The sequence below is a fragment of the Vibrio jasicida CAIM 1864 = LMG 25398 genome (assembly GCF_000400365.1).
Lineage (GTDB): Bacteria > Pseudomonadota > Gammaproteobacteria > Enterobacterales > Vibrionaceae > Vibrio > Vibrio jasicida.
Window position 1 is genome coordinate 1 of the sequence record NZ_BAOG01000009.1, and the last position, 95,304, is coordinate 95,304.

At 45.1% G+C, this 95,304-nt stretch carries 83 protein-coding genes and 1 other RNA gene; 46 read left to right on the forward strand and 38 right to left on the reverse strand.

Going from position 1 to position 95,304, the window contains the following annotated elements; translation table 11 throughout:
* Positions 1 to 756 precede the first annotated feature (756 nt).
* From VJL_RS02700 to smpB, 5 genes are all read right to left on the reverse strand, one after another.
* Positions 757 to 1,806, reverse strand: coding sequence for an AAA family ATPase (locus VJL_RS02700; RefSeq protein WP_050568802.1), 1,050 nt, complete (start codon positions 1,804 to 1,806; stop codon positions 757 to 759).
* A gap of 60 nt (positions 1,807 to 1,866) precedes the next feature.
* Positions 1,867 to 3,021, reverse strand: coding sequence for a site-specific integrase (locus VJL_RS02705; protein ID WP_050568803.1), 1,155 nt, complete (start codon positions 3,019 to 3,021; stop codon positions 1,867 to 1,869).
* Between the two features lie 290 nt (positions 3,022 to 3,311).
* The gene (locus tag VJL_RS02710) at positions 3,312 to 4,613 is read right to left on the reverse strand and encodes a site-specific integrase (RefSeq protein ID WP_038875530.1); all 1,302 of its coding nucleotides are present in this window, start codon (positions 4,611 to 4,613) and stop codon (positions 3,312 to 3,314) included.
* 95 nt (positions 4,614 to 4,708) lie between these two features.
* Positions 4,709 to 5,075, reverse strand: a transfer-messenger RNA (tmRNA) gene (ssrA, locus tag VJL_RS27675).
* 66 nt (positions 5,076 to 5,141) lie between these two features.
* Positions 5,142 to 5,627 (reverse strand): SsrA-binding protein SmpB, encoded by a 486-nt coding sequence (gene smpB / locus VJL_RS02715; RefSeq protein WP_038868779.1) that lies wholly within the window; start codon positions 5,625 to 5,627, stop codon positions 5,142 to 5,144.
* A 119-nt stretch (positions 5,628 to 5,746) separates the two neighbouring features.
* On the opposite strand from smpB, the gene VJL_RS02720 reads away from it, so the two are divergent.
* Together VJL_RS02720 and VJL_RS02725 are read left to right on the forward strand one after the other, a co-directional pair.
* Positions 5,747 to 6,190 (forward strand): SRPBCC family protein, encoded by a 444-nt coding sequence (locus VJL_RS02720; RefSeq protein WP_005424743.1) that lies wholly within the window; start codon positions 5,747 to 5,749, stop codon positions 6,188 to 6,190.
* The gene (locus tag VJL_RS02725; protein WP_038868778.1) at positions 6,180 to 6,482 is read left to right on the forward strand and encodes an RnfH family protein; all 303 of its coding nucleotides are present in this window, start codon (positions 6,180 to 6,182) and stop codon (positions 6,480 to 6,482) included. Before VJL_RS02720 ends, VJL_RS02725 begins: the two co-directional genes overlap by 11 nt.
* 54 nt (positions 6,483 to 6,536) lie before the next feature.
* Here VJL_RS02725 and VJL_RS02730 read toward each other — a convergent pair whose 3' ends face one another.
* The 6 genes from VJL_RS02730 to nadK form a co-directional block, all read right to left on the reverse strand.
* Positions 6,537 to 7,802 carry an erythromycin esterase family protein gene (locus tag VJL_RS02730; protein WP_038875533.1) on the reverse strand — a complete coding sequence of 422 codons (1,266 nt, stop codon included), beginning with the start codon at positions 7,800 to 7,802 and terminating at the stop codon, positions 6,537 to 6,539.
* 214 nt (positions 7,803 to 8,016) lie between these two features.
* Positions 8,017 to 8,376, reverse strand: coding sequence for an outer membrane protein assembly factor BamE (gene bamE / locus VJL_RS02735; RefSeq protein ID WP_038868775.1), 360 nt, complete (start codon positions 8,374 to 8,376; stop codon positions 8,017 to 8,019).
* A 251-nt stretch (positions 8,377 to 8,627) separates the two neighbouring features.
* Complete coding sequence (locus VJL_RS02740) at positions 8,628 to 9,110, reverse strand: GNAT family N-acetyltransferase (protein ID WP_038875535.1); 483 nt, start codon at positions 9,108 to 9,110, stop codon at positions 8,628 to 8,630.
* Between the two features lie 21 nt (positions 9,111 to 9,131).
* On the reverse strand, positions 9,132 to 10,796 hold the full coding sequence (gene recN / locus VJL_RS02745; RefSeq protein ID WP_038875538.1) for a DNA repair protein RecN: 1,665 nt from the start codon (positions 10,794 to 10,796) through the stop codon (positions 9,132 to 9,134).
* A 168-nt stretch (positions 10,797 to 10,964) separates the two neighbouring features.
* Entirely contained in the window at positions 10,965 to 12,152 is a 1,188-nt protein-coding gene (locus VJL_RS02750) for a DUF3103 domain-containing protein (protein ID WP_038875542.1), read from the reverse strand.
* A gap of 241 nt (positions 12,153 to 12,393) precedes the next feature.
* Positions 12,394 to 13,278 (reverse strand): NAD(+) kinase, encoded by an 885-nt coding sequence (gene nadK, locus VJL_RS02755; RefSeq protein ID WP_038868771.1) that lies wholly within the window; start codon positions 13,276 to 13,278, stop codon positions 12,394 to 12,396.
* A 145-nt stretch (positions 13,279 to 13,423) separates the two neighbouring features.
* On the opposite strand from nadK, the gene grpE reads away from it, so the two are divergent.
* The 4 genes from grpE (at position 13,424) to dnaJ (ending at position 19,302) form a co-directional block, all read left to right on the forward strand.
* Positions 13,424 to 14,020 carry a nucleotide exchange factor GrpE gene (gene grpE / locus VJL_RS02760; protein WP_038868770.1) on the forward strand — a complete coding sequence of 199 codons (597 nt, stop codon included), beginning with the start codon at positions 13,424 to 13,426 and terminating at the stop codon, positions 14,018 to 14,020.
* Positions 14,021 to 14,441: 421 nt separating this feature from the next.
* Positions 14,442 to 15,716: a dicarboxylate/amino acid:cation symporter gene (locus VJL_RS02765; protein ID WP_038868768.1), complete on the forward strand. Its 1,275-nt coding sequence runs from the start codon at positions 14,442 to 14,444 to the stop codon at positions 15,714 to 15,716.
* Between the two features lie 319 nt (positions 15,717 to 16,035).
* Positions 16,036 to 17,952 carry a molecular chaperone DnaK gene (dnaK, locus tag VJL_RS02770; RefSeq protein WP_038875545.1) on the forward strand — a complete coding sequence of 639 codons (1,917 nt, stop codon included), beginning with the start codon at positions 16,036 to 16,038 and terminating at the stop codon, positions 17,950 to 17,952.
* Between the two features lie 201 nt (positions 17,953 to 18,153).
* Positions 18,154 to 19,302, forward strand: a complete 1,149-nt coding sequence (dnaJ, locus tag VJL_RS02775) for a molecular chaperone DnaJ (RefSeq protein ID WP_038868766.1) — start codon at positions 18,154 to 18,156, stop codon at positions 19,300 to 19,302.
* 89 nt (positions 19,303 to 19,391) lie between these two features.
* Here the strand turns inward: dnaJ and VJL_RS02780 are convergent, their stop codons facing one another.
* A complete protein-coding gene (locus VJL_RS02780) occupies positions 19,392 to 19,829 on the reverse strand; it encodes a type IV pilin protein (protein ID WP_038868765.1) in 438 nt (145 codons plus the stop codon).
* A gap of 103 nt (positions 19,830 to 19,932) precedes the next feature.
* On the opposite strand from VJL_RS02780, the gene VJL_RS02785 reads away from it, so the two are divergent.
* The 6 genes from VJL_RS02785 (at position 19,933) to tadA (ending at position 25,631) form a co-directional block, all read left to right on the forward strand.
* Complete coding sequence (locus VJL_RS02785) at positions 19,933 to 20,448, forward strand: GspH/FimT family pseudopilin (protein WP_038875548.1); 516 nt, start codon at positions 19,933 to 19,935, stop codon at positions 20,446 to 20,448.
* Between the two features lie 11 nt (positions 20,449 to 20,459).
* The gene (locus VJL_RS02790; protein ID WP_038875551.1) at positions 20,460 to 21,086 is read left to right on the forward strand and encodes a PilW family protein; all 627 of its coding nucleotides are present in this window, start codon (positions 20,460 to 20,462) and stop codon (positions 21,084 to 21,086) included.
* Positions 21,086 to 22,390: a hypothetical protein gene (locus VJL_RS02795; RefSeq protein ID WP_038875554.1), complete on the forward strand. Its 1,305-nt coding sequence runs from the start codon at positions 21,086 to 21,088 to the stop codon at positions 22,388 to 22,390. Before VJL_RS02790 ends, VJL_RS02795 begins: the two co-directional genes overlap by 1 nt.
* The gene (locus VJL_RS02800) at positions 22,380 to 22,790 is read left to right on the forward strand and encodes a type IV pilus modification PilV family protein (protein WP_038868759.1); all 411 of its coding nucleotides are present in this window, start codon (positions 22,380 to 22,382) and stop codon (positions 22,788 to 22,790) included. Before VJL_RS02795 ends, VJL_RS02800 begins: the two co-directional genes overlap by 11 nt.
* 288 nt (positions 22,791 to 23,078) lie before the next feature.
* Positions 23,079 to 24,638, forward strand: a complete 1,560-nt coding sequence (locus tag VJL_RS02805; RefSeq protein ID WP_005440222.1) for an AbgT family transporter — start codon at positions 23,079 to 23,081, stop codon at positions 24,636 to 24,638.
* Positions 24,639 to 25,097: 459 nt separating this feature from the next.
* On the forward strand, positions 25,098 to 25,631 hold the full coding sequence (gene tadA, locus VJL_RS02810) for a tRNA adenosine(34) deaminase TadA (protein WP_038865456.1): 534 nt from the start codon (positions 25,098 to 25,100) through the stop codon (positions 25,629 to 25,631).
* A 483-nt stretch (positions 25,632 to 26,114) separates the two neighbouring features.
* Here tadA and mltF read toward each other — a convergent pair whose 3' ends face one another.
* Entirely contained in the window at positions 26,115 to 27,716 is a 1,602-nt protein-coding gene (gene mltF, locus VJL_RS02815; RefSeq protein WP_038875557.1) for a membrane-bound lytic murein transglycosylase MltF, read from the reverse strand.
* 585 nt (positions 27,717 to 28,301) lie between these two features.
* Between mltF and purL the strand changes: the two genes are divergently transcribed.
* On the forward strand, positions 28,302 to 32,213 hold the full coding sequence (purL, locus tag VJL_RS02820) for a phosphoribosylformylglycinamidine synthase (protein WP_038875560.1): 3,912 nt from the start codon (positions 28,302 to 28,304) through the stop codon (positions 32,211 to 32,213).
* 380 nt (positions 32,214 to 32,593) lie between these two features.
* Positions 32,594 to 32,902, forward strand: coding sequence for a DUF3622 domain-containing protein (locus VJL_RS02825; protein WP_038865460.1), 309 nt, complete (start codon positions 32,594 to 32,596; stop codon positions 32,900 to 32,902).
* Positions 32,903 to 32,990: 88 nt separating this feature from the next.
* On the opposite strand, the gene VJL_RS02830 is transcribed toward VJL_RS02825, so the two are convergent.
* The 3 genes from VJL_RS02830 to VJL_RS02840 all read right to left on the reverse strand — a co-directional run bounded on the left by VJL_RS02830 (position 32,991) and on the right by VJL_RS02840 (position 37,021).
* Positions 32,991 to 33,413: a hypothetical protein gene (locus VJL_RS02830; protein WP_050568804.1), complete on the reverse strand. Its 423-nt coding sequence runs from the start codon at positions 33,411 to 33,413 to the stop codon at positions 32,991 to 32,993.
* Positions 33,414 to 33,511: 98 nt separating this feature from the next.
* Positions 33,512 to 35,698, reverse strand: coding sequence for a TonB-dependent receptor domain-containing protein (locus VJL_RS02835; RefSeq protein WP_038875620.1), 2,187 nt, complete (start codon positions 35,696 to 35,698; stop codon positions 33,512 to 33,514).
* A 252-nt stretch (positions 35,699 to 35,950) separates the two neighbouring features.
* Positions 35,951 to 37,021: a succinylglutamate desuccinylase/aspartoacylase family protein gene (locus VJL_RS02840; RefSeq protein ID WP_038865448.1), complete on the reverse strand. Its 1,071-nt coding sequence runs from the start codon at positions 37,019 to 37,021 to the stop codon at positions 35,951 to 35,953.
* 330 nt (positions 37,022 to 37,351) lie between these two features.
* On the opposite strand from VJL_RS02840, the gene VJL_RS02845 reads away from it, so the two are divergent.
* On the forward strand, positions 37,352 to 37,891 hold the full coding sequence (locus tag VJL_RS02845) for a DUF3332 domain-containing protein (RefSeq protein WP_038865446.1): 540 nt from the start codon (positions 37,352 to 37,354) through the stop codon (positions 37,889 to 37,891).
* Between the two features lie 84 nt (positions 37,892 to 37,975).
* On the opposite strand, the gene VJL_RS02850 is transcribed toward VJL_RS02845, so the two are convergent.
* Positions 37,976 to 39,448 (reverse strand): aminoacyl-histidine dipeptidase, encoded by a 1,473-nt coding sequence (locus tag VJL_RS02850; protein ID WP_038875563.1) that lies wholly within the window; start codon positions 39,446 to 39,448, stop codon positions 37,976 to 37,978.
* Between the two features lie 461 nt (positions 39,449 to 39,909).
* Between VJL_RS02850 and vcdP the strand changes: the two genes are divergently transcribed.
* The 15 genes from vcdP (at position 39,910) to pgpA (ending at position 53,273) form a co-directional block, all read left to right on the forward strand.
* Entirely contained in the window at positions 39,910 to 39,996 is an 87-nt protein-coding gene (gene vcdP, locus VJL_RS30615; protein WP_017188447.1) for a small protein VcdP, read from the forward strand.
* Positions 39,997 to 40,483: 487 nt separating this feature from the next.
* The gene (locus tag VJL_RS02855) at positions 40,484 to 41,773 is read left to right on the forward strand and encodes an NCS2 family permease (RefSeq protein ID WP_038865443.1); all 1,290 of its coding nucleotides are present in this window, start codon (positions 40,484 to 40,486) and stop codon (positions 41,771 to 41,773) included.
* 304 nt (positions 41,774 to 42,077) lie between these two features.
* The gene (gene gpt / locus VJL_RS02860) at positions 42,078 to 42,542 is read left to right on the forward strand and encodes a xanthine phosphoribosyltransferase (RefSeq protein ID WP_005440202.1); all 465 of its coding nucleotides are present in this window, start codon (positions 42,078 to 42,080) and stop codon (positions 42,540 to 42,542) included.
* Between the two features lie 91 nt (positions 42,543 to 42,633).
* Positions 42,634 to 43,881, forward strand: a complete 1,248-nt coding sequence (gene frsA, locus VJL_RS02865) for an esterase FrsA (RefSeq protein ID WP_038865442.1) — start codon at positions 42,634 to 42,636, stop codon at positions 43,879 to 43,881.
* Positions 43,882 to 43,999: 118 nt separating this feature from the next.
* Positions 44,000 to 44,389 carry a sigma factor-binding protein Crl gene (gene crl, locus VJL_RS02870; protein ID WP_038865441.1) on the forward strand — a complete coding sequence of 130 codons (390 nt, stop codon included), beginning with the start codon at positions 44,000 to 44,002 and terminating at the stop codon, positions 44,387 to 44,389.
* Positions 44,390 to 44,511: 122 nt separating this feature from the next.
* A complete protein-coding gene (proB, locus tag VJL_RS02875; RefSeq protein ID WP_038865440.1) occupies positions 44,512 to 45,651 on the forward strand; it encodes a glutamate 5-kinase in 1,140 nt (379 codons plus the stop codon).
* A 17-nt stretch (positions 45,652 to 45,668) separates the two neighbouring features.
* On the forward strand, positions 45,669 to 46,919 hold the full coding sequence (locus tag VJL_RS02880) for a glutamate-5-semialdehyde dehydrogenase (protein WP_038875566.1): 1,251 nt from the start codon (positions 45,669 to 45,671) through the stop codon (positions 46,917 to 46,919).
* Positions 46,920 to 47,046: 127 nt separating this feature from the next.
* Positions 47,047 to 47,496, forward strand: coding sequence for a transcriptional regulator NrdR (gene nrdR, locus VJL_RS02885; RefSeq protein WP_038865435.1), 450 nt, complete (start codon positions 47,047 to 47,049; stop codon positions 47,494 to 47,496).
* A gap of 7 nt (positions 47,497 to 47,503) precedes the next feature.
* On the forward strand, positions 47,504 to 48,628 hold the full coding sequence (gene ribD / locus VJL_RS02890; protein WP_038865432.1) for a bifunctional diaminohydroxyphosphoribosylaminopyrimidine deaminase/5-amino-6-(5-phosphoribosylamino)uracil reductase RibD: 1,125 nt from the start codon (positions 47,504 to 47,506) through the stop codon (positions 48,626 to 48,628).
* Between the two features lie 11 nt (positions 48,629 to 48,639).
* Positions 48,640 to 49,293 carry a riboflavin synthase gene (locus VJL_RS02895; protein WP_038875569.1) on the forward strand — a complete coding sequence of 218 codons (654 nt, stop codon included), beginning with the start codon at positions 48,640 to 48,642 and terminating at the stop codon, positions 49,291 to 49,293.
* Between the two features lie 159 nt (positions 49,294 to 49,452).
* Positions 49,453 to 50,562: a bifunctional 3,4-dihydroxy-2-butanone-4-phosphate synthase/GTP cyclohydrolase II gene (gene ribBA, locus VJL_RS02900; RefSeq protein WP_038865430.1), complete on the forward strand. Its 1,110-nt coding sequence runs from the start codon at positions 49,453 to 49,455 to the stop codon at positions 50,560 to 50,562.
* A gap of 169 nt (positions 50,563 to 50,731) precedes the next feature.
* Positions 50,732 to 51,202: a 6,7-dimethyl-8-ribityllumazine synthase gene (gene ribH, locus VJL_RS02905; RefSeq protein ID WP_005440184.1), complete on the forward strand. Its 471-nt coding sequence runs from the start codon at positions 50,732 to 50,734 to the stop codon at positions 51,200 to 51,202.
* Positions 51,202 to 51,669, forward strand: a complete 468-nt coding sequence (gene nusB / locus VJL_RS02910) for a transcription antitermination factor NusB (RefSeq protein ID WP_038865428.1) — start codon at positions 51,202 to 51,204, stop codon at positions 51,667 to 51,669. The genes ribH and nusB overlap by 1 nt, the downstream gene beginning before the upstream one ends.
* Positions 51,670 to 51,747: 78 nt before the next feature.
* Positions 51,748 to 52,713, forward strand: coding sequence for a thiamine-phosphate kinase (thiL, locus tag VJL_RS02915; RefSeq protein WP_038875571.1), 966 nt, complete (start codon positions 51,748 to 51,750; stop codon positions 52,711 to 52,713).
* A gap of 56 nt (positions 52,714 to 52,769) precedes the next feature.
* Complete coding sequence (gene pgpA, locus VJL_RS02920; RefSeq protein WP_038865424.1) at positions 52,770 to 53,273, forward strand: phosphatidylglycerophosphatase A; 504 nt, start codon at positions 52,770 to 52,772, stop codon at positions 53,271 to 53,273.
* A 93-nt stretch (positions 53,274 to 53,366) separates the two neighbouring features.
* Here the strand turns inward: pgpA and dxs are convergent, their stop codons facing one another.
* The 3 genes from dxs to xseB are packed head-to-tail and all read right to left on the reverse strand — an operon-like array spanning position 53,367 to position 56,402.
* Positions 53,367 to 55,232, reverse strand: coding sequence for a 1-deoxy-D-xylulose-5-phosphate synthase (gene dxs, locus VJL_RS02925; RefSeq protein ID WP_038865423.1), 1,866 nt, complete (start codon positions 55,230 to 55,232; stop codon positions 53,367 to 53,369).
* Between the two features lie 20 nt (positions 55,233 to 55,252).
* Positions 55,253 to 56,137 carry a (2E,6E)-farnesyl diphosphate synthase gene (ispA, locus tag VJL_RS02930; RefSeq protein ID WP_038865422.1) on the reverse strand — a complete coding sequence of 295 codons (885 nt, stop codon included), beginning with the start codon at positions 56,135 to 56,137 and terminating at the stop codon, positions 55,253 to 55,255.
* 22 nt (positions 56,138 to 56,159) lie between these two features.
* Positions 56,160 to 56,402 (reverse strand): exodeoxyribonuclease VII small subunit, encoded by a 243-nt coding sequence (gene xseB / locus VJL_RS02935; protein ID WP_038865420.1) that lies wholly within the window; start codon positions 56,400 to 56,402, stop codon positions 56,160 to 56,162.
* Between the two features lie 265 nt (positions 56,403 to 56,667).
* On the opposite strand from xseB, the gene pomA reads away from it, so the two are divergent.
* The 7 genes from pomA to rlmM all read left to right on the forward strand — a co-directional run bounded on the left by pomA (position 56,668) and on the right by rlmM (position 63,557).
* Positions 56,668 to 57,429, forward strand: a complete 762-nt coding sequence (gene pomA, locus VJL_RS02940) for a flagellar motor protein PomA (RefSeq protein WP_038865419.1) — start codon at positions 56,668 to 56,670, stop codon at positions 57,427 to 57,429.
* A 15-nt stretch (positions 57,430 to 57,444) separates the two neighbouring features.
* Positions 57,445 to 58,389, forward strand: a complete 945-nt coding sequence (locus VJL_RS02945; protein ID WP_005440148.1) for a flagellar motor protein MotB — start codon at positions 57,445 to 57,447, stop codon at positions 58,387 to 58,389.
* Between the two features lie 197 nt (positions 58,390 to 58,586).
* Entirely contained in the window at positions 58,587 to 60,035 is a 1,449-nt protein-coding gene (gene thiI / locus VJL_RS02950; RefSeq protein WP_038865418.1) for a tRNA uracil 4-sulfurtransferase ThiI, read from the forward strand.
* Between the two features lie 521 nt (positions 60,036 to 60,556).
* Positions 60,557 to 61,477, forward strand: coding sequence for a transcriptional regulator GcvA (locus VJL_RS02955; protein WP_005447583.1), 921 nt, complete (start codon positions 60,557 to 60,559; stop codon positions 61,475 to 61,477).
* On the forward strand, positions 61,458 to 62,081 hold the full coding sequence (locus tag VJL_RS02960; RefSeq protein ID WP_038875574.1) for an alpha/beta family hydrolase: 624 nt from the start codon (positions 61,458 to 61,460) through the stop codon (positions 62,079 to 62,081). Before VJL_RS02955 ends, VJL_RS02960 begins: the two co-directional genes overlap by 20 nt.
* The gene (locus VJL_RS02965) at positions 62,071 to 62,469 is read left to right on the forward strand and encodes a DUF423 domain-containing protein (protein WP_038865415.1); all 399 of its coding nucleotides are present in this window, start codon (positions 62,071 to 62,073) and stop codon (positions 62,467 to 62,469) included. The genes VJL_RS02960 and VJL_RS02965 overlap by 11 nt, the downstream gene beginning before the upstream one ends.
* Positions 62,466 to 63,557 carry a 23S rRNA (cytidine(2498)-2'-O)-methyltransferase RlmM gene (gene rlmM / locus VJL_RS02970; protein ID WP_038865414.1) on the forward strand — a complete coding sequence of 364 codons (1,092 nt, stop codon included), beginning with the start codon at positions 62,466 to 62,468 and terminating at the stop codon, positions 63,555 to 63,557. The genes VJL_RS02965 and rlmM overlap by 4 nt, the downstream gene beginning before the upstream one ends.
* A gap of 78 nt (positions 63,558 to 63,635) precedes the next feature.
* On the opposite strand, the gene xni is transcribed toward rlmM, so the two are convergent.
* From xni to queF, 5 genes are all read right to left on the reverse strand, one after another.
* Entirely contained in the window at positions 63,636 to 64,418 is a 783-nt protein-coding gene (xni, locus tag VJL_RS02975) for a flap endonuclease Xni (RefSeq protein ID WP_038875577.1), read from the reverse strand.
* A 58-nt stretch (positions 64,419 to 64,476) separates the two neighbouring features.
* Complete coding sequence (gene ppnN, locus VJL_RS02980) at positions 64,477 to 65,853, reverse strand: nucleotide 5'-monophosphate nucleosidase PpnN (RefSeq protein WP_038865411.1); 1,377 nt, start codon at positions 65,851 to 65,853, stop codon at positions 64,477 to 64,479.
* 217 nt (positions 65,854 to 66,070) lie between these two features.
* Positions 66,071 to 67,636 carry a GGDEF domain-containing protein gene (locus tag VJL_RS02985; RefSeq protein WP_038875579.1) on the reverse strand — a complete coding sequence of 522 codons (1,566 nt, stop codon included), beginning with the start codon at positions 67,634 to 67,636 and terminating at the stop codon, positions 66,071 to 66,073.
* Positions 67,637 to 67,734: 98 nt separating this feature from the next.
* Positions 67,735 to 70,017, reverse strand: a complete 2,283-nt coding sequence (locus tag VJL_RS02990) for a tetratricopeptide repeat protein (RefSeq protein WP_038865409.1) — start codon at positions 70,015 to 70,017, stop codon at positions 67,735 to 67,737.
* Positions 70,018 to 70,177: 160 nt separating this feature from the next.
* Positions 70,178 to 71,023, reverse strand: a complete 846-nt coding sequence (gene queF / locus VJL_RS02995) for an NADPH-dependent 7-cyano-7-deazaguanine reductase QueF (protein WP_038875582.1) — start codon at positions 71,021 to 71,023, stop codon at positions 70,178 to 70,180.
* Between the two features lie 107 nt (positions 71,024 to 71,130).
* Here queF and syd point away from each other — a divergent pair, with 107 nt between their 5' ends.
* From syd to VJL_RS03015, 4 genes are all read left to right on the forward strand, one after another.
* A complete protein-coding gene (syd, locus tag VJL_RS03000; protein ID WP_038875585.1) occupies positions 71,131 to 71,676 on the forward strand; it encodes a SecY-interacting protein in 546 nt (181 codons plus the stop codon).
* Positions 71,677 to 71,678: 2 nt separating this feature from the next.
* On the forward strand, positions 71,679 to 72,455 hold the full coding sequence (locus VJL_RS03005; protein ID WP_038865405.1) for a Zn-ribbon-containing protein: 777 nt from the start codon (positions 71,679 to 71,681) through the stop codon (positions 72,453 to 72,455).
* Between the two features lie 317 nt (positions 72,456 to 72,772).
* Complete coding sequence (locus VJL_RS03010) at positions 72,773 to 74,968, forward strand: bifunctional metallophosphatase/5'-nucleotidase (RefSeq protein ID WP_038875588.1); 2,196 nt, start codon at positions 72,773 to 72,775, stop codon at positions 74,966 to 74,968.
* A gap of 90 nt (positions 74,969 to 75,058) precedes the next feature.
* On the forward strand, positions 75,059 to 76,249 hold the full coding sequence (locus tag VJL_RS03015; protein WP_038875591.1) for a YibE/F family protein: 1,191 nt from the start codon (positions 75,059 to 75,061) through the stop codon (positions 76,247 to 76,249).
* 87 nt (positions 76,250 to 76,336) lie between these two features.
* Here VJL_RS03015 and VJL_RS03020 read toward each other — a convergent pair whose 3' ends face one another.
* Genes VJL_RS03020 through metN form a run of 3 tightly spaced genes read right to left on the reverse strand, consistent with a single transcriptional unit; the run spans position 76,337 to position 78,880 of the window.
* Positions 76,337 to 77,146: a MetQ/NlpA family lipoprotein gene (locus VJL_RS03020; protein WP_038865401.1), complete on the reverse strand. Its 810-nt coding sequence runs from the start codon at positions 77,144 to 77,146 to the stop codon at positions 76,337 to 76,339.
* Positions 77,147 to 77,178: 32 nt separating this feature from the next.
* On the reverse strand, positions 77,179 to 77,856 hold the full coding sequence (locus tag VJL_RS03025; protein WP_038865400.1) for a methionine ABC transporter permease: 678 nt from the start codon (positions 77,854 to 77,856) through the stop codon (positions 77,179 to 77,181).
* Positions 77,846 to 78,880: a methionine ABC transporter ATP-binding protein MetN gene (metN, locus tag VJL_RS03030; protein ID WP_038875594.1), complete on the reverse strand. Its 1,035-nt coding sequence runs from the start codon at positions 78,878 to 78,880 to the stop codon at positions 77,846 to 77,848. Before metN ends, VJL_RS03025 begins: the two co-directional genes overlap by 11 nt.
* Before the next feature lie 343 nt (positions 78,881 to 79,223).
* Between metN and gmhB the strand changes: the two genes are divergently transcribed.
* The 4 genes from gmhB to treC all read left to right on the forward strand — a co-directional run bounded on the left by gmhB (position 79,224) and on the right by treC (position 84,175).
* A complete protein-coding gene (gmhB, locus tag VJL_RS03035) occupies positions 79,224 to 79,775 on the forward strand; it encodes a D-glycero-beta-D-manno-heptose 1,7-bisphosphate 7-phosphatase (RefSeq protein WP_038865397.1) in 552 nt (183 codons plus the stop codon).
* 74 nt (positions 79,776 to 79,849) lie between these two features.
* A complete protein-coding gene (gene treR / locus VJL_RS03040; protein ID WP_038865396.1) occupies positions 79,850 to 80,794 on the forward strand; it encodes a trehalose operon repressor TreR in 945 nt (314 codons plus the stop codon).
* 178 nt (positions 80,795 to 80,972) lie between these two features.
* Entirely contained in the window at positions 80,973 to 82,397 is a 1,425-nt protein-coding gene (gene treB / locus VJL_RS03045) for a PTS trehalose transporter subunit IIBC (RefSeq protein WP_038865395.1), read from the forward strand.
* A 92-nt stretch (positions 82,398 to 82,489) separates the two neighbouring features.
* Positions 82,490 to 84,175 (forward strand): alpha,alpha-phosphotrehalase, encoded by a 1,686-nt coding sequence (gene treC, locus VJL_RS03050; RefSeq protein ID WP_038875598.1) that lies wholly within the window; start codon positions 82,490 to 82,492, stop codon positions 84,173 to 84,175.
* 94 nt (positions 84,176 to 84,269) lie between these two features.
* On the opposite strand, the gene VJL_RS03055 is transcribed toward treC, so the two are convergent.
* The 3 genes from VJL_RS03055 to VJL_RS03065 form a co-directional block, all read right to left on the reverse strand.
* A complete protein-coding gene (locus VJL_RS03055; protein WP_038875600.1) occupies positions 84,270 to 85,169 on the reverse strand; it encodes a hypothetical protein in 900 nt (299 codons plus the stop codon).
* 131 nt (positions 85,170 to 85,300) lie between these two features.
* The gene (locus tag VJL_RS03060; RefSeq protein ID WP_038875603.1) at positions 85,301 to 86,827 is read right to left on the reverse strand and encodes a winged helix-turn-helix domain-containing protein; all 1,527 of its coding nucleotides are present in this window, start codon (positions 86,825 to 86,827) and stop codon (positions 85,301 to 85,303) included.
* 90 nt (positions 86,828 to 86,917) lie between these two features.
* Positions 86,918 to 87,520, reverse strand: a complete 603-nt coding sequence (locus VJL_RS03065; protein WP_038875605.1) for a YitT family protein — start codon at positions 87,518 to 87,520, stop codon at positions 86,918 to 86,920.
* A 347-nt stretch (positions 87,521 to 87,867) separates the two neighbouring features.
* On the opposite strand from VJL_RS03065, the gene glyA reads away from it, so the two are divergent.
* The gene (gene glyA / locus VJL_RS03070; protein ID WP_005440106.1) at positions 87,868 to 89,118 is read left to right on the forward strand and encodes a serine hydroxymethyltransferase; all 1,251 of its coding nucleotides are present in this window, start codon (positions 87,868 to 87,870) and stop codon (positions 89,116 to 89,118) included.
* Positions 89,119 to 89,423: 305 nt separating this feature from the next.
* Here the strand turns inward: glyA and lipA are convergent, their stop codons facing one another.
* The 7 genes from lipA to VJL_RS03105 form a co-directional block, all read right to left on the reverse strand.
* The gene (gene lipA / locus VJL_RS03075) at positions 89,424 to 90,389 is read right to left on the reverse strand and encodes a lipoyl synthase (RefSeq protein WP_038875607.1); all 966 of its coding nucleotides are present in this window, start codon (positions 90,387 to 90,389) and stop codon (positions 89,424 to 89,426) included.
* Positions 90,386 to 91,048 (reverse strand): lipoyl(octanoyl) transferase LipB, encoded by a 663-nt coding sequence (gene lipB / locus VJL_RS03080; protein WP_038865385.1) that lies wholly within the window; start codon positions 91,046 to 91,048, stop codon positions 90,386 to 90,388. Before lipB ends, lipA begins: the two co-directional genes overlap by 4 nt.
* 176 nt (positions 91,049 to 91,224) lie before the next feature.
* Positions 91,225 to 91,503 carry a DUF493 family protein YbeD gene (gene ybeD / locus VJL_RS03085; protein WP_038865384.1) on the reverse strand — a complete coding sequence of 93 codons (279 nt, stop codon included), beginning with the start codon at positions 91,501 to 91,503 and terminating at the stop codon, positions 91,225 to 91,227.
* Between the two features lie 161 nt (positions 91,504 to 91,664).
* Positions 91,665 to 92,843: a serine hydrolase gene (locus VJL_RS03090; RefSeq protein ID WP_038865383.1), complete on the reverse strand. Its 1,179-nt coding sequence runs from the start codon at positions 92,841 to 92,843 to the stop codon at positions 91,665 to 91,667.
* Positions 92,844 to 92,935: 92 nt separating this feature from the next.
* Positions 92,936 to 93,739 carry a septal ring lytic transglycosylase RlpA family protein gene (locus VJL_RS03095; RefSeq protein ID WP_038875609.1) on the reverse strand — a complete coding sequence of 268 codons (804 nt, stop codon included), beginning with the start codon at positions 93,737 to 93,739 and terminating at the stop codon, positions 92,936 to 92,938.
* Positions 93,740 to 93,742: 3 nt separating this feature from the next.
* Complete coding sequence (gene rodA, locus VJL_RS03100; protein ID WP_038875610.1) at positions 93,743 to 94,864, reverse strand: rod shape-determining protein RodA; 1,122 nt, start codon at positions 94,862 to 94,864, stop codon at positions 93,743 to 93,745.
* Positions 94,864 to 95,304: penicillin-binding transpeptidase domain-containing protein (locus VJL_RS03105; protein WP_038875611.1), on the reverse strand; the 441-nt coding region annotated here is incomplete at its 5' end. The genes VJL_RS03105 and rodA, both read right to left, overlap by 1 nt.

Here is a 95,304-nt window from a genome sequence, read left to right on the forward strand (position 1 = left end):
CACACACATCTCACCAAGGTATTAGGTCGTGTCAGTGTTTAATGTGTCACGTGGTTCTCACCTAGTCGTTTTGTGATTCTAGAGGCGTGTTCATGGAGTGTTTTTAGTTACAAGTTGTTGATATAAAACATTTTAGTGTCGATTTGTCACACACATCTCACCAAGGTGTTAGGTCGTGTCAGTGTTTAGTGTGTCACGTGGTTCTCACCCAGCCGTTTCGTGGTTTTAGAGACGTATTTATGGAGTGTTTGTAGCTGCAAGTTATTGATAAAAGTAATTTTAATGTCAATTTGTCACACACATCTCACCAAGGTATTAGGTGGTGTCAGTGTTTAGCGTGTCACGTGGTTCTCACCCAGCCGTTTCGTGGTTTTAGAGACGTATTTATGGAGTGTTTGTAGCTGCAAGTTATTGATAAAAAGCATTTCAATGTCAATTTGTCACACACATCTCACCAAGATATTAGGTGGTGTCAGTGTTTAGCTTGTCACGTGGTTCTCACCCAGCTGTTATGTGGTTTTGTACTTTAATGTATTGAGTGATGGGGAGGGGACAACTAATTGATAATATGAGGTTCGTGCTATTGTTAATCACGTACTTCTCACCTCAAAAAAACTAATAGATTTATAATTAATATGGGGTTTTGGTAGGGGGAAACCGATGAACTGAAGTTACAGTAGTATTTATTGACGGAGGCTTAATGGCTTATGACATAGTGACGCACCTATAGGGTGCGTCACAGTGTCATAATTAGCTTTAAGCCGCCAAGCAAGCTATGTCTTGCATAGACCGTCGATTGGAAGAAATCTGTGTAACTTTTACTAGTCCGGCTTCTTCTAGCTTATTGAACTTTCGATAAAAGTCCTTTGTTTCACTGTTACCCCAGTTGCCAATAGTTTCTTTGGAGTAAATTCTTTGTTTGATCGCTTCTCGAGTAGCTGAACCGTTTAGTTGCTGTTTAAGGCATTGAACTATCGGCTCTTGTTCTAGCAATGTTTGTTTAGTTTTGACCGAAATAGGTTTAACTCGAGCTAAAGATGTAATTGGCTTCTGGTCACCGTCTCTTATGTCGAGGGGGACTGATTCAAACTCAAGCTCAACAGTTTCGCTTGGTTCAGCATCTTTTTGCTTAGTATTGATAAGAGTAGCTATGAGGCTATTGTTCCTGCGTTTGACATGATATTCATAATCACAAGCACCCACTAAAGCGTTACTGCCACGACTTCCCTTAGCTTCATCTTTACCTGTGTGATGGATGCACATTACGCTTACATCAGCATCGTTGCGTAGTTTATTGCACCCCCGAACAAACTCACTCATTGCTTGAGATGAGTTTTCATCACCTTCGAAATTTTGTGCGAGAGTATCGAAAATGACTAACTTAAATTTGACGTTTAGGCTTGATTCAAGCTCTTTCATAGCTTTGGTAAATTCGTCACGTACATCTTTGCGTGCTACAAACACGCTTCCTACATGCTTAAATACATCAGTTGCTTCAAGTGAGTTTATGGTTTCCCATGCTTTTAATCGACTAGATACGCCGTTGCCGCCTTCTGCTGCGATGTACAATACAGCACCGGCATCTACGGACTTGTTGTTCCATGTTGAGCCAGTGGCAACTGCGCAGGCAATTTCAAGTGCAATGAATGTCTTTAATGAGCCGGATTGTCCATAAATTACGCCAAAGGAGTCAGAAGGTAGGTAGTCCTTCACCAGCCAAGGAGTCGGTTTTTGATAACCATCCGAACCTCTTGTGAAGGTAAAGCCTCGAAATTGAAGCGCTGATTTGTCTAGTGCTAATGACATATAATTCTCTTTTGATTCTATTTACTAAAAACCACTAAATCGGGGGGGTTGTTGTTCCATCTACTCAAAGTAGGGTTTGAGGTGGGATGTATTTGATGTATCAATCTGCTCAATGAAGCTTTTAAGAACTTCTACCCCATATTGTTTGCTGTAAACATTGAAAGAGTCAGACCTGTGAGCGTGACCAACCAAGCATTCAATCACTTCCCTCGAGACCAAGTTTTGTTTCAGCTCATTCACAAAGTTGTGGCGAAATGAGTGTCCATCTTTACCTTTATCAAACCCGATCTTATCTCGACGATGTTTGAACCATTTGGAGGCGTAGTGTGAGTAGTAGCCGTTGTATCGCTTAAGTTCTGGAAAAAGCCGTTCGTGTTGCCTTGTAGCTACGAAATCAAGAAATCCAAGCCTAATTAGTTCGCTGTGTATAGGAACAAAGCGAAAAGAATAAGAAGTTTTTAATGTTTGATCAGCGTGCAGTTCACGTATTTTTAAGTAGGGGATATCAGCTGTGATAACTACTTCAGATGTTCGAAGTTGGCATATCTCGTTCATCCTTGCCCCGGTATAACGCATCATAAGTGGTAGCCAATAGTAATATGGGTGGTGATACTGATGTTTAACGTAATCGCTGATGTTGAAGATAAGGTTTAGATCTTCTGGCGTAAATGGCTGACGCTCGTCTTCTGACCTTTGAGGCAGCGTAGGTAAGCTACGGAAGACATTTGTTTCGATATAGCCATGAGCTACTGCCCAGTTGCAAAATGTAGAGAGTTTTTGAATTATCCCTTTTACAGATAAAGGAGCTAACGTAGCTTTTTTCAAAGTAGAGTTCGCTTGGATTACCTCAATACCAACTAACCCGTCAAAGCAACGCTGTTTACGAAAGTTCTTAGGTAGTAAATACAAAACATTACGAAGCCACTCTGCATTTTCTCGATCAATTTCGTTCATATCATTGAAGGGGAATAGTTCTAGGGCATTCTTCATAACCCCGTGGTCTTGAAGTATGCACTTCTTACTTGGCGGTTTGAAACGAATGCGTGACTCGGTGTATTTTTCTAGCAACTCTAGGGAAGATAAATTCTTTTTTTGCTTAGCACTTCGAGGAAGAGGGAGGTGGTACAAACTTTCCGAAGTCTTGTTCAACATCTCCGTGGCTAATAGGCCAATATTCGAATTACTCGCAAGTTGTGGATTTACAGCAGATAGCATAGTTACGTAGCCTCGTATTAACTCATCAATGAGGCGCATCCTAACGGCAATTTTTTATATATAAAAGTGGTCGACAAATGACCGAACGGCGTTTAAGAGGGTGAGAAGAGGTATGTTTTGAGGTACATGCTGAAAAGGTCGATTCAAAGGGTAGATAGCTGTTAATCCACCCTTTAAACCCCCTTATCGAGGACAAAATGTGTTTTTCATTTTGTGAAAAGTGAAAAAAATCAAAAAATTTTCGCTTTTTTAGCTTTGATTTGAGATTTGACTGTTTATTAGTCGTAAAGCTATGCGCTCGAGTTAGTATTTATGTAGGGTTTTATGGACTTCAATGCTTCTGATGGAATCTTATCTACGGCATTTTTTAAGACCTTCAGTTCATACCCTTTTCCATACCTATCATATGTTATATTGTTCAGTAAGTGCCCAAGGATTGAAGCTGCAACTTCTGGTGTCACCATTGCATTTTTTAGTTCAGTTGCAGCTGTGTGGCGAAAAGAGTGAAAATCATGTTTTTTGGCAAAGCCAAGTCTTGATTTGAAGCGACCAAACCACTTGGAAGGTGCTGAGCCATAACCGTCTCTTGTCATCTTTAATTCAGGGAATAGTCTGTTGTTCCCCAGTGACTCTACGTACCCTAGAAAGCCAAGTTGAATAATAAAATCATGCAGTGGTACGAGTCTTTTGCTCTGGAGTGTTTTGAGTTTTTGGTCATCCCTTTCATCTGTAATAGAAATACACCAGATTGAGTCTATGCACTTTATGTCTTTAGTATGTAGTTGGCATAGTTCGTTTAATCGTGCTCCAGTAAACTTGGCCAATATTGGTAACCAGAAGTAGTAAGGGTGTAGATACTCATGCTGAGTGAAGATCGGGTCAGAGAAAATAGTGACTTGCTCACTTGCTGTGTAGTGGTGCTTACCTTCACTATCTTTTTTCTGCTTTTTGAACTTCAAGCCCTTAAAAGGGTTAACATCCGTTAATTCATTTACTAGGCACCAGTCAAAAAATGAAGAGCACTTCTGTATATAGTCTTTAATGCTCTCTTCACTAAGCGAAGGCTTACCCATACGCTCATTAAGTCTTACAGCTTCTATTGCACTTAGGTTTTTGAATTCAGGTTGTTTGTTCTTGTTAGTAGGATAATGTTGTAGTTTCTTTTTTATCTCCTCGGCCTCTGCTCTGCGGATTTTTTTTAACGTTGACTTACCTGATAACTCCAAAATCGTTTTGCATTGAGCCTTTAGACTATCTGCTGTTTTAATAGCAACGTGATCCAGTTTGTAGTTGTAGAAACGTTCCAAAGTTTCAAAGGGACAAAGTCTAGTTGGAGTTTTTATTCTCTGTGAAGGGAGGCATATCTTTTCTACCTGAGTTGACAATGGCTGTTCATCAGACAGAGGGGTTGCTTCTGTTTTTTGAAGGATCTCTAGCTCTAACTTAAGAGCTAGTATTCTTGCGGTACGTTTAGAGGATGTTTTTAGCGAACGTTTGATTTCACAGCGATCATCAAAATGCAGTCTCAATCTCAGTGGGATCTGATAACGAAACTGCCAAATGCCTGATTTAGATAGTGTTAGATAGCGCATGTTTAGTACCTTTTTTTAGTACAAACGCAGTATCTGTTTATCCCCAAAATAAAAAAGGGCGGTAAGTCAGATACTTACCGCCCTTTCCAAACGTTTGGTGGAGCTGGCGGGAGTTGAACCCGCGTCCAAAAATCATTCATCATTGGTACTACATGCTTAGTCGATCTTTAATTTCACCAGCAACCTGCGAACCGACACGCTAGTTAAAGGCTAACCTGAATTATAATTCGCGCTTTTCCTCTCAGGTGGGAGAAGCCACGCTAGCTAGTTTGGGTTTGATCTCTTATTGGTCCCCGTCTTACGAGCGGAAGCTAGGGTAAGAGAGCTCTAAGCAGGTTATTAAGCTGCTAGTGCGTAGTTTTCGTCGTTTGCGACTATTTTTTTGCGGCTTTTTACGTGGCCAACCGCCCCACGGCATGCACCTCAGACTTCAAAATTCCTGTCGAATCCTAAATCAGCCCCAAGTGTTATCCGCATAGTACCAGAAAAGCTTTCCTTGTCTAGCTCTGTGCGTTTAAGTGCTCAAGATTAACGCAAGTTACTCTTCATGATACGTGCTTTATCGCGAGCCCAATCTTTTTCTTTCATATCAGTACGTTTGTCGTGAAGCTTTTTACCTTTTGCAACACCGATTTTGATCTTCACCCAAGAGCGAGACCAGTACAGTGACAGTGCTGCTAGCGTCATACCTTCACGGTTAATGCGACCAAGAAGGTTGTCGAGTTCACGACGACTCATCAATAGTTTACGCACACGTGTAGGGTTTGCGACAACGTGAGTTGATGCTTGATTAAGAGGAGTGATGGTCATTCCGCTCACAAAAGCCTCACCGTCACGCATGAAAACATAGCTTTCGGCGATATTAGCTTTTCCTTGGCGAAGGGCTTTCACTTCCCAGCCTTGTAGCTCCAAGCCGGCTTCAATTTCATCGTCAATGAAGTATTCGTGGCGAGCTTTTTTATTCAGCGCGATAGTGTTGCTACCCGCTTTTTGCTTTGATTTTTTCTTTACCATAATGGGCTCATTATACGGGTTGGATATACGTTAGGAAATCCTTTTATTTGCGCTATCGTGGAATAAAAGTAAAATTGGCACAAGCCTTAAAACATGTACGCGTATCGATAGGAGTGTGTATGAAGCAAATCAGCCGTTCTGCTTTGGTGTCTTTTAGTGCAGAGCAGATGTTCGATCTGGTCAATGATGTTTCGAAGTATCCTGAGTTTCTACCTGGTTGTTCAGGTTCACGAATCATTGAGTCTTCGGGCGAGGGTATGGTGGCTTCTGTCGATGTTGCGAAAGCGGGTATCAGCAAAACGTTCACAACTTCAAATGAACTCATCCCAGGTCAGGCTATTATGATGAACTTGGTGGATGGTCCCTTTAAGACGCTGCGTGGTGGTTGGATCTTCACTGCTTTGGATGAGCAAGCGTGTAAAGTAGAACTAAAGCTTGAGTTTGAGTTTTCGAGCAAGATGATCGAAATGGCTTTCGGCAAAATATTTAATGAGCTAACCAGTAATATGGTGAACGCTTTTACTAAACGTGCGAAACAGGTGTACGAGTGTTATGAGTATTGAGTCGGACATGATTCACGTTGAGGTGGTGTATGCGCTTCCTCAAGAACAACGTGTGTTTAATCTAGTTGTGAACAAACAAGCGACAGTTGAAGAGATCATTCGTCAATCTGGTGTTCTGGAACTGTACCCTGAAGTTGATTTGAAAAAGAATAAAGTCGGCGTATACAGTCGAAATGTTCGTTTAGATGCAACTATCCGTGATAAAGATCGTATCGAGATATACCGACCGTTATTGGCCGATCCAAAAGAAATTCGCCGTAAACGTGCAGAGCAAGCAAAAGCAGCTAAGTAACGCTTATGGACAGCTGAAAAACCTCCCAAATGGGAGGTTTTTTGTTTTAAGGTGCTATCTTGGAGAGTCAATAGAGCTTGGTGTTTCTGTTCTGGTGTAGATGATGCCGTCGGCCAGTTCTGTAGCGTAGTTGATTGGCTGCTTAATGATGCTATTTGGGTACGTTAAGTTTGCGATATCTTCCATTTTTATGAACGCATTCTCGACGCCATTTTTTGCTAAGAGTTTCTCGACACTTCCCAGCTTATTTGTTGCGAAATGAGGGATAGCACGTAACTCAGGGTCTGATTCCATTGGTGTAATGTAACCGTCTTCAAAAGCATGGATTAAGCTATATACCTCATTAGGGTTTACTTGCTGTTTTAAGTGCCAAAATGCACCTGTGCTGTCTGGCCAAGCACCAACATAACTGCTGATGTGGACGTTATGTCCCCACGCCAAAATACTTTTTTGTGGTAACCATTCTTTTTGTAACCAGCGCAAGTTGTCCGCTTGCATGATCTCATCTGGATTGTAGGTGTCAAACCAACGGCTTTGAACGTGGGCTTGCATGCTTTTGACTATCTGTAACCAAAAAGTCGCATACTCACGAAAATCTTGGCGCTCTGTGAGTGGAGGAAGGTATTGTTCGGCTTTCATTTGAGACATTACGGAGTTGAGTGAAGCCAGTTGGTTGATAAAGGCTTGTTGTGCGCTGTTATCTGGCTTATCGAAATACCAAGGGCACATCATGGCTTCGCCATTGGCGATAAAACTTTGCCAATCAAGGTTGATGAGTTGATATTTTTCGACGAAGGTTTGCATCTCCGGCAGCATGAGGCTACAAGCTGGATCGCTACTGTGTCTACCATCAAAAGCAACCAAATACAGTGGTGTATCGGTAAACGCTTGCTGTTCTACGTATTCATAGAGTGGGTAAATCTCAGGGGTTTCAGCGTACAAGAACATGAAGGAGTACAGCATGGCATCTCGAACATCGGTCACTTCTCCATCCATTAATCTCTGCCAAAGGCGAAGGCCGTCATACAGTCCACTTTCCATGGCGAGTACATCTATTTCACCTTCTTGATGCAGGTATTTGGTTATTCGCGACTTGGCTTTAAAGCCTTGTGCACCACCATGCGTTGCTTCTCCTAAACCAATGAATGATTTTCCAGCGACAGCTTGTTTTACGGCTTCCAAGTCGGAGTTATCCGTGTGGTTAAACTCCAAGCTTTTTATGTGAGATGTTATGTGGATTTGTTCTTGGTTATCGTCCTCACCACATCCAAGCAGAGCTAGAGAAGATAAGGCAAGCAAACCGCATGATAGTGCTTTCATTTTCGTGTTCCTACATGAAAAATTCTACACTCAGAATAGATGTGCTTAGTTGCATAGAAAACTAACGTGAAAATGATCTGCGAGTTTATTCAAATATTCCAATGAGTAAGAGAACAAATAACGAGATAGTTTGTGATTCGGTTTATGGGGTAATGAAGCAATAAAAAAGCCTCCGGCGAGGAGGCTTTGAGAATTCTGTGAAAATAAAGATGGGCTACTGAATCTTCTCGTAAAAGGCATCACTTTTCGGGTAGTCGCCAGTCAGATCGGCTAACGTACCTTGGTCATTGAATTGAACAACCAGATCTTTTTGCACAGGTTCACCGTGCCCAGGAGTGTGATGGTAAATGTAGTACCAAGTATTTGGGTAGCCATTTTCAACCAACATAGGCGAACCAAGAACGTAGCGAACTTGTGCTTTAGTCATCCCAAACTTTAATTTATCAACCGCACTTTGTTCTACATAGTTGCCTTGGTTGATATCAATACGATAAACCAGTTTTTCCAATACCGAACATCCTGTCAGCAAAGTCATTGCTAATGGTACGGCAACTAACCACTTCTTTAATTGCATAATAATTTCTTAGTAACCTTTAAAATACTGCGCTGATAATAAACAAGCTCGACGCAGATGTAAAAAGCTATGCGTCGTATGGTAGAAAATCTGACAACGAATTTTGAGTTGAGTTGCATTTATTCGCTGATATTAGACGATAACTGGCGGAACATGACTCATCAAGCATGTTGTGTGCTTTTTATGATATGGGATTTAAGAGATCGCCTGCAATATTTCGTGAGGGCGACTACTGTTGGCCGTGCGTTGCATTATTGCGGGAGGGAAAATGCTTTGAGCGTTTCACCTTCAAACCGATAATATTCTTTTTCAACAAGGTGTGCTGCACCTATGGAGCGGTAAAATTGACCAGCGATAGGATTGGTGTTTTCTGCTGTCCAATCAAGTCTTTGGCAACCCGAGGTAACTGCTAGGGTCGCTAAATGTTTCATTAGTTGAATACCAACGCCTTTTCCTCTCGCGATTGAAGAAACGAAGAGATCTTTCATGTACATTTGGCCGGAAAGTTTAGGGGCAGGGTACATCACTGTGTAAGACGCAAAACCAATAATAGAGTCGCGCTCATAAGCTGCGATGATTTTGATACTAGAATGCTCAGAGAAGACTTGGTGCTTTAGATAATGCGTCAATTCATTCTCTGATGCGGCGTCCTCTTTGAAGTAATAGCATTCTAACTCAATAAAAAGAGGGACGAGCTCTAAACAGTTTTCTTTGCTGATGGCTTTGATATCCATTTCTCATCCCTTGTTGAATGGTTAAGCCGCGATGAGTAATTCTTTTGCGTTGGCTAATGTTGAGTCGGTAATTTGGCTTCCGCCCAATAAACGAGCGAGTTCTGCCACACGTTGTTGCTCATCTAGGGTATGCATTTTTGTTTCGGTTTGCCCACTCTTGGTGTGTTTAGCAACAAACATTTGTTGATGACCACAGCCAGCAACTTGCGGTAAGTGGGTTACACACATCACTTGAGTCGATTCGCCTAATTTGCGCAGCATCTTACCGACAACCGCAGCCGTTGGGCCGCTGATACCGACATCCACTTCATCGAAGATCAAGCTTGGCGTATCCACTTTTTGTGCGGTGATAACTTGTATTGCTAGCGAGATACGTGATAGCTCACCACCTGATGCGACTTTAGCGATAGGTTGTAATGGCTGACCTGGGTTGGTTGAGACCAAGAAACACACACTGTCCATACCCAATGGAGATGGGTGGAGGTTTTCGTTGTTTACCTCGATGCTGAATACCGCTTTCTCCATGCTCAATTCGTGCATGCTTTGCGTGATAAGTTTGTTCAGCTCTTTTGCGTAACGGCTACGTGACTTGTGCAGCTTCTCTGCTTGAGTTAAGAAGCTTTGGTATTTCTGTTCTACTTCTTGAGCGAGTTCATCCAGACGCTCGTCAGAGCAATCTAATGCTTCGATTTGTGCAAGAAGATCTTGGTGATGTTGGTATAGCTCATCGGGCATAACATGGTGTTTGCGAGCCATCGACATCACTTTAGAAAAACGTTCTTCGACATAAGCCATGCGACCGGGATCGACATCAATGCCATCTAGGTAGCTGCGAAGTTCGTTTTTGGTTTCTTCTAGCTGGATCATTGCCTCTGCCAGCATGTTTGGCAATTCAGCTAACTTCTCATCCAATTCGGCTAACTGGATTAGGGAGTGATTGGCCGATTGCAAAATACCAAGCGCATTGACTTCTTCACCTTCGTAAATAAGTTCGAGGGCTTGCTGACAGGTAGTGGCGAGTTCACCACTATTGGACAGTCGTTTGTGCTCTTGCTCGAGCTCTGCGAATTCTTCTTCACCTAGCGATAACTCATTCAGTTCTTTAATTTGGTATTCAAGCAACTGTTTTTGAGCCTGATTTTGCTGGCTGTTCTCTTTTAGTTGCTTAAGGTTGTTGTCTGCTTGACGCCAATGCTGGTAAGCACTGCGTGTGCTTTTTAATAGGTTTAAATGTCCAGCATATTGGTCCAGCATGGCCATTTGATGCTCGCTCTTCATCAACTGATGATGCGCGTGCTGTCCATGGATGTTGATCAATAACTGCCCAAGAGATTTGAGTTGTGAAAGAGGGACTGGGCTGCCATTGATAAAGGCTCGAGAACGGCCTTCTTTCGTGATGATGCGACGCAAGATACATTCGCTGCCATCCAGCAGGTCGTTATCTTCTAGCCAACGCGTTGCGTGTAGATTGTTGTCCAGTAAAAAGGCGGCGCTGACTTCTGTTTTCTCTTCGCCTTGTCGTACCATGCCTGCATCGGCACGCCCGCCTAAACAAAGACCTAATGCGTCAATTGCAATAGATTTACCTGCACCTGTTTCACCAGTGATGGTGGTCATGCCCTTTGAAAGCTCGAGCTGTAAAGACTTAACAATCGCAAAATTATTAACACTTAGATGAGCCAGCATTTTTATTTACCTGTATAACTGAACAATACTGTATAAGAAAACAGTATATACTGTTTCTTTATACAGTAAAGGTGGCTGCTGGATTTTTTGTAGGAAGAAGGTATTTTTTGTGATGGTGAAGAGAAAAATAGGCCGAGCAAATGCAACGACCTATTAAAATTGAACAAGTTACGGTCGAGTTGGGTTAATTGTGAGCGGCTCAAACGTTGCCACAGCATTAACCCCTGCTCCAGGATGGTCGACATAGGAAGTGTCTTGCATCAGGGGGTAATACACATCGATAAAATCGTCATCGTTAGTGAGTGCGCCATCCGGAATCGCATCGATAATTTTGTTGGTGATCTGAGGAATAATGGCATAGGCCTGAACTTCGGGATCTGGAATTGCCTTCAGGACTTCTTCTGCAACCTGAACAAGCAGTTTGGCTAACTGTTTGTAATCGGTGCCGTCATCTTGCTCCATTAAGACGATATCCGCCGCCCCCCAACGGTAACGAGACCAGTGAATGATGATTTGGTTGGGTAAGTAGGTGGTGTTGTCGTAATCCAAATAAGGTAGCTCGACGAGATCCAAAGTGGGTTCATCACGCGTAGGGTTTACACCTGTGACAATGGCGTAGATTTCAGCTTTTCCTGAAATCCAAGGCTCTTGGTCATTGGCAAGACGAATCTTCTTCAAAACCGTAGTTTGAATTGGTTGAGGTGTACTTTCTGTGTGGGAGAAAAGAGATTTTTGAGCCTTTGCGATGTCAGTCATATAGGGTTGGACCATGGTTGCTTGCCCAAGCTTGCTCATTTCTGCCTGCATAGCCTGTAGCCCAGCTTTTAGCTCTGCAGAGCTGTTGCTGTCGACAACCAATACAGGCACGTCTGGAAGTTGATAGACATCGAGTTGGTGGACTTGGCCATAAACATCGTAAGCTTCGATGTATTGCCACTGCTCATCATCCCCTGTTGGTTCGAAAGCAAAGAGTGGGTCGACGGCCCCTTCTTGCCACACGCCGAGCATTTCTTCATTTGCAAGTCGAACTTCAAGCAATTGATCGGAGTATTCAGAGATGCCTTTCCACGCTCGAATTTGTGTATCGGCTTGTATGAGTTGTTGGCTAAATGCTGATAAAGGTTTCTGTTTGACGAATGAGGAAAGGGGGACATTAATGTGTTCGGCAGTGATGTCTTTGCGCAGCATGGGTTCTATGTTGGCATAACTTTCGCTGAGTTGCAGAGCCAGTGTCCGCTTGGTATTCGAGATGTCCTCGGCTTTTGCGTTTGATATATCGGTAACCTTTGCCTCCTCAGATTGACAGCCAGCAAGCGCTAACGTACTGAGAACGGACAATATCATTGTTTTTTTCATAATGTGCCCTTTGAGATAATAAGTATGAATTAGAGTTTATATTCTATTCATACTGAGAATATCATCAGTCGGACACCTTTCAATTTGAGCTCAGAATTTTGTATAAAATTTACCCACAAGATCAAGTTTTATAAAATTAAATTTAACAAGGAATTAATCTGTGTCGCCTTGGGTAGGCGATGAAATTGGAGTTAATGAGAGCATAGAAAAAAGGTTGATGCCTTCACATCAACCTTTCTTGTTAAAACAATTTGCTTGACCAACCGAGCTTGTTTCTTAGCACGTGGTAGTAGCTGTAGTCTTTTGGGTGGATCAGTTTAAGTACATTCGGGCTTTGATAAATATGAACTTCATCGCCTGGAGAAACCGGTAGTGAAACTTGTCCATCACAACTGACTTCTTGCGTACCGCGGTTTTCTGGTGACACGATCAATTTAATGCGTCGTTTTCCATCAACCACCAAAGGACGGCTTGAAAGAGTGTGAGGAAACATAGGTACTAAAGAGATTGCATTCAAGCTTGGCGACAAGATAGGACCACCACCGGAAAGGGAATAAGCGGTTGAACCTGTTGGCGTTGAAACGATTAAACCGTCGGCGCGCAGCGAAAACGCAAAACTGTCATCAATGTAAACTTCAAACTCGATCATATGTGCGACTTGACCAGGGTGAAGTACTGCTTCATTTAGGGCGGCATTGTGGCTTTTAATTTGGCCATGACGATGCACTTCGGCCTCAAGTAAAAATCGCTCTTCTTCAATATATTCGCCATTCAGAACGGCTTTCAATGCCGTTTTGAAATCATCGGGGTTAAGGTCCGTTAGGAAACCAAGGTTACCTCGGTTCACACCGATCACTGCGACATCAAAGCGAGATAAAATGCGAGCTGCACCTAACATGTTGCCATCGCCTCCAACGACAATAGCAAGATCGGCGTTTTTACCAAGTTCCACTAGGCTGGCAAATTGATTTTGTGGAATATCGTCTAAAATTGCAGCAAGGCGGTCATCGATAAACACTTGGTAACCTTCAGAGGTTAACCATTGGTAAAGCTCTCTATGAGTTTGAATAGCCTGCTGATCTCGAGGTTTTCCGATAATCGCGATCACGTTACATGGGTTTTTCATAGCATTTCCGCATTAAAGAGGCTTGAATCAGGAATCTTCATCCCCATAATAATGGCAAGTTACCTAAATATGCGAATTTTAATGTGGTTAGAGCCCGCAAAACGTGCGTAAGCTTTGAGGACATTATGTTGATTCTGGAGATATCATGAGCAACGAAGAAAACAAAGTTACTGAAGCCGAGCTTGATCAGATCATCGAAGAGGCTGAGAAAGTAGAGGCAGCCGCTCAAGAAGCAGAAGCGGAACTTGAAGACATTGGTGATGAAAAAGACGCTAAGATTGCTCAACTAGAAGCTGCACTTCTATCAAGTGAAACGAAAGTGAAAGATCAGCAAGATGCCGTTCTACGTTCTAAAGCAGAAGTAGAAAACATGCGTCGTCGTACAGAGCAAGAAATTGATAAAGCGCGTAAATACGCTTTGAACAAGTTTGCTGAAGAGCTTCTTCCTGTTATCGACAACCTAGAGCGTGCTATCCAAGCTGCTGATGCTGAGCATGAAGTGGTTAAGCCAATTCTTGAAGGTGTTGAGCTAACGCATAAGACGTTTGTAGACGCAGTATCGAAATTTGGTTTGAAAGAGATCAATCCAGAAGGTGAAGCTTTCAACCCTGAATTCCATCAAGCGATGTCTATCCAAGAAAGCCCTGACCATGAGTCAAATACCGTTATGTTCGTAATGCAAAAAGGTTACGAGCTAAACGGTCGCGTGGTACGTCCTGCAATGGTTATGGTTGCAAAATAATTCAGTAACCTACTGATATATATTTATTTAAATGCCTACTGGTTCTCAGTGGGCATTTTTGTTTCAAACATTGTCATTCTCATATTCACTCCTCTGAATATGAGCTAAATTTCGAAATTTGATCCTCTTCAAACTTTTTCCTATTGGCAAATAATTTTCCTATAGGAGATATCCTCTCTTTATCTTGCTTACTTATGGGATGCTGTGTCTATAAGTATCTGTTATGACTTGTCTTCAAAATAAAATTCTGAATATCAATCTAGAACTGGCGATTTACTTTTAATGTTAGTTATTAACATTCTTGTAAAGAAAGCCTTTATTTTGTAACTCCGATGTGTATTATTCGCGAGGTCTGCCGTAAAAATTAGCAGATGTAACTATAAAAATATAAATAGCAAACACAACATTTCGGAGATTTATGATGGATAAATCGCTTTCTAGTAAGATTTTTATCGGCTTGTTCGCCGGCCTCGTGCTGGGTACAGCTATTCAGTACTTATTTAGCGGTATTGCGATTTTTGATACCTATATTCTAGGTGCAGCAGAAGGTGCGGGCGGCATGTTCGTTTCGCTGATTAAACTTCTGGTTGTTCCTCTGGTTTATGTATCAATTGTATGTGGCATTGTGGAACTTAAAGACATTCGTTCTTTTGGTCGCTTGGGTGGTAAAACTTTTACTCTTTACATTTTAAATACCGTCGTCGCGATCATTGCTGCTCTTACTGTTGCTATGATTGTTCAGCCTGGTGCAGGTGCAAACCTTGCGGGTACGATTTCTGATTCTGTGGCGCTTAAGTCAACAGAAACACCAGACATCTTCTCTATGGTTGTGAACATTGTTCCAAGCAACCCTGTACAAGCGTTTGCAAATGGCGACATGCTACAAATCATCTTTATGGCAATTCTGACAGGTCTTGCAATTCAAGCGCTTGATTCAAAAGGCGGCCCTGCGGTTCGTACTTTTAAGATGGCGAACGAAATCATGATGAAACTAATTGGTCTCGTAATGAGCTTAGCGCCATACGGTGTATTTGCTCTGATGATTCAACTTGGTGCAACCTTGGATGCGGGTACGCTTGCATCAGTAGCCGGTTACGTTGCTCTTGTGGTTTCAATGCTAGTGCTTTGGATCTTCGTGGTTTACCCTCTAGCGGTTCAAATGTTCACGGGTATTTCTGCGCGCGAGTTCTCTCGTAAGACGCGTGAACAAGTGTTGTTCTCTCTATCTACAGCAAGTTCAAATGCGACGATCCCAGTAACGATGCGTACTCTTACTGACAAGATTGGTGTGTCTAAGTCGGTAGCTGGTTTTGGTGTACCACTAGGTGCAACTATGAACATGGCAGGTGCTTCAATCTACATCGCAATCGCAGCGGTATTCTGTGCAAACGCGTTTGGTCAGCCTATTGCGGTATCTGACCTAGTGACTCTAGGCTTCACGGTTCTGCTACTGTCTATCGGTGCTGGCGGTGTTCCTGGCGGCGGTGTAGTGATGGTTGGTGTTATCCTTCACCAATTGGGTCTACCACCAGAAGGTCTAGCAATCGTTGCAGCGGTTGATCGTATTAACGATATGTTCTGTACATCATCTAACGTAGTCGGCGATACAGCAGTAAACACGATTGTTGCTAAGTCTGAAGGCGAGATTGGTAAAGAAGAAATCGTGGATGCTGAACCAGCACAAGCGAGTGCGTAATTCTTAATCGCTCACTTAATCGAATTCACAGCGAGGTCTTAGGGCCTCGCTTTTTCTTTTTAATAGACGCTTCGCTTCGGGAACGGACTTCGTCCTATGTAACGCTGCGCTTCGAGATTCCAACATCCCGCTTTTTGCACAACTTTTTTCAATTTTTTTTGCTCTTTCCCTTGAAAAGCCATTTGCAGCCCTTATCTATTGGGCATAAGAGAAGCAAACATAATTATTTTTGTTTGTGAGCAAGGGTTGAAACCCGATTCTACGTCCCCACATAGGGGATATAGCAAAACGAAAATAGAATTTATTCGGAGATAGCCTGATGGGTAAAATCATTGGTATTGACTTAGGTACTACTAACTCATGTGTTGCTGTACTAGACGGCGACAAACCTCGTGTAATTGAAAACGCTGAAGGCGAACGCACAACGGCATCGGTTGTTGCATATACCGATGGTGAAACGCTAGTAGGTCAACCTGCAAAACGTCAAGCGGTTACAAACCCAACTAACACGCTATTTGCAATTAAGCGTCTAATTGGTCGTCGCTTTGAAGATGAAGAAGTTCAGCGTGATATCGAAATCATGCCTTACAAAATCGTTAAGGCTGACAACGGTGACGCTTGGGTAGAAGCGCAAGGCCAAAAAATGGCTGCTCCTCAAGTTTCTGCTGAAATCTTGAAAAAAATGAAGAAAACTGCTGAAGACTTCCTAGGTGAGGAAGTAACTGGCGCAGTTATCACAGTTCCTGCTTACTTTAACGATGCTCAACGTCAAGCAACAAAAGACGCTGGCCGTATCGCAGGTCTAGAAGTTAAACGTATCATCAACGAACCAACAGCGGCTGCTCTAGCATACGGCCTAGACAAGTCAGGCGGCGACCGCACTATTGCGGTATACGACCTTGGTGGTGGTACATTCGATATCTCTATCATCGAAATCGATGAAGTTGAAGGCGAGAAAACTTTCGAAGTTCTAGCAACTAACGGTGACACTCACCTTGGTGGTGAAGACTTTGATACACGTCTAATCAACTACCTAGTTGACGAGTTCAACAAAGAGCAAGGTATCAACCTTAAGAACGATCCACTAGCGATGCAACGTGTTAAAGAAGCAGCAGAAAAAGCGAAAATTGAGCTTTCTTCTACTTCTCAAACTGACGTAAACCTACCTTACGTGACTGCAGACGCGACTGGTCCTAAGCACATGAACGTGAAAGTGACTCGTGCGAAACTAGAATCTCTAGTTGAAGACCTAGTACAACGTTCTCTTGAACCACTAAAAGTTGCTCTAGCTGACGCTGACCTATCTGTAAACGACATCACTGACGTAATCCTAGTTGGTGGTCAGACTCGTATGCCTATGGTTCAAGCGAAGGTTGCTGAGTTCTTCGGTAAAGAAGCTCGCCGCGACGTAAACCCTGATGAAGCAGTAGCAATGGGTGCTGCAGTTCAAGGCGGTGTACTTGCAGGTGAAGTAAAAGACGTACTTCTACTAGACGTAACACCACTGTCTCTAGGTATTGAGACAATGGGCGGTGTAATGACTAAGCTAGTTGAGAAAAACACAACTATCCCAACTAAAGCGAACCAAGTTTTCTCTACAGCAGAAGACAACCAGAACGCGGTAACAATCCATGTTCTTCAAGGTGAGCGTAAGCAAGCGTCATACAACAAGTCTCTAGGTCAATTCAACCTAGAAGGCATTCAAGCTGCGCCTCGTGGTATGCCACAAATCGAAGTAACTTTCGACCTAGATGCTGACGGTATCCTTCACGTATCTGCGAAAGATAAGTCAACAGGTAAAGAACAGAAGATCACTATCCAAGCTTCTGGCGGCCTAAGCGACGAAGACATCGAGAAAATGGTTCAAGAAGCAGAAGCTAACAAAGAAGCGGACAAAAAGTTCGAAGAGCTAGCGGCTGCACGTAACCAAGCTGACCAAATGATTCACGGTACTCGTAAGCAAGTAGAAGAAGCTGGTGAAGCACTACCTGCAGATGAGAAAGAGAAGGTTGAAACAGCTATCGCTGAGCTTGAAACTGCTCGTAAGGGTGATGACAAAGAAGCAATCGATGCGAAAGTTCAAGCGCTTATGACTGCAGCTCAAAAGCTAATGGAAATCGCTCAACAACAAGCTCAAGCTCAACAAGCACAAGGTGCTGACGCTGATGCTCAACAGTCTAAAGAAGACGACGTAGTTGATGCTGAGTTCGAAGAAGTTAAAGACGACAAGAAATAAGCTTTCTTAACTAGGCGGCTACGGTCGCCTAGAGTCGATAAGACTTTGTGTACGGGCGTTTGGGGTAACTCTTACGCCCGTCTGTTTGTCAACGTTGTCCTTCTAGCTAAGTATTTTGCAATAAGTGCACTTAGCTAGAATGATACAAACACCAAGCGGTGAATCGATGCCGTTTGCAGTAATTAATTGGTGACGAAGAACATGTCAAAACGTGATTTTTACGAAGTATTAGGCGTAAGCCGTGATGCCTCTGAGCGCGATATCAAAAAGGCGTACAAGCGTCTAGCGATGAAATACCACCCAGACCGTAACCAGGGTGATGAGTCTGCTGCGGACAAGTTTAAAGAAGTAAAAGAAGCGTACGAAATTCTAACTGAGCCTCAAAAGAAAGCGGCTTACGACCAGTATGGTCATGCGGCTTTTGAACAAGGCGGTGGCGGCTTCGGCGGCGGCGGTTTTGGTGGCGGTGGCGCTGATTTCGGCGACATCTTCGGTGATGTATTTGGTGATATCTTTGGCGGCGGCCGTCGTGGCGGTGGTCAGCAGCGAGCACAACGTGGTGCGGACCTGCGTTACAACATGGAACTATCGTTAGAAGAAGCCGTTCGCGGTGTTTCTAAAGAGATCGAAGTGCCTACGCTAGTCCACTGTGATACCTGTGATGGCAGTGGCGCGAAGAAAGGCTCAACGGCTGAAACTTGTGGCACCTGTCATGGCCATGGTCAAGTACAGATGCGTCAAGGCTTCTTTGCAGTTCAACAAACCTGTCCTACCTGTCATGGTAAAGGCAAGATCATCAAAGACCCATGTAATGAATGTCATGGTCAAGGTCGCAAACAGAAAACGAAAACGCTTAACGTTAAGATCCCAGCAGGTGTTGATACTGGCGACCGTATTCGTCTATCTGGCGAAGGCGAAGCAGGAGAAATGGGCGCACCAGCGGGTGACCTATATGTTCAAGTTCATGTAAGAGAGCACCATATCTTCGAACGTGAAGGTAACAACCTGTACTGTGAAGTACCAGTAAGCTTTGCAATGGCAGCACTTGGTGGTGAAGTTGAAGTTCCTACGCTAGATGGTCGTGTGAACCTTAAAGTACCGACAGAAACGCAAACTGGCCGTATGTTCCGTATGCGTGGTAAAGGTGTGAAAGGCGTTCGTGGCGGCGGTGTTGGTGATCTAATCGTTAAGCTAGTGGTTGAGACACCTGTTAACCTAAGCTCTCGCCAAAAAGAACTGCTTAAAGAGTTTGATGAGTCTTGTGGTGGTGATGCTGCGACTAAGCACAAACCAAAATCAGAAGGTTTCTTCAATGGTGTGAAGAAGTTCTTTGATGACTTAACTAGCTAATTGCTGACGAAGTTAAAATTTAATAAGAAGCCCGCATCAATGCGGGCTTTTTCGTATCTGTTTTCTTGTCGCCAGAGAAGGCGGCTTGATCAGTTCCAGCACTCGCTTGGCGATTCAATATTGGTTGAAGTGAGTGTTATTTTTTTATCTTGGTCGCTAGGAAAGCAACTGTCCCCATCTTGCCCACGATCAGATTTCGCGGTTGCCGTAATTGTGTATGCCACTGTTGCTGAACTTGCGACAGCAAAGGAGAAACGGTCTGTGTCCGAATCGCAGATCGTACAACTACCTCCAGATATAATCCCGCTCCAGTCATAGCCACCGTTGTAAGATGTTTCGAGCTCCAACTGAATGCGGCTAATATCACTCAACGCGACCGTTCTATGCGATGTGATCGTATGACCTGAGTAAGATGGATAAGCAATAGCAGCAATGATCCCAACAATCACGACTGCAATCAGTAATTCGATCAATGTCATCCCTCTTAATCGTCTGTTGTATCCGTTACAACTAGAAATTCGAATCATGACGAGTAGTTCCCTTTTCACTTTTCCGACTATTTTTCTCAGGTGATAGCATCTGTGCAAGATGAATTACGGCCCTCTCGCCGTTTGCATAGGAATTTGGGAAATGCCTCGCGGGTTTACGTTGCTGGAGCTCTTAATCACCATTGCTGTAATGAGCATATTGTTAGCTGCTGCGGCACCATCTTTTCAAAATGTGTTTGAAACCAACAAAATGCAGCGATTAGCAGATGAGCTGCATGGTTTTGTTATTCAGGGGAAATCTGAAGCAGTATTGCGTCGTGAGCGACTTTGGGCGCATATCATCATGTCTGGAAACTCATCGAGCGATGGTGATTGGCGCATTGAATTAACTGACAATGGAACCGAAGGTGCTGGGGCCGTATTGTTTTCTTTTTCTGGCGTTCCCTATGACGGGATAGTCGTCACACCTAGTTATTCGTCTGGTCAAATAAGCTTTGATGATGTTCATGGTCGCCCTTCTTCGGGCAATATCCAATTCTATCCGGTTGGAGAATCTGCGAAAGCGCTTAAGCTTATTTCCCACACACTTTCCGCCCGTGTTCGAGTATGCAGTGATAACAACTCAACTGAATACTTTGGCTATTCCACTTGCTCTTAGTAAGGGTTGATATGTTAAAGCAAAAAGGGGCGAGCCTCGTCGAGTTTATGATTGCGTCCTCTTTGGGGCTCATTTCTCTCGCTATTGTTGGTTCGCTGTATATCAGCGGTCAAAAGGCTGCAATGGAGCGCTCTAAGGAACTGATGCTATTGCAAAATACAGCCAGCGTTTTACAGATGTTGAGAAACGACATTCAACGCGCTGGGTTCGATGGTATTGATGGTAACTCCGTGAAGATTTCAGGAGCCAGTAATACTATCTACACCCTTGATGCTCCGGGTATGGGGCTTATTGCTTACGCCTACAATGTCGGGGCTTCCGGAGCGACGGCTTTGTATAAAAACGTTGTATATGAACAACGCGTCGATACACCAGAATCTCTGTTTGTATGTGAAAAAAAACAAACAACGATCTGGAGTGTAGCTGATGTCATCGCTCTATCTGGAACGGGATCATGTAACACGCTTTTTGATAAGAAAGCGATTCATGTGAATCAATTTACGTTGGCCGCGGCTACGGTAAAAAATACCGACGCCGAGACTGCAATGGTAACGGTTACGTTAGGGACAGAGTTAAAAGATGCGACTGATATTCGAACAGAGCAGTCGTTTACAGTGAAGCAAAGGAATTGGCAGTAATGAGAAAACAGCAAGGTGCCGCCGCGTTATTGGTCGTCAGTGTGTTGCTTGTTGCAGCGCTGATGATGTCGCTTGGTAGCTACAAGTCTCTTTTTTATCAGATCAAACGTGCCAATAATCAAATTGAAGCGCGGCAAGAGCATTGGCGTGCTGAGGGGGGATTAGAGTGTGCTTATTCAAATGTGAAAGCTAAACAAATTTCGTTGCCTGCCTCTGGTGCTATTTCTGTAACGGGGTGCCTAGCCAGTGTCTCAATTGAAAAGAAAAGTGGAACGGATTATCTCGTATCTTCAACAGATTCGAACTTGAGCACATTTAAGACTATCTTGGCTTCGGGTTCTGGTCTTGGTGCAACAATAAAAACGAGTGCTTCTGTTGAACTTACAGGCTCCATGCACTTTGTCCCCCACGCTGTTGGGACTCTCACAGAAAGCACCTGCACCTCAATTATCTCGGGGGGCTCTGTTGACTTCATTGCAAGCCCTAGCGGTTCAGATGAACACTTTTTAACGGTAGATAGCTCTAACAGTAGCCATGCTTCAGGGCCTGTTGGAGCTCCTAGTTTTACTTGTAAGCCAACTCATAGATCTAATTTATATGATACGAGCAGGCCTCCAAGTCACCCTGGGACAGGCTCAGTTAAAAATGAAGATATCAAAGAGGATGTAACGGATATCTCCGTATTTGAGGATCTTTTCTCTATGGAATATTCCGCGACGAATGTGGCGAAGTTAAAACAAGAAATAAGAGAAGATAGTGAAGGCTTTGTATTGGATGCTTCAAACACTCTTTATACTCCTAAAGGTTGGGTTTATGGCTGCCATACAAAGCTCTCAAACGCTTATTCCTCAGGAAAGCGTCGTTTTTGGGTTGAGGGCAGTTGTGCTATTTCGGGGAGCATTTTTGGGACAAGTACTCAGTCAGTAGAGAATGCTAACCAATTAATTGTTCATAATGGCCTTTTGTACACGAATGATATGAGTTTCTTCGATGGCTTGCTTTATCAGTATGTTCCTAAGAATTCCAGTTTCAATGCAAAAGAGATATGGATTGACCTATTTGACTCTAATGCTCACATAGGTGTGACTCCATTGAGCTTTCAAAAGCATGATATAAATAATGAATTCAATAAATATGCGTTTCGGATAGATGGTGCCTTAAAGTTTGATGGTGGCTTAGGTTTAGATGCTGAAGAGCGGACGGTTATCTTAAACGGCTCTTTAGTCCCTGCTTACAATGGTGAAAAAAGTAGTAAATATATTAAGAAACTAGAATGGAAAAAAGGCTCTTGGAATGATCTCTAAACAACAAGGTTTTAGCTTAATCGAAGTGCTGATTTCTTTTCTGTTATTGGGAATCGGAGCGCTTGGTCTAACAAAGTTGCAAATCTACATGGAGCGTAAATCAGAATATGCTATCCACAGTATTGAAGCGCTGCGTTTAGCTGAAAATCAGCTCGAATGGTTTAGGACTCGCGGGGCTTCTGATGCGCTTTCTACCATCTCTACCGCTTCCTTTGCTTCGATTGCAACAGGATCTTCTGCTACTGGATCTTATATCGTTGAGTGGGAAGTTCCTACAGCAACGATCTCCGGATCTCTCAAGACCATCACGATAACTGCTAGTTGGAAAGATAGGATAGGGGAGACGCAATCCCTTGAGTTGAAAACAATGATTTCGCAGTACAGTGAATTCGAAAACTAACGATTTTGTATTTTTCTCGTCATTACCTTTGTCGTTAACATTTGTGCTTTTTATTGCTGTTTTTGGTAGTTAATAGGTGGTTTTAGAACTGTTAATGCGAATGGTGTGCTACTGTTTTTTTTATGTTTAATTGATATGTCGTTTTTGCAAAATATGTCTCCAAATATGGAAAAAAACATAGAACCTTGTGCTTTCTTAATCACTATTTAATAGAATGCTCGGTTGAAAATAGGCCGTTATAATTACTCAAATAGGCCATGGCACCAACATCATTCATATGGAGTTACCATGAGTAACCAAGCTGTAAATAAAGCACCGTCACCGAAGCCGAGCGGGATGGATCGCTTTCTGAACTTTATCGAAAGAGCGGGTAATAAAATTCCTGATCCAGCGATTCTGTTCTTCTGGGCACTAATCATTACTTGGGCTGCGTCTGCACTTTTGTCGAATGTTTCTTTCGACCTTCTAAACCCTCGAACTGGCGAAGCTCTTACTATTACTAACCTTCTTACGGGTGAAGCACTAGCAAGTTTCCTTGCTAACATGGTGACAACGTTCACTGGCTTTGCTCCACTGGGTATCGTACTTGTTGCGATGCTAGGTGTGGGTGTTGCCGATTCGTCTGGCTTCATCACCACTGGTCTTAAGAAGATGCTGAACTTCACGCCAGCAAAACTTCTTACTCCAATGCTAATTCTTGTGGCAATCGTATCGCACACTGCTGCGGATGCGGGCTACGTTCTAGTTATTCCTCTTGGTGGTATCATCTTCCACGCAGCAGGTCGTCACCCTCTAGCGGGTATCGCAGCTGCGTTTGCTGGTGTATCAGGTGGTTTCTCTGCAAACTTCATCCCTTCAGGTATCGACCCTCTACTAGCTGGCTTTACTCAAACAGCGGCACAGGTTCTTGACCCTGAGTACGTGGTTAACCCGCTAGCGAACATCTTCTTTACTGGTCTATCTTCAGTAATCATCGTTGCTATTGGTTGGTACGTAACTGAAAAAATCATCGAACCTCGCCTAGCGAACACACCTGTTGATGAAGATGCAGAAAAAGCACCAGATCTTGGTTCTTTCACTGAAACTGAATCAAAAGCTTTCCGTTACGCTGGTTGGGCTATGATGGCAGGTATCGCACTTCTTGTTGTGGCACTTATCCCAGAAAACTCTGCACTGCGTTCACCTGAAGGTGAAATCACTGCGTTCTCTGCGCCAATCATGAAGTCTATCGTTCCGTTGATCTTCATCCTGTTTATCATTCCGGGTTACGTTTACGGTCGCGTTTCTGGCACGTTCAAGACAAGTAACGACATCATCAAAGCGATGGCGGATACTATGTCTACGATGGGCGCATACATTGTAATGTCGTTCTTCTGTGCGCAGTTCCTATCTGCGTTCGCGCAATCAAATATCGGTACGATGCTAGCGCTATACGGTGCGGAAGGCCTGAAAGCGATGAACCTACCTGGTGAAGCAACTATCATCGGTATGATTCTTCTAACGGCTTCTGTAAACCTTCTAATCGGTTCTGCATCAGCGAAATGGGCTCTTATCGGTCCTATCCTAGTGCCTATGCTAATGGCTGTGGGTATCTCGCCTGAGCTATCTCAAGCGGCTTACCGTGTAGGTGACTCTGTATCGAACATCATTTCACCTCTGATGGTATTCTTCCCTCTAGTAGTGGTTTACTGTCAACGTTACGTGAAGTCGACAGGTATCGGTACGCTAGCTTCTCTAATGATGCCATTCTCGATTGCGATGCTAATCGGCTGGTCTATCTTCTTAGTTGCTTACTGGATGCTAGGTATTCCTCTAGGTATCCAAGCGCCATACACATACACAATGTAAATACCGTCATATTTGGCGCTGTAGCGTTGTTAACTGCGCAAGTTCACCCTAATCACATAGAGCCTCTATGCTCATAGGGCTGAACTTGCTTGTTGCCTAGCTACAACACCAACTATTTAGGTATTGGTAATTCGAAAGCGCTGGTCGAGAGACTGGCGCTTTTTGGTTTTCGGGAATCGAAGAACGGACTTTGTCCTATAGAAAGCTTCGCTTTTTAAATCAAGAGGTGTACTGGAAGGTTGATGAGAGAGACTCAGTTTAAACAGCGTTGACAAAATTTGCTCCTAGAAAAACAAAATAAGCCGCATCCCGCATCCCGCATCCCGCATCCCGCATCCCGCATCCCGCATCCCGCATCCCGCATCCCGCATCCCGCATCCCGCATCCCGCTTCCACTTCCTCTCTTTGAAGGTTAAAATCCACTTTCCATAATGACCGATCCCAAAACTGGAGCCTCTTTTGTCAGACTCACAATTCTCCCCTCAAGACGAACTATTTATGCGCCGTGCGATAGAGCTTGCAGAGCAAGCTGAAGCGGAAGGGGAAGTGCCTGTTGGGGCTGTGCTTGTGAAAGATGGTGAAGTGGTTGCTGAAGGTTGGAACCGCTCTATTTGTTCGCACGATGCGACCGCTCATGCTGAGATCCAAACCTTGCGTAAAGCGGGTGAGGTGTTCGAGAACTACCGTTTACTTGATACTACGCTCTATGTGACCTTAGAACCGTGTCCTATGTGCGCAGGTGCGTTACTACACAGTCGAGTAAAGCGCGTGGTATATGGAGCTCCAGATCTTAAAGCTGGCGCTGCAGGGACCGTTCTGAATTTGTTTGAGAGCCAAGCCGCGTATCATTATGCGACAGTAGAAAGCGGTTTGCTGGAAGAGGAATGCAGAGGTCAGTTACAGGCGTTCTTTAAACGTCGTCGTAAAGAAATTAAAGCGAAGAAGCAGGCGCAAAAAGCGTTGGACAATGAACAGGGAACAAAAGACGAATAACAGGGAGTTTGATGGTTGTTTTTAGCAAACACCTACCGTGCAGTAGATGTTTGCTTCAAGTTTTCAGTGATTCACTAAGTGAACGAAAACACGATTACGTGCACTGACTTTTCTTTTCATGGTTGTAAGCGTGCGCTTACGGCGGTTAGCAGCCACTGTTTTATTCAAACGTTTTGACTGCACTCTGCGTTTTCTCATTATCAGAACCTCTTGCAGACAACGAACACACTCTCCGACACTCGCATAGCAAAGTATCCGATTCATGATCAATAGATGTCATTCTTATGATGCATACTCATGGATGATGGTGACATCATATCAAGGAGAGGGTGACCAATTGAGCTCACTGTTTCTCTTCCGTTACTCGGTATTTCACGAAAAAACTGGCTAGATAAATGAGCTCGAAAGACGGGATTCTAGTGAGTTTCTGTTGTCGACTCAATAAAAAAATAGCGAGCTGTTAGCTCGCTATTTTCGAAAGGTTTATTCTTCTTTTGGATTCGGCGTTTGCTCTGCATTTTGATTTGGGCTGGCCTCTGTACTTGGTGTTGTCTCGACCGCTCCCGAAACTTGCTCAGCTAAGGTTTCCACCGCTCCAAACGTTAACAGATCTGGGGATAGTGGTGGAATGACTTGCAGATCTTCTGTGTCTTCGTCAATCGCAGGCTTTTGGCTGACATGCCCAATGATGGATTGATAGTAGCGACGAATGTTCTCAACATAGTTGCGTGCTTCATCACCACGAGCATAACCATAACGTGTTTGGCTGTAGAAGCGCTTCTGGCGCAGCAAGGGTAGACGCTCTTTAACATCTGCCCACGCGTTTGGATCGCCGCCTTGTGCTTTAGTCAGGCGTCGTGCGTCCATCATATGACCATAACCCACGTTGTATGATGCTAAGGCAAACCAAATCTTTTCATGTTCATTAATTGAATCTGGAACACGTGCGACTATACGACGTAGGTATTCCACACCACCGCGTACGGATTGTTCCGGATCAAGACGATCTGTTACACCAACACTTTTTGCGGTAGGGAGCGTGAGCATCATCATGCCACGAACGCCAGTCGGCGACTTCGCTTTTGGTTTCCAATGAGACTCTTGATAAGCCAATGCAGCAATCAAGCGCCAATCAAACTCTTCACTGTATTTTTGGAACAGCGGTGCCCATTTAGGCAAGGTATTGTCCAGTGCGCGTATAAAAGCACGAGTATCGACATAATCGAAGGCTTCGATATGTCCAATGTACTTCTCTTCTAAAGTCGCCAGTTCGCCAGATTGTTTAATGTTGCCGAAGAACTCGATCAACATTGCGTAGAAGCTTTCATCTTCAGAGCGACGAGTAAACCAAGAGACGGGTTGGTCTTCTGTCAATTCAAAGGCTAAAGCAAGATCCGGGTACAGGCGCTGTGCCAAAGACAGTTCTACTGAATCGGTTACCGTAAAACGTAACTCACCTGTAGAGACATGCTTGAGTAGATCTCGCGTATCCGCATCACCAACAATCTCAAATTGGAAGTCTGGGTATTGTTTCTGTAGCGCCGTTAAGGTTGGAACAAACTGAGATTGTTCAACTATCTGAAGAGTTTCTGCCCCAGCATTTGAACCTTCTTCCGCATTACTGTCTTTTTTAGCTTGATAATTGATCAGCTGATTAATGTCGCGAGGACGAAGCTGACCTTTTTTATAAACCACTTGTTGGCTGACGTAATAGTAAGCGGGTCCAGGACGAAAACGTTGTACAGCTTCAGAAGTTTGGTTTAAACCTGTCGCAATAATATCGATGTCGCCTTTCTTTAATGCAGGGAAGAGATCTGCTTGGCGAAACGCCGGTCGAATCTCCAGCTTCACACCTAATTGCTCAGCAAATTTTCGTGCCAGTTCGTAATCCAAACCTGCCGGGCCATCAGGTCCGATGTAGTAGGAGAGTTGGTTGTTTAGCGTGCCAACACGTAGGACACCACGCTCTTGGATTTGCTCGAATTCACTTTTTGGCTCCGATTCAATCTGGCAAGCAGAAAGTAAAAGCACAGACGCGAAAAGTAGGGCGCTGCGCTTGAGTCGGTTGAACTGACTTATTTGCATTAATTCGGTACGTCTCGATAAATTTCTAGTTGCCTTTATATCAAAGCGAGCTGGTTGGGCAAAGTGAATCAGGCAGATAGAGTGCGACATTGTGTGATTTATCGACATTTAAGGATACCCAAGTAACCTCGAGATACTTGGTTCAGCGAGAATGACTTGGTTTGAAAGCGAGGCAACAATTTGAAAATCTAGTGATTCTAAATTGATAATTGGTAACGATGGATTCGAGCCAAGGCAACTCGCCCTTTGGGAGCGTGTCACTGAAACAATTTCATCGTCAAACAACTTGGAAAGAGCTTGCTATTACACGGTGTTGCTTTCCTTGAACTTGAATCAGTGACACTGCTCTGACCTCTGAATCTTGAAGTCACTTGGGTATAAATCAAATTTGACGAAAAAAATGACGCAAACGGTTGCTTTTGGTGTTACATCACAAAAACAATTGCTATATAATGCGCTCGCAACGAAGAGGTGGCATCGGCATAGGTTTGAAAAACCTTCGGGAATAGCTTCGAAGAAAACAGTATAACCCACTGAATTTATTCCAATATCACCTTAATCACTTGCAATAAGAGACCTAAGCACATGAGAATTTTGCGTGGCTCCCCAGCTCTTTCTGAGTTTCGTGTTAATAAACTACTGGAACTTTGTCGTGAACAAGATCTGCCTGTCACTGGCATTTACGCAGAGTTCATGCACTTTGCGGATCTAAAGTCTGACCTTGATGCTCAAGAGTTGGAAAAACTGGAAAAATTGCTGACTTACGGTCCTACGATCGAAGAGCATGAGCCAGAAGGTCTTCTACTTCTTGTTACGCCTCGTCCGGGCACTATTTCGCCTTGGTCTTCTAAATCTACTGATATCGCTATCAACTGTGGTCTAGACAAAGTAAAACGTCTTGAGCGCGGCACTGCATACTACGTAGAGACATCGACTCCTCTTAACGATGCTCAAATTGCTGATGTAAAAGCACTCATCCATGATCGCATGATGGAAGTGACATTTACTGATTTCGATGCAGCAAATGCGTTATTCCAAGCGGCAGAACCTGCTCCTGTAGCAGACGTTGACCTATTAAAAGGCGGTCGTGCTGCGCTTGAAAACGCAAACGTTACCCTAGGTCTTGCACTTGCAGATGATGAAATCGAATACCTTTACGATGCGTTCGTAAATAAGCTAGAACGCAACCCGACTGACATTGAGCTAATGATGTTTGCACAAGCGAACTCAGAGCACTGTCGCCACAAGATCTTCAACGCAGACTGGACTATCGATGGCGTTAAGCAAGAGAAGTCTCTGTTCAAGATGATCAAAAACACGTTTGAAACCACACCAGAAAACGTTCTGTCTGCATACAAAGATAACGCAGCAGTTATGGTGGGTTCAGATGTAGGTCGCTTCTTCCCGAACCCGGAAACTCGCCAGTACGGTTACAGCCAAGAGAAAGCGCACATCCTAATGAAGGTGGAAACGCACAACCACCCAACTGCTATCTCTCCTTGGCCGGGTGCTTCTACTGGTTCTGGTGGTGAAATCCGTGATGAAGGCGCGACTGGTATCGGTGGTAAGCCAAAAGCAGGTCTAGTTGGTTTCACAACATCTAACCTACGTATTCCTGGTTTTGAACAGCCATGGGAAACAGATTTCGGTAAACCAGGTCGTATCGTTAACGCTCTAGACATCATGCTAGAAGGTCCATTGGGTGGCGCGGCGTTTAACAACGAATTTGGTCGTCCAAACCTACTTGGTTACTTCCGTACTTACGAAGAAAAAGTGAACTCGCACGCAGGTGAAGAGGTTCGTGGTTACCACAAGCCAATCATGATTGCTGGTGGTATGGGTAACATCCGTGACGAGCACGTTCAGAAGAAAGAGATCCCTGTTGGTGCAAGCCTAATTGTACTTGGTGGTCCAGCAATGAACATCGGTCTTGGCGGTGGAGCTGCTTCTTCTATGGCATCTGGTCAATCAGCAGAAGACCTAGATTTTGCATCGGTACAGCGTGAAAACCCAGAAATGGAGCGTCGCTGTCAGGAAGTGATCGACCGTTGTTGGCAGCTTGGTGATGCTAACCCAATCGCATTTATCCACGATGTGGGCGCGGGCGGTATCTCTAACGCACTTCCAGAGCTTGTAGACGATGGCGAACGCGGTGGTATATTCCAACTGCGTGACGTACCAAACGACGAGCCGGGCATGAGCCCACTTGAGATCTGGTGTAACGAATCTCAAGAGCGTTACGTAATGGCAGTTGCGCCAGAGAATATGGAAGTATTCGACGCAATCTGTAAGCGTGAGCGCGCACCATACGCCGTAGTAGGTGTAGCAACTGAAGAGCGTGAACTGAAACTTGAAGATTCGCATTTCGACAACACGCCAATCGACATGCCAATGGATGTACTTCTTGGTAAGACGCCTAAGATGCACCGTGATGCGAAAACGCTTAAAGCGAATAACCCAGCGGTTAACCGTGACGGTATCGAGCTAAATGAAGCCGTGGATCGCGTTCTACGTCTACCTACGGTTGCAGAAAAAACATTCCTAATCACTATCGGTGACCGCACGGTGACTGGTCTTGTTGCGCGTGACCAAATGGTTGGCCCGTGGCAGGTTCCTGTTGCTAACTGCGCAGTAACTGCAGCAAGTTACGACACTTACCACGGTGAAGCGATGTCGATGGGTGAGCGTACACCAGTTGCTCTACTAGACTTTGGTGCGTCGGCTCGTCTAGCGGTTGGTGAAGCAATCACAAACATCGCAGCGACAAACATCGGTGATATCAAACACATTAAACTGTCTGCAAACTGGATGTCTCCAGCAGGTCACCCGGGTGAAGACGCAGGTCTTTACGAAGCAGTGAAAGCAGTTGGTGAAGAGCTATGTCCAGCGCTTGGTCTAACTATCCCAGTTGGTAAAGACTCAATGTCGATGAAGACCAAGTGGGAAGAGAACGGCGAGCAGAAAGAAGTAACGTCTCCGTTATCTCTTGTTATTACTGCGTTTGCACGTGTTGAAGATGTTCGTAAGACGATTACTCCTCAGCTTCGTACTGACAAAGGTGTTTCTAGCCTTGTACTTATCGACCTAGGTAATGGTCAAAACCGTCTAGGCGCAACAGCGCTTGCACAGGTTTATAAGCAGCTTGGTGATAAGCCAGCAGACGTAGACAACGTAGTACAACTGAAAGGCTTCTACGAAGGCGTTCAAGCCCTAGTCGCGAATGACCAAGTAGTGGCTTACCACGATAAAGGTGATGGCGGTCTATTCGTGACTCTTGCTGAAATGGCATTCGCAGGTCACTGTGGTGTGAAAGCAGATATTGCTGACCTAGGTGAAGACGTACTAGCAGCACTATTTAACGAAGAGCTAGGTGCAGTACTTCAGGTTAAGAACGAAGATTTAGACGCGGTACTTTCAACGCTATCAGCAAACGGTCTTGAGGCATGTTCTCATGTAATCGGCTCAGTAGAAGCATCTGATGAGCTAGTGATTACTTCTGGTGACACGGTAGTTCTAGAGCGTAATCGTACTGAACTACGTACTATCTGGGCGGAGACTACGCATAAGATGCAAGGTCTACGTGATAACCCAGTATGTGCTGACCAAGAGCATGAAGCGAAGAAAGACAACTCAGATCCTGGCCTAAACGTTAAGCTAAGCTTCGATGTAAATGAAGACATTGCAGCACCTTACATTGCCGGTTCTATGATAAATAAGGGCGCTAAGCCTAAGATGGCAATCCTACGTGAGCAGGGCGTTAACTCTCACGTTGAGATGGCAGCAGCCTTTGACCGTGCAGGCTTTGAAGCAACCGATATTCACATGAGCGACATCCTAACCGGTCAAGCGGTTCTAGAAGAGTACCAGGGTCTAGTCGCTTGTGGTGGCTTCTCTTACGGTGACGTACTTGGTGCGGGTGAAGGTTGGGCTAAGTCTATCCTGTTCAACGAGCAAGCTCGCAACCAGTTTGAAGGCTTCTTCCAGCGTGAAGATACCTTCTCTCTAGGTGTATGTAACGGCTGTCAGATGCTATCGAACCTGAAAGAGCTAATCCCAGGTGCAGACCTATGGCCACGCTTCGTTCGTAACGAATCTGAGCGTTTTGAGGCTCGCTTTAGCCTAGTGGAAGTACAGAAATCTGATTCTGTATTCTTCGATGGCATGGCAGGCTCTCGCATGCCAATCGCAGTTTCTCATGGTGAAGGCCGCGTAGAAGTTCGTGATGCTGACCACCTAGCCGCGATTGAAGCGTCAGGCACGGTTGCAGTTCGTTACGTGGATAACCACGGTAATGCGACTCAGCAATACCCGAACAACCCGAATGGTTCGCCAAATGCAATCACGGGTCTAACGACTCAAGATGGCCGCGTAACTATCATGATGCCGCACCCAGAGCGTGTATTCCGTACAGTTGCGAACTCATGGTCTCCAGAAGGTTGGGGTGAGAACGGTGCTTGGATGCGTATGTTCCAAAACGCACGCAAGAACATCGGTTAATCACGACGTCGTTCGTCAACGTTAACGAAAATCGATAAGCGCTGGTTGAGAGACCGGCGCTTTCTTTATTTAAGAATCGAGAACAGACTTCGTCCTACAGGACGCTGCGCTTCGAGAGTCGGGAAGGCTTCGCTGTAGGAATTGAGATGTGTGCACTGGAATACTAGAGGTCAATGCATGGACTCAATAGGTGTTGACAGTATTTGTTCCTAAGTATTCCAAATGAAATCGTCTCCCGTCTCCCTTAAAAAACTTGCAGCGTTTCGGTAACTTTTATGCTCTAATACCGCGCTTACCAAGGGATGGTGTTAAACAGCTCAGCTTAGATGGAGTTATCAAGTTGACCGAATCCCTGATTAATCCCTTAGGAAATGAAAGAAATGGCTAAAAATCCAAAATTTGCTATCCGCGTAACTGAAAAACGTAACGGTTGGAGCGCAGAGATCACTCGTCAGGTGACTTCTCGTAAAGTAGTGGTATCAAAACGTGAAACTGGTTTTGACAGCGAAGAGAAAGCACAAGCTTGGGCTGAGCAGGAACTTGCAGGTTTTGTACAAAACCAAGTAGTTCGTAACGAGCGCAAAGCAGTACAACGTCAAGAGCGTGAAGCAGAGCAACTAGCGGCAAAAGTTCGCAAAGAAGAAGCTCGTCAAGCTCGTGAAGCAGACGTAGACACTGACGAAGAGTAATCGCAGTGTGTTTGATGGTGATTGACTACCATCGACAATGAATTTGAAAATGCCCCGAGTTAATCTCGGGGCATTTTTATTTGTGTCGTTATAAGCAGTCAGAGGAAACTGAGAATGTCATTGAACTTCCTGATGAAGCGGTATTGTACGTATGGTCTTTGCGCAGTTTTTTAGGTGTGTGAACTGGCTGCAAATCAATGTGGCGTAATCCATCTGACAAATCGGTAGCTTCACCGTAGTCATAGTCTCTTGCCTCGGTAATCTCACCTTTTGCGTAGTTACAGTGACCTGACTTCCCATTTTTTCCCCAAGTCAAAGCTTCAGGCTGAGCATCTAGATTTAAGTTATCTGAAATGTTGGCAGCGTAATGATCCTCTACTGGTAGTGTCTTACTCTGAACCATTAAATACTGAGAGATATTCTCTTGTGAGTAGCTTGGAGCAGTGAGGAAGGCGAGGCCAATTGTGATTAACGTTCTTGTTAGTAAAAAAGTAATTTGAATCTTCTTCATTAGATATACTGTGAAAAGTGACGGTGAATAAAAAGAAAAATTCGGAGCAAGTACGTATGCTCCGAATTTGGTTCGGTTCGTAATCAGACAAAGCCTGATTAGTATTGATAAGTTAGTTGGACCTTCACTTCTCGGCCGGGAGAAGGCACGCCATTAGATAGGTAAGCTTCGTAATAACGGTCTGTTAAGTTATTCACGACCGCTCCAACACTTAACCCTTTCACCTGCTGAACTTCCCAAGTAACATAAGCATTTTGCAACGTGTATTGCTCACTTGGTGATTTCACTTTTAAGTTATCACCAGCCGCGTCTGTTTTGGTTTGAGCATCGTACCAACGAACTTCCCAACCAGAGCGCAGCCTCGGAAGCCATTCGTAGCCCAAACCGAGATTAATATTCAAGGGCGGGACGCCCGGGTAGTCATCATCCGAGCCGGTTGAATCCGATAAGCTACCTTTATTTTTCCCGCGAATGTAACTCGCTGAGAAATCACTATAGAAATCGTTAATACGGTATTGTGAAATCAACTCGAAGCCATAGTTCTTGAAGCCATCTAGGTTTGTGCTCCAACTTTGAATATCACCGCTGTCTGTATCTAAGTTTTCACCGGTTCGGATATCAACAGTGTCACTCACATCGTTATAGAACAATGTCAGTTCTGTTGCGAGGTTGTCGCGCTCGCTAACCAATCCTTTGGCCAAATTAATCACACTGGCTTGATAAGCATGAATACGAGAAACATCGAGATCGCGTGCCGTAGCGGTGGCTGTTGCTCGAGCATATTGCACAGAGTAAATGTTATCGACGGTTGGAGCTTTTAAGGCGTAGGCATAAGAGAAGTTCAAACGAGTATTGTTGGTCGCGTCAAAATCGATATCCAAACGTGGACTAAAGCCTTTGTGGCTTGTTTCACTGTAGTCATGGCCGGCTGCTGGGTCATTGTAATCTGGCGCCGCATTACCTTTCCCTTCGCTGGTGATGTACTCATAACGCAGAGAAGGAGTAATCGTCAGGCGGTCGGTTGCTTGATAGTGGTCAGCAATGTAGGCCGCGTAAATAGACTGAGTGCCCGATGGTTCATAGTACGGGGTATACCAGCCGTAGTTTTTCGACTCTTTATTATCGTAAGAAGCATTGAAAACTAACGAATCACGATCCGTTTTTTGATACTGAAGACCCGTAACCAGTGCATGGTCACCAATTTGCGCTTGGTTGAATACATCAATGTAATCACGTTCGTAGCTTAGCCAAGATTCATGACCATAACTGCCAACGGAAACGAACATTTTTTCAAAGGCAATATCTGGACGAACCCAATGACGGTCGTTTTCAGAACGCGCCATTTTTATGTTGAAATCAATGTACGGGCTAGTCGGCATATAATGGTAGGAGATTGTCGTCGTATTGTCTTTGTATTCGTTGTAGACCGTGTAAGCGTATTGTGCTTTTTCTAACGAACCATATTTTTTGATGTTGTAATCCGAAATGGTTGGCATTTGGCCACGACGGTTAGCCCATGGTTTACGGCCTTCATCTTTGTATCGTGTGTGACTGATTTCAAATTCATGGTCATCATTTTCGTACCCAACTTTGACGAGCATGTTTTCTTGTTCGTAACCTGAGTAATCTAGTGTTTTACCGCCACCCACTTTAATGTCGTCGGAGTCTTTTACTGAACCATTTGCGAGGAAGTAAAAGCCAGCATCATTTTTGCCATAAAGGGAGAGGGTGTATGAGTTCTCTTCGCCATTGTTGTTATAACCCGTTGACGCACGAACGCCGAAGTTGCGATCCCCTCCAAGCAGGTCGTCAACGCTTTTGGTTTTGATTCGGATAGACCCACCAAACTTACCGTTTAGAGCGCGGTAGTCATGTGCGCCTTTGATGATCTCCGCTTCACCAATTAAGAACGGGTCAAAGAAGAAGGTGCCGTAGCGGTATTGCTGGAAACCAATTGGAGCCCCATCAACAAACACGGCGATGTCGCTAGGGTTATCGAAACCGCGAATATTAATGCGTTCCCCACCAGAACGCGCTCCGCCGTCGAGCGTTGCCCCCGGCACAGCATCAATCATTTCAGCGAAGTTAGAGTATTGTTGTTCTTCGATTTGGGTCCAATCAATGATGGTTTCAGCGGGTTCTGCGACGGTAATCGGTTTGGCATAGCGGACACCAATGACTTCGAGTTCTTCGTCGACGCTTTCTGTTGCATGGAGAGAAATTGAGTTGAGCATTGCGAGCGAGACAAGGCTTACTTTTAAGCGATGGGTCGATAATCGTTTCATATTCATTTGTTATCGTAATTTGAGAGGCGGGGATTATATGAATGCTGAAAAGATTAATAAATGATAATGAGATTAATTATCAATAATGATTTTTGGTTTTCCTGTAAACTTTTATACCCACGATTAGACGGTAAATTGGATTATTGTTTGGTTTTTGGTCTGTTAGTTAGTGAGTGTGTCTATTTGAACGACAGAAGAAAGCCCAGACAAGGAGTCTGGGCTTGGAAGTTGGCTTTCTATACTAGTTCGCAATTATTGTTGCGTTTCTAGCGGGATTTGCCCCGTTGTTACTTGGTCGACATCAAACTCAGTCAGCTCTTCAATGTAGCTTTCTACTGTTTGCTCAACCACATCATCGTCTTGCTTGAAGTAGGCAATATGGAAAATAGCATCACCTTCATTAACCAGTGGCAGTGTTTGCTGGCCAATTACGATACCGCCTTTTGGTGCCAACAGCTCTAGCTCGTCATGACCTAAAGGCGAGCTGATGTAAGCGAGAGTCTCGCCTTCTTCTACTTTATCACCTAAGTTCACAACCGTACGTAGGATACCGTTGCCCGATGCGCGAACCCAGCTGGTGGATTTGGCGATGATTGGCTCTGGCAGCTTTTTACGGCTTGCACGTAACATACCGATAGCCTGCATTACGCGTTGTACGCCAAGTACACCAGCACTGATCGACAATGGATCAAAGCGTAGCGCTTCACCTGCTTCATAAGTCAGTACAGGAATGTCGCACTTCTCTGCTTCACTACGTAGAGAGCCATCACGTAGAGCAGAGTCTACGATCACTGGGGTTGCAAATGCTTTTGCGATGCGCAGTGTTTCTGGGTTGCTCAAGTTAGCGCGGATCTGAGGTAGGTTCGTTCGGTGAATCGCACCCGTGTGAAGATCCAGAATATAGTCACAACGCTTAGCAATGTTGTTGAAGAACCCATGTGCCATACGAGAAGCCAACGCGCCTTTTTCACTGCCTGGGAAGCAACGGTTTAGATCGCGACGGTCTGGCAGGTAGCGAGATTTATGGATGAAGCCAAACACGTTAACGATAGGCACGGCAATCACAGTACCTTTTAGTTTTGCAGGGTCCAGTTGGTTGATCATCTGACGAACGATTTCTACGCCATTCAGCTCGTCACCATGGATTGCTGCGTTTACCATTAACACCGGACCTTCTTGTTTACCGTGGATAATTTCCACAGGGATAGAAAGAGGAGAGTGTGTGTAAAGCTGCGCCGCTTCAAATTCGGTTTCTAATCGTTGTCCTGGTTGAACTTGGTGTCCTAGTAGCTCAAACACCTTGCTTTTTTTACTTCTGGCCATAAACCATCTCTATCGAATACGTTAGCAACAATGTAACAACTGGTTCAAAATCACACTAATCATTCTTCTTAATGTCACGAACAATAATTTTTATTGAAAAGATTAAAAATTCACCAAGTGTATGGCTTGTGTAAGTACATTTGGGAAATTCTTGTGTTAATTGAGTAGCTGTACGCTGTGTTTTAAATTGTTATATTCATCACAAAAATAAGACTGTGTTAAATTTAATACTAATATTTTTTTCGAGAAAAACTGTCTTTTACCTAAGGTTTTTATCCGCTACTATCCCCGCCGAATTTTTGACCTAATACTATCTAACTAGAGGTTTTGATGAAAAAGGCGATCGCTAAAATTGGCGCACTAACTGCTGTAGCAGTTTCTCTTTCTGGCTGTGTAGGCAGCAACGCTGTAACGGGTTACGTTATGGGCTTCAACTTGAAAGCTGTTGATAACCGTTACGCTCGTGGTGGTCTAAACATGCTAATGGCGCCAGTTTACGGTGTTGCTATTGCGGCTGACTACATCGTGTTCAACTCACTAGAGTTTTGGACTGGTAAAAACCCGCTAAACGGTAAGCCACACATCTTTGACAAGAAGATGGATACTTACATCGACGTAAACCACCAGTTAGATAAATCTCTAACCACTGCACCTGTTGGTCCTCTAACGAACAACCGTGTTATCGAACAAGGTCAAATGCAACAGCTTGACGAGAACACAGTTCAAATGGATATCACTTACAACAACGGTGAGAAAGCGACGCTAATGGGTGTTCGTGAAGGTGACTTTGTGACTTACTACATCGATGGTGAAGTGGTTGCTAAGACTTCTATGGATGAGCTAGCGGCATACGCGCAAACTCGTGCATAATTTGCGAAGTGCTTTTAATAGCAAACTCGCAATAAAAAAGGGTGCCTCGGCACCCTTTTTCGTATTTGTCGTATCTGGTTAAGATTACGCTTTTTCTGGAATAGCTTCTAGAAGTGCAACCATTTGATCCCAGAACAATTGAACGGTATCAATCTTCACTTTCTCATCTGGAGAGTGAGGGAATTTGATGGTTGGGCCGAAAGAAACCATGTCCATAGTCGGGTAAGGTTCTTTAAATAGACCACACTCAAGACCTGCGTGGATAACCATGATGTTCGGTTTGTGACCGTAGATGCCTTCGTACATATCACGGAAAATTGCCATGATTTCTGAGTCTGCATCTGGTTTCCAACCTGGGTAAGCGCCAGAGAACGCGATTTGCGCGCCAGCTAGCTCTGCTACTGATTGAAGCATGCCTTCAACTTGGCTACGACCTGAATCGATCAGCGAACGAATTAGACAAAGTACGGTGACTTTGTTCTCTTCTGTTGTGATAACACCAACGTTAAGTGATGTTTCAACTACACCTTCAACTTCGTCACTCATGCGCATTACGCCGTTTGGACACGCGTTAAGCGCCGCGATGAAACGTTGTTGATCTGCAACTGCAAATACTTGTGCGTCAGTCGAGAACTCTTCGTTGAAACTCACAATGTCAGTCTCAACTTTACCAAGCTCAGTTTTTAGTAGCTCAGTGTAGTAGTTGAACAATTCCGCTAACTTATCTTGGTTTTCTTCTGGTAGAGCAACCGTAACGAATGCTTCACGAGGGATAGCGTTACGTAGACTGCCACCACGGAACTCAACAAGACGAAGATCCAACTCTTGTGCGTGACCAGCAAGGAAACGACCTACAAGTTTGTTTGCGTTGCCACGACCTGTGTGGATGTCACAGCCAGAGTGACCACCTTTCAGACCTTTCAGTGTAAGCTGACGAGTTACAAAGCCTGCAGGGATTGCATCACGCGTGATATCGAAAGTCATTGCACCGTCGATACCGCCCGCACAACCCATGTATACTTCGCCTTCTTGTTCTGAGTCTGTGTTTAGAAGAATGTCACCTTCTAACCAACCTTCTTCAAGGCCAAATGCGCCAGTCATGCCTGCTTCTTCATCAATCGTTAGCAGAACTTCAATTGGGCCGTGTTTGATTTCAGTAGAAGCGAGAACTGCAAGACAAGAAGCCATACCAATGCCGTTGTCAGCGCCTAGTGTTGTGCCTTTCGCTGTTACCCACTCACCATCGATGTATGGTTGGATAGGATCTTTAGTGAAGTCGTGATCAGTATCTTCGTTCTTTTGCGGTACCATGTCGATGTGCGCTTGAAGAACCACGCCTTTCTTGTTTTCCATACCCGGTGTTGCTGGCTTTTTGATAAATACGTTGCCAGTTGGATCGCGGCGTACGTCAAATCCCTGCTCTGTTGCCCAAGTCACAATGTACTGAGCTAGTGCCTCTTCATGTTTAGAAGGGTGAGGGATTGAACAAATCTTATCGAAAAACTGCCAAAGTGGAGCAGGTGATAAGGTACTGATTTCAGAATGGAATTCAGACACGGAGGACTCCTTTTGATGTGCTTTGCCAAATATAAACCGTAAATTTAATAAGTGTTTAGCAGTAAATGCTAATCCGGTTTCGGCTTTGAATTGTTTTCAGCATACCACCAGAAGGGCGCTACTAGTAGATGTGGATAAAAGGATTTGCCCTTGAACTGTCACAGTTTATGGACACACAGAAATACACGAATGCAACTCAATTAGTATCAATTATAAGATTGGTTATTTTTTAATTTACTAAAGTGTAATTTAATTACAGTTAATTCTTGATGAAGATCAATTTATTAATGTTTTGTGATTTCTGTCACTAAAATGCTTGTAATTAAATTTCTTGGTGGTATATTTGTAACCAGCTTCTGAGAGAAGAATGAAATGCTCAAAGGATGAGTCCGTTTGTCGCCTCCAAGGAACCGAGAAATCAACCAAATTAACAGTATTAATTGATTTAGAAGGTGATATTTATGAAAGGTTTACCAAGTGCAATGTTCTGGAACAGCAAATCTGTTTACACCGGTAACTTTGTATACCCAACAAGCTTTGGTTACTAATTGAAGCCAACGCATGTGACTCGAACAAATTTGTTCACCCCTATAAATTGGAATTTTTTTTCAGTGCATAGTGCTGACATGATTCACCGCCACTCAAATTGAGTGGCGTTTTTTTATCTCTCGATCCTGAACGTTGACTGATTTCTCACCGCTAAGCACCTATTCTAGGTTTGCTTCCCCAACTTATTTCATTTGCTAACCAAATTCGTGAGTGTTTTACGCTCAAAACTCCATGTTTCTGTTTGAAAGTTTAATACATTGTTCAGTTTGCACTCGTTGTCTTGCTTGAATGCCTTAATTGTTAGTTATTGTTTATTAAGCTTTAAATTTTAATCGCGTTTGAAACGCTAGCGAATCGGTTTCATATCCAAAGAAAAAAATCGCATTAGAGTGAAAATTCTATCTGGAATTTGTTATTTGATAACTTTATAATTCGAGCCAATCGATTACGCAACCGTTTACTTTTTACCCTTTACAGGATTCGATCATGCTCGAAAGGCTATTCAAACTTAGTGAAAATGGCACCAATGTGCGCACTGAGATCATCGCAGGTGTTACTACCTTCTTAACCATGGCTTACATTATCTTCGTAAACCCAGCAATCCTTGCAGATACTGGTATGGATCGTGGTGCTGTGTTCGTTGCGACGTGTCTTGCTGCGGCTATTGGCTGTTTCATCATGGGCTTAGTAGCAAACTACCCAATCGCTCAGGCTCCAGGTATGGGCCTAAACGCGTTCTTTACCTACTCTGTTGTGTTGGGTATGGGTTATACGTGGCAAGTCGCGCTAGCAGCAGTATTTGTGTCGGGTCTACTATTTATTGTGTTGAGTGTGTTCAAGATCCGTGAGTGGATCATTAACTCAATTCCACTTTCTCTTCGTACAGGTATCTCTGCAGGTATCGGTCTGTTCCTTGCGTTCATCGCACTGAAAAATGCCGGCATCGTAGTAGATAACCCAGCAACGCTAGTTTCAATGGGTAACATCACTTCGCTACCATCTGTACTTGCGGCTATCGGCTTCTTTATGACTATCGCGCTGGTTCACCGTGGTGTGAAAGGTGCGGTTATGATCGCCATTTTGGGTGTGACAATTCTTGGTCTTATCTTTGGTGACGTTCAATGGGGCGGCATCATGTCGACACCACCAAGCATCGCACCAACCTTCATGCAGCTAGACTTCTCTGGTCTGTTCGAAGTTGGCATGATCTCGGTCGTATTTGCCTTCCTATTCGTTGACTTGTTCGACACTGCGGGCACGCTAGTTGGCGTTTCACAGAAAGCAGGTCTAACTGACGAAAACGGCAACATTCCACGTCTAAACAAAGCGCTACTTGCTGACTCAACAGCAACATCTGTAGGTGCTCTATTAGGTACATCAAACACGACGTCATACATTGAGAGTGTTTCTGGTGTAGCAGCTGGTGGCCGTACTGGTCTAACGGCTGTGGTTGTTGGCGTACTGTTCCTTCTAGCTCTGTTGTTCTCGCCACTAGCAGGTATGATTCCAGCTTACGCAACATCTGGTGCGCTATTCTATGTAGCGATCCTAATGCTTTCTGGTCTTGTTGGCATCGACTGGCGTGACCTAACAGAAGCTGCACCAGTTGTGGTTACTTGTTTGGTAATGCCTCTTACTTTCTCGATTGCAGAAGGTATCACGCTAGGTTTCATCGCTTACGCTGCTATCAAACTGTTCAGTGGTAAAGGCCGTGAAGTATCGATGAGTGTGTGGGTGATGTCTGCTATCTTCATTGTGAAATACATGGTCGGTTAATTCCAACGATTGAAAAAAGCCAGTGCGAACTCGATTCACACTGGCTTTTTGTTTGTGGATAATTTTTAAAGTAATTCATCCACTTCTCCATTTTGTATTGTTCACCGAATACGATTTTTCTGCGTAATAGGCAGAGAATTTTGATATCAGCGTTGGTATTAACGATGTGTTTCGGTAGAATAATCGTTTGCGTAGCTTGAAACCCCCATTTCCTCTGGTGTGGAAAGTTTAGCGAGATGAGTCCATTTCAGCGCCATCAGCTAGACAGAGGGGATGCATATTTTGAAATTATTAGGTTATTACAATGAGTAAAAAATTCATTATCACTTGGGATGCGATGCAGTCTTACTGCCGTGAACTGGCTGAGAAACAAATGCCAGCTGAGCAATGGAAAGGTATTTGGGCGGTAAGCCGTGGTGGCCTAGTTCCTGGTGCAATCCTAGCGCGTGAACTGGGTATTCGTCACGTTGATACTATTTGTATCTCTAGCTACGACCACGATCACCAGCGTGATATGACAGTAGTTAAAGCACCAGAAGGTGACGGCGAAGGTTTCCTAATCGTTGAAGACCTAGTAGATAGCGGTGACACAGCACGCAAGTTACGTGAAATGTACCCGAAAGCGAAGCTTATCGCAGTATGTGCTAAGCCTGCAGGTGTTGAGCTACTAGACGATTACGTAGTAGACATCGCTCAAGACACTTGGATCGAGCAACCTTGGGATATGTCTATCCAGTTTGCTGAGCCAGTAAATCGTAAGCAAAAATAAGTTTGCACCAAGAATATTGAGAAATGCCCCTTTATAGGGGCATTTTTTTTATTATTATTACAGCAATTGCCAATAGCTTAGAGTTCTTCCTATGTCAGAAGACGTCAGTAAAAACCTCTCAGAAACCTTGTTTGTTAAGCACAAGCAGGCGAAAGAAACCTCTGCACTTACTCAATACATGCCTACCAGCCAAACAATTCTTGATGAGCGAGAAGGGCAAGATGATCGTGCGTGGTATCGACACTTAAGACGTTTGCAGTGGACTTGGCAGGGTTTATCTCCAATCGAGATGGAAAGTACACTGTCTAAAATTGCATCGTCGAAACATTCGCGTACGGAAGATAAGTGGTTAGATACAGTGATGGGTTATCACGGCGGTAACTGGACGTTTGAGTGGATAAAGCTTGGGATGGAACACCAACGCCGTTCAACCGAATTGAAAGGTGAAGATGCGGCGGATGAGTTGTTTTCCGCTTCGCTGTGTTTCAGTATTGCGGGCTACCCACATTTGAAGAACGATAACCTTGCGACTCAAGCTCAAGTGTTGGCCAATAAAGCTTACAACGAAGGCTCTGAGAAAACGCAATACACGATCAAACAGATCGAAGTACCTTATCAAAAGCGCAAGATCATCGCGAATTTACACTTGCCACGTACGGACAAGCAATTGCCCGTTGTGATGGTGAGTGCGGGTTTGGACAGCTTGCAAACAGACATGTGGCGTTTGTTCCGCAATCATTTAGCGCCTAAAGACATCGCAATGTTGACCATCGACATGCCGTCAGTGGGTCATAGCTCCCATTGGCCATTAACGGAAGATTCTAGTTGTTTGCATCAAGCGGTATTGAATGAGCTGTACAAACTGCCTTGGGTCGATCATTACAAAGTGGGATTGATTGGTTTCCGCTTTGGTGGCAATGCTATGATCCGTCTTTCATTCGTTGAACAAGAGAAGGTCAAAGCGTGTGTGGCGCTCGGTGCACCTGTACATGATTTGTTTACCTCACCGAAGAAGCTGCAGCAGATGCCGAAGATGTACCTAGATCTACTGGCGTCTCGTTTAGGTAAGAACGCCGTGGACATCAATAGCATGGCTGGGCAGATGATGGCGTGGTCGTTGAAAGTACAAGGGTTCTTAAGCAGTCGTAAAACCAAGGTACCTATTTTGGCTTTGAGTTTGGAAGGGGATCCTGTTTCCCCACACAGTGACAACCAGTTGGTAGCGCTGTTTAGTCACTATGGTCAAGCAAAGAAAATCAGTTCCAAAACAATTACAAAAGGTTATGAGCAATCCCTCGATTTGGCCATAAAGTGGTTGGAGGAGGAATTATTAAGATGACAAATCTCCTAATTTAGTTAAGAGTGATATATGTGAGCAAAAAATAAGCTCATGATAATAAAAAATAATAATCATTCTTGGATAGCTAAATATCCTTACTATGGAAACGGAGATTCTTATGTCAGAGACGACTCAAGGGCCGACTCACTTTCGCTTGATGTCTAAGTTAAAGGCGATAGGTCCTTACCTGCGCGAACCACAATCACAAGAAGGCCACTACTATTTTGACTGTCTATCTGTTTGTGTAGACGACAAAAAGTCGCCAGAAAAACGTGAATTTTGGGGATGGTGGATGGACTTGGAGTCCATCGAAGGTGGCTTTACTGCAAAATACCATATTGGTAAATACAACAAAGAAGGGGATTGGACCTCAGAGCCATTACCGAATAAGGTGACTGAAGAGGTTTACCTCACCCAGAGTACCTTTCATCAGAAGCTAGTAGATACGCTGGCTGAGCATTTCAAACTGGAAGTGGAATATCACACAGAATCGTTTGATTTCGCCTAATTTGGCTGTTTTCTTCCTCTATAAGACAAAAAGGTGCGTTTTCGCACCTTTTCTGCTTGTTAAATCCCCATTTGATTGCTAAAACATCCACTCTTTATTTGTTTTTCATTTCAGAAGACATCATGACAACGAATCAACAGAATGCAGTTATTTCACAATCACAAACCGTCGTTGTGAAACTGGGTACAAGTGTGCTGACAGGCGGCACTTTGGCGTTAAACCGTGCTCACATGGTAGAGCTGGCTCGTCAATGTGCTGAACTAAAAAAACAAGGCCATTCAGTCGTAATGGTTTCGTCTGGTGCAATTGCAGCAGGCCGTGAGCATCTTGGATACCCCGCATTGCCCAACGAGATGGCGAGCAAACAATTGCTTGCTGCAGTGGGCCAAAGCCGTCTGATTCAAACATGGGAGTCTCTGTTTGGCATTTATGGCATCAAAATTGGTCAGATGTTGCTAACTCGTGCTGATTTGGATGATCGCGAGCGTTTTCTTAACGCGCGTGACACCATCAATGCTCTGGTTGCAAACGACATTATACCTATCGTGAACGAAAATGACGCGGTAGCAACGAACGAGATCAAAGTGGGCGATAACGACAATTTGTCTGCTTTGGTGGGGATTTTGTGTGGTGCAGACAAATTGCTGCTGCTAACAGACCAAAAAGGTTTGTTTACCGCAGACCCTCGTAAAGATCCAAATGCCGAATTGATCAAAGAAGTGAAAACCATTGATGATACTTTGCGCAAAATTGCGGGTGGTAGCGGCACAACGCTAGGTACTGGCGGCATGGCAACCAAGCTTCAGGCGGCAGACATCGCTCGCCGTGCAGGCATTGAGGTGATCATCGCTGCGGGCAGCGCACCAAATGTTATTTTTGACTCATTGAGCTCAGAGCCACAAGGGACGCGTTTCCTTCCTTGTGAAGAAGCGCTAGAAAACCGCAAGCGCTGGATCCTAGCGGGCCCTGCTGCATCCGGTGATATCATTATTGATGATGGTGCAGTTAACGCTGTTGTCGGTAAGGGCAGTAGTCTACTTGCAAAAGGCGTGATTAAGGTAAGTGGTGATTTTGCTCGTGGTGAAGTGGCTCGCGTGACCAACGCACAAGGCAAGCTGGTGGCACGTGGTATCAGCGCCTACTCAAGCGAAGACCTAGCAAACATTGCCGGTAAACACAGTAAAGATATCATCTCTATTTTGGGTCATGATTACGGCTCAGAAGTGATTCACCGCGATGATCTTGTCGTCATCCAAGAATAGATATTGAGGGAAGCAAAGTGGATTTAACGAATATGGGTAAAGCTGCCAAAGATGCAGCTTTCGAATTGGCGACAGCGTCAACCGCACAAAAAAACCAAGCACTAGCGATCATCGCTGATGAGCTAGAAGCGAATGCGGCAACTATTTTGGCTGCAAACACAAAAGACATCGAATTAGGTCGCGAAGCGGGTCTAACAGATGCAATACTAGACCGTCTTCTATTAAATGAAGAGCGCCTTACTGGTATCGCTAATGACGTTCGTAACGTGATCAGCCTAAACGATCCTGTAGGCAGCGAAATCGACAGCAAAGTGCTAGAAAATGGCATGTCTCTGTCCCGTCGTCGTGTACCACTGGGTGTGGTTGGTGTGATTTACGAAGCGCGTCCAAACGTAACTATCGATATTGCTGCTCTATGTCTAAAAACAGGTAATGCAAGCATCCTACGTGGTGGTAAAGAGACGTTCTTTTCCAATATGGAATTGGTAAAGGTTATCCAATTGGCTCTAGCGAAAGCGAACTTGCCGGCGGCTTCCGTTCAATATATTGAAAAGCCAGATCGTGAGTTGGTTTCTCAACTCCTTAAGCTAGACGATTACGTTGATATGATCATTCCACGTGGCGGCGCTGGCTTACACAAGATGTGTAAAGAGAACAGCACCATTCCAGTGATCATCGGTGGTTTTGGTATCAGCCATATTTTTGTTGATGAGTCAGCGGATCTAGAAAAATCGTTGAACGTTGTTGAGAATTCAAAAGTTCAACGCCCTTCAGCATGTAACTCGCTAGATACTTTGCTCGTACATGAAGATGTTGCGGCGCAATTCCTATCAATGATCGTAGAGCGCATGAGCGATAAAGTGACCTTCGTGACAGAGCCAAAGGCAAAAGTACTGATGGCTCAAGCAACACAAATTCGTGATGCAGTGGAAGGTGACTTTGATACTGAATGGCTAAGTTACACGCTGGGTGTAAAAGTGGTTGCCGACGTAAAAGAGGCGATTGACCACATGCGTGTTCATAACGCGAGCCACTCAGATGCGATCATGACCAACAGTTTGGTTAACTCGGAATTATTCATTAATTCTGTTGGTTCTGCTGCGGTTTACGTGAATGCCTCAACTCGTTTTACTGACGGTGCTCAGTTTGGTCTTGGGGCAGAAGTGGCGGTATCTACTCAGAAACTGCATGCACGTGGCCCAATGGGTTTGGAAGAACTCACCAGCTACAAATGGGTTGGTAAAGCAAACTACCTAGCACGCAGTTAACAGAAACCGTTTGATATTGATTGAAAAAGGGGCAGTAGTGCCCCTTTTTGTTTTCTCTAACATAGCAATTCCGCTACACTAGTCTTGCTTTTGGGACGAACCCAATCGCACGCTATTTGGAGGTGATATGCATTGTCCTTTTTGTTCTGAGAACGATACAAAAGTAATTGATTCCCGCTTAGTTGCTGACGGCCATCAAGTGCGTCGTCGTCGCCAGTGCTTAGCTTGTAGCGAACGTTTTACCACGTTTGAAACAGCTGAGTTGGTGATGCCTAAAGTGATTAAGTCTAACGGCAACCGTGAACCGTTTGATGAAGACAAAATGGTCGGTGGCATTCAACGCGCACTAGAAAAACGCCCAGTGAGTGCAGATTCTATCGAATTGGCAATCAGCATGATTAAATCGCAGCTGCGTGCAACAGGTGAACGTGAAGTGCCAAGTGAGATGATTGGTAACCTAGTTATGGGCCAATTGAAAGAGCTGGATAAAGTTGCTTATATCCGTTTTGCATCGGTTTACCGCAGCTTTGAAGATATCCGTGAATTTGGCGAAGAAATTGCTCGTCTAGAAGACTGATTGAGTCATGGAACAACAGAACACTTCTTCAGAATTTACCTCTCAAGATTTCGAAATGATGTCGCGTGCGTTGAAATTGGCGAAGCGCGGCATGTATACCACAGCGCCTAACCCCAACGTTGGTTGCGTTATTGTCCGTGACGGTGAGATTGTTGGCGAAGGCCATCATCATCGCGCGGGTGAAGCTCATGCCGAAGTTCATGCAATGCGCATGGCTGGGGATAAAACCGAAGGGGCGACCGCTTATGTGACGTTGGAGCCTTGCTCTCACTACGGGCGAACACCGCCGTGTGCTGAGGGACTTATCAAAGCCAAGGTTGCACGTGTGGTCTGCGCAATGGAAGACCCAAACCCGAAAGTTGCAGGGCGTGGTTTTCAAATGCTGCGTGATGCAGGGGTAGAAGTTCACGTTGGCTTGTTGGAAAGCGATGCGATCGAGCTGAACAAAGGTTTTATCAAATTCATGCAAACTGGCATGCCTTATGTTCAGTTGAAAATGGCAGCTAGCCTCGATGGGCAAAGTGCGTTGAGTAACGGACAGAGCCAATGGATTACCTCCCCAAAAGCTCGCCAAGATGTCCAACACTATCGTGCGATGAGCGGTGGTATTCTCTCTACCAGCAAAACAGTGATTGACGACAATGCCTCATTGAACGTTCGCTGGGATGATTTGCCAAAAAGCCTACAATCGCAATACCCTCAGGTTGATGTTCGTCAGCCTCCACGAGTCATACTCGATCGCCAATCTCAGCTTCGTAATGATTTAAAGCTATTCAAGACAGAAGGTGAGCGTATTATTGTCAGTCAAGATGGTGATATCGCCCCTAAACTGACTGAAAACGATCAAGTTGACTTAGCTGCGACATTGAAAGCCGTGGCAAGCGAATGTCACATCAATCACTTGTGGGTCGAAGCGGGAGCGACACTCGCGAGTTCATTAATCGAAGCTAACCTTGTAGATGAACTGATCGTTTATCTCGCGCCTAAGTTGATGGGGAGCGATGGACGAGGCTTGATCGGCGCGCTTGGTTTAACCGAGATGGCACAAGTTATCGATTTAACTATTACCGACGTTCGAATGGTGGGGGTGGATATTCGCATCACCGCAACCGTCAAACGCATTCAACGCTAGAAAGAAGCATTATGTTTACAGGAATTGTAGAAGCAGTTGGCAAACTAACTGCAATCACGCCAAAAGGCGAAGACATCACCGTGACGGTGGAAGTAGGCAAATTGGATATGGCTGACGTTAAGTTAGGCGACAGCATTGCGACTAACGGCGTATGTTTAACGGTCGTCGATTTCGGTAGTAACTATTACAGTGCTGATTTGTCACTGGAAACGCTGAACAAAACTGGTTTTGCTGCTTATCAAGTGGGCGACAAAGTGAACCTAGAAAAAGCCATGTTGCCGACCACTCGTTTTGGCGGTCATATCGTTTCAGGTCATGTTGATGGCGTCGGTGTGATTGTTGAGCGTAATCAAGTTGGCCGTGCGATTGAGTTCTGGGTTGAGATGCCAGCGGAAATCTGTAAGTACGTGGCAGAAAAAGGCTCTATCACAGTGGATGGCATTAGTCTGACCGTCAACGATCTACGTAAGAATGGATTTAAATTAACGATTGTTCCTCACACCAGTGAAGAGACAACCATCGATCAGTTCCAAGTTGGCCGTAAAGTGAACCTAGAAGTGGACGTGTTAGCTCGCTATATGGAGCGCTTGCTACAAGGCCAGAAAGAGGAGCCGCAAGAATCACGTATTACAATGGACTTCTTGCAGCAAAATGGTTTTGCGTAAGCGAAACCGACCACAATCACAGAACGTTATCAGGTTAATTGACTTAATAAAGGTTAGCTTCAAACTGCTTTGCTGACTAAAGCCAGTAGACGTAACTCAACGAAACGTTAAACGCATTGCTGCTGCAATAATAAATTTTTGAATAACGGGAAACAGAATATGCCTATCAGCACGCCTCAAGAGATTATTGATGATATTCGCGCAGGCAAAATGGTCATCCTAATGGATGATGAAGACCGCGAGAATGAAGGTGATTTGATCATGGCTGCCGAGCACATTACGCCGGAAGCTATCAACTTTATGGCTACGCATGGCCGTGGCTTAATCTGTCTAACCATGACAAAAACTCGTTGTGAGAGCCTTGGCTTGCCACCAATGGTGCAAGACAACAACGCGCAATACACCACCAACTTTACGGTTTCTATTGAAGCCGCTGAAGGTGTTACCACTGGTATTTCTGCAGCTGACCGTGCTCGCACCGTACAAGCGGCAGTTGCGCCAAGTGCAAAAGCGGCGGACTTAGTGCAACCGGGCCATATCTTCCCTCTAGCAGCACAAGACGGTGGTGTTCTAACTCGCGCTGGTCATACAGAAGCCGGCTGTGATTTGGCTCGTCTTGCAGGTCTAGAGCCTGCATCGGTTATTGTTGAGATCCTAAACGACGATGGCACGATGGCGCGTCGCCCGGACCTTGAAGTGTTTGCTGAAAAACACGATTTAAAGCTAGGTACCATTGCAGACCTTATCGAATACCGCAACAACACGGAAACAACGATTGAACGCGTTGCTGAGTGTGCACTGCCAACGGAATTTGGTGAGTTCACTTTGGTGACTTACAAAGACACGATTGATAACCAAGTACATTACGCGATGTGTAAAGGTGACTTAACTGCGAATGCACCGTTAGTTCGCGTTCACTTACAAGACGTATTTACCGATGTGCTTCGCAGTGATCGTAACGCAGAACGCAGTTGGACGCTGGATAAAGCGATGAAGCGAATCGGTGAAGAAGGGGGTGTTCTGGTTGTACTTGGTCATGAAGACTCGACCGATCTGCTTATTCATCGTGTAAAAATGTTTGAATCGCAAGACAAAGGCGAGGCACCTACTCTTGCTAAGAAGCAGGGTACATCACGTCGTGTAGGTGTTGGTTCTCAGATTTTGGCGGATCTTGGCGTGCACGATATGCGTCTGCTTTCTTCAACCAACAAAAAGTACCATGCATTGGGTGGCTTTGGCTTGAATGTTGTTGAATACATCTGCGAATAACAACTGAACGATTCCCCCCTAGCCAAGTTTCGGCTTATTCTGCTGACGGCTAGGGCTTGGAGACTCGTCTCTAATTTCCATTAGATATTGCTCACAAATTTGTGATAGAATCCGGCGATTCTCACTTGATGAACAATTTTCACTTAAAAATAGAGTTAAAGGAAGGCTTATGAAAGTGATCGAGGGTGGCTTCCCAGCGCCAAATGCAAAAATTGCTATCGTTATTTCTCGTTTTAACAGTTTTATTAACGAAAGCCTACTTTCTGGTGCGATCGATACACTAAAGCGTCACGGACAAGTAAGCGAAGACAACATCACTGTTGTTCGTTGTCCTGGTGCTGTAGAACTGCCTTTAGTTGCTCAACGAGTTGCTAAAACTGGTAAGTACGATGCTATCGTATCTCTAGGTACAGTAATTCGTGGTGGTACACCACACTTTGACTATGTTTGTAGTGAATGTAACAAGGGTCTTGCACAAGTTTCTCTGGAATACAGCCTTCCAGTAGCGTTTGGCGTACTGACTGTTGATACTATCGATCAAGCGATTGAACGCGCAGGAACCAAGGCTGGTAATAAAGGTGCAGAGGCTGCACTAAGCGCACTTGAAATGATTAACGTATTATCTGAAATTGATTCCTAATGGGGGCCAGTGTGAAACCAGCCGCACGTCGTAACGCACGTCAATTCGCTCTACAGGCGATCTACTCATGGCAAATTACTAAAGACAATGTTGCCACGATTGAAGAACAGTTTTTGTCTGGTGACAAATACGATGAAGAAGAACTTCATGCATCTGAGCCAGCACTTGCTGCTCCAGAAACTGACGTAGCTTACTTCCGTGAACTACTAAGCGGTGTTGTACTTAGCCACTCAGAGCTAGATTGCAAAATCCGTCCATACGTGTCTCGTCCAATGCAGGATCTAGACATGATGGAACTTGCTCTTCTTCGCCTTGCTATGTACGAGATGACTCGTCGCGAAGATGTTCCTTACAAAGTGGTAATCAATGAAGCGATTGAACTTGCAAAAGTATTCGCGGCAGAAGACAGCCACAAATTTGTGAATGGTGTGCTAGATAAAGCGGCGCCACACGTACGTAAGAAATAACGATTTCTTTATTAAAAAGGTCAGCACATGCTGACCTTTTTTGTATCAAAAGCTTTTACATCAAAAAGAATGTGAATTATGTCTGGTGAATTTAATCTTATCGACAAATACTTTGTTGGACGCCAAAGCCAGCGCAAAGACGTCCATCTAGCAGCGGGGGACGATTGTGCGTTAGTGAAAGCACCTGCGAATGTACAAATTGCTATTAGTACCGATACGCTGGTGGCAGGCACGCACTTTCTTTCTGATGCTAACCCTGCGTGGGTGGCGCACAAAGCATTAGCGTCAAACATCAGTGATTTAGCTGCAATGGGTGCAACACCTGCTTGGGTAAGCTTTGCGTTAACTATGCCAGAGCCAGATGAAGCATGGCTTGCCCCTTTTTGTGATGCGTTTTTTGAGTTAGCTGATTACTTTGGTATTCAACTTATTGGGGGCGATACGACCAAAGGTCCACTAAGCCTGACGCTTACGGTGCAAGGCTTTGTACCAGAGGGCAAAGCTTTGACTCGCTCTGGAGCAAAAGTCGGTGATTGGGTGTATGTGACAGGTAACCTTGGTGATGCCAAAGCTGGTCTGGATGTCGTTCTTGATAACACATTACGTACTCGAATAGCTGCCCCAGAGTTAGAGAAAGCACATTATCTCAGTACGCCACGCGTGTTGGCTGGGCAAGCATTAGTCGGCTTAGCGTCATCAGCAATTGATATTTCTGATGGCTTAATTTCTGATATCAAACATATTCTTAAGCGTTCTGATGTTGGAGTCAGTTTAGATGTGTCCCAACTGCCTATATCTTCAGAATTGGTTCAATTTTTAGATGATAAGGTAAGCGCACAGCAGTATGCTTTATCCAGTGGTGAAGAGTACGAATTGTGCTTTACTGTGCCTGAGCAGAACAACGGTTCATTGCAAAGTGCGTTGTCGCACGCTGGGTGTAAGTTTACGTGCATTGGCCAAATTCGACCAAAAGGTACGTTTGAGCTGCACGACAACAATCAACCTCTTGATTGGGAACTCAGTGGCTTTGACCACTTTAGATAATCTGAGCTAGGCTCTAGCCTAAGATTGAAACCAACTAGCAGTATAGGTTTAAGGAAATGACCAATCCCCTCTCTCTGATTTCATTAAAGAACCCGTGGCATCTTTTGGCAACGGGTTTTGGTAGCGGCTTATCACCAGTGGTTCCAGGAACTATGGGGACGTTGGCAGCTGTGCCGTTATTCTTGTTACTGGCGCAGTTACCCTTCCCACTGTATGTCGTATTAGTACTCATCTCTTGTGTTATTGGTATTAAGATCTGCCAAGTGACATCAGATGACATGGGGGTTCATGACCATGGATCAATCGTGTGGGATGAGTTTGCAGGCTTTTGGATCACCATGAGCTTAGTACCAGCACTAAATATCCCAGTCACGGAATGGAAGTGGTTGCTGACTGGTTTTATTTTGTTCCGCTTCTTTGACATGGTAAAACCATGGCCAATTGGCTGGTTGGATAAACGTGTTCACGGTGGTTTGGGTATCATGATTGATGATATCGTGGCCGGTATCATGGCGGGTATCGCACTGTTCTTAGTGGCGAAATACGCAGGTTGGATGTAGTCATACCGCTTTAACAATCGACAGATAAACAAAAGGGATGCCATCATGGCATCCCTTTTTGGTGTTTACTTTTTAGCGCTTGTTTGCGTTAACTTACTTCGCGAGATATTCGTTGATCGATTTCTCAATGCCCTTCGCGTCTAAGCCAAGTTCTTCATGAAGTTCGTCTTGTGTGCCTTGAGGAATAAAGCGATCAGGCAAGCCAAGATTTAGCACAGGCTTGATGATCTTATCTTGCATCATAAACTCAATCACACCCGCACCCGCACCGCCAGCAATTGCGTTTTCTTCTAGCGTGACTAATACATCGTGCTCAGACGCTAGCTGGCGAATCAATTCTTCATCAAGTGGTTTCACGAAGCGCATGTCTGCGACGGTTGCATCCAGATTTTCAGCCGCTTCTAGCGCGTTACCTAAGAAGGTGCCGAAGTTTAGAATCGCGACTTTTTCGCCTTTACGAAGCACACGGCCTTTACCAATCTCAAGTGCAGTAAATTCTGGCTCGATTTCTGTGCCCATGCCGCTGCCGCGAGGGTAGCGAACTGCACTTGGTCCAGTGTGTTTATGACCGGTGTACAGCATTTGACGACATTCGTTTTCATCACTTGGTGCCATGATCACCATGTTTGGGATACAACGCATGAAGCTAAGGTCGAACGCGCCTTGGTGAGTTTGACCATCTGCGCCAACCAGACCTGCACGGTCGATAGCGAACATGACAGGTAAATCCATGATCGCCACGTCGTGGATTAACTGATCGTAGCCACGCTGCAAGAAGGTTGAGTAGATAGCGACGATCGGGTGATCGCCGGCAATCGCCATGCCTGTTGCTAGTGTCACAGCATGCTGCTCTGCAATTGCAACATCAAAGTACTGTTCTGGGTACTCTTTCGAGAAACGAACCATGCCAGAGCCTTCACGCATCGCTGGCGTAATCGCCATTAGCTTAGGATCTTGCGCGGCCATATCACATAGGAAGTCACCAAAGATCTTAGAGAAGGTCGGTTTACCGCCACTGCTCTTCGGCAAACTGTTATGTGATGGGTCGAACTTTGGAACACCATGGTAGCCGATAGGATCTTTTTCTGCTGGTTCATAACCTTTGCCTTTCTTGGTCATGATGTGCAGGAATTGAGGACCTTTCAGCTCACGCATGTTTTTCAGCGTTTTGACTAACTCGTTAACATCGTGACCGTCGATAGGACCGATGTAGTTAAAACCAAGCTCTTCGAATAATGTACCAGGAACAACCATGCCTTTAAGGTGCTCTTCTGTACGACGAACCAACTCTTTAATTGGAGGAACGCCAGACAGCACTTTCTTCCCGCCTTCACGGATAGAGGTGTATAAGCTACCAGAAAGGACTTTAGCAAGGTGGTTGTTCAATGCGCCAACGTTTTCTGAAATCGACATCTCGTTGTCATTTAGAATCACTAGCATATCAGGATGAACGTCACCAGCATGGTTCATGGCCTCGAATGCCATACCTGCTGTGATTGCACCATCACCAATAACACTTACCACCTTTCGACCTTCATCTTCTTTTTGTGCACTGATTGCCATACCGAGCGCTGCACTGATAGAAGTCGATGAGTGGCCAACAGATAGCGTGTCGTATTCGCTCTCTTCACGCCATGGGAATGGGTGAAGGCCGCCTTTTTGGCGGATGGTTGGCATTTGGTCACGACGGCCAGTAAGAATTTTGTGTGGATAAGCCTGATGACCCACGTCCCAGATCAATTGATCCACTGGGGTGTTGTAAACATAATGCAGAGCAACGGTTAGCTCTACTGTGCCTAAGCCAGACGCTAAATGTCCGCTAGACTGACTCACTGAATTTAGCAGATACGTGCGTAATTCATCGCACAAAGTTGGCAATGTTTCTTTCGGAAGAAGACGCAACTCTTCCGGTGTATTTGCTAACGCCAGTGTTGGGTACTTTGAAATATCAAGAGTCATATAAATGCGCGCTTATAGTGTTAGTTCTTGCGCTCGATGACATATCGGGCGAACTCTTCGAGTAACTGAGTATTGTATGGGATTGCCTCCAATGCTTGAAGTGCTTCTTGCAACAGAGTGTGAGCTTTCTCCATTGCTCCCTCTAACCCCAGTAAAGATGGGTAAGTGCTCTTGTTTAGCTCTTGGTCTGAACCTTGAGGCTTACCCAATGTTTCTGTATCACTAATTATATCAAGAATATCGTCTTGAACCTGAAACGCCAGACCGATCGCTCTAGAGTAGCGCTCAAGGTGAGGCATAACGTCTAGGCCCTTATCGCCAGCGGCAAGTGCGCCTAGTTTTACGGCACAGTTAATCAGTGCACCAGTCTTATTGCGATGAATTTCTTCCAATTCTGCGAGAGACACTCGACGATTTTCTGCACCTAAGTCCAATGCTTGACCAACGCACATGCCATTCGCACCAGAACTTTGTGCAAGGGCTTGCACCATCTTTATACGGTGGCTTTCTGCGTTCGGATTCAGTTCGCCTTCTGCAAGGATCGTAAATGCGAGGGTTTGCAGTGCGTCACCGGTCAGAATGGCTGTCGCTTCATCAAATTTGATGTGGCAAGTCGGCTGTCCACGGCGCAGGTCGTCGTTATCCATAGCAGGTAGATCATCATGGATAAGAGAGTAGGCATGGATACACTCAATCGCAGAAGCCGGCGTATCTAGGTCTTCAGGTTCACAACCCAGCATTTGACCAGTGATGTAAACAAGGAAGGGACGAACACGTTTACCGCCGAGGAGTAGGCCGTATTTCATGGCTTGAATCAACGGCTGTTCTTGATGAGGTAATTGCTCAAGCCATTGATTTAAATGTTGGTTATTTCTTTGTTGATAAGACGTCAATGTCTCTTGCATCACATTGCTCACTACTGATTTATTATTCTGACTCAGGGTTGAAGTCACTCAGTGGTGCTTCATCATCTTCGCTTAGAAGAATGCTAACGCGATGTTCGGCGTCGCTCAGTTTCGTTTGACCAGCACGAGCGAGTGCAATGCCACGTTCAAATTTACGTAGAGCATCATCTAGAGCAAGGTCACCGTTCTCTAGTTGATCAACCAAGCTGTCTAGCTCATCGATGGTTGCTTCAAAGGTCATGTTTTCTGGTTTCTTAACCGCCATCTTTTATCTGCCTTAATCAAGCCTCTAATAGAATGCACGCAAGTTACCTTAGCCTAGTAACTTGGTCAAATTTAACCTTATATAATTGTCACAAATTTAGCGTTCAACGGGTCTGATGAGACGAAGACCATTAATAAGTTAAGGTATTAACGATCTTTTTGTGATGTATTAACCAAGATTTTTCTAAAAATTCTGCTCTAGTTGTCGATACAAGTAATAATTCGCCTGACTGGGCAATGTTTGAGTATAGCGTGAGGAGTGCTTTGTGGATTTAGCAACCCTAATAGGTTTGATTGGTGGTTTTGCATTCGTCATTATGGCGATGGTGCTTGGTGGCAGCATTGGCATGTTCGTAGACGTCACCTCAATCCTAATCGTCGTTGGTGGTTCAACGTTTGTAGTATTGATGAAGTTCACCATGGGGCAATTCTTCGGCGCGACCAAAATTGCGGGCAAAGCGTTCATGTTCAAATCGGACGAGCCAGAAGATCTGATTGCTAAGATCGTAGAAATGGCAGACGCAGCGCGTAAAGGTGGCTTCCTAGCATTGGAAGAGATGGAGATTAATAATAGCTTCATGCAAAAGGGCATAGACTTATTGGTGGATGGGCATGATGCGGATGTGGTGCGTGCTGCTTTGCAAAAAGACATTGCACTGACCGATGAGCGCCACTCGCAAGGCACGGGTGTTTTTCGAGCATTCGGTGATGTCGCTCCGGCAATGGGTATGATCGGTACCTTGGTTGGTTTGGTTGCCATGCTTTCAAATATGGATGATCCAAAAGCGATCGGTCCTGCGATGGCCGTTGCACTTTTAACCACTCTTTACGGTGCAATTCTTTCTAACATGGTGTTTTTCCCAATTGCGGACAAGCTTTCACTACGCCGTGATCAAGAAACACTCAACCGTCGTTTGATTATGGACGGTGTACTCGCAATTCAAGATGGTCAGAACCCACGTGTTATCGATAGCTATCTGAAGAACTACCTCAACGAGGGCAAACGCGTCCTTGAGATTGACGAGTAATCTGGAGGTCATCTAATGGATGAAGATAACAAATGTGATTGTCCGCCACCCGGCCTCCCTCAATGGATGGGGACGTTCGCTGACTTGATGTCCTTGTTGATGTGTTTCTTCGTTTTGTTGCTTTCGTTCTCAGAAATGGACGTACTGAAGTTCAAACAGATCGCTGGCTCTATGAAATTTGCTTTTGGTGTTCAGAACCAACTTGAGGTTAAGGACATACCTAAAGGCACCAGCATTATTGCGCAAGAGTTCAGACCAGGTCGCCCAGAGCCAACACCGATTGATGTCATCATGCAGCAGACCATGGACATCACTCAGCAGACGTTGGAGTTTCATGAAGGGGAATCTGACCGAGCTGGTGGCACTAAGCGTGACCAAGGGAAGTTAACCGGTGGTCAATCACCAGAAACGTCAACGCAAAACAACCAATCAGCGGAATCAGACATGCAACAACAGCAGTCTGAGCAAACCTCGCAAGAGATGGATACCTTGATGGAAAGTATCAAGAAAGCGTTGGAGCGTGAGATTGAGCAAGGGGCAATAGAGGTCGAAAACCTTGGCCAACAGATCGTGATTCGAATGCGAGAGAAAGGGGCATTCCCTGAAGGCTCTGCGTTCCTCCAGCCGAAGTTTAGACCGCTGGTGCGTCAGATTGCGGAATTGGTGAAAGATGTACCGGGCATCGTACGAGTTTCTGGTCATACGGATAACCAACCGTTGGATTCTGAGCTGTATCGCTCCAATTGGGACCTGTCATCGCAACGAGCGGTATCGGTTGCTCAAGAAATGGAGAAAGTACGAGGCTTCTCGCATCAACGCTTACGCGTGCGTGGCATGGCGGATACTGAGCCATTGGCACCAAATGATTCGGATGCTAACCGAGCGCTTAACCGCCGCGTCGAAATCAGCATCATGCAAGGTGAACCACTCTACAGCGAAGAAGTTCCGGTAATTCAATAACCGAGTATTTATTCTTATACTAAAGCGAGCGTCAAGCTCGCTTTTTTTGTCATTCCATTTCGCTTGGGTGTATAATCTTGCGCCTTTAAAAGTGAGCTCAAAAGTTTGAGTGTGACATGCGCGATATTTCTACGTATGAACACCTAGTGCGGAGTATCACTCATTGTTGATTGCGAAACTAACCTGCGAACTAGACTATGAAATTTATTGTAAAGCCCCATCCAGAAATTTTTGTAAAAAGTGAATCTGTGCGTAAGCGCTTCACAAAGATTTTAGAGTGCAACATTCGTAACATCGTTAAGAGCCGTACGGAATCTGTCGCGGTATTCAACCGTCGTGATCACATTGAAGTGACCTCTGAGAGTGACGAGTTTCACGCTGAAGTTTTAGAAGTCCTGACTCATACCCCTGGTATCCACCACGTTCTTGAGGTGAAGCAAACTGAGTTCAAAGACTTGCACGATATTTACGAGCAAGTGTTGGAGTTAAGCGGTTCACTGATCGAAGGTAAGACTTTCGTCGTGCGTGCTAAACGCCGTGGTAAACATGATTTTACTTCTATTGAACTAGAGCGTTACGTAGGTGGCGGTCTTAACCAAGCGGTAGAAAGTGCTCGTGTTAAGCTAAGCAAGCCAGACGTAACGATTAACGTTGAAGTAACCAATGACAAGCTAAACCAAGTGTTGGCTCGTCACAAAGGCCTAGGCGGCTTCCCTCTAGGTACACAAGAAGACGTACTAAGCCTGATCTCTGGTGGTTTCGACTCTGGTGTTTCAAGTTACCTGCACATCAAGCGTGGTTCAAAAGTTCACTACTGTTTCTTTAACCTAGGTGGTCCAGCACACGAGATCGGCGTTAAGCAGGTTTCTCATTACCTATGGAACAAGTACGGTTCTTCTGCAAAAGTTCGCTTCATCTCTGTTGATTTCGAACCAGTAGTTGCTGAAATCCTAGAAAAAGTCGACGACGGCCAAATGGGCGTGATCTTGAAGCGCATGTTCATGCGTGCCGCTGGTATGGTGGCAGAGAAGTTCAAGATCGAAGCATTGGTTACGGGTGAAGCTCTAGGCCAAGTATCAAGCCAAACACTGACTAACTTGCGTCATATCGATAATGTGACAGACACCCTGATTCTTCGTCCGCTTATCAACTGGGATAAAGAAGACATCATCAACCTAGCGCGTGACATCGGTACTGAAGACTTCGCTAAGACGATGCCTGAGTACTGTGGTGTTATCTCTAAGAAGCCAACAGTGAAAGCGGTAAAAGGCAGACTGAACGCGGAAGAAGAGAAGTTTGACTTTGCGATTCTTGAGCAAGTTGTGCAAGAAGCTCGCGTGATGGACATTCGTGATATCGCAAAAGAGTCTGAGCAAGCAGCACCAGAAGTAGAGCAGGTTCAAGCTGTAGAAGAGCACGCTATCGTTTTGGATATTCGTAGCCCTGAAGAGGAAGACGATAACCCATTAGAAATCGATGGTGTGGACGTTAAGCACATTCCATTCTACAAGCTAGGTACTCAGTTCGGGGACTTAGACCAATCTAAGACTTACCTTCTGTACTGTGACCGCGGTGTGATGAGCCGTCTACAGGCATTGTATTTGCAGGAGCAAGGTTTCAACAACGTGAAGGTTTACCGCCCATAGAATCGTTGTAAAACAGAAGATCACAAAAGCGTAAATTGAGAAATCAGTTTGCGCTTTTTTCGTTTTAGCGCGCGCAAAATGGAGTGTATTAAAGTGGTAGTATTGCGTTAAATCACACGTTTCGAAATTTGTATTGATATAACGATAGATAATCCGAAATGAGGATGAAAAGTGACGTTGATGCCAATTTTTTATAAAAGAAGAAATGTGGATGGTCTAGATAAAAAAACACCGCCTAATTAGGCGGTGCAAGAAATTTGACAGACAGGTCAAAATAAATACAGGAAGTATATGTTTTGTCACAGGGAGTGTGGACAAAACATCATGGTAGAATTCTACCGAACTCGAAATACGAGTTTGCAAACACAACATCGCAACAACGAAGCCAATTGATTCACAAATGGAATCAAGCCGTTCAGGCTCGTGTTGCGGGATGAAATATAGAATTTATCTGGCTGTTCGGCAACGGACATTTTATAATGTTTCAGATTAAAAAAACTAATCCTACTTGAGGTCCCATAATGTCTCGCAGATTGCCTCCGTTAAATTCGCTTCGCGTTTTTGAAGCGGCTGCTCGCCATCTTAGTTTTACCCGTGCTGCTGAAGAGTTGTTTGTTACTCAAGCCGCAGTGAGTCATCAAATTAAAGCGTTAGAAGAGTTCTTATCGCTGAAACTTTTCCGTCGTCGTAATCGTTCGTTATTACTGACGGAAGAAGGGCAAAGTTACTTTTTAGACATTAAAGATATCTTCACTTCCATTGCTGAAGCGACCGATAAGGTATTGGAACGTAGTGAAAAAGGTGCGTTAACCATCAGTTTGCCACCGAGTTTTGCCATCCAATGGCTAGTGCCTCGTTTAGCCGATTTTAACGCGCAAGAACCAGACATTGATGTGCGCATTAAAGCGGTGGATATGGATGAAGGTTCACTGACTGATGATGTTGATGTAGCTATCTATTATGGTCGTGGAAATTGGCCTGGTTTGCGTGCCGATAAACTCTACCAAGAGTTTTTGATCCCACTTTGTTCACCATCGTTACTTTTAGGTAACAAACCATTAGAATCTCTAAGTGACCTTAAATTACACACCTTGTTACACGATACTTCTCGTAAAGATTGGAAGCAGTTTGCTCGCCAACAAAATATCGAAGGTATCAACGTAAACCATGGTCCAATCTTCAGCCACTCAACCATGGTGTTGCAGGCGGCGGCGCATGGGCAAGGTGTTGCACTAGGAAACAACGTACTCGCTAAACCTGAAATGGAAGCAGGACGCTTGATTGCACCATTTGATGAGGTGCTGGTTTCTAAGAATGCCTTCTACGTGGTGTGTCACGAACAACAAGCGGATATGGGACGTATCGCGACGTTCAGGGATTGGATGTTGGCGACCGCACGAAAAGAACAAGAGGAAGTACTAGATGAGCCATTGGATAGCTGAAGGGCCTGAGAACGGACCACTTTTTATTTTTGCTCACGGTGCAGGTGCCGGTATGGAGCATGACTTCATGATTGCTGTAGCCAAAGGATTAGTTGAGCAAGGTATTCGTGTGGTGCGTTTTAATTTCCCTTATATGGTTAAGCGAGCAGAAGATGGTAAAAAACGTCCGCCAGATCGTGCGCCAAAGTTACTGGAAGCATATGAAGAAGTGATCACTCACTTTACTTCACAGCCTATTGTCATTGGTGGTAAATCGATGGGTGGCCGTATGTCGAGCCTGCTTGCAGACAATAACCTAGTAGCAGGCGTTGCGTGTCTGGGCTTTCCGTTCCATCCGCCAGGCAAACCTGAAAAGTACAAAGGTGAGCATCTCGCGACGATCAATAAGCCGACGCTTATTTTACAAGGGGAGCGAGATACCTTTGGCAAGCGAGAAGAATTCGATGGCTTTGCTCTTTCTGACCAAGTAACGGTGAGTTTCTTGCCCGATGGCGACCATGGCTTCAAGCCTCGTAAACGTTCCGGCTTTACGGAAGAAGGCAATATTGCCTTGACGGTAGAGCAATTAGCGACATTTATTAAAGAGGTATCCAATGAAAAGTAAGTGGTTACTTTCTTTTACAGGACTTTCTGGTTTAACTTCTGTTGCGCTAGGAGCGTTTGCTGCTCATGGTTTAAAAGCAACGCTCTCGCCTTATTTACTCGGTGTGTTTGAGACCGGTGTTTTGTACCAATTCATCCATACTTTGGCTATCGCGCTTTGTGCCATTTTGCTCGTACTAAATTTGGGACAAAAAGCACAAAAGTATTTTTTCATCGCGGCGATTTGCTTTATCATCGGCATCTTTTGTTTTAGCGGCAGTCTTTACGCGCTGGCGCTGACAGGTATCAAGTGGTTTGGACCAATCACCCCTATGGGAGGATTCTTGTTCATGATCGGTTGGTGTTTGTTCTTTTTTGCTGCGTTTAATATCAAAGAGGTCTCCAAGTGAAACAACTAATGCTCTATTGCCGTTCTGGCTTTGAGAAAGAGTGTGCTGGTGAAATTCAGGACAAAGCAACAAAACTTGAAGTGTATGGCTTCCCTCGTGTGAAGAAAAATTCAGGTTATGTTGTCTTCGAGTGTTACCAAGATGGAGACGCAGATAAGCTAGCGAAAGGTCTAGATTTCAGCGCATTGATTTTTGCTCGCCAAATGTTTGCCGTTGCTGCTGAATTTGAAGCTCTGCCAAGCGAAGACCGTATCAGTCCAATTCTTGCTGAACTGTCTGAAATGGAAGAATTCCCACGTTGTGGTGATCTACGTATTGAAACCCCAGACACCAACGAAGCGAAAGAGCTATTGAAGTTCTGCCGTAAGTTCACGGTACCAATGCGTCAAGCGATGCGTGGTAAAGGTCTGATGTGGAACAAAGACAATGCGAAGAAGCCTGTGTTGCATATTTGCTTTGTGGCTCCTGGTCATTGTTACGTAGGTTACTCATACCCAGGTAACAACTCTCAGTTCTTCATGGGCATTCCTCGTTTGAAGTTCCCTGCAGATGCACCAAGTCGTTCTACTTTGAAGCTAGAAGAAGCGTTCCACGTGTTTATTCCTCGCGAAGAGTGGGATGAGCGTTTAGCACCAGGCATGTGGGGCGTAGATCTCGGTGCGTGTCCAGGCGGTTGGACTTACCAATTGGTGAAGCGTTCGATGTTCGTTCACTGTGTCGATAACGGCATGATGGCAGACAGTCTAATGGAAACGGGACAAATTAAGCACCACATGGTGGATGGCTTTAAGTTTGAACCAGACCGCAAGAACGTGACTTGGATTGTATGTGACATGATTGAGAAGCCAGCACGCGTTGCTCACTTGATGGGACAGTGGTTACTGAAAGGTTGGGCAAAAGAAGCCATCTTCAACCTAAAACTGCCAATGAAAGGTCGCTACGACGAAGTACTGCAAGATCTGGAAAACCTAAAAATGTTCCTGATTGAGAACAAGGTGAAGTTCAAGCTGCAAGCTAAGCACCTGTACCACGACCGTGAAGAAATCACGATTCACATTCAGTGCCTATCGAACATTTCTCCGCATTAATCTACGCGTTGATATGCGATAGAGTAGAAGCAAAAAAGCGCCTGCAATAGGCGCTTTTTTAGTGTTTGAAGTCGATTGCTATTCCGCTTTGTTTGGTCCGGTAAAGCGAATGTCTTGTAGGTTGAAACCTAGTTCAATATCGCATTTAAGTGCTGCGACGCGTTTACATAAGCGTGCCGACTCAATATGTTCATCAAACTTCTTACGATATTTCGGTAGCAGTTCTTCGCTAGCGTAAGCGGCTTCAATGTCTTCGAATTGAGTTAAGATCTCTTTGGCTGCTTTAGGGCCAACCCCCGGAATACCCGGAACTTGGCTTGAGCTGATTCCTGTCAAACCCCAATAATCCGCGAGCTGAGATGGTTTTACGCCAAACTCTTTTTCGATAAACGGTTCATCTAGCCAACGGTGTTGGAAGTAATCTCGGATCTGAAGAGTCGGGGAGAGCAGTTGGCAGTAGCCTTTATCGGTAGAGACAATCGTGACCTTTTCGCCGTGGCTCGCCACTTTAGTTGCCAGTGTTGCGACTAAATCATCGGCCTCATCGCCTTCAGACAATAGTGAATCAATGCCTTCTTCCCACCAAGCTTGTTGGATGGCATCCAATCCCTGCATTAGCGGCTCTGGCATAGGCTTACGATTTTGCTTGTAGTTCGGAAGAATTTCAGCGCGCCAGCCTCTATCTTGTTCATGATGATCAAACACCGCGATGATGTGCGTAGGTTGAGCTTCAGAAAGGATGCGAGTTAGCGTTCGTCCTGTCGTCGTGATGGTTCTTGCTATGTCGGTCGGATCGGGTTGTGCAGAGTGCACGCGACGAATCAGGTTTAGGGCATCAATAATAACAAGATGAATAGACATAATGACTTAGCAATAAAAAAGGGGCGTAATGCCCCTAGTGTAACCAAAGCTGAGTTATCTATCGACCACCATTTTCCTGATGGGCAATTCGGTAACATGGCTCATAGGCCGTTCCGCCTGGTAGTTTCATGCGGTGTTGTTCAACAAAGTCTTTCAGTAACTTATCCAGCTTCTTCATTAGCACGGGATCGCCGTTGATGGTAAATGGACCATGACGTTCGATTTCTTGAATGCCTTCTGCTTTTACGTTACCCGCAACAATGCCAGAGAAAGCCTGACGCAAGCTCGCAGCCAGTACCTGTGGTTGTTGGTTCAAGTGCAAATCTAGGCTTGCCATTGCATCGTGAGTTGGCTCAAAAGGCAATTGGAATTCTGGTTCGATCTTCATTGACCAGTTAAAGCTGTAGGCATCGCCTTTTTCTTTGCGGTGTTGACGAACATCTTCCATCGAACGCTTCATGATACGAGCGACTTCGGCCGGATCATCAATAACGATTTGATAGTGTTTCTGGCCTTCTTCACCCAGCGTATCTGCAATGAAAGCATCGATTGAGCGGAAGTAAGCTTCGCTTTCTTTTGGACCCGTTAGTACGATTGGCATTGGTTGGTCGGCGTTATCTGGGTGCATCATGATGCCCAAGATGTACAGCAACTCTTCAGCCGTACCCGGACCACCAGGGAAGATCACTATGCCGTGCGCCATACGTACAAAGGCTTCGAGACGCTTCTCGATGTCTGGCATGATCACCAGTTCATTCACGATAGGGTTTGGAGGCTCTGCAGCAATGATTGAAGGCTCTGTCAAACCAAGGTAGCGCTGCTCAGTGTAACGCTGTTTGGCGTGACCAATCGCTGCCCCTTTCATTGGTCCTTCCATTGCACCAGGGCCACAGCCTGTACAGATGTTCAGCTCACGAAGCCCAAGCTCGTTACCTACTTCGCGAGTGTATTGGTATTCGGTTGCATTGATTGAGTGGCCACCCCAACACACGACAAGGTTTGGCTCGATGCCCGGAGTTAGGGCGCCCGCATTGCGCAGAATTCCAAATACAAGGTTGGTAATGTGCGTAGCATTGGTGAGATTAAGGCGTTGGTTGTCCGCCAAGTGCATGTTCACGTACACGATGTCACGTAGAACAGAGAATAGATGTTCTTGAATACCTTTAATGATTTCGCCATCGACAAATGCATGCTCAGGCGGATTCGCTAATTCAAGCTTGATGCCGCGCTCACGTCTAACCACGTTCACATCGAATGAAAGGTATTTGTCTAATAGCTCTTTTGAGTTATCGGTGTGGCTGCCGGAGTTGAGGACCGCGAGCGTGCAGTTACGATAGAGTTGGTATAACTCACTCGATGCGGTTTTCTTAAGACGTTCAACTTCCAGTTGGGATAGCAAATCCATGCTACCTGCGGGGCTTATATGGGTAATCATAAGGCCTCCTTGCTAATGCATTCTTTTGAGGGAAGAAACCAACTCACCTATTAGTTTATACGTATCGTTTTACTCAGTGGTTGGCAGACTTTGTTTTATAGCGTTTAAACAGCTTAGCAGACTGATAAGGGAGAAACGTGATAACTCGTTGAAAATTTGAGGCAATATGACAAAACAGCACGTAAAAAACGTTCGTTTGGTTATTTTTTGAACGCCTTTAGTTCCAGTTCACCTGACTGTTACCACGCTGCTTGGCATCTCTTAGCATGTTACCAAGACGATCTAAGACGTACTCAGGGTTGTCTGCTTCTTTGAAGGAAGTGGAAACCGCCGTCAGCGTAATCATGATGTTTTGTTCGCGGAACTTGAATGGCAACTTACTGATATCACGCTGAATGTGCTTCATCAATTCAAGCGTGTATTCTTCTGATTGCTCAGGGATAAGCATGATGAACTCTTCACCGCCAAATCGAGCGACGGTTTCGGTATCGGCGATGCGCTTGCTCATGGTGCGAGCAATAATCTTCAATGCTTTGTCGCCAGCAGTGTAGCCATAGCTGTCGTTAACGGCTTTGAAGTTATCGACATCAAACAGTACAACACGAAGGTTTTGTTGTGAGCGAATCCAACGACGATATTCTAACTCTAAACGATCATTAAAAGCCGCGCGGTTATATACCTTGGTCAATGGGTCTAGCAGCATGCGCTGTGCTTGATCTTCCAAGCGACGACGATAATCTTGCGTTGATTCAAAGACGGCTTCAAGCTGGTTTTTGCTGTAGCTTAAGCGTTCTTGAAGGGCTTGTTCGCGCTCTTCGGTCATTCTTAAGCGCTCAGTCAAAGAGGCCATCTTGGCCAGCAATGGTGATACTTCACCTTTCAACTCTTCGAGATCTTGTGCATGTTCCAGAGATTCTTGGCTGCGTTCCACCAAGGTAGTCATCTCTGAATTCAATTCTTGGCGATGTTCGAAGTAGGTTTGATGCTGATCGACGTTCTGATGAACAGTTTTCAGATTGCTTGAAAGCGAAGTATTGAGTTGCTCTAGGAACTGTTCTGATGATTTACGCTCGTACTTAGTGGCTTCGACGACCAGTTTAAGCGTATTTAACGTCAGCTCAATCAGTGACTCAGCGTTCACACCCAAAAGTAGTTTGGCACGGATATCCAACAATTGATCACCCGATTCGCCTTCAAAGTCGAGCTCGGTAATCGTGTGCTGGAGGTCGCTGGCTAAACATTCCAGTTGTGATTTATCTGGCCCGTTTTCTAGCTCGCCAAGGTTAAGGCGTGAGTTGGATGTGATGATCTTGAGCGCACGCTCATAAATGCTCAGTAGCTTGGTTGCTTGGTCAACTTTTTTACCCGCATGAACTTCAGAAAAGCTCATGAGATTTCGCAGTTCGCGTTTTAGCTGCGCAGGCAAACCTGTGATGCGCTGAAGCGTCTCACCACTGTGTTTGATTTGTTCGTCGAGATAGCCGTTTTGTTTTTCCATCGCCTTAGACTGCTGTTTGAGCATTCTTTCTAGCACTGCTAAACGAGGGATCAGCGCGCTGACATCTTTTTGATGTTCGAGTTCTTGCTGAATTTCGAGCAGGTAGTTGGTTACTTGAGAGTTTGAACCCTGACAAGCAGAAGACAATGATGCCACAACTCGCTTCAGAACTTGCTGCTCACGTTTAAATTTGAGCGAAGTATCACGATGAGTCAGCCTGAGTTGGTCAAGTTGACAACTCAGCTGATGAAGCTGCGACTGAATATCGGATTCCAAGATTCCCATGAAGTGACTACGGTTAAGTCCATGTACTACTGACGATTATTTGATAATAACAAAAAACTTTATAGCGTCATCACTGATTATGCTCAACCGTTGGTTAATTATCCGTTTTTTAATATTTTTTTGATGTCGTCCTCATTCTTGTACGAAGAATGAATCTTTATTAGCCCTTGGTTGATGGCATGTTGGCAAGCGGTTCTTATGTTACCGGTTGCAAAGCTTGCGGCGGGCGCGTTATCAATCGCCTTCAAGAACACCCAATGGCTGTGTTTATCTTTTAAGCTGACCTCACGGGCAATGTGCGTAGCGAGCAATAATAAGTCGAGCAGTTCTTCATCATTAATGGCGGTGTAGGCACGTGGCAAGAATGGGTAATCACTGATACCCATACGAATCGTGCGATTCACATGGTGTTTGGCCGCAAACTCATCCACCCAACTTTGGAATTTGTTGAATGTGGCTTCCGCAGAAGCATCGCGATCAGCATTGGGTTCGATGTACAGTAAGTTTGCATCTGAGAAGTGGTACAAACGTGTTGGTTTCTGGATACGTTCTGCCAAGAACTCACCAAAAGCCCGCTCTAGTTCCAAACCAGCTTTGTAGCCGTGTTGTACGTACATACTTCGTAAGAATGGTAAGTCGATCATCACAAAGCGTAGGCGGTCGTTGAGGGGCTCGTGGATCAGTTCGCCCATTTGCCATTGTTCAAACGTATCGCTCGATTTCTTCAACGAACGCGACAGTTTCACGTTCAACATACGTAAGTTACGTAGACGCGAACGAGAGTGGGTGAAGAGATCATTACGTAGCTTGTCGATTTGTGATGTTTGACGCTGCATGATCACACCACGACGCATGATGAATAAGAACATCACCAGCACAGTAATGAACAGGGCGAATGAAATCTTTTGGAACTTGCGATGTTCCATCTCAACTTGTGCAAGCTTGTCCGCTTGGCCGACATAATGAATGCTTTGTTCGGCAAACTCTTTTTGCTGGCGAAAGGCATCCTCACTGATTTGGTTAAGTTGCTTTTGCTCTAATCGCACAAGACTGGTGTACTTTTTGTAGGCTTGTAACGACAGTTGGTATTCGCCTGCTTGCTCATACCCCAAGCCCAGTAGGCGATAAGACTGCTGTTTGATAAAGCCTGTATCGTCCGGTGCCTTCTCGATCAGGTCGAGTGCTTTTTTCGCATTATTTATGACATTTTTACTTTCATTTTGGTGGTAAGCCAATCCCGATTGCAGTAATGCCGCTTTCGCTTCTAGTTGTGGTAGGTCTGCGTATGCAAGCAAATCCATAGAGCGGTCAAGGTACTGCTCTGCTAATGCGTAGTTATAAAGCTGGAGATAGGTTGCCGCTAAGCTCAAACGGATCTTGATAATGCGGTTGATATTCTTACTTGTGCTGTCATGGTCCAGCACGTTGAAGTAGTGCACCAAAGCCAGATTAAATTTACCTTGGTAGAAATAGATGTCACCCATTTGCTCTAGCACATCGGCCAGAATAGGCGAGCTTGGGTAGCTATCGTAAAAGTCTGCGGCCTGAGAGAGGTACTCGATCGCTTTGTCATACACGCGGCGTTCTTGAAACAGGCGCGCCAATAAACGATTTACTTTTGCTAAGCGTGCACCGCTGTCGCTCTCGATTGACTGCCAATAGCCGTATAGCAGTTCAGAAAGGGCGAGGTTGTACTTTTTATCATTGAGATAAAATTCGCCTACGGCGGTGTGGTAATCAATTAAAATCAGGTCCGAGCGGTTATCTTTCAGCATGGTTTTAGCTTGTGCGTATAAACGGTCGGCGTTAACGCTATCACCACTGTTTGCTGCCAGTAGCGCACGCTGCATCACCAAGCGATAATGCACGCTGTCGGTGCGTTGCAATACAGGGTTGGCGTCTTCAATCTGTTTTTCGATTTGATCGAGTTTTTCTTCTGCGGCTGCGTAGTTTTTGTCATACATCCAAATCATTTGGTTGCGCATTAGCTGCACGTCCAGGTTCATGTATGGCAATTGGTATTCTTTGGCAAGACGTTCGGCTTCATCAAGGTTATTGATCGCAGAACGAATGTTCCCCATGGTGTAATCGGCTTGGGCAATGATCTTGTGTGCTTCGATGGTACTGCTTGGCGTGCGGATACTGCGATCGGTCTCTTCACGAGACATAGCAGACGGGCTTCCGTTCTCTTGACGCTCTGTCAGCTCGCGTTGCAATAGGTAGTTTTTGGCTGCTTGTTTGGCTTGTGAAGGCTCAATCTCAGCAAGTTGTTGAGCTTCATTAAGTAAAGCGGAAGATAAAATGGTCGCGTGAAGTGGCTGTGCTAGTAATAAGCAAAGAAAGCCAATCAGCCTAAATAGACGCGAACTGTCCCAAAACATCCTTTTCGTTCCCTCGAACTGTGTCGTAAATTACGTGTTTTTGAATAAACAATAGTAGAGAAAAACGCCCAGCAATCCAACAGATAGCTGAGCGTTTTTGAGTATTTAAGCAATTAGTTTTTGAGTGTGGAACTCAAGCACTTTTGATTCTCTACTCAGATTACTGACGCGCCATGCGGTTATTGTGCGCGGGCTTGTCTTGTTCCGTTGAACGGTAAGGGTTGATATCCAAACCACCACGACGTGTGTAACGTGCAAATACCGTCAGTTTTGTTGGCTGGCAGTACTTCATCAAGTCAGTGAAAATGCGCTCAACACATTGCTCGTGGAACTCGTTGTGCTCACGGAATGAAACCAGGTAACGAAGCAACTTTTCACGATCAAGCTTGGCGCCTTGGTAGCGAATTTCTACGCTGCCCCAGTCTGGTTGGTTGGTGATCAAACAGTTAGATTTTAGTAGATGGCTGTGAAGAATTTCTTCTACTTGCTCATCACCAGCAGCACCTTCAAGCAGTGCAGCGTCAAAATCGTAGCTGGTAATTTCGATGTCTTGAGCGTCAATACACTCGCCTTCCATTGTCACGATAGGTTGGTTGGTGTAATGAGTTACTGGGTTTACTTCCACAAGTACTTGCTCACCTGCGCATGCCGATAGGTCTTGCGTCAAACGCTCAGTCACTTCTTCCCAAGTAGCGAAACGCGTTTGGTTGTAGCTGTTTAAGTACAGTTTGAACGACTTTGACTCAATCAAGTTTGCGCTTGTTGCTGGAATGTACACTTCGCCAACCGCAACTTGAGGCAAGCCTTTGCTGTTTAGCCAAGATAGCTCGTACAGTGTCCAAATGTCGTGGCCCATAAACGGTAGGCTGTCGCCAAGTTCAAGGTCGTCACGGTTTAAGCTGCGAGGAACAGGTTGCAGCAAGCTCGCGTCGTATTGGTTTGCGTACTCGGTCTTTTTACCCAGAGTCAGGCCAGCAAGCTCTTTAGCGTCAGAATATTTGCTCATACTTTGTGGTCGTTTTCGATTAGAATGGCGAGAATTTTACTGAATCCGCTGATTAATTGCCATCCGGCAGATACCGCAACCTGATAAAAACAAACCAGGAGACCTTCATGACCCAAACCGTTCCTCAGGCTCTACAGGATTTTAGCCTGCGCTACCAACAAGCTTGGCAAGACAAACACAACGAACTGCCACGCAGTGAAGAGCTTGCTGATCTTGTTTCTCCATGTGTAGAAGAGAAACGCGATGAGGTCGTTTTGTGGAAATCGGCTCCACGTGAAGAGATGGCAGACTTCACCAACGTTGAGAATGCAATTGAATTGACGTTGCATGAAGACATTAAGCTTTTCTATGGTTCGCAATACAGCGCAGATATGGACGCGACTTGGCAAGGCAATGAACTGACACTGCTGCAAGTTTGGAGTGACGATGACTTTACTCGTCTGCAAGAGAACATTCTTGGTCACCTGGTGACTCAGCGTCGTTTAAAACTAAAGCCGACGGTATTTATTGCAGCGACTGATGCCGAGCTGGATGTGATTTCAATCTGTAACTTAACGGGTAATGTGATTCTTGAGCGCTTGGGTTCTGATAAACGTGACGTATTGGCTGAAACACTGACCGAGTTTCTAAGCAAACTTGAGGCAGCGGTGTAAGCATGTACGTTGTTGAGTTGCAGTTTGAGTGTTTTGATAACACTACCGTAAGCGCCGTAGATAAAGCGATTAATGGTCTGATGGACGCACTGCGTTACAACGGACAAGTTCTGGGTCGTGAATTTCCTATCGTAATGGGTGATGGCGAGTTTTATGTTCGCGTCGTTTGCCCAGAGCAAGACAGTTTGCATCCTCGCTACCATTCTGATTTCGTCAAAGTGTGCATGAATCGTTTGTCGGAAGCGTCGTTGCTTGCGCCGAAAATGCGCATGTTGGGTCGTGATTTGAATTCAGAAGAAGCGGCTGAAGAAGAGACTCCAAGTTGGCAAGTACTTTACACCACGTACGTGCATACCTGCTCTCCACTGCGCAGTGGTGAGACGCTGTTGCCAATTCCACTTTACCGTAATGGGGCAACACTGAATGGTGACCATAAAGCGGTGGTGAAATGGCAAACCGAATGGCAAGCGTGTGATGAAATCCAAATGGCGGGTGGTTGCCGCGCTGAACACGCTGCGCTGCATGAAATTTGCGACTCAGACAGTGTGTTGTTCCGCCGTGGTTGGGATTTGCGTGGCCGTATTGAATACATCACCAAGATTCCAACGTACTACTACCAATACCGCGTCGGTGGTGAGTCACTTGAAGCGGAAAAAGCGCGCAAGTGTCCAAAATGTGGTGGTGACTGGTTACTCGACGAACCGCTGCACGACATTTTCTACTTTAAGTGTGACGATTGCCGAATTGTCTCCAACATCTCTTGGGACCACATCAAGTAGTCTATTCTTTCAAGCTGGCGTCTATGCCAGCTTTTTTCTATCGATATAAATGAATCAAACCTGATCAGTAAAATTATCTATTATTGATTTTATCAATATATTGATTCAAAAAGCATTTTCACTGACCATTCCTCTCATCCCCTTGATTGTGATCTTTGTTCATATTCAAAGAAAAATGTAACTCAGTTGCATGCTTTATAAGCATTGAAACGTTTGCTTCTCAAAAAATTAAAATAACATCCATATCCTTTTTAAGGTTTTGGGAAGAGGGCCCCTTCCGAAAATATATATAAAAAAATAATCTGGAAGGAATTGTGATGACATTATTTAAACGAAGCCTCGTCTGTATTGCTGTTGTCGGCCTGATGGCTGGCTGTAATGACGACGATACGAAATACGTAGAAGTTCCATCGGACTACAGCCCTGTAGTCGCAGAAGGCAAAACACTGACTAACACGCCTGATGTGGTTGTGAAAGGTGAAGCGACACAAGCTGATGAAGTCACCATCGCTATTGCGGCTACATCTGACCTACATGGTCGTTTATTCGGTTTTGACTATGCATTGAATGCGGAAGATGACGACGCTGGTATTACGCGAATTGCGACTCTGCTTGCTGACCAAAAAGCGGCGCACCCAAATATGATCCTGATTGATATCGGTGATACGGTTCAGGGCAACTCCGCGCAGCTATTCAACGATGATCCAACTCACCCAGTAGTCGAGAGTATGAACTCTCTTGGTTTTGATGTTTGGGTACCTGGCAACCATGAATTCAACTTTGAGCGTTCGTTTGTCGATCGCAACCTCGATCATTTTAATGGTGCGGTACTGTCTTCAAACATCAAATGGGAAAGCAACGATGTGAACTACATTCGTGCGTTCCAAATGTTTGAAGTGGAAGGCGTGAAAGTGGCGATCGTTGGTCTAACGCCATCGAACGTCCCGAACTGGGAAGCATCTGCGCCGGATCACTTCAAAGGTTTGAAGTTTGAGAACGAATTGGATGCCACTAAAGAAGCGGTTGACCAACTGGTGTCTAAATACAATCCAGACGTGATTGTTGGTGCACTTCACCTTGGTCGCCAAGAAGATGGTGGTGTGGGTGTTTACGAAATCGCGTCAGCAATGGCGGATAAATTCGATGTCATCTTAGCGGGTCACGAACACGCGAACTACATCGAGCAAGTGAATGCTGATGGCACGGTTACCCCAATCAGTAAATCAACATCAGAAATCGGCGGTGAAAATACGTTGATTGAAGACAAAACCAAGTCTGGTGAATACAACCAAGACAACCGCGTGCAAAGCGTCAAAATCATTGAGCCGGGCAAGTGGGGGGCTTACCTTGCGAAAGCTGAGATTCAACTGAAGAAAGTTGATGATAAGTGGACAATGGAAGACACCACATTGACCAACATCGGTACGAAGAAAGTGGAACAAGAGCAAGCGCTGCAAGCGAAATTCCAATACGTGCATGATATCTCGGTTGAAGACGCAACTCGTGAGCTTGGTCGTGTAACGGGTGACTTCACACCAAGCGCAACTGGCTTCCCAGATGAAGCGACAGCGACGGATTACAACTACACCGCAGAGCGTCTGTACTCGACGATTCACCTTGCGAAAGTCGTTGATACACCGTTGATGGACGTGATTAACCAAATCCAAATGCAGAAAATCGAAGATGCGGTTGGTGAAGGTAATGGTGCGGTTGTGTCTGCTGCGTCGTTGTTCTCAGATCAATCTAACCTGATCGATGGCGAAGTGTACACCAAAGGCAAATCGACCAACTTGTACAAGTACGATAACACCTTGCTTGGCGTTGAGATGACAGGTGCAAACCTGAAACGCTTCATTGAGTGGTCATACTCTTACTTCAACCAGTATCAACCGGGTGACATTACGGTGTCGTTTAAGAAAGGCGCGCCAGCTTACCTATACGACCAATTTGATGGTGACATCGAGTTCACTGTAGATCTAAGCAAACCGTCGCTAGAGTTGGATGAAAACAACACGGTGACTAATGAAGGTAGCCGCGTGAATATCACCAGCATTGGTGGCGAGCAGTTCGATCCAAACGCGACTTACAAAGTGGCGATGAACAGCTACCGCTTTGGTTCGCAAATCCAGAAGTTTGGTTGGGCGAGCAAAGACGATGTGTTCTATGACTCAGTGAATGAACAAGTGTACGCAATTCGCGACATGCTGACGGAGTATGTTGAAGAGAACAAAGGTATCAACGTGGCAGATTTCAGTGGCAGCGTGGGTAACTGGTCATTCACTCAATACCTACCAAGTGGTGACATCACGACACTGCGTGAGGGCGAAGGCAAAGCGCTGTGGGATCAATTGAAGAATATGGAAATCTGTGTCTCGATTGACTTGGAAAACCCAAAGTACCCAGCGATTGTTAAGTCTGTGAACATCAATGATTCGTCTAGCTACTTTGTTAACCCTAACAAAGACGCGGCGACCCTTGATGAGAAAATAGCAGGTTGTAATCCAACTCATTAATCCTGCATGTGGGCGCGGTAGTTTTACCGCGCCTAATTTTACTCGCTTAAGACAAAACCGGTTTGAGTGAGTGATGTAGAAGAGTGCTTCATGATCAAAAGAATCTATAACCGATGGGGTTTCACCCTGCTGATTACCCTTATCTCCACGCTTATCTTCCAGTTTTCTTCTTCGTGGAGTGAAGATTTCCGTCCTAAATCTCGTCAGCAACAAGAGTTTGTTGAAGCGACCGTCACGCGTTCGATCTCAAACCATGTTGCGCCCGATCCGCTCGTGCCGGATGTGATGACAGGTAAGCAAGTCTTCATGGCAAAAATCCTTGATGGAGAGAGTGAAGGCTTAGAGGTGGAAGTCACCAATCCTCTTAGTCGCCAGCACAACGTGTATGTCAGTGAAGGCGATACCTTCATCATGATGATCCGTGAAACCACCAATGGCACCGTCTATTGGGCGTATAACCACAAACGATCAGACGCGATTTACCTGATGCTTGCGCTGTTTTGCGCGCTGCTGCTGAGCTTTGGCAAGAAAGAGGGCATCAACTCAATGGTTGCTCTTTATTTCACTGCTGCCTTGATCGTTGGCGTGTTGGTGCCGAGTATTTTTGCGGGTTGGAATCCGATGTTGGTCAGTATCTTATTGATGGTGGTGATCATCGTGGTCAGCTTTATTCTCGTTTCTGGCTATAACCGTAAGAGTTTATGTGCCATGGGCGGCACGTTATTGGGCGTGATCGCCGCAGGTGTAATGGCGCAGTGGTTTGGTGAAATGGCGCACTTGTCGGGCATTTACCTCGACAAAGGCGAAGACGTTATTTATCTAACGTCGGTGAAAATGGGCATTCGCTGGTTGATGTTCGTGACGATTGTCGTTGCTGCGCTTGGCGCCGTTATGGACGTTGCGATTTCGATTGCATCGGCGTATGCGGAGCTGCAACAAACCGACCCTAAACTCAAACCAAAGCAGTTGGTTAGAGCGTCGATGAATATTGGTCGAGACATCATGGGCACCATGACTAACACCTTGATCTTGGCGTTTGCTGGCGGCTCATTGACGACCATCATGATGGTGTGGGGGCTTAACATGCCAGCGAGCCAGTTTATGAACATGCCGCTGGTGGGACTTGCGGTGGTGAATGCGTTAGCGGGCAGTGTAGGCATTGTGCTTACTATCCCTTTTACTGCATTTTTAGCGCCTTATGTGTTTAAACATCCGCAAGTGGATACGCAGCCAGAACAGGAGCAAAAGAAGGTTGAGCAAGACGAAATTCAGCTGTTTTAACGATATAAAACCGCAATGAAAATAAATGCAAAAAGGGCGCTCCGATGAGCGCCCTTTTTAAGTTTCAAGTGTTGTAGAAAGAGGGGATTACCAACCTTTAACTACGCCACCTTTGAAGATGTCTTTCGCTGCTTCGTAAACTTCATCAGTTTGGTATGCTTTCACGAAGTTTTGTACGTTAGCGGCTTGAACATTGTCTTCACGAGCAACGATTAGGTTTACGTATGGAGACTCTTTGTCTTCTACGAAGATACCGTCACGCTCAGGTGTTAGGTCGATTGAGCTTGCGTAAGTCGTGTTGATGATAGAAATCGCTACGTCATCAAGAGAACGTGGAAGTTGTGCTGCATCTAGCTCCACGATAGTGATGTTTTTTGGGTTACCAACGATGTCACGTACAGTTGCTTGTAGACCAACGCCATCACGCAGTTCGATCAAACCTTGTTGCTCAAGAAGTAGAAGAGAACGACCAAGGTTTGTTGGATCGTTTGGTACCGCGATACGAGCGCCATCTTCGATCTCATCAACCGATTTAACTTGCTTAGAGTAACCCGCAATTGGGTATACGAAAGAGTTGCCAGCCGTTACTAGCTTGTAGCCACGGTCAGTTACTTGCTGGTCTAGGTATGGCTTGTGTTGGAACGCGTTTGCGTCGATTGAGCCATCATCTAGCGCAGCGTTTGGTGTAACGTAATCAGTGAACGTCACCAACTCAACATCCAAGTTGTATTTCTCTTTCGCAACTTTTGCTGCTACTTCAGCAACTTGAGCCTCTGCACCCGCCATTACGCCAACTTTTACTTTGTTTGCGTCGACTTCTTTATCACCACAACCTGCTAGAACAAGTGCAGAAGCGGCAGTGGCTACAGTCAAAAGACTCTTAAGGCTAAATTTCATCTTTATCTCCTTATAATTGGTATTTTCAATTCTTATCTGTGGTCTACACGGCGTACGATTGCATCACCGATAGACTGAATAATTTGTACTAGTACAATTAGCATCACGACAGTCACGGCCATGATAACGACATCATAACGGTGGAAGCCATAACGGATGGCTACGTCACCAAGACCGCCGCCGCCTACCGTCCCCGCCATTGCTGAATAGCTTACTAGTGTTACTAGGGTAATGGTCACTGAGTTAACAATAGTCGGCATTGCTTCAGGAAGCAGAACTTTTGTGATGATTTGAGTTGGGGTTGCGCCCATAGACTGAGCGGCTTCCACTAGGCCTGTCGGTACTTCCAGTAAAGCACCCTCGATCAGACGTGCCACAAATGGGATTGCACCAATCGTGAGTGGAACAATCGCTGCCGTTGTACCAATAAACGTACCGACAAGCAGCTTGGTTACTGGAATAATTGCAACCATCAATACTAGGAAAGGCACTGAACGGCCAATATTGACTATCGCGCCAAGAACGCCATTTAGCTTGGTGTTTTCAAGCAAGCCACCTTTTTTAGTGGTATGCAGAATCACACCAAGAGGGATGCCAACCGCGAAACCAACGATGCCAGCAACTGCCACCATGTAAAAGGTTTCCCACGTTGCGCCCAAAAGTAGGTTGCTGTTTAAGCTCAGCCATTCAGAAATCGTATTAAAGGACATAGCCAAGTACCTCTACTTTCACGTTGTGCTCACGCAGGAATTCAATTGCTGCGTTATCATCTTCTTCGCTACCAAACAGTTCTGCGACCATCATGCCGAACTTCACGCCGCCAGCGTAGTCCAGATCGGAACTTAGGATGCTCACGTCGATGTTGTACTTACGAGCGATTTGCGTCATCAGAGGGGCATCCACGGTTGCACCAGTAAATTCTAGGCGAACCAACGGGTAGCTGTTTTCTACGCGCGTAGTTTGTAAGCGAGCTTGGTAATCTTCTGGAATAGAAAGATCCAAAGTAGAGCGAATGAACTCGTGTGCCAGTGCTGTCTTCGGATGAGCGAAGATTTCACCAACGGTGCCTTTTTCCACAAGTTCACCATCACCAATGATCGCCACTTCGTAACAGATGCTCTTAACCACTTCCATTTCGTGAGTGATAAGCAGAATCGTGATATCCAGTTTGCGGTTGATTTCTTTTAGAAGTTCTAGGATTGACTGCGTCGTTGCAGGGTCGAGTGCGCTGGTCGCTTCGTCACACAACAAAACATTTGGATCAGAAGACAGAGCACGTGCAATCGCCACACGCTGCTTTTGACCTCCACTTAGGTTTGCTGGGTAGCTTTCGTGCTTGTCAGAAAGGCCAACAAGTTTAAGCAACTCAGTCACTTTTGTTGTGATTTGCGATTTGTCTTTGCCTGCTAGCTCAAGAGGGAGTGCGACATTATCAAAAACGGTGCGAGACGATAGCAGGTTAAAGTGTTGGAAGATCATCCCGATGTTGCGGCGGGTTTCTCCCAGTTGTTTCTTGTTGAGTTTGGTCAGGTCTACGCCATCAACAATGATGGAGCCTGATGTTGGGGCTTCCAGCATATTCACGCAACGGATCAGAGTACTTTTACCCGCGCCCGATGAGCCGATAACACCAAAGATGGTGCCCTTCGCGATATTTAAGTTAATGTCCTTAAGGGCAAGAATTTCCTTACTGCCTTGGTAGAACACTTTATTGACGTTTTTAATTTCTATCATGTTTCAACCTGCACAGAGATACTGGGAACTTCGCTGTTAAAAACGGCTTTTAACAGGAGTAAATTTTGAACTCTATCTCAATTCTCAGTTGATGCTATGGGTTAAGCAGTAGTAAGTCAATAGATATTTCTACGTCTAGACGTCTAAAAGTATGGATGTTTTGTTCGGAAATAAAGCAAGAAGATGTTCGGCGGAACGGGATATAAAAGAGGGATATTCAAGATTTACCGATTCTCGGGTGACAAATCAACTGTTTTGTCACTTCCTCATACCAATTAGATAGTGTGAGTGCTTATAAGGTATGTAATAATCTGATGAAACCGAGTAAATAGAGAAATACGTTTTGGCAAAACCTGCTGTTTTTATCGATCGTGACGGCGTGATCAACGTTGACCATGGCTACGTTCATGACGAACATGATTTTGAGTACATTGACGGTGTCTTTGAAGCGACGAAAGCGCTGAAAGATAAAGGCTACCTGTTGGTGCTTGTGACCAATCAATCAGGCATTGCACGTGGTAAATTCAGCGAAGATCGTTTCATTTCTTTGACTCAATGGATGGACTGGAACTTTTCCGACAACGGTGTTGAGTTTGATGGCATCTATTACTGCCCTCACCATCCGGAACACGGTATCGGCGAATACAAACAAGATTGTGATTGTCGTAAGCCAAAACCAGGCATGTTCATCTCTGCTCGTGATTTTTTGAAAATCGACATGGCTAAGTCAGTGATGATTGGTGATAAAGCCGAAGACTTGATGGCGGCTGAAGCGGCTGGTGTTGGTACTAAGATTTTGGTTCGCACTGGTAAACCAGTTACCGAACAAGGCGAAGCGATTGCTACGGTTGTTCTCGACAGCATTGCAGACGTTCCTGCATACCTAAACAAGTAATCTTCATTACTGATTGAGATAAGGGAAGCCGCTGCTTCCCTTTTATTTAAATCCAACTTTTAGTTTGATCACTTATGAGCAAAAAACTCACTATTCTTGATATCGCGAAATTGGCAGGTGTTGGTAAATCGACAATAAGCCGTGTGTTAACCAATGATCCTAAGGTGAAACCGCAAACGCGAGAGAAGGTAGAAAGAATCATTCGTGAATCTGGTTATGTACCTTCTAAGTCTGCACAGTCTATGCGTGGGGGCAGCCAGAAAGTGATCGGGGTGATTATATCTCGTTTGGATTCCCCTTCAGAAAACCGTGCCGTCGGCACTATGCTCAATGCTTTGTATTCAGCAGGGTATGACGTGGTGATCATGGAAAGTCAGTTCGATCGTGAAAAGACCAACGAACATTTAAACGTACTTAAACGCCGTAATGTCGATGGTGTTATCGTATTTGGTTTTACTGGGTGCGATGAGCAAGCGTTAGCGGAGTGGGGCAATCGCATTGTCGTGATCGCGATGGATACCAAGCTCGTCTCTTCTATTAATTACGATAACCAAGGCGTTATTGAGATGGCGTTGTCACACCTAGAGCAACAATCTCTTTCTCGCATTGCTTATATCGGCGTTGATCCAGAAGACCGTACGACGGGGCTTGCTCGCTTGAAGACTTACCAATCTTGGTGTGAGAAAAATCGCATCGAACCTTGTTTTCAAACCGGCAAGCTTAGCCATGAAAGTGCTTATCATCTGGTGGATCAAGTCCTTCAATCCGACACGCAAGCCATCGTTTGTGCCAGTGATACCATTGCTCTTGGGGTGATTAAGCGCCTGCAAGAAAGAGGGCGTGAAGATGTCGTGGTTACTGGTGTGGGTGGCAATGAGCTACTTTCCTTCCTTTTTCCAAATGTTTTCAGTGTGGACCCCGGTTACTCTCTCGCAGGTGAAAAGGCCGCTAACATGCTGATTAATCAATTAAATGGTGATGAGTCTGTGGTGCACTTTACCCAGCAACCAGTTCGTTAATAATCCTCCTTTCGATGGTTTGCTCTAAAATTATACTGTGATCGTTCTCAATTAATGGGACTGTTCCCATTTTGTTTTTGAATGCGGAGTGGCAATATAAAAAACATCGAATGGGAATGTTCCCATTATAAAAATAAAATGATGAATTGAATGTATCCAATACAGGGTGGACAAAGTTATGAGTAAGATTGCGCGTCAAGATGTACAGCGTCTTATTGAACTGGTCGGGGGATCGGACAATATTGCCAGTGTAAGCCACTGTTTAACTCGCTTGCGTTTCGTGTTGAATGACACTGACAAAGCCGATATTGAACAATTAGACGCATTACCTATGGTAAAAGGCTGCTTTACTAACGCAGGTCAGTTCCAAGTGGTGATTGGTACTGAAGTTGATGAGGTTTACAAAGTACTGATCGAGCTGACGGGTAAAAGTGAAGCGAGCAAAGACGAATCAAAAAACGCAGCTCGTCAAAACATGAACATTGTTGAGCGTGGTATTTCTCACCTTGCAGAAATCTTTGTGCCATTGTTACCGGCGATCATCACAGGTGGTCTGATTCTTGGTTTCCGTAACGTGATTGGCGACATCAAGATGTTTGATGGTCAAACGCTAACGGAAATCAGCCAGTTTTGGGCAACGGTACACTCTTTCTTATGGCTAATTGGTGAGGCGATTTTCTTCTTCTTACCGGTTGGCGTGTGTTGGTCAACAGTCAAAAAACTCGGCGGTACTCCGATTTTGGGGATTACATTAGGTGTGACACTGGTTTCGCCACAGTTAATGAACGCCTATCTGATTGGTAAGCAAGTGCCAGAAGTGTGGGACTTTGGCTTATTCGCCATCGAGAAAGTGGGGTATCAAGCGCAAGTGATTCCGGCCATGTTAGCGGGTGTCGCCTTGGCATTCATAGAAACCAATTTAAAGCGAATCATTCCTTCATATCTTTACCTCGTTGTGGTGCCGTTTGTCTCTATTATCGTATCTGTGATTCTTGCGCATTCTATTATTGGTCCATTTGGTCGTATGTTGGGTGACGGCGTTGCTTTCGCAGCAAAAGCAGCCATGACGGGTGACTTCGCGATGATTGGTTCAACCATCTTTGGCTTCCTATACGCACCTTTGGTGATTACGGGTATTCATCACACTACCAATGCGGTTGACCTTCAACTGATGCAAGAGCTAGGCGGTACGCCAATCTGGCCATTGATTGCACTATCAAACATTGCTCAAGCTTCAGCGGTAGTCGGCATCATTATCATCAGCAAAAAACACGGCGAGCGCGATATCTCAGTGCCTGCGGCTATCTCTGCTTATCTTGGTGTAACAGAACCTGCAATGTACGGTATCAACTTAAAGTACAAGTTCCCAATGCTGAGCGCGATGATCGGCAGTGCGATTGCCGCTGCTATCTGTGGCAGCGCAGGTGTGATGGCGAATGGTATTGGTGTGGGCGGCTTACCGGGCATCTTGTCTATCCAACCACAGTTCTGGGGTGTCTTTGCTCTGGCGATGTTGGTGGCGATTGTGGTCCCAGTAGCGCTGACGCTTGTGTTGTATAAGCGCGCACAGATGAAAGGCGAGTTAGAAACCGCTAACGCGTAATTCAAACCGAGGCAGCGATTTGGCTGCCTCGTTTATCTCCTCTATTTTTTAAGATTTTTAAGTTTCCGTTTAATGGTAAGTGAGCGTTAGAAATGGCAATGACCAAGCATGATGAGAGCTGGTGGAAAACCGCAACCATCTACCAAATTTACCCAAAAAGCTTTTGTGACAGTGGAAGTAAAGGCACGGGCGATATTAAAGGGATCATTTCTAAACTGGATTATCTAAAACACCTTGGTGTGGATGCGATTTGGCTGACGCCGGTTTATCAATCACCAATGATCGACAACGGTTATGACATTTCCGATTACTACGCGATCAACCCAGATTTCGGCACCATGCAAGATTTCGATACCCTGTTGGCTGAGGCTCACCAACTGGGTATTCGAATCATCATGGATATCGTGGTCAACCATACTTCGACAGAACACAAGTGGTTTCAATCGGCACTGGGTGACAAAAACAGCCCTTACCGTGATTACTACATCTGGAAAGATCCTGTTGATGGCGCAGAGCCAAACAACTGGCAATCTAAGTTTGGTGGCAACGCTTGGGCGCTGGATGAAAAAACGGGTCAGTACTATTTGCACCTTTTTGCTAAAGAGCAAGCGGACTTAAACTGGGAAAACCCGGTAGTGCGTGAAGAAGTGAAAGAAGTCATCAGCTTCTGGGCAGAGAAAGGTGTCGATGGTTTCCGTCTTGACGTTATCAACCTGATTTCCAAGCAGCAAGATTTCCCAAGTGACGATATTGGTGATGGTCGCCGTTTCTACACGGATGGTCCACGTGTGCACGAATACCTTCAAGAGATCAGTGAAGCCGTATTCCAGAAATATGGTAGTGTGACGGTAGGTGAAATGTCTTCCACCACGCTAGAGCATTGCCAGCAGTATTCAGCGCAAGATGGCAAAGAGTTGTCGATGGTGTTCAATTTCCACCACCTGAAAGTCGATTACCCGAATGGTGATAAATGGACGAAAGCGCCGTTTGATTTCATCCAACTGAAACAGATCTTCAACCACTGGCAAACCGGCTTAAATGGCAAAGGGTGGGGCGCGCTATTTTGGTGTAACCACGACCAACCACGCGTTGTGAGCCGATTAGGTAACGACGAACAATACCGTGTTGAATCTGCCAAAATGCTTGCGGCATCGGTACACATGATGCAAGGCACGCCTTATGTTTATCAAGGTGAAGAGATCGGCATGACCAACCCGGGCTACACCGAAATCAGCCAATATCGCGATGTTGAAAGCACGAACATGTACGACATCATGGTTAATCGCGATGGTGTATCTCACGACGATATGATGGCGATTTTGGCGCAGAAGTCGCGTGATAATTCACGTACCCCAATGCAATGGAACAGCGCGAAACATGCGGGTTTTACTGAAGGCACGCCGTGGCTAGAGGTGGCTCAGAACTATTCTGAGATCAACGCGGAAGCCGCAATTGCCGATTTGAACTCGGTGTTCTACTTCTACAAGCGCTTGATTGAACTACGTAAACAGGTTCAAGTAATCACTGATGGTCGTTACGAGGACTTGCTGCCAGAGCACAAACGTATTTTTGCTTACGCTCGCCAGAACGACAAGCAAACGTTGTTGTGTATTAACAATTACTACGGCGAAGAAGTGGAGTGTGTGTTACCAGAGCGCTTTGATATGAGCAAAGCCAAGAATCTGCTTTCCAACTATCAGAATGCGACCAGCGCGATTACTTCCAATCATCAAGTTCTGCGTCCTTACGAAACACGCATCTTGCTGATTGAGTCTTAGAGGCAAATAAAAAATACCCCTAAGGATTTCGATCCTAAACAAAAGGCTTTGGGGTGCTCCCCAAAGCCTTTTTTCTATGAGATAAGACAGCGGCTTATGCTTTCTCGATCTTGCTCAGTGTCGCTTTCTCTTCACTGATTTGAGCCTGTTCTGCTTTCAACAGTTCAACTTGTTCAATCAACCCTAGTGCAGGGTTGAACCAGCGCTCTGCGGATGTTTCAAACTCCATTGAGTCCATCTCGTCACATCTTAGGTTATAAGTATTCGTTTCGGTTAGGTAGGCGGCTTCAATTGATTTGCCAGACACTTTGAAAGTTTTGCGTGCGCCTGTTTCGGTGATTTGTTGGCTCCAGCCCGCTTTACAGTTTGCCTCATTTGGCAAAGTTTTTACCCATTGGTGATCATCAAAATCATTCAGTAGGTTTGCCACTTGTTCACCATTTAGATCTAAAATGACTGAGACCGTGTTTACGCTGATATCAATGTTCGGATCTTTCTCCTTAACTGTCGAACCTTCCAAGCGAAATACTGGGCTGCTGTTCATGATGGGTACGATAAAGCGATGATCAACGAGATAGGTGTCCGTGATTTCATGCAGTGCGCCATCCGTACCGGCAAAGTAAATCGACTTCTCTTCTTCGCCGCTCTCTTCCACTTGCTGTGATAGGTAAAACTGAGTGATACCGTTGTTGACTAAGTCATGGATAACTTGTTGCACTGGAGCTGATTGTGGGATCAGAGTTAAAGCGTCAAGAAGTTCTTGGCTGCTCATTGGATCAAAATTCATCAGCACCGAGCCCACTTGTTGCCCGTCTGCAGAAATGGCGTAGTTCAGTTTTGTTGTTACTACTGGGGAAAAAGATGAGTTTTGGATCGGGTAATCGATGCTATTTTGTGGGCCTTTATTGCCGCTTGATGAGCCGGAAGAAGAGCCGCCGCCACAGCCGTAAAGTGCGATCGTAGCTGCTGCGATAAGCGTCATTTTTTTAAGCATGAGTTTACATTCCTAGTTGGTAAAGGCTGATAAATCGAGCCGTTATTTGAATGTCGCCATGCTAAGTTTTGAGTGAGAAAAAGGGCAAAAAATAAAAGCTAATAGAGTTAAATGAAAGCTTAATTTTATATTTAGGTCTTTGTTTTATCTGGATTAATATCTGCCTCGATATTGGTGCAGTATTCTTCAATTAATGCCTTCCAACGCATCACTATTTCCTTTTCCTTAATACTGACACGCAACTTCTTCCAAGGCTGTAAGCAGGTTTCTTTGGATTCTGGTTGTGACAAGCGACTAAACAATTCTTCAGAAGGCATTACGCGCAGCAGAGCCACCAAAGACTCCATATAATTGAGGCGGAATTGGTCAAGCTTATTCTGCTTGTAGGCGATATGAGAGACAAAAGTGTAAATCAGGGCATTTTGAATCAATGAATCTCCTGCCGGTGTCGTCAAGAAAGTTTTCGCCTTATCGAGATTACCAAGTTTGTAGTGGAGGATCCCCATCCATAAATTTAACTCATCAGGTAAGGCGTCAAACCCGGATTGTACTTGATAAAGAAAACCTTCGAGTTCGGCTTTATTTTGTTCGTATAAAGCTAAATGCCGAGCAATCGTGATGGCGGCAAACTCATCCATGTTTTTGATATCAGTCGTTGAAAATGCTTTTCCAAGCAGCATTTTCTTGTGGGCGTCACTCAGATGCCAAGTGCTTTTGGACGGTTCTGGTAAGTTGAAGTATTGGGCAATGTCCGTGTGGAGCTTAAACAAATCCGACTGTAAGTGTGCGGTGCGAAGCATGTATTGGTTACGAAAGGCCAGTTTACCCGTAGCAGGGTAAATCAAGTTCATTTTTGCCTTTAAAACACCTTCGGTCGGACCATCTTTGAGTTCAATATTAAGTTGATAATCGCTGGTTTGCATGTTGCGAGCGCCAGGGAAATAAGGCGTCTTGTTGATTGGATCGAGGAAATAGCTCGGTGCATCTTGGTTAGCGATGTCCGTATATGGGTACTCAACTTGTTGTTGCAATAATATCGCTTTCACCATGGTGCGGTATTCCCTTGCCTCTGCACCTAAGGCATCAACACGATTAAGCAGTAGCTCCACTTTTGGAATCAGCAGTTGGTTACGAGTTTGCTGAGTGGAGACTCCTTGCTGTTGCCAGACAATAACGGAAAGTATCACGCAAGAGGCAGCTAGCAGAGCACAAAGGCAGTAGGCGATAGGCCATTTCAATGACGAAGTCGTTTTTTGTGGGTTTGCCACCTTCGCTTTACGTTTGTCGGCTCTCGCTGGTGGTATTAACTGAATGTTGGCTGGGTTGAAAAAGTAACCTTTACGCGGGTAGGTCACCAATAGTTTGGCGGCATCATGCTCTGGTAAGTGCTCTTGTAGCAAGGCCCGAAGTGTACTGATTCGATTGGTAAGTACGTTCTTTGAAATGAACTTACTTTGCCAAATGGTCTCTATGATGGTTTCTGCAGACAGCGGGTGGCCAACACTGGTGAGCAGCAGTTCTAATAACTCGATGCTACGCGGCTCAAGATCGATAACGACCGCTTGTTTGTGAAGGGTTTGAGTCTCTGGGTTGTAGATCAGCTCGCCAATAACAATCTGACTGTTGGTTTGTTTGGCTCGTTGTAGGAAGTCGCGCATACCATCATGAGTGATTAGGAAATGGCGAAGTATTATATAGTCATTGGAGCGCAAAATCTTATAAATTGCGCTCCAATTATCACAGAAAGGTTATGAACCGTAGCTCACAGAATAGCGATGTGGTTTGTGGTTCATCGCAAGCACTAGGTTCAGTGCGAATGCACCAAGAATCGAGAGGCCGATAACCCAAGGCGTGACGAAGAAGAAAGACGCAAATAAGATGCAAGCGTCAATCGCCATCTGCGATTTGCCAACAGAAATGCCAAACTTGTCTTGAATGAATAAGCACAGTACGTTGAAGCCACCCAAGCTTGAACGATGACGGAATAAGATCAGCATACCTAAACCCATCAGTAAGCCACCGGCTACCGCACAATAAACCTCGTTAATCGATTCAAGTGAAATCAGCAAATACAGGTTGTCCGCAAAGATAGAAACCAAAGCGCCAGAAATTGCACTATTAATCGCAAAATGACGGCCGAAGCGTTTCCATGCTAGCAAGTAAAAAGGACAGTTGGCTAAAAAGTACAGCACACCAAACGTAAAAGGTGTAAATTGGCTAATAAGCAGAGCTAATCCTGTGGTGCCTCCGGTTAAGAGGCTCGCGGATTGGAGAAAGAAAACGCCTTGAGCGACCAAAAAGGTCCCCGTAAGAATTGCCATCCAGTCTTCTTTTCTTGAGTGTTTTTCCATCTATTATGCAGTCGTTAGTGATAAATCGGGCGTGCATAGTAGTAAAAAGATGATCTTTTCGGTAGCTAGAGGGTAAAATTTGCGGTAAACCTATGTAATTGTCGTTTTACAGGGTGTAAAGCACAAAATTGACAGTCAACGGATCATGGTTAAACGATTGCAACATCGTCATGATATTTCTTGCTTGTCACCATGAAAAAACTGCATGAGAAAAATTGTAAATTTCTCTTTATGACCTAGATCAAATTATGTAGAATGCGCGCCATTAGGTCGACGAAAACGTTTGCGTTAGGTCGTTATCCAGTTTTTTTGCAACTTTCAGTACCAATCTGAGTCAGGAGATACAGATGCTTAAGCGTGATATGAACATCGCAGATTACGATGCGGAACTGTTCGCAGCTATCCAGGAAGAAACACTTCGCCAGGAAGAACACATTGAACTAATCGCTTCTGAAAACTACACAAGTCCACGTGTAATGGAAGCTCAAGGTTCTCAGCTAACGAACAAATACGCTGAAGGCTACCCAGGCAAGCGTTACTACGGCGGTTGTGAGTACGTAGATAAAGCTGAAGCACTGGCAATCGATCGTGCATGCCAACTGTTCGGTTGTGAGTACGCGAACGTACAGCCTCACTCAGGTTCTCAAGCAAACAGCGCAGTTTACATGGCGCTTCTAAACCCAGGCGACACAGTTCTAGGTATGAGCCTAGCGCACGGTGGCCACCTAACTCACGGTTCTCCAGTAAACTTTTCTGGTAAGCACTACAACGTGATTCCTTACGGTATCGACGAAGCAGGTCAAATCAACTACGACGAGATGGAACAGCTAGCGCTTGAGCACAAGCCTAAGATGATCATCGGTGGTTTCTCTGCTTACTCACAAATCGTTGATTGGAAACGCATGCGTGAAATCGCGGACAAAGTTGACGCTTACCTATTCGTAGACATGGCACACGTTGCTGGTCTAATCGCAGCAGGCGAGTACCCAACACCAGTTCCACATGCTCACGTAGTAACAACGACTACGCACAAAACGCTAGCAGGTCCTCGTGGCGGTCTTATCCTTTCTAACGAAGGTGAAGAGCTGTACAAGAAGCTCAACTCAGCAGTATTCCCTGGCGGTCAAGGTGGTCCTCTAATGCACGTTATCGCTGGTAAAGCGGTAGCGTTCAAAGAAGCGATGGAGCCTGAATTCAAAGCTTACCAAGCTAACGTTGTGAAAAACGCGAAAGCAATGGTTGGTCAATTCCAAGAGCGTGGCTACAAGATCGTTTCTAACGGTACTGAGAACCACCTATTCCTAGTTGATCTAATCGACAAAGACATCACTGGTAAAGATGCAGATGCAGCACTTGGTGCAGCAAACATCACAGTAAACAAGAACTCTGTTCCAAACGATCCACGCAGCCCATTCGTAACGTCTGGTATCCGTGTAGGTACACCAGCAATTACTCGTCGCGGCTTCACTGAAGATGACGCGAAAGAGCTAGCAAACTGGATGTGTGACGTTCTAGATAACATCGGCAACGAGGAAGTTATCGAAGCAACGAAACAGAAAGTTCTAGAGATCTGTAAGCGTCTACCAGTTTACGCATAGTTCTCTGTGTAAATTCGCTTTCTTTGAAAATAACTCAGGCGAACTCGTTCTATTTCTGCGATTCGGTTTGATTATTTGATTGATGAAAGGTCCTCATTTGAGGGCCTTTTTGTTTTTCTAGCGTATGGAAATATCAGCTTAGAGTGCGCTGAAATCAGATTTCTGATATCGCCTAGGATCTTCGGAATGACGCTGCTTTTGGTTCTGAGAAATAAGCTTATTGTCCAAATGATGGTGTTTTATGTTCGACAGATACAAAAAAGGCTGGCACTGAGCCAACCTTTCTCTTCAAAACAAGCGAGCGCTTATTTAATCTCGATACCTTGAGCCTGCATATCGGCATGGTAAGAAGAACGAACGAATGGACCACACGCCGCGTGCGTGAAGCCAAGTTCTAGTGCGATCTCTTTTAGCTCGTCAAACTCTGATGGTGGAACGTAACGCTCTACTGGCAGGTGGTGACGGCTTGGTGCTAGGTACTGACCAAGTGTCAGCATTGTTACACCGTGTGCACGTAGGTCTTTTAGTACTTGGACGATCTCTTCTTTCGTTTCGCCAAGACCCATCATAACACCTGATTTGGTCGGTACATTTGGGTGCTGCTCTTTGAACTTTTGCAGCAATTGTAGTGACCATTTGTAGTTCGCGCCTGGGCGAGCTTTACGGTACAAACGAGGTGCCGTTTCTAGGTTGTGGTTGAAGACATCTGGTGGGTTGTCTTTCATCAGATCAAGTGCTACATCCATACGGCCACGGAAATCAGGTACAAGCGTTTCAATCTTGATGTGTGGGTTCAGTTCGCGGATTTCACGGTTACAGTTTGCAAAGTGCTCTGCACCGCCATCACGCAAATCATCGCGGTCTACTGAAGTGATAACGACGTATTTCAGCTTCATGTCTGCGATGGTTTTAGCCAGTTTCTTCGGCTCTTCAGCTTCTACTGCAAGCGGACGGCCATGGGCAACGTCACAGAATGGACAACGGCGAGTACAGATAGCGCCAAGGATCATGAAAGTAGCCGTACCGTGGTTAAAACATTCCGCTAGGTTAGGGCAAGAGGCTTCTTCACATACTGAGTGAAGGTTGTTCTTGCGCATCGCTGATTTGATGTCTTGAATACGTTGGCTGTCGGCTGGTAGCTTGATCTTCATCCAATCAGGCTTACGTAGCACTTCTTTCTGCTCTGTAGGCATGTTCTTTACGGGAATCAATGCCATTTTGTCAGCGTCGCGGTATTTGACGCCTTTTTCCATCTGGATTGGTTTGCTCATGCTTTGTTACCTTGAGAAGGTGCTTCTGTGCTGAATTCTACTTGCTCGTAATCAAGCAAAGTAACGAGTTCTTGTATTAGTTGTTTTTCCACGACTTCGATATCTTCAGGGCCGCCAACTTGGCTAACCTGAACCATCTCCATTCCTTCATAGCCACAAGGGTTTATACGTAAAAACGGACCTAAGTCCATATTGACGTTCAACGCTAGGCCGTGGAATGAGCATCCTTTGCGAATGCGAAGGCCGAGAGAACATATTTTTTTACTGTCGACATAAACACCTGGGGCATCTGGTCGCGCAGCAGATTCGATATTGTATGCCTTTAGGGTGTTGATCACGAGGTTCTCTATGTGCGTAACGAGATCTCGCACCCCTAATTTTTTACGACGCAGGTTGATCAGAAAGTAAGCGACAAGCTGACCAGGACCATGGTAGGTCACTTGACCCCCGCGATCGCTTTGTACAACAGGAATATTACCAGTGTTAATGAGGTGTTCGGCTTTACCCGCTTGACCTTGTGTAAATACTGGGTTGTGTTCTACCAACCAAACTTCATCAGGCGTGTCGTCTGTGCGTTGATCAGTGAACTCATGCATCGCCTTCCATACAGGCTCATAATCTTGGCGTCCAAGTCGTCTTACAACAAGTTGGTGTTGCATGGGGATTCCTGTCACTAATATATAAAGTTTTTGGATTATAAACCGGATGAGTTTGATGCTCTACAGTTGAGTAACAGATTTTTAACTGAAAGAGTCAGTGGTTTTCATTATCTACATGATAAATAAAAAGAAAGCAGCCGAAGCTGCTTTCAAAAAAAATTTAATTTATCAAAAAATTATAGAACCATGCGTACGATGTCGATTTCACCCAGTTCTTTGTAAAGGGTTTCAACCTGCTCGATAGAGGTAGCAGTAATATTGATAGACACCGAGTGGTAGTTGCCCTTAGCACTTGGTTTTACTGCTGGGCTGTAGTCACCTGGAGCATGACGCTGGATTACTTCAAGAACGAGTTCTGGAAGTTCAGGTTTTGCATGCCCCATTACCTTGTAAGTAAATGAACAAGGGAACTCAAGCAGGTCTTTCAATTTTGCATCAGAGTTGATGGTTAGCATATCGGTAACTCCAGTTGGTATTCGTTGCGGTGCGAAATAGTACAGTCAAATTAGGGTGAACTCAAGATCATCCCCAAGCATCTTAACGTCGCTTGAGTATAGATAACAAAGCCGCCCTAGTTGGCGGCTTTGCGGACTTGTTTGTTGTTCAGAAGCGACTGTTAGAAGAAGCTCTTAAACAACAATACGATGTAGTCCCACATACGGCTAAATAGGCTGCCTTGGTCTACAGTTTCTAATGCCATTAGTGGGTACTCAGCAATATCTTCACCATCAATTTGATAGTATAGCTTACCAACTACATCACCTTTATTAATTGGGGCTTCTAGCTCTTTTTCAAGTACGAAGCTTGCCTTTAGATTCTTTGCTTCACCACGAGGTAGCGTTACGTAAGTATCTTGGTCAAGACCCAGAGCAACCGTATCTTTGTTACCCATCCATACTTTTTCTTCTACAAACGTTTCACCCGCTTTATGTGGCGCAACGGTTTCGAAGAAGCGGAAGCCGTAGCTCAGTAGCTTTTTGCTTTCTGATTTACGAGCGTTTGCATCTTTGGTACCCATTACCACTGCAACTAGGCGCATTTGACCTTCAGTTGCCGAACTTACTAGGCTGTAGCCCGCGTTGCTAGTATGGCCAGTCTTGATGCCATCAACGTTCATGCTCTTATCCCACAATAGGCCGTTACGGTTGTACTGTGTGATGCCGTTGTAAGTGAATTTTTTATCTGAGTAGATACGGTACTCATCAGGAACGTCACGGATCAATGCTTTACCAAGCAGTGCCATGTCATAAGGTGTTGAGTATAGATTTGGGTTATCTAGGCCGTGCACGTTAGCAAAATGCGTGTTGCTCATGCCAATTGTGTTTGCCCATGCGTTCATTAGGTCTACGAATGCATCTTCAGAGCCTGCAATGTGTTCAGCCATTGCGACACAAGCGTCGTTACCTGATTGAATGATGATACCGCGGTTTAGGTCTTTCACCTTAACTGTGGTGCCAACTTCAATGAACATTTTTGAAGAATCAGGGAAGTTTTTCGCCCATGCGTTCTTACTGATGGTTACATCATCGTCTTCTGAAATATTACCACGCGCTAGCTCTTGGCCAATTACGTAGCTGGTCATCATTTTTGTCAGACTAGCAGGAGACAACTTTGTGTTCATCTCTTTCTCAGCCAGAACTTTACCTGAGTTGTAATCCATCAAAACGTAGCCTTTCGCTGCGATTTGAGGTGCGTCTGGGACAACAACTGGTGAAGCAAAAGCAGATTGAGCGATGGTTGCAGTTAGCGCAACCGAAGAAACGAGAATAGATTTCACAAACTTATTTTTATTCATGGTAATTCAAATTTTTTGGTTAACTGTCGACATCTTAACAGAATCCCTGCTTATGTAAGAAGGGCTCTGCATAGAAATTCATGACACCAAGGTCATTTGTCAGTTTTGTGTTTTTTAATAAATGCGGACGAATAGCCGAGCAACTTTACTTTATCCAGTGTTGCTTGCGTCAGGGAATAGTCAGTAAATGGCCCTAGCAACAAGCGGTGAGTTTCTTTCGTGCTCTCCAAGAAAGTTTCTGTATCCAGCTTTTGACCAAGCTCTTGGCCTAAAGTTCGCGCTCGATCTTCATATTTTGAAGAAGCAACTTGAATCACGTATTTTGGGTGCGCAGCTAAAGACTTTTCATCGGTTGGCTTATCAATGGTGATGACTTCAATTTGTACGTTCGCTGTGCCAGTTTTCACGACGTCGAGCTTATGAGCGGCGGCGTAGCTTAAATCAATAATACGGCCGTCATGAAATGGGCCACGGTCGTTAACACGTACAACGGTTGATTTACCATTGTCGGTATTGGTGACTTTAACGTAGCTCGGTAATGGCAGCGTTTTGTGTGCGGCTGTCATTGAGTACATATCGTAAATTTCACCGTTGGACGTAAGGTGACCTTGGAATTTTTTTCCGTACCAAGAGGCACGGCCTTTTTCCGTAAAACCTTTTGCGTCACGAACGATTTTGTAGTCGGAACCTCGTAGATTGTAATCGCTGTTACCACCTAAGCTGTATGGTTCATATTTAGGATGCGCATCCTCAATGTGCTCGACCGATAGAGGTTTATCTGGTGCTACATCGGATTCAAGTTCATAACGGCCTTCTTGTGTTTTTTGGTCGGTAGAAGAACAGCCCGCCAAAATAACAGCAGAAAAAACTAAGGAATATAAAGCGCGTTTTTGCATGGTCTAGGTCGCCTTAGAGAATGCTTTTCGGTGCGTGTGGATCGACATCAAAATGCCAAAACCAGCCATCAGTGTCACCATGGAAGTGCCACCATAACTGATCAACGGTAAAGGTACGCCTACTACGGGTAGGATGCCACTTACCATGCCGATATTTACAAAAATATACACGAAGAAGCTGAGTACAATACTGCCTGCCATCATTCGGCCAAACGCAGTTTGTGCTTGGCTTGCGAGGTAGAGACCTCGTCCAATAATAAAGAGATAGATGGTCAACAGGCAAAGGAAGCCAATCATACCCCATTCTTCAGCAATTACTGCAAAGATAAAGTCAGTGTGACGTTCAGGAAGAAATTCTAACTGTGATTGAGTGCCTTGCAACCAACCTTTGCCGGAAATACCACCAGAACCAATCGCAATTTTACTTTGGATGATGTGATAACCGGCACCGAGAGGGTCTGATTCAGGGTTGAACAGAGTACGAACGCGCACTTTTTGATACTCACGCATCAAGAAGAACCACAAAACGGGAATGAAACCACCAAGCGCCAGTGAGGCACCAGCAATGATTTTCCAACTGATACCCGCAAGGAAGATAACAAAGATGCCTGATGCAGCGATCAGAATCGAGGTCCCTAAGTCAGGTTGCTTTGCGATGAGAATGGTTGGCAAGCAAACCATGATCAACGCAACGATGAGGGTTTTGAACGTCGGGGGAAGTGGTTGACGACCGATATAGCGCGCGACCATCAAGGGTACGGCGAGCTTGAGAAGCTCAGAAGGTTGGAATCGAACAAAGCCAAGATTTAGCCAGCGCTGTGCGCCTTTGGAAGCTTCACCAAAGAAGAGCACGCCAAAGAGCAGTATGACACCACCGACAAACATGAGAGGCGCGAGGCTTTCGTAAGTTCTGGGCGAGATCTGTGCTAAGACGATCATCACGACTAATGATAGGGCCATACGCATGGCTTGGCGGTCCATCATCGCCAAGCTCTGGCCACTGGCGCTGTACATGATGACCAAGCCAAAGGCCATTAGTGCAAAGATGCCGAGTAAAAGCGGCAAGTCGATATGGAAGCGTTCAAACAGGGCTCGGTTCTTACCTGTAGAGGGATCCATTTTCATCACTGCGTTACCTCTTGTTTCTCTTTGGCTTGCTCATCGTCTGGTTCGATTTTTTCTGGCCCAACGATCACTCGGTCGAAGATCTTTCTTGCTACTGGTGCGCCATTACTTGAACCACCACCGGCGTTTTCAAGCACGATTGAAACGACAACTTTAGGATCGTCAAATGGCGCAAAACCGGTAAACAGGGCGTGGTCGCGCAGATGTTCTGCGACTTCGTCTGCGTTGTATTCTTCGTCTTCACCTAGACCGAAGACCTGAGCAGTACCTGATTTACCACCCGTTTGGTAATCCATATTGTAGAAAGAGCGACGAGCCGTCCCTTTCGCACCATGGTTTACCAAGCGCATGCCTTCTTTGGCCATGTTCCAGTATTTATCCGGCACATTTTGAATTGGCGGGTAGGTGACGTATTCAAAGGTCTTTTGCTCTTCAAAATC

Coding starts and splice junctions, on each gene's coding strand:
- VJL_RS02700 (WP_050568802.1), bottom strand. CDS start 1,806: ATGTCATTAGCACTAGACAAATCAGCGCTTCAATTTCGAGGCTTTACC.
- VJL_RS02705 (WP_050568803.1), bottom strand. CDS start 3,021: ATGCTATCTGCTGTAAATCCACAACTTGCGAGTAATTCGAATATTGGC.
- VJL_RS02710 (WP_038875530.1), bottom strand. CDS start 4,613: ATGCGCTATCTAACACTATCTAAATCAGGCATTTGGCAGTTTCGTTAT.
- smpB (WP_038868779.1), bottom strand. CDS start 5,627: ATGGTAAAGAAAAAATCAAAGCAAAAAGCGGGTAGCAACACTATCGCG.
- VJL_RS02720 (WP_005424743.1), top strand. CDS start 5,747: ATGAAGCAAATCAGCCGTTCTGCTTTGGTGTCTTTTAGTGCAGAGCAG.
- VJL_RS02725 (WP_038868778.1), top strand. CDS start 6,180: ATGAGTATTGAGTCGGACATGATTCACGTTGAGGTGGTGTATGCGCTT.
- VJL_RS02730 (WP_038875533.1), bottom strand. CDS start 7,802: ATGAAAGCACTATCATGCGGTTTGCTTGCCTTATCTTCTCTAGCTCTG.
- bamE (WP_038868775.1), bottom strand. CDS start 8,376: ATGCAATTAAAGAAGTGGTTAGTTGCCGTACCATTAGCAATGACTTTG.
- VJL_RS02740 (WP_038875535.1), bottom strand. CDS start 9,110: ATGGATATCAAAGCCATCAGCAAAGAAAACTGTTTAGAGCTCGTCCCT.
- recN (WP_038875538.1), bottom strand. CDS start 10,796: ATGCTGGCTCATCTAAGTGTTAATAATTTTGCGATTGTTAAGTCTTTA.
- VJL_RS02750 (WP_038875542.1), bottom strand. CDS start 12,152: ATGAAAAAAACAATGATATTGTCCGTTCTCAGTACGTTAGCGCTTGCT.
- nadK (WP_038868771.1), bottom strand. CDS start 13,278: ATGAAAAACCCATGTAACGTGATCGCGATTATCGGAAAACCTCGAGAT.
- grpE (WP_038868770.1), top strand. CDS start 13,424: ATGAGCAACGAAGAAAACAAAGTTACTGAAGCCGAGCTTGATCAGATC.
- VJL_RS02765 (WP_038868768.1), top strand. CDS start 14,442: ATGGATAAATCGCTTTCTAGTAAGATTTTTATCGGCTTGTTCGCCGGC.
- dnaK (WP_038875545.1), top strand. CDS start 16,036: ATGGGTAAAATCATTGGTATTGACTTAGGTACTACTAACTCATGTGTT.
- dnaJ (WP_038868766.1), top strand. CDS start 18,154: ATGTCAAAACGTGATTTTTACGAAGTATTAGGCGTAAGCCGTGATGCC.
- VJL_RS02780 (WP_038868765.1), bottom strand. CDS start 19,829: ATGATTCGAATTTCTAGTTGTAACGGATACAACAGACGATTAAGAGGG.
- VJL_RS02785 (WP_038875548.1), top strand. CDS start 19,933: ATGCCTCGCGGGTTTACGTTGCTGGAGCTCTTAATCACCATTGCTGTA.
- VJL_RS02790 (WP_038875551.1), top strand. CDS start 20,460: ATGTTAAAGCAAAAAGGGGCGAGCCTCGTCGAGTTTATGATTGCGTCC.
- VJL_RS02795 (WP_038875554.1), top strand. CDS start 21,086: ATGAGAAAACAGCAAGGTGCCGCCGCGTTATTGGTCGTCAGTGTGTTG.
- VJL_RS02800 (WP_038868759.1), top strand. CDS start 22,380: ATGATCTCTAAACAACAAGGTTTTAGCTTAATCGAAGTGCTGATTTCT.
- VJL_RS02805 (WP_005440222.1), top strand. CDS start 23,079: ATGAGTAACCAAGCTGTAAATAAAGCACCGTCACCGAAGCCGAGCGGG.
- mltF (WP_038875557.1), bottom strand. CDS start 27,716: ATGCAAATAAGTCAGTTCAACCGACTCAAGCGCAGCGCCCTACTTTTC.
- purL (WP_038875560.1), top strand. CDS start 28,302: ATGAGAATTTTGCGTGGCTCCCCAGCTCTTTCTGAGTTTCGTGTTAAT.
- VJL_RS02825 (WP_038865460.1), top strand. CDS start 32,594: ATGGCTAAAAATCCAAAATTTGCTATCCGCGTAACTGAAAAACGTAAC.
- VJL_RS02830 (WP_050568804.1), bottom strand. CDS start 33,413: ATGAAGAAGATTCAAATTACTTTTTTACTAACAAGAACGTTAATCACA.
- VJL_RS02835 (WP_038875620.1), bottom strand. CDS start 35,698: ATGAAACGATTATCGACCCATCGCTTAAAAGTAAGCCTTGTCTCGCTC.
- VJL_RS02840 (WP_038865448.1), bottom strand. CDS start 37,021: ATGGCCAGAAGTAAAAAAAGCAAGGTGTTTGAGCTACTAGGACACCAA.
- VJL_RS02845 (WP_038865446.1), top strand. CDS start 37,352: ATGAAAAAGGCGATCGCTAAAATTGGCGCACTAACTGCTGTAGCAGTT.
- vcdP (WP_017188447.1), top strand. CDS start 39,910: ATGAAAGGTTTACCAAGTGCAATGTTCTGGAACAGCAAATCTGTTTAC.
- VJL_RS02855 (WP_038865443.1), top strand. CDS start 40,484: ATGCTCGAAAGGCTATTCAAACTTAGTGAAAATGGCACCAATGTGCGC.
- gpt (WP_005440202.1), top strand. CDS start 42,078: ATGAGTAAAAAATTCATTATCACTTGGGATGCGATGCAGTCTTACTGC.
- frsA (WP_038865442.1), top strand. CDS start 42,634: ATGTCAGAAGACGTCAGTAAAAACCTCTCAGAAACCTTGTTTGTTAAG.
- crl (WP_038865441.1), top strand. CDS start 44,000: ATGTCAGAGACGACTCAAGGGCCGACTCACTTTCGCTTGATGTCTAAG.
- proB (WP_038865440.1), top strand. CDS start 44,512: ATGACAACGAATCAACAGAATGCAGTTATTTCACAATCACAAACCGTC.
- nrdR (WP_038865435.1), top strand. CDS start 47,047: ATGCATTGTCCTTTTTGTTCTGAGAACGATACAAAAGTAATTGATTCC.
- ribD (WP_038865432.1), top strand. CDS start 47,504: ATGGAACAACAGAACACTTCTTCAGAATTTACCTCTCAAGATTTCGAA.
- VJL_RS02895 (WP_038875569.1), top strand. CDS start 48,640: ATGTTTACAGGAATTGTAGAAGCAGTTGGCAAACTAACTGCAATCACG.
- ribBA (WP_038865430.1), top strand. CDS start 49,453: ATGCCTATCAGCACGCCTCAAGAGATTATTGATGATATTCGCGCAGGC.
- ribH (WP_005440184.1), top strand. CDS start 50,732: ATGAAAGTGATCGAGGGTGGCTTCCCAGCGCCAAATGCAAAAATTGCT.
- nusB (WP_038865428.1), top strand. CDS start 51,202: ATGGGGGCCAGTGTGAAACCAGCCGCACGTCGTAACGCACGTCAATTC.
- thiL (WP_038875571.1), top strand. CDS start 51,748: ATGTCTGGTGAATTTAATCTTATCGACAAATACTTTGTTGGACGCCAA.
- pgpA (WP_038865424.1), top strand. CDS start 52,770: ATGACCAATCCCCTCTCTCTGATTTCATTAAAGAACCCGTGGCATCTT.
- dxs (WP_038865423.1), bottom strand. CDS start 55,232: ATGACTCTTGATATTTCAAAGTACCCAACACTGGCGTTAGCAAATACA.
- ispA (WP_038865422.1), bottom strand. CDS start 56,137: ATGCAAGAGACATTGACGTCTTATCAACAAAGAAATAACCAACATTTA.
- xseB (WP_038865420.1), bottom strand. CDS start 56,402: ATGGCGGTTAAGAAACCAGAAAACATGACCTTTGAAGCAACCATCGAT.
- VJL_RS02945 (WP_005440148.1), top strand. CDS start 57,445: ATGGATGAAGATAACAAATGTGATTGTCCGCCACCCGGCCTCCCTCAA.
- thiI (WP_038865418.1), top strand. CDS start 58,587: ATGAAATTTATTGTAAAGCCCCATCCAGAAATTTTTGTAAAAAGTGAA.
- VJL_RS02955 (WP_005447583.1), top strand. CDS start 60,557: ATGTCTCGCAGATTGCCTCCGTTAAATTCGCTTCGCGTTTTTGAAGCG.
- VJL_RS02960 (WP_038875574.1), top strand. CDS start 61,458: ATGAGCCATTGGATAGCTGAAGGGCCTGAGAACGGACCACTTTTTATT.
- VJL_RS02965 (WP_038865415.1), top strand. CDS start 62,071: ATGAAAAGTAAGTGGTTACTTTCTTTTACAGGACTTTCTGGTTTAACT.
- xni (WP_038875577.1), bottom strand. CDS start 64,418: ATGTCTATTCATCTTGTTATTATTGATGCCCTAAACCTGATTCGTCGC.
- ppnN (WP_038865411.1), bottom strand. CDS start 65,853: ATGATTACCCATATAAGCCCCGCAGGTAGCATGGATTTGCTATCCCAA.
- VJL_RS02985 (WP_038875579.1), bottom strand. CDS start 67,636: ATGGGAATCTTGGAATCCGATATTCAGTCGCAGCTTCATCAGCTGAGT.
- VJL_RS02990 (WP_038865409.1), bottom strand. CDS start 70,017: ATGTTTTGGGACAGTTCGCGTCTATTTAGGCTGATTGGCTTTCTTTGC.
- queF (WP_038875582.1), bottom strand. CDS start 71,023: ATGAGCAAATATTCTGACGCTAAAGAGCTTGCTGGCCTGACTCTGGGT.
- syd (WP_038875585.1), top strand. CDS start 71,131: ATGACCCAAACCGTTCCTCAGGCTCTACAGGATTTTAGCCTGCGCTAC.
- VJL_RS03005 (WP_038865405.1), top strand. CDS start 71,679: ATGTACGTTGTTGAGTTGCAGTTTGAGTGTTTTGATAACACTACCGTA.
- VJL_RS03010 (WP_038875588.1), top strand. CDS start 72,773: ATGACATTATTTAAACGAAGCCTCGTCTGTATTGCTGTTGTCGGCCTG.
- VJL_RS03015 (WP_038875591.1), top strand. CDS start 75,059: ATGATCAAAAGAATCTATAACCGATGGGGTTTCACCCTGCTGATTACC.
- VJL_RS03020 (WP_038865401.1), bottom strand. CDS start 77,146: ATGAAATTTAGCCTTAAGAGTCTTTTGACTGTAGCCACTGCCGCTTCT.
- VJL_RS03025 (WP_038865400.1), bottom strand. CDS start 77,856: ATGTCCTTTAATACGATTTCTGAATGGCTGAGCTTAAACAGCAACCTA.
- metN (WP_038875594.1), bottom strand. CDS start 78,880: ATGATAGAAATTAAAAACGTCAATAAAGTGTTCTACCAAGGCAGTAAG.
- treR (WP_038865396.1), top strand. CDS start 79,850: ATGAGCAAAAAACTCACTATTCTTGATATCGCGAAATTGGCAGGTGTT.
- treB (WP_038865395.1), top strand. CDS start 80,973: ATGAGTAAGATTGCGCGTCAAGATGTACAGCGTCTTATTGAACTGGTC.
- treC (WP_038875598.1), top strand. CDS start 82,490: ATGGCAATGACCAAGCATGATGAGAGCTGGTGGAAAACCGCAACCATC.
- VJL_RS03055 (WP_038875600.1), bottom strand. CDS start 85,169: ATGCTTAAAAAAATGACGCTTATCGCAGCAGCTACGATCGCACTTTAC.
- VJL_RS03060 (WP_038875603.1), bottom strand. CDS start 86,827: ATGCGCGACTTCCTACAACGAGCCAAACAAACCAACAGTCAGATTGTT.
- VJL_RS03065 (WP_038875605.1), bottom strand. CDS start 87,520: ATGGAAAAACACTCAAGAAAAGAAGACTGGATGGCAATTCTTACGGGG.
- glyA (WP_005440106.1), top strand. CDS start 87,868: ATGCTTAAGCGTGATATGAACATCGCAGATTACGATGCGGAACTGTTC.
- lipA (WP_038875607.1), bottom strand. CDS start 90,389: ATGAGCAAACCAATCCAGATGGAAAAAGGCGTCAAATACCGCGACGCT.
- lipB (WP_038865385.1), bottom strand. CDS start 91,048: ATGCAACACCAACTTGTTGTAAGACGACTTGGACGCCAAGATTATGAG.
- ybeD (WP_038865384.1), bottom strand. CDS start 91,503: ATGCTAACCATCAACTCTGATGCAAAATTGAAAGACCTGCTTGAGTTC.
- VJL_RS03090 (WP_038865383.1), bottom strand. CDS start 92,843: ATGAATAAAAATAAGTTTGTGAAATCTATTCTCGTTTCTTCGGTTGCG.
- VJL_RS03095 (WP_038875609.1), bottom strand. CDS start 93,739: ATGCAAAAACGCGCTTTATATTCCTTAGTTTTTTCTGCTGTTATTTTG.
- rodA (WP_038875610.1), bottom strand. CDS start 94,864: ATGAAAATGGATCCCTCTACAGGTAAGAACCGAGCCCTGTTTGAACGC.